This window comes from Cytobacillus dafuensis (genome assembly GCF_007995155.1).
GTDB classification, from domain to species: Bacteria; Bacillota; Bacilli; order Bacillales; family Cytobacillaceae; genus Cytobacillus; species Cytobacillus dafuensis.
This window is the reverse complement of the sequence record NZ_CP042593.1, coordinates 2,477,050-2,592,392: the sequence shown is the minus strand read 5'-3', so window position 1 is coordinate 2,592,392 and position 115,343 is coordinate 2,477,050. Positions and strand designations below refer to the sequence as shown.

Here is a 115,343-nt window from a genome sequence, read left to right as displayed (position 1 = left end):
GCGCACCTTGTTTCGAACGTGGGATTGTAAGTAATCCTTCTAAATCTTTTTCCCATTGCCGAAGTGTCCCTGGAGGTACGTTGAGAATCTTTGATACTTCTTTAATTGTATAGGCTTTGACGAAGTGACTTGTCATTAATGTCCATTCCTTTCATTGATAAAATTGTCATGAATGCTTCGGATGTAATACCAAATTTTCTTTTTCAATGTAAAATATAATTCATCAACGGCTACCCATTTTTCCTGCAACATGACAAAAGCTATCAAAAGAAGACGGATTTCAGCAGAATCAAGCAATTTCGACAACACTACCAAATAACGAGATATTTCCTGCAGGTCCGTGAACGTTTTTTGTCAGAAATATTTAGTGATAATGAATGAAAAGGAATCGTACCTATATGTCTAAAACAAAAAAGCTTAATCCGTCTTATGTTATGAACATACGGATTAAGCAATTCATTAAAATGTATTATAAACATTCACACATTCTTCTGCAGTAGGCTGATAAAAGCAATGAAGTTTAAAGCGATCCACTAAAGGTTGATCATACCAAGTAGGAGGACAATTTCCAGGCGGTCTAAAATACCAAAGAGAATATCTTGCAGGCCATTGCCATTCTCCTTTAATTGACCGACGAGCGAGGCGCCTCTCAGTATCCCTAGCCCTCTGGTAAAAGTAACCTTTTGTTGTCGCTTCAAATGCATGTGGCTGATAGACCATTTGTGGAATTGTTCGCAGTCCTTTAAAGTCAGAACAATTTGCTCTAATTCGATTTATTCCAACATTACCAACAAGCATCATTCCTTTTTCTCCTTCGCCTTCAGCCTCTGCCCTTAGCAATCTTGCTAATAAATCAATATCTGAATTAGTTGCCTTTACGACAGCCATTACATCACCACCATTGATGTTATACAGTTATCATATTGCGAGATATCCGTATTAATGTCTGTCTATGTAAACATCACATTTCACGAAACAAAACTGTAGCACTAAGCAAGGCACTAATTTTTTGCATATTTTATCGCAGATTAACGGGCAGTAAGACCCCCACTTCAAGGATTCGCGTATACAAAGAAAAGTAAGTGGGGGATCAACTGCCCGTAACGGCCCATAAAATGAACACAGACTAAAAGCGCCACATCGTGTGGCAACGTCTGCGTGACCCACTTCCTGTGGGCCGCAACTAACCATCAGTGGGGGATGAAGGCCGACTAAGAACGCCACGTCCTGTGCGTCGAAAAACCCCCACTGATGGAAGTTTCACTTTATTTGCGATGCCAATCTGTATGAATGAACAATAGTTAAAAAGGGATTCTTGACTAGAATATCGAAATAAAATCTAATATGAATAAAAACCCTAGGAGATCATTATGTTTTTAAAAAGGATTACGCTTTTACAGAATAATATTCCATCCTATTCTCAATATCCTTTTTCCATTCCGAGCATTAAAAGTATGGATGAAATTATTTTGAAGAAGAATGTCACTTTTTTTGTTGGCGATAATGGATCGGGAAAAACAACTTTATTAGAAGCAATTGCCGAGAAATGCGGTTTCAATACAGCTGGGGGAGGGAGGAATAATTCGTATGAAGTTCATGCATCTGTTTCATCATTAGGTGAATTCATTCGTCTTTCATGGATGCCAAAGGTAACGAATGGCTTTTTTCTTCGTGCAGAATCCTTTTACCATTTCGCATCCCATTTGGATGAGGTGGATGATACCGGTTTTCGGGATTATGGAGGAGTGTCGCTGCACGAACAATCACATGGTGAATCTTTTCTCTCGCTTTTTTTAAATCGCTTTAAAGGCGAAGCAATTTTTCTGCTTGATGAGCCAGAGGCGGCTCTGTCGCCACAACGTCAACTATCCTTTATGAGAATTATTCGTGATTTAACACAGAACGAACAAGCGCAGTTTATCATTGCAACCCATTCACCTATTTTACTAGGGTTTCCTGATGCTACTATATTAAACTTCGATAAAGGAGAAATTTCTGAAATAGGGTATGAGGATACAGATCATTATCAAATAACAAAATATTTTCTGCAGCACCGTGAACGTTTTTTGGCAGAAATATTTAGCGATGAAGGTTAAAAAGGAGAATTTCTGATCATTCTAGTATGGTGTAGCTATAGAAACAAAAGCTACTGAAATGAAAAATACTTAATCCGTCAAAGGTTTTTCAGACGGATTAAGCAAATCTTTAAAATGTATTATATACATTTTCACATTCCACTGCAGTAGGCTCATAAAAGCAGTGAAGCTTATAACGCCCCACAAAAGGTTGATCATACCAAGTAGGAGGGCAATCTGCAGGCGGTCTAAAATACCAGAGAGAATATTTAGCAGGCCATATCCACTCTCCATTAACAGCCCGACGCGCGAGGCGTCGTTCACTGTCCCTAGCCCTCTGGTAAAAGTAACTATTTTGTGTCGCTTCAAATGCATGTGGCTGATAGACCATTTGTGGAATTGTTCGTATTCCTATAAAGTCTGAACAATTTGCCCTAATTCGATTTATACCAACATTTCCAACCATCATCATTCCTTGCTCTCCTTCGCCCTCAGCCTCTGCCCGTAGCAATCTTGCTAATAAGTCAATATCTGAATCAGTTGCCTTTACTACAGCCATTTCATCACCACCATTGATGTTATACAGTTATCATATTGCGAGATAAACGTATTAATGTCTGTCTATGTAAACATCACATTTCACGAAACTAAAATGTAGCACTAAGCAAAGGACTGATGTTTTGCAAATTTATTTTTTAAGTATTGTCACGTCTAATTCAATCTCAACATTACCTTTTAATGCACGTGAGATCATGCAAGATGCCTCAGCTTTTTGCGCTAATTTCAATGCTAAATTCACATCTTTTTCAGAGGCATTTTTCTTTAGAGTAATGCATGGACGATGGATGATTTTTTTGTATGTGATGATACCTTTTGTAACATCCACAATACCAATAGATTCCATTGTTAAGTCAATCTTTTCTAAATGGCTTCTTTCCATCATTGCTGCCAATGTAATAATATAGCAAGTTGCCGCTGCGCCAAGAAGCATTTCATCTGGATTCGTTCCAACTCCCGGTCCGTCCATTTCAGGAGGGATGGAAACCTTTGTTTTTAATCCGCCTGTTTCTATTTCACCGACATCATTTCTGAGACCAGGCCAATGTGCTATTAGTTGAAAATAATGCTCAGCCATTTTGAAACCTCCTTTTAATAAAAATATACATGAAGGTTTGTGAAAACTCTAAAATAGTGTTTGTTTGAATGGGAGAAAGTAAATTGTAAGTTTTTTTGAAAGATTCAATCATTGACTTGTTTACTTTTTCCATTTAATGATGTCATAATGTAGGAGAAAGATGTCGAATTTTACATGATATTAGATTAGTTTTAAAGGGTGGTCTCGTATGAAGAGCTTAGAATGGATGTTTAAGACAAAGCATAGAAGATCAGAATTACTAGCAGTAAGTTTTGCTTATTTTTTTGCGTTATTTCTTCCCAATTATCTTGGTTTGGATAAAGTCTCCTCATTAATTTTGGTTATTTGCCTTTTAATAATTATGAGAATAATAGAATGGCCACTAGCTAAGTTTTTAGGTCAAAAGGATAAAATGGTGGAGTTTAAATATTATATTTACATGTTTTTGCTTGTTCCATTTTTAGTTATTGTTCTTAGGATGTTTGTCATATCATAAGTGCACGAAAACATGTTCTATGGTACTCTATTAAAATAGTGTCATTTTTTTAAAGGAGAATTTACAGCATGAAATTTGTTTCTTGGAATGTAAATGGAATAAGAGCTTGCGTGAAGAAGGGCTTTTTAGATTATTTTCATGAGGTAGATGCTGATATTTTTTGTATACAAGAATCAAAGCTTCAAGAGGGACAGATTGAACTTGAGCTAGAAGGCTATCATCAGTTTTGGAATTATGCTCTAAAGAAGGGCTATTCAGGAACGGCCGTTTTTACAAAAAAGAAACCTTTATCAGTTAAATATGGGGTAGGGGAGAACGAAACAGAAGAAGAAGGCAGGATCATTACGCTTGAATTTGAAAACTTCTATCTAGTTAATGTCTATACGCCTAATTCACAGCGTGACTTGGCACGTCTAGCATATCGGTTAGAATGGGAGGACAAGCTCCTAGAATATCTTCATGAATTAGACCAGAATAAGCCTGTTATTTATTGTGGAGATCTTAATGTTGCTCATAATGAGATTGATTTAAGAAATCCAAAATCAAATGATGGTAACTCTGGATTTACGACAGAAGAACGGGGGAAGATGACAAGATTGCTTGATTCGGGCTTCGTTGATTCCTTCAGATATGTATATCCTGATGCAGAAGGGGCTTATACTTGGTGGTCCTATATGTCAAAGGTAAGAGAGCGAAATATTGGGTGGCGGATTGATTATTTTATCGTATCTGAAAAGCTGAAAGATGCAATAAATTCAGCTCAAATACATTGTGACGTGATGGGGAGTGACCATTGTCCAGTTGTTTTAGAAACGAAATTGTTTATATAACTTTTATTTAAATTTAGTGAGTAACGAAGAAAGCGAACGTTTGTCAACAGACTGAAGAGGCTGTCTTAAAACTTAAGATCGTATTACTAATTTTTTATAAGCAAAATAAGAGGCATTACAAAGTCGGAAAAAAATCGACTTATGTAATGCTATTTTGTTAAGAAAATGCTGATGAGACCATTTCCCTTAGGAATTAAACGTAAAGTGGTCTTATGAATGCCTTATGAGACCACTTCACTTGGAAACCAAGCGAAAAGTGGTCTCATGGATGCCTAATGAGACCACTTCTTTTATTTTTTATCTCATTCCATTGTTTGGTAAGTTTTATAATTTAGAAGCCACTTGCGAAACTTTTTCCATGCTACTTCAAAGTCTGGTTGAATGATTGATAGCTGTACCCAGCCTTTTTCCTCTAAATAGGCACTTTTATAATGTAAATCAAAACCAGATAGTGCAGCATCCTCTGCCATATTCGGACAGCTCTCTTCACCCATTAATGTAACAATCATTGGATATCCGTAAGGTGTTAAAAATGACAATTCTTTATTGCTTTCTGAGCTGAGAAGTTGTTCGTAACGGTTTTTCAATAATGTATAGCGATTATTATCCTTATAGGCATTTAATGCTGTTTCGAAGCTGTTTAATAACTGGGATGAGTATGTAAAGGGAATCTTTCCATTCGCATACAAGCCTAAATCTAGGTAAGAAGGTAAGGTTGGATCTATGGCAATTTCATGATTTGAAAATACAAACGATAATCCACTCATTGTGCCAATTGCTTTTCCACTCACTCCGGTTGCTAAATAAACATCGGAAAGTGAAAAAGGCAGCGAGCCAAATGAACTCACACAATCGAGACAGAGCTTAACATGATGCGTGTTACAAAGGTTTTGCACCATTTCTAAATGATTTAGCATACCAGTTGATGTCTCACCATGGGCCATTAATAGCCATTCATATGTTTCTTCTGCAAGTTTACTAGATAATTGAACCTCATCATAAGGTTGCCCCCATTCGAGATGCATACAATCAAATGTGAGCCCCCATCTCTTTGCTTGATTCAGTAACCGTTCTCCAAATGTCCCATTTACAAGAATTAATCCTTTTCCAGAAAGCCGTTTTAGCTGGGCGATCATTGCTTCATTTGCTAAAGTTCCGCTTCCAGCCAATAAATGAATATATTTTGCATGACTCATATTCTTTAAACGATCCTTTACTTTTTCCATGGTTACTGTAAAGTCATAAGATCGATGTGAAACTGGCCCATCTATAAGGGAAGATTGAATATCGTCTGTTAATTGTACAGGTCCTGGATAAAAGGAGTATCTCTTTTGTTTAAGTCTTGCTCCAACCGATTGTTCATATAGCTTCCTTGTCAATACCATAGGAATAAATTGAGCATCGTCTGAGCCAACGGGATCTGAAAATGCCTCAAAACCCATTTGTTTATACAGCTTTAGTTCACGAACTGTCCCGGAAATAACCGCGGCACTGTATCCTTTTCGATAAGCATAATCAGATAGTGCACCGACAAGCATGATAAAAACACGACCATTTCGATGCTCTTTTCTCACAGCAAGCAGTCTAATTTCACATAGCTTTCCTTCCAATGCATCTTCTGAAAGTAATTCTTCGACTGGTCCTACCTTCTTATCTAAGGAAAAGGGGCGTTGATCACGTATGGCAATCATCCCAGCAAGCTCTTGATCTTTAAGAACAATAATATATTTATTCTCGTTATGAAAAGGGTCCACACGAATGCCATTCTTATCCGGCTCATGCTGTGGAATTTCCTCCACAAACGTTTCGTAATTTAATTTTGCAATTTCCGTAAATTCCTTTTCTGTGCGTGCAACTTTACACCAATACATGTGGAATACCTCTCTTTTATTATGCTCTTACTTCAATTTATGCAATCTGACTAGATTCTATTTTCGCATAATTTTAGATTGAAAGAAATATTTTTCTCCTAAATTTGGTAAATAGCAATTGATTACGAGGAAAAAAGAGAATAATAATCAATTGATTCAGGTATTTTGTTTCCATTGTTGTAAAAAACTCATACTTATTCTATATGAATTAAGTCTTATTTTAGAAATATGTTACATAAGCCTTATTGAACTTAAAATATGTAATATTTATAATAATCTGTATATTCTGTTAAAAGGAGGAAGGAAATGTCGTTAACCAAGAAAATATTGATTGGAATGGGCTTAGGTATTATTACTGGCTTGTTATTTAACCTTGCAATTCCAGGGTTTTTTGACTCAGCCTCAAAATATTTATTAATTCCTCTAGGAAAAATATTCATAAATTTAATAAAGATGCTTGTTGTTCCAATTGTAATCGTTTCACTAATATTAGGAAGTGCAGGAATAAGTGATCCAAGAAAGCTCGGAAGAATTGGCGGAAAAACGATTGCATTCTTCCTGGTTACGACTGCAATCGCCATTATTTTGGCTTTAGCTGTAGGAATGCTATTTCAGCCAGGAGCAGGAGATTTTCAACTGGAAGGTGCGGAATATGAAGAAAAGGAAGCACCACCTGTTATTGAGACATTACTTAATATTATTCCGACAAATCCATTCAATGCAATGGTTCAAGAATCAATGCTGCAAATTATTGCCTTTTCAATTTTTATAGGATTTGGTTTAGCACGCCTAGGTGATAAGGTTCAAGGAATAGTCCGCATAGTTGAACAAGCCAATGAAGTACTCATGTATTTAGTAAATGTAATCATGAAATTTGCTCCTTATGGTGCGTTTGCTTTAATTGCTACTGCCATAGGCGGACAGGGCTTAGATGCAGTAATCGCAATGGGAAAATATATGTTTGTGGTCCTTTTTGTTTTGCTGCTGCATCTTATCATAGTTTACGGTTCTGCTTTATCATTCCTAGGAAAAATGAATCCAATAAAGTTTTTAAAGGGTTTTTCTCCTGCAATGGTTGTTGCATTTAGCACGTCTAGCAGCAGTGCAACACTACCAATTTCCATGAAGTCAGCCCAAAACAATCTCGGAGTTTCTAAAACAGTCAGCAGTTTTGTACAACCATTAGGTGCAACAATAAATATGGATGGTACTGCTATCATGCAGGGAGTAGCTACGATCTTTATTGCTCAAGTTTATGGCCAAAATTTAAGCATGAGCCAATTGCTGACAGTTATATTAACTGCAACACTTGCAAGTATTGGTACTGCGGGAGTTCCTGGTGCTGGTATAATCATGCTTTCTATGGTGTTAACGTCAGTCAATCTACCTGTTGAAGCAATTGCATTAGTACTAGGAGTCGATCGCCTTATTGACATGTGCAGAACATCCATTAATATTACCGGGGATGCAGTTTGTGCGGTAATTATTTCAAGGTCAGAGGATACGGTAGAAACAGGGGATTCAGAGATAGTAAATGTAGGTAAACACTTAAGTTGATGGATAAATATGGGATACCTTTTCAGCAATCATGAATTAATTATTGTTAAAAACCCCTATAAATATTCACGGGAGTGTTCATTTAAAGGGGTTTTTTAACATGTTATGTTTTTATAATTACAAAACATCCCAGCTTTTTAACAATAAATGAATGGCATTTTCTAATTCGTCCTCTGGAATTCCTGCAAAACCGAGAATGATTTTGGGAGGATTTTCGTAATTTTTCTCAAGTGAATAATAAGAGAGTGGATAAACCTTTATGCTCGCATTGGCCGCTTTTTGGACGAGTTCTTGTTCATCCATGCCATTATTTACGACAAGGACGATATGAAGGCCTGAATGCTCTCCAATAATAGTTAACACTTCATGAAATGGCTTTAACAGCCCAATGATGCTATCAAGCTTGCGCCTATAGACTTTTCGCATTCTATTTAGATGCTTTTCAAAATCTCCCTCTCTCATAAACTGTGTTAAAATATGCTGGTCAATTCTCGAAACAGAGGAATGATAAAAATTTAACTCTTCCTTGTAGCGCTTCAGCAATCGTTTTGGCAGTACCATATAGCTAATTCGAAGCGATGGGATCAAGGATTTTGAGAAGGATCCGAGATAAATGACTTTATCACCATGATCCATGCTTTGTAGGGAAGGGATGGATTTACCGCTATATCGAAATTCACTATCATAATCATCTTCAATAATATACCGATTATCCGCCTCAGCTGCCCAATTTAATAACTTTGTTCGTCGGTTGACAGAGAGTACTGTCTTATATGGAAAGTGATGTGATGGTGTTGCGTAAACTACATTAATACTTGAGCTATCTAAAGGCTTCACTTTTACCCCTTCTTCATCTACTTCAAGAGGATAAACTTCATTCGGATAGCTTTTGAGAATTCGTAAAATTAAATGATACCCTGGGTCTTCAACACCATAAACTGTTTTTTCACCGAATAAAAGTACAAGCTGCTGTAATAATATTTCAATACCGGCTCCTATGATAATTTCCTCTGGTGAACATTGTACACCTCGAGCATGATATAAATAATGGGCAATTTCTCGGCGAAGCTCATATTCTCCTTGTGACTCACCAAGTAATAGGAGGGAATGATGCTGCTTATCTATTGTATCTTTTGCGAATTTCCTCCATTTATCAAATGGGAAATTTTCTGTATCGATCCAGCTTGGATGAAAATGATATTTATATTCCATACTATTTTCTTTATTCATGTCCAGAATAGGTTTAATCGTTTGGACATAGGCTAAATCCTCATGAGCCATCACATAATAGCCTTTTCGAGGCAATACCTCAACATAGCCTTCAGATGTCAATTGATCATAAGCGGTTTCAACTGTATTTTGACTAATTTTAAGAAACTCCGCTAATTTGCGCTTCGAGGGAAGTTTTGAACCATATTCTAAGCGACCTTCAGTAATTTCTTTCTTAATAAATAAATATAATTGTTCATATAAAGGTATATCAATTGAACGATTTAAATGACACGATAACATATCCATAGTAATCTCCTTAGACTGACCCTATTGTTTTTTGAAAAACTGACTCTTTTAATACAGTCACTTAATTTTTATATTAAATAATATATTAGAAATTTACAATAAGTATAAGGAAATGGAGTGGATAACATGGAAAAGTTATTAGGTACTGAAACAGTAAAAAGAGGAATGGCACATATGCAAAAGGGCGGCGTCATTATGGATGTCATTAATGCAGAGCAAGCAAAAATCGCAGAAGCAGCAGGTGCTGTTGCTGTTATGGCATTAGAAAGAGTGCCATCCGATATCCGTGCTGCAGGCGGCGTCGCAAGAATGGCAGATCCACGAATTGTTGAAGAAGTATTGAACGCAGTATCCATTCCAGTAATGGCAAAAGCACGTATCGGACATATTGTTGAAGCAAGAGTTTTAGAGGCTATGGGAGTAGATTATATTGATGAGAGTGAAGTGCTGACTCCAGCAGATGAAGAGTTTCATTTATTAAAAAGTGATTTTACAGTTCCATTTGTTTGCGGCTGCCGAGATCTTGGTGAAGCAGCTCGACGCATTGGAGAAGGGGCTGCAATGCTTCGTACGAAGGGTGAGCCTGGTACAGGAAACATTGTAGAGGCTGTCCGCCATATGCGCAAGGTTCAAGCACAAGTTCGTAAAGTAACGCTTATGAGTGATGATGAGATCATGACAGAGGCAAAAATTTTAGGAGCACCTTATGAAGTATTAAAACAAATTAAGAAAGAAGGAAAACTTCCAGTCGTTAACTTTGCGGCAGGTGGTGTAGCTACTCCAGCGGATGCTGCCCTTATGATGGAGCTAGGTGCAGATGGAGTATTCGTAGGATCTGGTATTTTTAAATCTGAAAACCCTGAAAAATTTGCAAGTGCGATTGTACAAGCTACAACGTATTACAATGATTATGATTTAATTGGGAAGCTATCCAAAGAATTGGGTAATCCGATGAAAGGGATTGAAATTTCGAAACTAGCTGCTGCAGAAAGGATGCAGGACCGTGGCTGGTAAAATCACGACTATTGGAGTTTTAGGACTGCAAGGTGCAGTTGAAGAACACTTGAAACAAATTGAGTCTTTAGGCTTACAGGGAATCGTTGTGAAAAAACCAGAACAGCTGGAAGAAATCGATGGATTAATTCTGCCTGGCGGTGAAAGTACTGCAATGAGAAGGCTTATAGACCAATATGGTTTTCTCGAGCCGTTAAAACAATTTTCCGATATCAAGAAACCTATTTTCGGTACATGTGCAGGCATGGTGTTAGCAGCTAATAAGTTAGTTGGGTCAGAGGATTCCCATCTTAATATTATCGATATTACTGTAAAGCGAAATGCATTTGGTCGCCAGCGTGATAGCTTTGAAGCCGAGCTTGATATCTACGGGATCGAGACACCAATAACAGCTGTTTTTATTCGTGCACCTTATATTGAGAAAGCTGGGGAAAATGTTGAGGTACTAGCAAAATTGGAAGAGAAGATTGTTGCTGCAAGACAGGAGCATATTCTCGTTTGTGCCTTCCATCCAGAATTGACTGCTGATACTCGTTTCCTGCAGTTATTTGTCCAAATGATTGAAGATTACAAACAGATAGCTGTGTAATTTAAATTAACAGCAATGTCTGTGAAAACAATTGGTAAATAATATGTATTATTTTTACTTGCATACATTTGAACAATGTATATAATAGTAAGTAATTAAATATTAAAATGTTTTCTAGGGTTCCGCAGTTTCATACTGGACAGGTCCGAGAGAAAACTCACAGTATTGACTGTGTCACGGAGGGATAAAAGCCTGGGAGATAACTGTTTAACAGATATCTTAAGGGCTTTTATTTTTTTTGGACATATTAGATTTAAGGGAGTGAGAATGAATGAATTGGCTTAAAGTTTTTATTGCGGCATTCTTTGAAGTATTTTGGGTTATTGGATTGAAACATGCAGATGATGTATGGACTTGGACAGGGACGATTGTTTCCATTATTATAAGCTTTTACTTAATGATTATGGCAGGGAAGAAGTTGCCCGTTGGAACTGTTTATGCTGTTTTTGTTGGTATGGGAACAGCTGGAACTGTCTTGTCAGAAATAATCTTTTTCGGCGAACCTTTGAAAATGTCTAAGATCATCCTTGTGCTTATTTTATTATGCGGAGTCGTTGGCTTGAAGCTTGTTACAAAGGATGAAGAGATAAAGGCAGAGGAGGGGAAAGCTTCATGAGTTGGGTTTATCTTGTTTTAGCAGGTATTTTTGAAATGATTGGCGTAACGATGATCAACAGCTTCCATAAAAATCGTAATTGGCAATCTTTTTGTATGCTGCTTGCTGGATTTGGAGCTAGTTTTATTTTTCTATCCCTTGCGATGAAAGAATTGCCAATGGGAACAGCATATGCCATCTGGACTGGAATTGGTGCATCAGGTGGAGCTATTTTAGGAATGGTTTTATACGGGGAGCCAAAGGATTGGAAAAGAGTCGTGTTTATTCTAATGGTGCTAGGTTCGGCTGTTGGCCTTAAGCTTACTTCATAGCAAAGAGCTCGCGACAAAGCGAGCTCACACATTTAATACCATTTTGACTGTATTTAAGAGATGTCCATCAAAGTTTTCTTCGAATTCGGACACAAGCTTAAAACCTTTCGCATCATAGAAAGCTTTACCAATTTTATTGTCTTTTTCAACATTGATAAATACCTGACTTACATCTTTTGCATGTTTTATTCCTTCATGTAAAAGGGCAGAACCTATACCTTTTCCTTGGTAATCGGGAAGTAAATAAATAGCCCCTAATTCCATTTGTCTATCCTCTTTTACAGGTGAGAAATTAGCAAAACCAACAATTTCTCCATCCACTTCGGAAACATATATAAACGACTGATCGATCCTTCTTTTCATCATTTCATCGTTATAAGCGGATTTTAAAAAGTTCTCTTGAATGTCCTTTGGAATAATTCCATCATATGTATGATTCCAACTTGTTTTTGCTACTTTCTGAACTTGCGGAATATCCTCGACCGTCATCTTTCGAATGAAAAAGTCCATATGCAATCAGCCTTTCGATTTTAATTTATATTTTGCGAAAACCATCAAAAAAACAGCATCTATTAATAACCTATTTTAACAAAATGATATATCTATTAATATGTTAATATTCTAATTTTTGAAAATCTCTATGTTTATTATTCCGCATACAAATGCAAAATCCTTTAGTGAAAAAGGATATGCATTAACATTAGAAGAAGAAAATCTAACTGCCCACTCACTCATTAAAGCCTTGGATTTAGCCGAACAAAACAAATTGAACATGATTAAGAAGATGAGAGACTCCAGAATGGGTGACGCCTTGACTATGCTAGTGAAGGAAATCAAATTTGAAGTAATAGATGACGCTTCCTTGTATGGAAGCGTATTTTATTTGTAATTAAAAAGGAGAGGTATTTTTAAATTTTGATCATGAAAATTTTTTTTAGTATTAAAACTATAAACACTATTCGATATTATTCTCATAATATAGTAATATAGTAATAGGATATAATTCACAATAATTAATTTTGTACATATAAATCTAACACATGAGGGAACATAACTATGAAAATAAAATCAAAACTACTATTCATTATTTCAATACTAGTCTTAGCAATTGTTGTTCTTGGATCATCAGCAGTGTATATTATTCAATCAAATATAGAACAAAATAATTTGTTAAAAAATAAAATGGAAATTCAAAAAGGTGTCATATCAATCCAATATTATTTGGCAGGTCTTTCAAACGATGAAAGAGGTTTAATTATTACTGGTGAAACAGAATTTCAAGATGGAATGCAGAAAAAAGCTGCTAATATTAGAAAAATATTTGAAGAAATAAAATTATTAGATCAAGATAATAAGTACAAGAAGGAAATAGTATTACTTGAACAAAGCTTCAATGAATTTTGGAACATGAATCAGAAGGTAATTAAAAATATACGTTTACATCCCGATGAAGCTAGAGAATTACACTTTGGTGAAGAAAGAACTTTAAGAAAAGAAGTATTAGATCCTGCGATAAATAAGCTCGTAGTGTTGCTGGAAAAAGATGTTAAAGACTTAGCGAACACGATAGAAAGTAAAAGTGCATGGAGTCAACGCGCTTTACTTTTCGTTACAATAATATCAATCATTACAGGAATCATATTAAGCGTCTTACTTTTAAGGTCCATCTTAGTTCCGTTAGGTTTAATGAATAAACAATTAAAGGAAATTGCAAATGGTGAAGCTGATTTAACAAAAAGGCTTCAAATAAAAAGTAAGGATGAATTTGGACAATTAGCTATATCCTTTAATGATTTCGCTGAATCATTGAGAAAGATCATAAAACAAATTAGCGGTTCATCCGAGCAGGTAGCAGCAGCTTCTGAAGAACTTTCTGCAAGTGGCGAACAATCTAAAGCCACGTCAGCACAAGTTTCAGAATCCATGCAAAGGATTGCAGACAATAGTAGGAAACAAAGTGATGTCATGGAAGAAAGTTTAAATTCGGTGAATGAATCCTTAAATAGCTTAATGACAGTTACCTCAAACACTAATTCTGTAGTAGAATTATCATCTTCAATGAAGGAACGAGCAGAAAAAGGATCAAATTCTGTTAATAAAATGTTAGAGCAAATGCATTCCATCAATAAATCTGTAGACCTAGCAGGCAAGGGCATTGAATCTTTAGTACAAAGTACATCTGAAATAAAAGTAATATCTTCAATTATTACAGATATTTCAAGCCAGACGAATTTGCTTGCATTAAACGCAGCTATTGAAGCAGCTAGAGCAGGTGAACATGGGAAAGGATTTGCAGTTGTTGCTGAAGAGGTTAGAAAGCTATCTGATCAAACGAATCAATCTGCCATCCATATTCAATCACTTGTAAATACTATTCAAAATGAGTCAACTGTAACGACAGATAATATTCAAGTTGTGAGAGATAATGTTACTTCAGGAATAAATTTATCCGAGGAAACAGCCACTGACTTTTATAAAATTCTTGAAGCCATTGATCAAGTAAGTTCACAAATCAAGGATGTTGCAACGACCTCTCATCAAATAACAAATGATTTTGGTGAGGTACAAATATCAATTGAAGGAATTGCAGATGGATCGAAAGAAACAATTGCTAATACCGAAATGATAGCAGCAGCTACAGAGGAGCAATTTGCATCAATGGAAGAAATTTCATATGCAACTTCATCTTTATCAAAATTGGCAGAGAATTTACAAGAAATGGTATTGAAATTTAAAATATAGAATTCTAAGGTTAACAGCAGATCTTTTAAAGAAGGTCTGCTGTTTTTTATGAAGTATACATTTAGATTATGGACGTTACTACACTTCATTTTTTTTGTGAACAAAAGAGTCTTAATAAATGTTAAAATGTAGAAATTAAATCAATAATTTCACCATTAAATAAACATACTACTTTTTGAGGTGAAGTATATGTATAAATTGTTGTCACACAATGACTTGGATGGAGTAGGATGCGGTATTTTGGCAAAGCTTGCATTTGGAGACCAGGTAAAAGTCCGATACAATTCCATATCAAGTCTAAATCGAGAAGTAGAATGGTTTTTAGAAAATGATCAAAAAGATACCTTTTTGTTTATAACAGATTTGTCTGTAAATGAAGAGAACGAAAAAAGATTAGAAGCTTTTTTTAAAGCTGATGGTAAGGTTCAGCTGATTGATCATCATAAAACTTCTATTCATTTTAATGATTATGGGTGGGCACATGTTGTTGTTGAAGACGAGGAAGGTAAATTAACATCTGCAACCTCTCTATTCTATGAATATCTTGTCACTCATCAATTCATTAGTCCTTCAGACACTTTAGCAGAGTTTGTTGAACTCGTAAGACAATATGATACATGGGAATGGGAGAAAAATAACAATCATCAAGCACACCGTCTAAATGCTTTGTTTTTTCTAGTATCGATTGAGGAATTTGAAGAAAAAATGATAGACAGATTGATGTCAAGCGCTCATTTTTATTTTGATGATTTTGAAAAGAGAATATTGGATATGGAAGATGCGAAAATCGAACGCTACATTAGACGAAAAAGAAGAGAAGTCGTTCAGACAAAACTAGGTGCACATTTTGCCGGAATAGTTTATGCAGAATCCTATCATTCAGAGCTTGGAAATGAGCTAGGAAAAGAATTTCCGCATCTTGATTATATTGTTATTTTAAATATGGGAGGAAAACGTGTAGGATTTCGAACCATTCATGATCATATTGATTTGTCAGAAGTAGCTGGCCATTTTGGAGGGGGAGGTCATGCAAAAGCATCGGGCTGCTCATTAACGGAGGAAGCTTACAAGAAGTTTGTAGCAAGCACATTTCTCCTTGAACCGCTGCGAGAAGATGCGAAGCAAAATCGGTATAACTTGAAACGATCCTCGTTCGGCTCACTCTATAAGAACCGAAAAGATGATATCTTTTTTGTCTATTCGATCAATGAACATGAATGGGTGATCGAAAAAAATAGGATCAAAGTGGAGGGGGATTTTGGAAGTTTTGAGGAAGCGGAAAAGTTTTTAAAGAGAAATGATGAAGCATGGCTTGCATGGGATGATACATTTGTTAGCTTTTTAATGGATGGAATAAAAAGGGATAAAAAAAATATTAAGTAGTTCAGATAACGTAGAGGAAAAGTTAAATCACAATGTAAATAACATACGATTTAACGATGCAAAAAACATATATTTAGTAAACAAAAAACGCTTGGGTTGCAGCACAAGTAATGAACTGCACCCCAATTGTTAGACACAAAACTAACAATTGGAGGTGCAGTTTTTCTATGGCTAAATATACGGCTGAGGATAAACTAGCTGCAGTTCATCGTTATTTAGAAGGTAAAGAGAGTTATATTTCAATAGCGAAGTCACTTAATACATCTGACAGTGTAGTAAGAAACTGGGTAATGCAATACGAGACTCATGGTGTGGAAGTATTCCTGAAAAAATCCTATACAAGTTACTCAGCTCAGTTTAAACTAGACGTATTAAATTATATGAATGATTATGGGACGTCTCCGAATGAAACTGCTTTGATTTTTAACATTACTTCTCCTGCTTTAATCAGAAAATGGAGAGGACTATTCGAATCTCAAGGAATAGACGCCCTCGAATCAAAGAAAAAGGGGCGTCCATTCATGAAAAAGGAATCAAAGAAAAAACAACCAGCAGAAGGATCTCAGGAAGCATTGTTGGCTGAACTTGAATATTTACGAATGGAGAATGCTTACCTAAAAAAGTTGAATGCCTTAGTTCAAGAAGAGAGGAAATCTCAGAGCGTCAAAAAGCGAAAGTGATTTTTGAGCTAAGGTCCGAGTTTAAAGTAATTAATCTAATTAAAGTGGCAGGCATAAAACGCAGCACCTATTATTATTGGGTTAAACAGTTAAAACGTCCTGATAAATATACAGACATTAAAGAAGCTATTAAGGAGATTTTTAACGAACATAAAGGAAGGTATGGCTATCGTCGAATCACCCTAGAATTACGAAATCGTAACTATTGTATTAATCATAAAACAGTACGTCGACTTATGACCCAACTGGGTTTAAAATCTCTTGTGCGTATTAAGAAATATCGTTCTTATCGCGGAAAGGTAGGAAGTGTCGCTCCTAACATATTGGAACGAGATTTCAAAGCTTCTAAACCTAATGAAAAATGGGTAACAGACGTAACTGAATTTCATTTGTTTGGGGAAAAGCTTTATTTTTCACCAATTCTGGATTTGTTTAATGGCGAAATTATAGCCTACAATATTGAAAAGAGACCAGTATTTCCTCTCGTATCAAAGATGTTAGACCAAGCTTTTCTATGTTTAACTGAGGGGGATACACCTATCCTTCATTCTGATCTGGGTTGGCACTATCAAATGAAAAAATATCAACACTTATTGAAAGAAAATCATATGACACAAAGTATGTCTCGAAAGGGCAACTGTTTGGATAATGCAGTCATAGAAAATTTCTTTGGCTTATTAAAATCTGAACTCCTTTATCTACTAGAGTTTGAGAGTATTGAGCATTTTACATTGGAATTAGAAAATTATATTTATTACTACAATCACAATCGAATTAAAGCAAAATTAAAAGGACTGAGCCCTGTAGAATACAGAATCCAGTCCCTAAAAGCTGCTTAAAATATTTTGTCTAACAATTTGGGTTCACTTCATAACCCCAAGCGTTTTCATTTTATTATCTAGTTTTTTATTCAAGTACCCGATAATACAATAAATTTGTCAGGTTATTTAGTCTATAATCCATTGGATTTTATAAGCATCTATGAATTTGGCACTCTCCATTGTTGATAAATCCATTATATAAGTGTTCCCAAAAGAATTATTAACAAATCCTTCTAAAAGAGTACCAAATGGTGTTAAGTGTTCCATCGAATGATAAACTAAGTATTTTCCGTCTGGTGAAAATCCAATTGGTTGGTACCCAGTGAATTTTTCATCATATAAACCATAGAATTTCTTTATTGTTTTTTCATTTCCGTTTTCCAATAGATATAGCGAACCTTTCTTTGAAGAAACAGTAAGTTTATTAAATTGATTCTGTATATAACCTTTATCTGTTTCCATAACTTCTTTCTGAAGCAAAGTCGGTTTATTTTCTTTTTCTTTTAGGGAAAACAAACTCCACGAACCGTTATTCATAGCAATAAAATAAATAGTTTTACTGGTTTTATCATAATAAAAATCTATAATATTATCATTATAATCTCCGTAACTATCATTCCCTTTCCCTTTATGGCTATATATTAAAGTTTTATTTTGCAATGAAGCGTCTGATTTAAATAAAGTAAGTACGCCTTCAATTCTTTCAGTATAATAAACCGTTCCTTCTAAATCTGATAATAATTGTGAATTAGTGTTACTTGTAAAATACTGAAAAATATTAAATGATATAACAATAATTATTATTAATAATAAAAATCTTAAGATTATTTTTTTCTTCATACATTTACCTCTTACACTTAAAATTTCACAATAAATTTTAAATCCTTTATTAAAGAAAGCACCTTCGGTAATTTATGTATCTTTTCAAAATCTTATATTTATTTTAACATAAAATTACATTCAGCTTCTGCTTTTTATAACGTACCTAAATTAACAATACTTAAAAAATATATAAATCTTTGTTTCTATAATGGGAGAGGTGATTTTAATGGAAATTTTTCGATTTGATAAATCAACAGGTAAATACATAGATCATTATCATTCTAATTTCATTATGTCAAGAATCGTAAAAACAGAAAAAGCATCACAAATTGGCTGCATGCACTTAGATGCAAATGGAATAATTGGTTTCCATCAAGCCGTCGTCCCGCAATTACTCCTTGTAGTAAATGGAGAGGGGTGGGTTCGAAGTGACGATGGATTAAAAGTAAAGATAAAGAAAGGTGAAGCAGTATTTTGGGAAAAAGGAGAAGGGCATGAAACCACAACGGATACGGGACTAATGGCAATTGTTATTGAATCCGAAGAGCTTACGCCATCTGCCTTTATGTTGAAAAGAGAATAGATTTTTCTATTATCAAGTTTAAATTGTCAAAATCCCCCTTTTCCAAATAAATATGATATGATCAGAATGTACGTTCGGGAGGGGGTATTATGATCATTAGAAGTGAATTAGATATAATACGGCTAATTGAAAAAGATCTATGGATGATCGAAATTTTACAAGCTGTAAAGTCATTGGAATTACCAGATAGCTGGGTCTGTGCCGGTTTTGTTCGTTCTAAGGTTTGGGATACAATGCATGGTTTTAAAGAAAGAACACCAATTCCAGATGTTGATGTGATTTATTTTGATAAAGAAAATATTAATGAATTGGAAGAGAAAATTCTTGAGGATAAACTAAGGGAGCTAATCCCAAATATTCCTTGGTCCGTAAAGAACCAGGCAAGGATGCATGTTGTAAATAATTTTCCGCCTTATTTATCATCTATTGATGCTATATCAAAGTTTCCAGAGACCGTAACCGCTTTAGGTGTAAAGTTAGATGAAGTAGACAAAGTGATTCTAATAGCTCCTCATGGAATAGCTGATGTGATCAATTTAGAATTAAAGCCAACACCTTTTTTTGTTGGAAGTCATGATCTTATGGAAAAATATAGAAATAGAATGATCAAAAAGAGATGGAATTCGATATGGCCAATGATAAAAATTAATAGAATTTAAAAAAGAAGGTGATAATCCTTCTTTTTTTAAGCAATTTTCAAGACTAAAAGCAAAAAGATAGATGAATATATTTAACATCATTTGATCACTATGCCTTATTTCGTAAAATAATTATTCTTAGAAAATGAAAAAAGTATTATGCTTTTATCTAAGGGAAAACTACCCTAATATAGGAGGATGTGAAATCATGATTCGGACTTTTGCTGTTACAAATGATCATAAGCTTTTAGAGGATATAGTGTTAGACCGACTAAATGATTCAAATATTAAATGGTTTTGGATCGACTTTGAAACTCCTAATGAAGGAGAAATGCTGGTTCTAAAAACACATTTTAATTTTCATCCTTTAGCAATTGAGGATTGTATGCATTTACTGCAACGACCAAAATTGGATTACTATGAAGGTTATGATTTTTTTGTATTACACTCTTTGAACCAACACACACTTTTCCCAGAAGAAGTTGATGTATTTGTTGGTAAAAACTTTATTATTACATTCCATTTATCACCATCACCTGAAATCGTAATGGTTCGACAGAGATTAAAAGAGGAGAATAAGATTCAAAGAAAAGGTGCCCTGCACATTTTTTATTTATTAATGGACAAGATTGTCGACGAGTATTTTCCAGCGCTTTACAAAATTGAAGATGATTTAAATGAAATAGAAATGAAAGATGCCAATCGGAATTTAATGGAAGAGGTTTTTGGGATAAGGAGCCAGCTATTAAAATTACGGCGAACCATTTTACCAATGCGAGAATTGCTTTATCGAATCTTAAACTCTGAACGGGTGATTATTCCAAAAGATGAAAGAGCTTATTTTATGGATATTTATGATCATTTGCTTAAGCTTTCAGAGATGATTGAATCAAACCGTGAATTGACAAATGATCTTCGAGACAGCTATATTTCCCTAAATTCAGATCGAATGAATAATATAATGAAGACATTGACTGTCATGTCATCAATTTTTATTCCTCTTACATTCATTGCAAGCATATATGGCATGAACTTTGAAAATATGCCGGAGCTAAGCTGGCAGTGGGGCTATTATGTTGTATTAGGGGTTATGCTGACAGTTGGCTTGGGCTTATTAATTGGTTTATGGAAGATGGGCTGGTTTAAATAATACATAAAAGAAATATTGCAATTATAGAATCATTTCTATCGTTAATAAACATTCAAAAGGCATCGTATTCAAAACGATGCCTATTCCTAATAATTTTTATACTGCTTTTTTTCCAATCCAATGGGCAAAAAGTACAATAGGAATAATCAAAATGACAAAAGGTAAGCTGACGAATATAGTTTTCCAATTTATGACTTGACTTTTAAATAATGAGTTTATCATTACTATGCAATAAGGAAAAACTATAAATACGGAAGTTATAACACCAGGGGTAATTGAACGAAATAAGATAGACTGACCAATATGAGTAAATACATGAAGAAGGAAAACTATAATAAAAATAGTAAAGAAATAAATGTTGGCAAGTGAACCATGATTAACATATTGAATTGCCATATAAGTAGAACTACTAACAAACAGAAAGATAGCCAATACCGAAACAGAAAATTGTGCTGTTGTCATTGAAAATTGCTTGATGACTCGATTAGCTATTCTTCTTGGTAATTTTTCAAAAATGACATTTGAATTTTTTTTCATCCACTTTTCAACCATAATAATTTCTTCAAAATCATGAAGAATAAATATTATTGGAAATAGCCAGATAAGTGTTTGAACATCAGTCCATTGTGCCATAATCTCCACCTATTCTAAATATGATTTCTCAAAATAAAAAATAATACAAAGCAAATGTTTGCTGAAGAAAGCTGGCTTTCCATAATCCGGATATTGTTATAGAGGCTATAAAAGAACAAATCTTTAAACTAAAAGAAAACATCGATAAAAAAGTAAATTAGCAGAAAAGCTCATTAAAATAAGAGAGAATATGTATACTCAAACATTAATAAAGCAGTGTGCATTGGCAAAATAAATACATTATTAAGCTGTCTCCGCTATGAAATTGAGGACAGTTTTTTATTTGGCATTATTTAATTCTACTAAAAGACTCCCTATTTCGATTTCGTTAATAACCTCATCAGCATACATATCGAAATCAGTTGGTTCCCAATTCACTATTACTAATTTTGCGCCATTTTCTTTCGCGATAAGTGGAAACTGATTTGCTGGGGTAACACTGAGCGAGGAGCCTAATACGATAAATAGTTCGGATTTTCTCGCTTCATTTAAGGCAAACTCAAAGGTTTCTTCTGGTAAAGATTCTCCAAATAACACAATCGAAGGACGGAGTATTCCGCCGCACTCACAATAATATGCTTGATTAAGATATTCTTCACTGCTGTATACCTTTAAACAAGACTGGCAATGAAGCTTTTGCAAAGTTCCATGTAGTTCCGCTACTTTTTTATTTCCTGCTGCTTGATGGAATCCGTCAACATTTTGTGTAATGATTGATTTGATTACGCCAGTCTTTTCCCATTCTGCTAAAATATTATGTCCTTTATGTGGCTGACATTCCTTTACTCCTAAAACACGTTCACGATAAAAGGCTATAAATTCTTCTACATCATCATTCAATGCCCTTGTACTAGCAATTTTGCTAGGATCTTTCTTATTCCATAATCCTTGTTTAGAAGAGCGAAAATCTGGTAAACCACTTTCAGTTGACATGCCAGCACCTGTAAATACCACCGTATACTTCGACTCCTTTAACCATTTTGTTAATAACATATCCTGATCCTCTTTTCATTCGTTCAAATTATTCATTTATTTTAACATATACATCTATTTAACAGGATGATCCATGATTTTATCCGATTTTTAGCTTTGTTTGATTGACAACCAATCAAAGAATATGATATTAAAATATTGAGATTAGCACTCTGATAAGAAGAGTGCTAATCATCCAGAATAAAGATTTTAAATTTACTTTTAGTATTGCGTTATAATTTGGAGAGGAGCGGTTATTTTGGAAAAAAAGCAATTTCAAGCTGAATCGAAAAGGCTACTAGAAATGATGATTAACTCTATATACTCACAGAAAGAGGTTTTTTTAAGAGAGTTAATTTCAAATGCAAGTGATGCTATTGATAAAATCTATTATAAAGCACTAACGGATGATACTTTAACATTTAATAAAGACAGTTATTACATAAAAGTTATTCCTAACAAAGCGAACAGAACCTTAACGATAATTGATACCGGAATTGGGATGTCGAAAGAAGATCTTGAAAATAATCTTGGAATCATTGCCAAGAGTGGTTCATTAGCTTTTAAATCTGAAAATGAACTAAAAGATGGTCATGATATTATTGGCCAGTTTGGTGTTGGATTCTATGCGGCATTTATGGTAGCTGATGTTGTTACAGTAATTAGTAAAGCATTAGGACAAGAAGAGGCATACAAATGGGAATCAGAAGGTGCAGATGGATACACGATTACACCTTTTGAGAAAGAACAGGTTGGTACAGAAATCATCCTAAAAATAAAAGAAAATATAGAAGAAGAGAATTTCGATGAGTACCTTGAGGAGTATCGATTAAAAGCAATCATTAAGAAGTACTCTGACTTTATCCGCTATCCAATTAAAATGGAGATGACTGGAAAAAGGCCGATAGAAGGAAATGAAACTGAATTAGAGGACTATACGGAAGAGCAAATTATTAATAGCATGGTTCCGATTTGGAGAAAAAATAAAAACGAATTAACGACAGAGGATTATGAAAAGTTTTATACTGAAAAACACTATGGATTCGACAAGCCTTTAAAGCATATTCACATAAGTGTAGACGGGACAATTAGATATAATGCCATTCTTTATATCCCTGAGAAAATTCCATTTGATTACTATTCAAAAGAATTTGAAAAGGGACTTGAGTTATATTCGAATGGTGTATTAATTATGAATAAATGTTCTGACCTGCTGCCAGATTACTTTAGCTTTGTTAAAGGAATGGTAGATTCTGAAGATTTAACTCTCAACATTTCTAGAGAAATGTTACAGCATGATCGTCAGTTGAAGTTAATTGAGAAAAACATCAACAAAAAAATTAAAAGCGAATTGTTAAGCTTACTGAAAAATGAACGAGAGAAGTACGAAGAATTCTATAAATCCTTTGGCAGACAGTTAAAATTCGGAGTTTATAACGATTTCGGAACTCACAAAGAAGTTCTACAGGACTTAATCATGTTCTATTCTTCAAAAGAGAAAAAGATGGTCACGCTAGATGAATATGTTTCTAGAATGACGGAAGATCAAAAGTATATTTACTATGCTTCTGGTGAATCAAATGAAAGAATTGAAAAGCTGCCGCAAACAGAATTATTAGCAGAGAAGGGCTACGAAATACTATATTTCACTGATGATATCGATGAATTCGCAATTAGAATGCTAATGAATTATAAAGAAAAAGAATTCAAATCTGTTTCAAGCGGAGACCTTGGCCTTGATGAAGAAGAGATTGAAAAGGCTGATGAAAATGAACAAAACGAAAATAAAGAGCTTTTTGATTTTATGAAAAATGTTTTAGCCGACAAAGTGAAAGATGTAAGGCTTTCAAAAAGATTAAGGTCACATCCAGTTTGTCTCACTACAGATGGAGAAATTTCGATTGAAATGGAAAAAGTACTAAATTCCATGCCAGATAATCAAAATATAAAAGCTGACAAGGTATTAGAAATAAATAATAATCATGAAGTATTCCAATCATTAGTAACAGCACATGCTAATGATAAAGAGAAATTGAAATTATATACAAATCTGCTCTATAATCAAGCATTATTAATTGAAGGGTTGCCAATCAATGACCCTGTAGAATTTACGAACGACATTTGTAAAGTTATGGTGTAACCATAAAGTGGGTGGTACTTACATATAAGTATCACCTCTTTTAATTCCTCTTTTCTATCTAGCAAGAAAGAAGCCATGAACCAGCTAAAATCCCTGTGACCTGTCCTCATACTAATCATTCATGTATATAGTGCACCCACTTTCAGAATATTAAAAAAAGATAAACAAAAGATTAGTTTTCAAATTATTTAGTAAAATATAATTTTCAGAAAATATTGACAATAAAATAAAAGGTATGATATAAACTATATATAATCGATTATATATAGTTTGATGTTAGGAGAAGACAATCATGAATGTGAATGCGTTTACAGATAAGAAAAGCTTGAGCTCTGATCTGGTCATGTATATTAAAGAAAAGTTACTGACGGGTCAATTAAAACCAGGGGATCGGATTGTTGAAACTAAGATGGCCAAGGAATTGGGGATTAGTCAAACCCCCCTTCGTGAAGCGATTCACCAGCTTGTAGGAGAAGGGATTGTTTCCATTGTTCCAAACAAGGGGACATCCATTAGAGAATTTACCCCAAAAGATATATTTGAAATTTATTCTTTGCGCGCGAACTTAGAAAGTCTGGCTTTTAAACTTGCACTTTTTAATCGAAAACCCCAAGATATCCACCATTTAGAAATGTGTTTAGAAAAGATGAAACAAAAGGTGAATAGTGATTCTGTACATTCCCTATCAAAGGATACGACCCACATCCACACCTATATAAATCAGTTATCTCAACATTCTCACCTGATTGAGGTAATTAGTTCGATTTCATTTAAGGTCGCATTGGTCAATAGCAGGCTTCGAGGGAAATACTCAAAGCAGTATGAATGGGAGGAACATGCCAAGTTGATTAAAGTGTTCATTGAAGGGGATCCCATTCAGGTAGAACAAGAAGTGAAATCTCATATTTATAGGGCATATTGTGTTTTTACTGATGCTTTCGTTACTGAGAAAGTGGAGGATTGTGACTTTTGGCAAGTATTATAAATAGTCTCTGGGAATAAATAGGGTAATCATTGCTGATTTACAAAAAAGAAGGACAGTAGGGTGCATTTTTGATGCAACGGTAAATCGTAAGGGATTTCCACAGCGGATAATATATAAGATGGTACCCATTGAAATATTTCTCCTTTACGCTATCCCAACATGAATCGCAATCAGGTTGGGAGTTCACTCAAGAGTAGCCACAGTTTTGCGTCCTTGGGCAATACAAGTAGGTTTGCCACGGGGATAGCTCGTTGAGCCATCGTACGCAACACTCAAAGCGTTGATGTTTCTATGTAAATCAAATATCGAAAAAACAGTAAGAAATTGAGATTGGAAGAATTCAAATAAAGGATCTGCTGGTAAATCACTTTTCTTGAATGAACACAGTATAAATTCAGCTAATCGCTTGACCACCACACGATTAATAGGAGAATTTTCACCTTTTTTACCTTTTTTCTTTCGACGCTTTTGTCGCCTTAATCTTATATTTTTGGCTACTTGGCCCCATAAACGAGTGAAGAAATCATAAAATGTATCGAGCCAGGGATATCACCAGGCCCACAGAAAATCTTTCAATATCATCCTCGCGTTAGCAGGTGGTGTTTTTTGAGGGAGGAAATACAGCGATTCTTCTCGATACACCCGCGTCAGTTGCGACAACATTAGCAAATTACAAGGTTATTGAATTATAAAAATTTTAATAGTAGCTAGTTTTGATATCATATTGCCCAATATTTATGTCTTATTATTTGGGGGAAGGTGGAAAAAATGGAAAATGATTATCTCCAATTAATCATGTCAGGGTTGCTTAACACATTAAATCCTGCAAACTTAGGGCTCATTATTCTCGCTTTGGCAGCAGGGGTCATAGTCGGCGCTATTCCAGGTCTATCGGCTGCTATGGCCACAGCACTACTAGTGCCAGTTACTTTTGGCATGGATCCTGCAATGGGAATATCCATGTTGGCCGCAATTGGAATTGGGGCAGTATATGGAGGGGGTAATTCTGCAATACTATTAAATACTCCGGGTACTCCATCTTCGGTCGTCACCACTTTTGATGGGTATCCATTGAGCCAAAAAGGTAAGGCTGATGATGCTTTATATACATCTCTGTACTGTTCTGTTATAGGTGGTGTTTTTGGTGCGTTATGTTTGATTTTCTTATCAATACCCCTTTCTAGTGTTGCAATAAAGCTTGGACCTCCCGAATATTTCTGGATAGCTATTTTTGGGCTTTCTACCATAGCCTCTTTATCATACGGGGCAGTATTTAAGGGGATGTTATCTGGAGCAATCGGTTTATTGATAGGTACTATAGGATTGGATCCGGTCATGGCTGCTCCGCGCTTCACGTTCGGGTACTCACCGTTAATGCAAGGTATTAATATCATTGCAGCAATGATTGGCCTTTTTGCCTTTTCCCAAATGCTAGTTTTAGCCGGTTCAAATAAAACAACAATAGCAAACTACCAAAAAAGAAAAGGAGCAGCTACATCAGTAATAAATCAACTTTTAAAAAGTTCCAAATTCAATATTCTTCGCTCATCTTTTATTGGAACAATTATTGGTGTAATGCCAGGGGCCGGAGCTGAAATTGCTTCAATGGTTTCCTATAATGAAGCAAAGAGGTGGGATAAAAATCCAAAAAGATTTGGAACGGGTGAGATAGATGGAATAGTAGCTAGTGAGGCAGCAAATAATGCAAGTATTGGTGGCATGTTAATGCCAACTTTAACATTGGGTATTCCCGGAGGAGCAGCTGCAGCCATTATGATGGGGGGATTACTTACTCATGGAATCCAACCGGGATCAAAATTATTTACAAACCACGGAGATATTGTATATACGTTCATGATATCTTTTTTAGTAGCAAATCTATTGTTGCTAATTGTCGGACTACTGCTTATAAAAGTGACTATTCGTGTTCTAAACATACCAATACGTTTTGTAATCACTGGAATGATAGTGCTATGTACAGTAGGTACATATGCTTTACAGAACAGCATGTTAGATGTAGTTGTAATGGTTGTTTTCGGAGTAATAGGATTTTTTGGCAATCGTGCGGGTCTAGACAATGCAGCTATTGCATTGGGGCTAATTTTAGCACCGCTCACTGAAAATGCTTTAGTACAATCTTTATTGCTTGCAAAAAGTGAAGATTCACTATTCAATGTATTTATCTCACGTCCAATATCTTTATTATTCATTATTTTAACTATCTTAACTTTAGTTTTACCCACTTTATTAGCAAAACGTAGAAAGTTAAGCGGAAATCAGTTTACGGAAAACAATAAGGAGGTGGGATAGCACTTGAAGAGAACTTTTATCGAACGCTTTAAAAATATGGACACTCTGTTGGCAATTGTTATCCTGCTAGTAGTATCATTATTTATTGTTCAAAGTTTGGAATTTAATTATCCAGTTAATGTTTTTCCATTAACATTAGAAGGTTTAATTGCCTTATTCGCTTTGATTATTTTGCTAAGACCAAGAAAAATAAATAGGACATCTGAAGAGGAAAATCAAGGTACTCCAAATTGGCTTAAAATTGCAGGAATGTTTTTTGGATCGGTTATTTATCTAGTAATAATGCCTTTAGTCGGATTCTATATAACAAGCTTTATTTTTATTTCATTCACAGCATGGATAATAGGAAAGAACTATTCTCTTAAGGCTCTTGGAATAAGCTCAGCAGTCAGTTTAATGATTATGTTCTTTATTTTTGCAATATTCAGTTTGTTCGTTCAAGTGCCTACACCAAGTGGAATTTTGTTATAAATTAGTTTCCCTTGAACAAGAAGTAGTTTTGAGAGGAGAGAAATTTGGTTGGTCCCTGAAAAATTTTTAATAAAAAGTAGTGATTTAAACGACTTTTGTACACAGATTTTGTATAAGGCAGGTCTGCCGCAAGAGGAAGCAGTGTATGTTTCGACATTATTGACTGAGGCAGAATTGCGTGGTCGTTCAACCCATGGAGTAGTGAGGTTGAAAACATATATTGACTTTGTAAATAGCGGTTCAATTAATGTAAAGCCGAACATTAAAACTTTAAAAGATGAGATGGCTATAACTGTGATAGACGGCGATAACGGTTTTGGACAAATCGTCGCTACCAAAGCAATGGATCTTGCTATTGAAAAGGCGAAGAAATTCGGCGTTGGAATAGTCGGTGTTCAGAATAGTGGTCACTTGGGGGAGATTGGATTAATAGCAAAGCGCGTTATACCTCACAGGATGATCGGGTCAGTATTAACAAATGGAGGACCAATGATGGCTGCCTGGGGCGGCTCAAAAGCAGTTTTAGGAAACAATCCGTTCGCAGTGTGCGTGCCCAGAGAAAACGCGCCCCCCGTAATAGTCGATATGGCATTGAGTAAAACAGCCAGAGGAAACATTGTTTTAGCTGATCGAGAAGGTAGAACAATTCCTGAAGGTTGGGCTTTAACTAAGGAAGGTTATCCTACGACAGTTCCAAAAGAGGCCTTGTTAGGCAGTGTTTTACCTATGGCTGAGCATAAAGGTTATGCTTTATCTCTAATAATAGAGGTTATTACCAGCGTTTTGATTGGTGGGTTGCCGGGATACTCCTTAGGAATGCTCTCACCGCCTCAATTAGATCGCCCTTTAGGTACATCAAATTTAGTAACGGCAATAAATATTAATAATTTCATAGATTGGGAGCACTTTCAAATCGCATTAGAAAACTTATTAAGAACAATTAAAGAATCCGCCAGAGACGAAGAGAACATATTCATTCCTGGTGAACGCTCTGAAAAAATGCGTGAAAAAAGATTGCGTTTGGGAGTAGAACTAACTTCAAATATTGTAGCTGACCTAAAATACTTAGGAAAGGAGTACAATGTCAATTTTCCGTTAGACTGATTGATTAAGAAAAATATTTCAAGGGGGAGTTTCAATAAATGAACAGAATTTTTTTAATTGTACTTAGCATTATTATAACTACAATATTTCTTATGGGTTGTAATTCCGAAAAATCTAATTCGAAGGGAACTGAGGATAAACTTAATTATCCAAAGAAAGGTGTATCATTAGTTGTTCCTTTTAATCCAGGTGGGGCAAGTGACATACATACCAGAATTCTTGAAAAGTATTTTAAAGGAGAATTCGGACAATCCTTAACATTTGTTTATAAGCCTGGGGCTGCTGGTGCTGTTGGAACAGCGCATGTAGCTAGCATGAAGGATGAAGATCATACAATTATGGCTGCCAATTTTCCTGATATTGTAATTCAGCCATTAACTGTGACTGGAAATTTCAGTATAGATGATTTTGATTATATTTCAGAGGTCACTCATAGTCCTCTTATTTTCACGACAAGTAAAAATAGTAAATTAAAGACATTAGAGGATCTTATTCAAGCTGCGAAAAAGAGCCCGGGGAAGATTTCAATAGCTTATCCGCCAAATTCAGTTTCACATCTTTCGATTCTTGACTTCATTGATCAGGCCGGAATCAAAGTTACTCTAGTACCGTATAAAGATGGTGCTGAAGCGAAGGCAATGATTGTTGGAGAACATGTAGATTCAGCTATCGTTAATTTAGATTTAATGGTTGAAGAACTAGATCAAATAACTACTTTGGCTGTTACTACAGACGAACGTAATGATGAAATCCCAGAAATCCCTACGTTTAAAGAACAAGGATATGAAGTTGTTTCAGAATTAAGCAGAATCTATGTTGTACCAAAAGGACTTTCAGATGAAAAGTTAAATCGCTTACGAGAAGGCTTTAATACTATAGGCGAAAACTCTGATTATCAAAATGATATGGAAAAAGCAGGCCAGCCTGTAACGTGGCTTACAAGTGAAGAACTAGAAGAAAAGGTTCGTAAGTATCATGATTATGCTAAAAAACTTGTAGAAAAGCACAAATTAAATAAATAATTAACGCATTCAAAATCAAACTTAAACTTTTACGAAATTCGAGGAGGAAATCTTTTGAGAAAGGCAATCTGTTTAGATGAAAAAGATAATGTAGTTACTGCAGTATCAACTATAAAATCTGGTGAACAAATTTCATATTCTCATAATCAGTTAAATAATATAACACTTACTGTAAAAGATGAAGTTCCATTAGGATTTAAAATAGCAGTAACTGACATCAGGGAAAATGCACCTGTTATAAAATACGGAGAAGTAATTGGCAAAAGTACAGAAGAAATATCCAAGGGGTCTATCGTGCATACCCATAATCTTAAAAGTATTCGCGGAAGTAAAGATGCCTTTGTAGAAGGGGGCTGCTAGATGATGCAAGAATTTTTAGGCTATCGCCGTGAAAATGGAGAAGTAGGTGTTCGTAATCATGTGGCGGTTTTATCGGCAATGGATAACTGTAATGGAATCGTGAAAAAGATATCTTCACAAGTAAGGTATGTTCTGCCGATTACCGTATGGTATGGACGAACTCAATATAGTGATGATGGTGATTTAACCTATTTCAATTCACTTGTTGGTCTTATGCAAAACCCGAATATACACAGTGTTTTAGTTGTGAGTCTTGAATCTGTATCAGCAAAAAAACTTTGTACTGCTATTAGCGAAAAAACTGGTAAACGCGCTTTATACATCGCGGTTCAAGAAGAAGGGAATAGCATTAGCGCTGTAGCTAAAGGTGTTGAAATTTGTACCAACCTAATTTCTATTGCATCAGAAGTAAAATTAGAAAAGTTTGATTTAAGTTATTTAACGATAGGCGTAGAGTGTGGAGGTTCAGATACGAGCTCAGGTTTATCTGCTAATCCAGCATTAGGCAAGATCGCTGATATAGTAATTAACGCCGGAGGTAAAGTAATTTTATCAGAAACATCAGAAATACTCGGTGCAGAACACATATTAGCAAAAAGAGCGATTAACGATAGAGTTAAAGAAAAATTGCTCTCAATAGTAAGAAACATAGAAATGGAAACAGTCAAAAATGGAATAAACATTTCAGAAATTAACCCGAGCCCTGATAATAAAGCTGGAGGTTTAACAACATTAGAGGAAAAATCATTAGGAGCAATCATTAAAGGGGGATCATCACCTCTTCAGGATGTAATTGAATTTGGCGAAACGCCTAAAGAACCAGGATTTTTTGTCATGGACACTCCTTCACCAGCAACTGAATCAATGACAGGGCTCTCGGCAGGCGGCGCGCAAATAATTTTGTTTGCAACTGGAAAAGGAAATATTATTGGATCACCTATATCACCTACAATAAAAGTTACGGGAAACCCTAATACCGTTGAGTATTTTGGACCGAATATAGATTTTGATGTTAGCTCCGTTTTTTTGGGACAGCAAACCCTTGATGATATTATAGAAGGTTTGCTAGATTTTATGATAAAAGTAGCTTCTGGTAAAAAAACAAGGTCCGAAATATTAGGTGACGAAGAAATTGTCCTAAAGCCAGTACCTTTGGTAATTTAACGAAAAGATTTGAAGCTCCTCTTCAAAATGGGGTAGTGTATTAAAATCATGAGTATTTAAAGTATTCTAAGAAGAAAAACTGTATAAATAGTAACTTTGGTGTTAAACACGGGCTATTTAAAATAAGAAGTTAATAGTTTTGTTGACATAGTAGAGCTTAAATGCGCACGGGAGATTTTGAGAACAATTTTCCACCATAATGAAGATTATTTAAATTGTAAATTCCATATGTCAATGGAGGCAGGCAATGTTTATAAAAAAAACACCTGAAAAAACTGTAGCGCAGTTGTATAATGCTATCCTTTCTTTACACACAAAACAAGAATGTAAAGCTTTTTTTGATGATCTGTGTACCATGAATGAAGTGAAGTCCTTTATTCAAAGACTTGAGGTTGCAAGAATGCTTAGAGAAGGCGATACATATATGGACATTCAGGTAGAAACTAGTGCCTCATCGGCTACTATAACAAGAGTTAAGAAGTTATTGGATTATGGGAGTAGTGGTTATCAATTAGTATTAGATCGCATAGAGGCCTCTGGTAAATCCTAAGAGGGGGCTGGATAATCAATTGTTTAATGAAAGAAACGTCCCGGGCCGGGACGTTTCTTTTGGTGACCATTTGTCGTGTACTGTGAAGCTAAAAGAGGTCGACAATGTTACATGCAATTCGTGAAAAACAAATATAAAAAATTTATTTTTACACCAGAATCACCGTTTCTACATTTCTCTCTTAATATCTCGAAAAACTTTTTTGAGTTCCTTTATTCTTCAAACCAACTGCTCATATAGGAAGCATCCTCATAGTGATGCGCCTGTTTTACCACACGGAGTGGACGGAAGGTATCAATCATAACTGCTAGCTCTTTTGTTTCTTTTTTACCAATACTCTCCTCCATTTTTCCTGGATGTGGCCCATGCGGCAAACCACTAGGATGAAGCGTGATCGAGCCCTCTTCAATTCCACGCCGGCTCATAAAATCACCATCTGCATAGTACAACACTTCATCGCTCTCAACATTGCTGTGTACATAGGGAGCCGGTATGGCCTCTGGATGATAATCGTATAGACGAGGGACAAATGAGCAAATTACATAATTATGTGCTTCAAAAGTTTGATGCACGGGTGGTGGCTGATGAACTCGGCCGGTAATGGGTTCAAAATCATGAATGCTAAACGCGTAAGGGAATAAATATCCATCCCAACCAACAGCATCTAGTGGATGGAAATCAAAAAGATAGGAAGTTAACATCCCTTGAGCACGTACCCGAACTTCAAATTTCCCTTTCTCGTCTTTCGGCTCTAATCTTTCTGGTGTTCGAAAATCGCGTTCACAATAGGGTGAATGCTCGAGGAGCTGTCCGTGCTCATTGCGATAGCGTTTCGGTGAAACAATGGCTGAATTCGATTCCACAACTAGGAAACGTGCCTCATGTGTATCCAGGACCACACGGTAGGTAGTTCCCATTGGAATGATGACGTAATCTCCCGGATAAAAAGAGATTTCTCCAAAGATACTTTCAATTTTTCCTTTGCCTTCATGTACAAACAGCATTTCATCACATTCTCCGTTACGATAATAATATGACATAGGCTGTGTTGGGCGAGCAACGCCGATCGCCAGATCATCATTAGCCAGTAAGATTTTTCTTGCTTCCAAAAAATCTCCACCTGGTTCTGTATTCCATGTAAGAAAATGGCGATGTTTGAGAGCGTCCTTTTCTTCAAATTCATACTGAATATCTTTAATTTTTCTTGCCTCTTTGACTCTTGTTGGGGGATTGATATGATAAATCAATGATTGAATACCCGAAAATCCTTTTGTACCCATTACTTGTTCGTAATAGAGTTCACCATTTTCCTGACGAAATTGAGTATGGCGTTTATGCGGGACATTTCCCATCTTAATATAATGCGGCATAAACTTTCCTCCTTCTTTCTTGTATCATTTCTTAGTATATGGATGTATTAATTGCTTGGTCTGGTGATGATGTTCAACAGGGAGTACCCGGCTGGTCACTTCACCGAATCCGATACGATAGCCTTCCCCCTGGCACCACCCCGTTATTGTCAACTGATCTCCATCTTCCAGCCACACTCTCTTTTCTTCATTTTCCATGAGAATGGGCTCCGTTCCACGCCAAGTTAGTTCCAATAAGCTACCCCTTGATTCTTTTTCAGGTCCGCTAATCGTTCCGGAGGCAAGTAGGTCACCCGGGCGTAAATTGCATCCACCTACAGTGTGATGCGCAATCTGTTGAGCCATACTCCAATAGAGGTAACGGAAATTACTGGTTGTGATGCGATGTGGCAAAGCCATTCTCTCACCTTGTAGCGAGACTTCTAGATTAATATCAAAAGCACCAGCTTTGTTCGTCTGCAAGTAAGGAAGTGGTGCAGGGTCCTGCTTTGGACCAGCTGTACGGAAAGGTTCCAGCGCATCCAAAGGTACCACCCAAGGAGAGATGGAAGTAGCAAAATTCTTGGCTAGGAACGGTCCGAGCGGTTGATATTCCCAAGCCTGAATATCACGGGCACTCCAATCATTAACTAACACGAGACCAAAGATTTGATCCTCTGCATTTTCAATTGAGACTGGTTCTCCCATTTCGTTGCCCGGTCCGATAAACCAGCCCAGTTCCAATTCAAAGTCGAGCTGGAGGCAAGGTCCAAACAAAGGTGAAGCGGCATCGACTGGTTTCATCTGACCTTGAGGACGGCGTATGTCGGTGCCACTGATAACCACTGAGCTGGCCCGACCGTGATATCCGACCGGTAAGTGGGTCCAGTTTGGCATGAGAGCATTTTCTTTACCTCGAAACATAATTCCTACATTCGTTGCATGCTCTTTGGAAGCATAGAAATCTGTATAGTCTCCAATATCTGCTGGAAGAAGCATTTCTACATCTGCTATTAAGTGAAATCCTTTTGAACGAATTGCTGAATTATCACGTATATCAGGCGTGTCGGCATCCAAAAGATATTGAAGCTTCGACCGCACCGCAGACCATACTGGACGGCCAAGTGCCATAAATCCATTTAGTGAAGTTGCTGAAAAGATATTCTTTGCTTCCGCGCCAGTGCCATCTAATAATCCAGCTTCATCGATCACAGATAAATCGAGAACATAATCACCTATGGCTGTACCAACTCGGGGGCTTAGCCCTTTTTTTTGAAAAATACCGTATGGCAGGTTTTGGATGGGAAAATGTGAATCCGTTTTTGTTGTGATAAAGGAATGCTTCATTGTATTTCCTCCCCGTAAAATATAGTGAGCTCTCCCAGTTCTTCCCGGGGCTCATCAAAGCTGCAGCTTCCATACGAAGTGGCAAAGAAGGATCGAGCATCATTGATTTCAGAGGAACTGACAGTTAAGTTGCCCCAGGAAAGCGTGTTTGTTGTAAAAGAAAAATGTGTTGGGTCCTCATCAAGTAATATCTCTTCAATTGTTTTTGCATCAATAGAATGGCAATAAGCCAATAGGGCAGCGGTAAACACATTGACAAAGCCGTGCATGGTTGTGTCTACTTCATTTCGGTACTGACGTATTGGATGATGAAGACCCGCTGTGAATTTAAGTGCCAAGTCCCGTTTTTGACATTCATAGATCACGAACGCTGCTTGCTTGGCAGATGGAAATAATTGCTTTGCCATACCGCCCATTCGCATTTTTATGCCGATACTTTTCAACGATTTTTTATTAAGTCTATGGATAGCATCTATTGAATATTGAATTTGATCATTTGTTCCTGTTACTTCGAAATAAACAGGAAAACGCTCTGTTCTATTTTCAATTTTTTCTAAGATAGAAAGTTCGACATATGGCGTAAGCGGTATTTCAATTGCTTTTACAGTACCAGCAGTTTTATAAGTCTTTAAAAAAAGATTAATAGCTTCCAAGTCTTGTTCCAATTCCGCCGGATTTAAAATGATGGATAAGCGGAGTGGAAACTGCTCGGTAAAATGTGACTTATATGGCTCGAGTTCAATTAATCGGGTTGCAGGTATAACAAATGGACCAAGCATCCAGCTATCAGAGCCATTCATATAAGTGTGATAGTTAGAGATAGCCTCTGAAAGAGGAAGAGAGGCTGGAGGAAATAATCCTGCATAATCAATGAGTTGGGTCATAAAATGACTAATTGCAGCTTCTGTCCATTTTCCATTTACTTTGGTTAACATTACGTTCAACCCTCCCTTTAAAGCAGGTCATGATAATTCTTCACAGGCATGACCCGTTCAATATTAAATATTTCCGCGGAGTTCTTGCTCACGCTCAATGGATTCAAACAGTGCTTTAAAGTTTCCCTCCCCAAAGCCAAGTGCACCTTTACGCTGAATAATTTCTATGAATAGGGTAGGACGGTCGACTAGTGGTTTTGTGAAGATTTGGAGTAAATACCCTTCGTCATCTCGATCGACAAGAATGTTCAGCTCTTGAAGTCTTTTTACGTCTTCATCAATATCGCCAATACGGTTTGCTAGCTCTTTATAATACGTTTCTGGTGTCTTCAAAAATTCAACACCATTTTCTTTTAACGCAGCCACTGTGCTAATAATATCGTTTGTTAATAGGGCAAGATGCTGCACACCCGGTCCATTATAATAGTCAAGATATTCTTGAATCTGTGACTTACGCTTTCCTTCAGCTGGCTCATTAATTGGGAATTTAATACGTCCTGTTCCATTCATCATCACTTTAGACATAAGTGCGGAATATTCTGTTGAGATGTCTTTATCATCGAAATGTTTCAGGACGCTGAATCCAAAAACATTTTCATAATAACTCGTCCATTCCTCCATGACTTCCACGTTTCCGACGATGTGATCCACACCAACTAATCCAGAGGATGGGGATTCAATCCGGTCTTTACATGCCTCAAATCCTGGTAAAAACACACCTTTGTAATCTATATTTTCAACAAGAGTGTGAATCGTATCACCATATGTACCGATAATGGCTTTTTTTACTCTGCCTTTTTCATCTTCTTCAACCCAAGGTTCCCGGATAGCTATACCTCCGCGTTCAATTGCTCCTGAGTATGTTTTTTCTAAATCCTTGACAAGAAGAGAAATATCTTTGACACCTTCCCCGTGTTTTTTAAGAAACTCGGCAACATTAGTACTGTCTGAAAGTGTTCCAGTTAAAATTAAGCGAATCGCCCCTTGTTCCAACATGTAAGAAACTCGGTCGCGGCTCCCAGTCTCAAGACCCCTATATGCCACCAGTTTAAAACCAAATGCCTTTGAATAATAATACGCAGCTTGTTTTGCGTTACCTGTATAAATTTCAAGATAATAGACATTCTTCACTGGGAAAATTTCTTCTGGCTTAGATTTTAATGATGCCATCATTTTTTTTGCCACTAGTAACACTCCTCTAATTAAATTATTTAACAAACAGAATTTTCGAAAAACTATACGTGATGAAACACATGATAATACATTAAATTTTTTGATGCAAACAGATGTTTCAACGCGTTTATTATTTAGGGTATTGCTACTTTATTGAGTTAATACAAAGTCGCGTTCGGGTATGATCTTGTATATTTTTAAAAAATTCAGTTAATATACTATCAATATAATAAAGGGGAGTTAGAAATGGGAATTGACGTTAAATTTTGCCCTTGTAACTTTGAGGATGAATTGGAAATTATTAAAGAACGGTTAATGGAACGGAGCGATTTGAACTTAATTGAAGAGCGGTGCTTGCTTTATTGCGGACAATGTTTGGTTAAACGATTTTCAATTGTAAATGGTGAAAACATTGTTGCGAATGATGCGGATGAACTTCTTTTGAAAATAGAACATTACGTAGATAAATTCAAACAGAAAAATTGAATAAATAACTTTTTCCTTCATCTGACCCAAATCAAGATTCCCTAGGTGATCCCAAATTTCTTTATTAATGGGGTGGGGTGTTGGAATATCAGCACCTCTATTTCTGTATAGTGAATGTATTATAATAATAATCCGGTTTTGGACTTCGCTATGAAATAGAGTGAACCCACTACTTAGGTGTTTTTTTATGAATAATATCAATAAAGTTATTAAATTTATGGTATTATTTTAAATAGGAAAATTAATCCATATGGTACTTACAAATGGGGGGTTATGATGACAGGAACGATCGCAGTTATTATGATATTTTCAATTCCAATTATCGCTATAGTGACAGATCATTTTCAAAAACAATCAAAAGTGAAGCAAAAAATGATTCAGGATCAACTTGAACTTGAAAGACTAAAACACGAAAATTATTTGATTGAAACACAAAAAATGAGACTTGAGCTAGAAAAAATGCAGATTGGCGATTCAAACAATGATAAAAAAATATTATGATCAATGGGCCTCTCTATTAGAGAGGTCTTTTTATTAACGAAAAATAAATTACGCTAAAGAGTAATAATATATTGCTTATTAAGGTAAAATATATTACTTTATAAAGTAAGGAGGTGTAAAAAATGGAAAACTTGAGATTAAATGTTTCACTTTTGCGAAGAAGGGTTCCAAATTTAACAACAGCTGCAAAGTCTGTTGGTTTGCGTCCTGCAACGGTTTCGAATTTATGCACTGGAAAGATACCAGTAGGACGATCTGAAGTTCGCACATTGGTAGCTCTAGCATCATTGGCAGAATGCAGTTTGGATGAATTGATTATAAGAGGGGAGAATGTTGAGATGATCGAAACAAAGATTAAGGCGCTTGATTTGTTCGCACCACTTGCCAAGGGAGGAACAATCGGTCTTGTTGCAAGACAAAAAATGGGGCAGCTTGTCTTACTTTCTGAATTATTTTTCCGGCTGAAAAAAGAATCGTTCACTACTATTTTGCTAATGCCAGAAGGAGACTACCCTGAATTAAAAGATGTAACGATAAATACGGATATTATTGTCCATTCCATTGAAGAAGCATATGAGAAAATCGCAGAAAAAGGCAGCATATCTGAAATTGTTTTTGCTGCAGATAGGAGACATGTTCTGACAGGAGAAATATTTGAACTACAAGAACGAATCGAAGCAATAAATATTGCGTCAATAACAACATTTTTAGTTGATTTAACAGGAGAAGCTGCTGATGAAGACCTTCCATACGGACCTCTTGAAACGATTTGGCAATTTGACGCGGATCTAACAGCAAGACATAAGTTTCCAGCAGTAAATCCAATCTATTCCACCTCTTCTGTACTCGAAGGAGCACATCTAGATCAAACTCATCTCACTATCCAACAGCGCGCACAAAAACTTCTGCGCCGGTACCGGGAGCTTCGTTCATTAGTCAATGCAGGCGGCATGGAGCGAATCCCAGCATCAGAAATCCAAACTTTTAAACGTGGAGAAAGACTTGAAGCATATTTAACGCAGCCATTTTATGTAGCAGAGGCTTATACAGGGAAGAAAGGCGAATCAGTTCGTTTACATGAAACATTACAAGATGTAAGAAAGATACTAGACGGTTCAGCTGATTCGTTAGCTATTGAAGAATTAAATTATATAGGTCAGTTGATTGAAAAATAAATATTTAACTAGGGAGCAAGAAATGCAATTAAGAATATTAGCAATTGACGAAAAGCCTCCAATCGATTTGTTATTATTAGCTGATCCATCCATAGAAATGATCGAGGAATACATTCATAAGGGCGATTGCTATGTTTCAGAGTGGGATGGAAGCATTCAAGGTGTATTCGTATTGCTTTCAACTCGGCCTGGTATTGTTGAGCTAGTCAATGTGGCTGTATCAAAGGAACATCAGGGCAAAGGCTATGGAAAGAAATTGGTTTTAGCTGCAATCGATATAGCAAAGTCAAAAGGCTATAAAACGATTGAAGTTGGAACTGGCAATTCAAGTATAGACCAGCTCGCACTTTATCAAAAATGCGGATTTCGAATGATGTGGATAGACAAGGATTTTTTTATACGCCACTATAATGAATTAATCTATGAAAATGGAATTCAATGTGTTGATATGGTCCGGTTATCGATGGATCTATAATAGAAAGATAAATCAAAGTTTTTGATGAACCCTTTGACGGGGTTCTTTTTTTTCTTTAAAAAGGGAAAAAATAGAAACCCATTGAAATATAATCTAACTGTAAAAAATAATCGGCAAAGGGAGAATTTATGAACATTATATTAACTGAAGTGAATGAGAAGAATTTTTGGAATGTGATTAATTTAAAATCTGACTTAGATCAGGAAAAGCGAATTCAAATTTTTGAGAGATGGGTTGGTTCCAATACTTTTTTTCTAGCAGCTTGCCAAGTTTATGGCTTCATACCAAGGGCAATTTATGATGGAGAAACCTTAATCGGTTTTGCATCACATGGTTTGAACAAAGAAACCGGAAGATACGAATTAATAAGCCTAATGCTTGGCCATCCTTTTCAGGGAAAGGGTTATGGACTCCCGATATTAAAGGCAGTTATAGATGAAATGGCTGAAATATATTCATGTAAAGAAGTATATCTGTCCGTTATTTATAATAATGAAGCTGCCATACGTATATACGAGAAAATAGGGTTTAAGCCAACAGGAGAGATTGAGGAAGGGCATCATCCAGAGCCTATTTATCGTTTAGATATTAATGAGTATTTAAGCCAAAAAATATAAGGGTAAAAAGTCTCTAAGATTCTTGTAAAGCACTTTTAATATAAGCTTTACAAGAATCTTTTATTATTCAGAAAAAGCTCAGTGCTACATCAACTTTATTTTAATTTGAAAAATTTTTCTGATATTCTTGCACCAAAATAATTATTATGAATCGGATACCATTAACCAAGTCCCACTCCTCCTAATAGAGCTTCTTATCTACCGAATGCTTCCCGTAGACGCTTTGTTATTGCTTTTTTGGTATACTCGGCCCATAAACAGAAGTGCACAAATTCCTGCAAATAAAGTACCAATTCCGCTGACGAGGAAGGCAACGTGCATTCCCTCGACGAACACCTGTGCACCCTCAGATAATATAAGTTGTCTCACATCCTCCGGAAGAGGACCAACCTGAGATAATGACATGTCTCCTCGTGAGAATGCAATAGAGATCCGTTCTTTTATTTCATGCGGAAGCTGAATGGCAGTCAATTTGGACGGTAAATTTGTATGGATGTATTGTGAAACCAACGCTCCAGAGAGGGCAACACCGAATACAGCTCCCACCTGACGGAAAGTGTTAGACACCCCAGACACGGTCCCAGCAATCTCAGGTGGAAAAGCCGTCATAAGAGCCACTGTCGCCGAGGAGCCCACTAAAGAGACGCCGATACCGAGAAGCACGAGTGCCCACCAGTAAGTGTCATTACCGCTGCCCACATCCACCATGGTAAGCGCTAGGAGTCCTCCCCCCGCCATAACCGATCCAATGACAATTAGAGGTCTAGGTCCTACCTTAGCAGCAAGCACACTCCCAAAAAATGAGGCTACCATAACCGCTGCCGTAAGAGCCAAAAACCGGATGCCGGTTTCGATGGGGGAGAAGTTGTTTATGTTCTGGAGTAACAGGGTTAGCAAGAAGATAGCGCCATACAGGCCGAATAAGCCAAGAAAATTAACGGAGCAGGCGATAGTGAAGATCCGATTACGGAATAGACCGAGTGGCAGTAACGGTTTTTCATATCGATACTCTTGGAACACAAATAACAGAAGCGCGATAGCGGCAACGATGAAAGTCGTAATTATCGCCCCTGAATCCCAGCCTAAAGAATTCCCTTCAATTAAGGCGTAGCTGAGCGCACCAATTCCAAGAATAAAAAACGTTTGTCCAATGAAGTCAAACTTTCGGGAAGTTATATTCCGATTTTCATGCAAAATTCGAAATAACACGAGTGCGATTACAATTCCAATGGGCACATTGATCCAGAAAATACTTTGCCATCCGTAGTATTCGACAAGCCATCCTCCGACAACCGGCCCGGCAGCGAAGGCTATTCCTCCGACCCCCGCCCAAATCCCGATCGCTTTTGCTCTGGAAACAGGTTCCTCATAGATTTCCCTGATGATCGCAAGTGAAACCGGGATCATAAATGATCCGAAAACTCCCTGTAAAATGCGTCCCACTAGCAGCATTTCGATGGAGAGGGAAACTGCACAAACAATTGAGGTAAGAGAAAAACCGAGCAGACCGGTAATAAAAACCTTTTTTCGCCCAATAGCATCACCGATGGTACCCGCAGAAAGCAAGAGGCATGAGAAAGTGAGTGCGTATGCGTCAATAATCCACTGCAACCTTGATATATCTGCATTTAACTTGATTTGGATGTCAGGCAGTGCAACGTTCACAATTGTTGTGTCCAGATATACCATAAACAAGCCGAAACAAAGGGTAGTCAGCAGGAGGCTGCGGCGTTGTTTAGTGTCAATCGGTTCTTTCATAGACATCGCTTATCATCCTTTCCTGTTTTTTTAAACACTATTTGCATAGTAACCGTAGAATGGTTTTGGATCGATCTGTCAATTTCATTGTATTTGTTGACAGCATATTACGTCTAATTTATTATTTTCATTAAATACATGCACAATATTTATGGATTATTTCTGTTCAATCAAAAGGAGGCTGCTTGATCTATGGAATGGAATCAACTGGAATACTTTTTAACAGTAGCGCGGTTGCAACATGTAACACGTGCCGCAGAGGAGCTTTCGATTACACAGCCTGCTCTCAGTCATTCGATTGGAAAGTTGGAGGAAGAACTCGGTGTGTCACTGTTTGAACGAAGTGGTCGGAATGTCCAGCTCAATCGATATGGAAAGGTGTTTGCTAAACGAGTCGAGGCTGCCATTATGGAAATAAGAAAAGGAAAGCAGGAGATTGAGGAACTAACGAATCCGGAAATAGGAACGGTTTCTTTGTCTTTTTTACACACGCTGGGAAACGAATTCATTCCGACTTTGATCAGTTCATTTCGCAAACGATACCCTAACATTCATTTTGAACTATACCAGGGCTCGAATACATTCATTATCCAGAAGTTAGAAAAGGGCGCGAGCGACTTTTGCATCACATCCCCAAAATTTGATGGGAATGGAATGGTATGGCTGCCACTTATTTCGGAGGATCTTTATGTCGTTGTTCCGAAGGGCCACAAATTATCCAATCGACGTGAGGTTGATTTGCACGCTATTACCGAAGAACCGTTTATCGGATTAAACACAAGCTGTGGATTCCGTTCAATATACGATGACATTTTCCAAAGTGTAGGTTTTCATCCTAAAGTTGCATTTGAGGCAGAAGATCTTTCCACAGCTGCTGGATTTGTATCTGCAGGACTTGGTGTTTCTTTGCTGCCTTCTACAGCAGGATTAAGGATGGATGGAACTTCCTGGTTGACAGTCAAAAAACCGATATGTTCTTGCACGATAGGTTTGGCATGGAAGGATAAACGTTATCTGTCACCTGCCGCTAAGTTATTTAAAGACTTTTGTAGTAATCATTTTTGTTATGTTTCAACTGAAGATTAAACCGGAGGAAGAATCGGCTTTTATGATTTCTCTTATTCTTCTATTATTAGTTCCGTTACACCAGCCAATATCAACTAGTAAGAAAGACATTTTAAAGGAGTCTATTTGCTTTAAGTATATTGTTTTTTTATGTAAATATTTAGCTTTCTTTGCTAAATATAACTCTAAGAATCAATTGACTTTTTTTGCACGAAAATTTGTGTTAAAATAACTTTCTGGTTTTAGTCTAATAACTGTAAGCAGGCCTTTTTTTTGAAAGACACATCATAAACATCCTTTTTAGAAAAGGAGAAGGAGTACGTATGTCAGTAAAAACAGAAAATAACAATGAAGCATTTTCCATTAAAACCATCATAGGACCGCTATTAGCTGTCATTGTTGGTATGATAATGGTAATTCTTGATAGTACGGCGATGAATGTTGCCTTGCCTGGAATAGTGGAAGATTTTAATTCTGATGTTTCGACCATGCAATGGTCCATAACAGGTTATACGCTTGCATTATCAGCTGTTATTCCTTTAGCTGGTTGGATGACAGACCGATTTGGCGCAAAAAGGATATTTTTAATTACAATCGCCCTATTTACACTTGGTTCCGTTCTGTGCTCTGTTGCACAAAACCCTGAACAGCTTATCCTCTATCGGGTAATTCAAGGGCTGGGGGGAGGAATGGTAGCGCCAATAGGAATGGCCATTATATTCCGACTTGCACCTCCGGATAAGATAGGGGCTATCATGGGAACACTTGGGGTTCCGATGTTATTAGCACCGGCACTTGGGCCTGTTTTAGCAGGATATCTTGTAGAATACGTTACTTGGCATTGGATTTTCCTTATTAATTTGCCAATCGGTATTATTGCAATTTTGGTTGGAATGAAATTTTTACCGGAAGTTGAACGAAAGACCGTTCCATCCCTTGATTATTTAGGAATTGTATTAGCACCTATCGCATTTGCAATGCTAGCATATGGAGTGAGTGAAGGGGGCAAAAGCTGGACTTCAACGGAAACTCTTACCGGATTAATTGTAGGTGGAGTTGCTCTCATACTATTCATTATCGTCGAACTTCGTCAAAAGCAGCCTTTATTAGAGCTGAGAGTTTTTGGATCTTCTGACTTTAGAAAAGGGATTGTGATTGCATGGATTTCCCAAATCGCATTATTTGGGGTTATGATTATTGTCCCGTTATTTTTACAAACAGTAAGAGGTTACGGTGCATTAGATACTGGTTTAATTCTACTTCCACAAGCTCTAGCATCAGGTGTTATGATGCCAATCGGAGGGCGTTTATATGATAAAATAGGTGCTCGTCCTTTAGCTATAACAGGCTTGTCTATTATTACTGTAGCGCTAGTTATGCTTTCACGTATTTCAATGGATACAACTACCGGATATATCATTACATGTTTAGTAATGATGGGAGCAGGAATGGGTCTATCCATGATGGCAATTAATACCCATGTTCTTCAATCCGCTCCAAAACATCTTGTAAGTCGCGTCACACCATTAACAACTGCGGCCCAACAAGTAATGGTTTCATTTGCAGTAGCAGGTATGACTGGGTTCCTAACGTCAAGAATTACTGATCATATGACAGAAATACCTAACCCAATTGAAGCTACCGTTACAGCCTACGGTGACACGTTCCTTCTAGCTGCAGGGATTGCATTAGTAGGGGCACTTTTAGCAACAATCCTTAGTAGACCAAAACAACAGCCGGAACATGCACCAGATGATGAAACAAAAGAAGCGAATGCCAAAATGATGGCAGGACATTAAATAGAAAAACGGATGATTCTTCTATCTAATTAGTTGATCTTCCGCAATCGGGCGTTATCCTTAAACCAAGGATAACGCTTATTTTTTAAACTAAATTTAAACTACAGGTCACCTCAATTTTCCATTTGCCGAGTAAACTGGAATTTGAGGTGATTTTATTTTTTATAAAGAAAGGGGGATTTCTAAATGAAAAAAGCAATTCTAACGGTTATTATCACTATATTTATTATCGGAGTTATCCATATTTCAATAACTCCGATGACGTACAAATCGTATACACTTGATGCTTTTTGGTTCTTAAGTGCCGGTTTTACACTCATTTTTCTTACTTTTTTAAATTATATTCTTATTAATATCAGTCAAAGGCAATTAAGAATTTTTGTAGTATGTCATATTGCAAATATACTATGTACTATTTTCATTGGGTTGATTCTTACGATCGCATTCTATCCACATATAATTTTCTTGTTTCTTTTATTAGTTACTTTAACCTTGCTTGTCTTTAGATTTCAGTTCTCTTCTTAACCACTATTTTGTTTAAAAGTCACCCAGAAATATCTGGCTAAGCTTATATTCGATCGAGAGTAATTCTGCAGGGCTTTATTTCTTAAACAAGAAGGGAGAATGTTTTTTGAACTTATATCATGAGAAACATATGAGGTCAGAAATAGCTGATAAAACATATTTGACTAAAGGATGGGGCTATGTTGCAGCTCTTGCACTGTTGCCTTATGCGATTTTAAAATCGCTTTGGGCATGGGGATCAACGGTAGGAATTACAACAAAACAAGCTGTAGAAAACGTAGCAGGGTTTGGTGAAACATTAAAGGAAGGACCGGCTTTTCTATATACTTTATATACCATCGGATTAGACTTCACAGCTATCTTGGCGATACTGGCATCTATATTTGCTTTAACACTCGTGACTTCCTGGGGGGAGAAACTACCAAAATGGTTATTAATCATACCAGGATGGTCAGTTGGAATGTTGACAGTTCTAATTAGCTTCTTGACAGTTCTTCAATTTTTAGGAGTGCTTCCAAAAGGATACACCGACGGATTAACCAGTTGGGTGTATGTGGTAACGTATGGTGGATTGTTCTTGTGGGGAGTAACTGTATTTATGGCGACTCTGTCGTTCCAGCATCGGATTAAAAACAAACAATCTCCTTAAAAAAGGTATATTAGGCAATAATCTACTTCGAGTGCCATGTGTGTGAAAGCCAATAGGACTATAAGTTAAAGAGGTGAAAATCAATAATGAAATATGACTTTATTATATCAGGAGGTGGGATTGCTGGATTGACAACAGCAATTGCTTTGCAAAAAGAAGGGTATCATGTCAAGGTACTTGAACGTATGAAAGAATTGAAAGTGGTTGGTGCAGGTCTGGGACTTGGCGCTAACGCTTGGAAAGGACTCGCGCATTTGGGGATTACAAATGACTTGGAAATGAAATGCAACCTCATAAAAAGTACGAAATTCCTAGATCAAAAAGGTAATTTGATAAGTGAAATGGACATTGATCGCTTAAACCGTAAATATGGAGTTGCTTATTTTACTATCCATCGTGCGGATTTGCAGAAAGTACTCATTCAACGACTTCTACCCGGAACACTTGAATATGGAAAAAAAATCATTAATTTTGAACAAAATGAAACTGGTGTTACGGTGTATCTGGAAGATGGAAAAAGCGTAGAGGGGGACGCGCTTATTGCTGCTGACGGTATTCATTCTGCCGTACGGAAAAAATGCCTTCCTGACATAAAACCACGTTTTTCAGGTTATACATGTTGGCGTGCTGTAGTAAAAGTTCCGAATAAAAATTATGTACCAGGAGAATTTACTGAAACATGGGGTTCAAAAGGTCGATTTGGCATTGTTCCTCTAACGAACGATCAAATATATTGGTTTGCATGTGTCAACGCTCCTTTTCAAGACAAAGATTTCTCGGCTTTTACAACAATTGATTTGTATCACCTATTTCATAATTATCATTCTCTTATACCGGAGATACTCAAATGGACTCCTGACGAAAACCTTATATGGAATGACATTATTGATCTGAAGCCGTTAAGCCGATTTGCCTTCGATAAGATGTTGCTAATAGGTGACGCTGCACACGCAACTACCCCTAATATCGGTCAAGGTGCAGGTCAAGCAATTGAAGATGCAATCATACTGAGCAATGTTTTAAAGAAGAACAAAAATATACAAGATGCTTTTTGTGAATTTGAAAAACAGCGAATTCCAAAGACAAAAAAGATTATCAATCTGTCATGGCGAATAGGAAAAGCCGCACAGTTAGAAAATCGACTTCAAATTCGTATTCGTAACTTAGTTATGAGAATACTGCCAGCTAAAATTCAAGAAAATCAGTTAGAAGCCGTTTTTCACACGGATTTTTAATTACAAAAGACCATTTTGTCATGATTTAGATCACCTGCCGCATTGAGAAGCTCATCGTTGATCACATCCATTGGACGTACTATTAATATATTAGATTTTAGGAGGATGAAATGGAACCGAAAATAAATATCAATAATTCAACACATTTTTCCTGGCTGTCACGCTGGCCTCAGTGGATTGGGTATGCTGCTGCTCTATGGTCCCTAATATACAGCTTACTCGGGCTGTACTGGCTATTAGGAGGAAGCGGATTTTCCTTACGGTAAAAACGATCCAAGGGCAGAAATGATGGGATCATTTTTATCCAATTTTAATGTTAATGTCGGGGGTCCAGTCATTGCGATAGCTGGATTGGTAGGGACGGTAGTAGCTCTAGCGATGGTAATGACATGGGGGAGTCGTTTTCCTCGTACAATATTACTCTCCTTTGCGTGGATAATGAGTCTAACACTTATATTTGTAGTTCCAGATTCTAGAATTGTACAGAATTTTGCTTATTTGTTTCTACTTCACTTTGATCTGCTGGACTGGAGAGTTTTTAATCAAGTTTTTTGTATAGTTGGTGGGTCCATTTGGGGAGCTACTGCAATAGCATACTTTCGTCTTACAAAAGATGCTTGCGGTAATTGCGGCAGAAATGACGCTAAGGAAGTATCATTAGTGAAAGGAGCACAATGGGGAAAGTGGTTTACCTATATGGCCGTCATTATGGCGTTGCCATACGGCATTGTCCGATGGGCGTGGGCCTTAGGTATTCCTCTGGGGACAACCAACTTATCAATGGTCGGGAATGAAGACATTGTATTAGTTGATACTATACTGGGCGGATTATGTATTGGCGGTGGAATTTTGACCCTTGGACTTATTCAGAATGGGGAGTGATTCTTCCAAGGTGGTGTTTATTTCTAGCAGGTAAACAAATTCCAATCTGGTTTGTTGTGGTACCCGCTATATTGATGTCGGCTATTATCACGATAACGGGGATAAAGCTCAGTCCACAATTCATATATATGATAGTTAATGGTTCAATTAATCGTGAAAATTGGGGAGAATTTGTTCCTTTTTTGTTCTGGTTACCATGGGGAATATCCCTAGGGATAGCAACTCTTGCTTATTATTTAAGAAGACGGGGTCGATGTAAGCATTGTGGTAAACTTTAGTACTCATCGTTTATCTGCCAAGGACCCCATGAAGCTTTAAAATAGATAACACCAGGAGAGCTCTACATCCCATAACTTTATATGAAGAGAAGAGGGATTACGATGCAACCATTCGATCACTGGAATACTTGGAAAGATGTTGCTTCTCAGTCATATGGATTCTCATTTGCCTCCGTAAACCCAGATGGTACTCCACATGTTACTCCACATGTTACTCCGATTGGATCACTAATACTCAGCAAGGATGAGCCAAAGGTTTATATTTTCAAATCTTCACTTCCCAAATGACACGAAACCTAGATCAGAATAATCGAGTCTGTATTCTTGCTACAAACAGTAGTAAATGGTTTTTGTTACGATCGTTTCTTTCCAGAAAGTTTAAGACTCCTCCAGGAGTACGGTTGTCGGAACGGTTCGAGAAAAAAGGGTCGCAACGGAGGATGAGATTCAATCGTTAAAAGAAAGTTAAGGATTGTTAGGGCGTTTTTTAAAAACTGGTCCTGGAGGTCTTAACATCAAGTATGTTCGCGACATTCATTTTGACTCCGTTAAACCAGTTTACGTTGGAAAATTGACCAAAGGACTCTTTGAATAAGTTTACAATTTTATGTGGTCAGCAACTCAAACATGTTGTATTAATTTGGTCATTTTTAAAAATAGTCTTTGAGGATGTCCTTTGATTTTTGATCACTTTTTGTTGAAATAAAAAAGGAAATGGTGGAATAAACTTATATTGATTTAATTTGTTACATAAATCCAATTAAATACTAAAATCAAATTCTATGGAGGTTTTATGAATATTCAGATCATGCAGTATGCGGACTTTTCTCTTGACGAAATCAGGGGGGGGATTCGGTTTCTACAAGATGGAAAACAGCGACACCGCTTACTGTGAAGAGGTTGCTTCGTTCCTCGATGCTAAGAACGCGAAACGCGCAAGAAGTTTAACCATCTGGAAAAGGTCATTCGGCTGCTCAACATAGCAACCGGAACGTTAAGGGACTTTAATACTGAAAGCGACCAACGGTTGGCAGAATTCGTCCTCAAGCTTTATAAGGATATCCGAGAGAATGAACCGGGAATTTCCAAGGAGGGTTGTGATCAACATCAAGGTTAGGAATTTTTATTATCTGATTGCAGGTGTTCTTGCGATACTTTTTGCCGTCACGCATGCATGGAACGGACAATCCGCTGTGCTTCCGAAGCTCGACATTAGTGAGATACCGATGGATACCCAGACGGTATTTACGTATGTTTGGCACATTATAACGGCAGAAAATCTGGTCTTCGGAATCGCATTTATTTTCATGTCATTCCAAAGTGAGCGATCAAAGATCCGGTTTGCCGCATGGATGATCGCGGCGATCCTTATCGTCCGACTGATGGTCATTCTTGGCGTAACGGCAATGCTTGATGTTTCGGCTCTTACGGATACGCTTATAGATTCGATTGCAATCGTAATCTATGTCGCCTTGATCATACTGGGCACAACTATGAAGAAAAAGCAGTCCGGTGGTTAGCAAGTACACTAACAGAGATGTCCGAAGAACTTTTCTTTAAGTGTCAAAAGGCTCTTATTCCTTTCTCTACAATCAGACAGACTCTCCAATGAGTCTGTTTTTTATTTTAACTTAAATGATTGATAGATTAAATTATTTAATTCGCATATTAATTTATTGAATAAAAATATAAATTTTTATAAATTATTTTAAATGTTTATTTGAAAATTAAAAGATGTGATGTATGATATGAATAAATAAAAGAAAGGAGAACAGTATGGCGTATCCTTTACTCACTAATTGTCCTGTTTGCAGAAAGGCGCTTAAAATTACTAAGCTACAGTGTAACCATTGCCAGACAACGGTAGAAAATGAATTTGAAGTTTCAAGACTTGCTGCTCTCGGTCAGGAACAGCTGCATTTTATTGAGATTTTTCTTAAATGCCGTGGAAATATCAAAGAGGTCGAGAAGGAGCTAGGAATTTCCTATCCGACTGTCAGAGGAAAATTAGATGAAATTATCTCTACTCTGGGATATTCCTCTCAAAAGAAACCGGAAGTGGATAAGAAAAAAATTGTATCGTTATTGGAAAAAGGCGAAATTACGGCAGAGAAAGCCATTCAGTTATTAAAAGAGGGGGAAGTATAATGAAGGACGAAATTTCGAGAGTCTTAACGCTGGTGGAGGAAGGAAAGATTGATAAGGAAAAAGCAAGTGAATTAATTAATATTTTACAAGGTAAAGATCAACCAGAGTTAGTGACAATAAAAAAAGAAGTCCCATATGGAAATAAGATGTTAAAGATTCGTGTGAACTCCGAAAAAGGTGATAATGTAAATGTGAATTTACCGATTAATCTGGTAAAGGCTGTTTTAAAAGTAGGTACAAATATTGCTGAAAAAATACCTGAGGCTGAAAAATATGTAAAAGATATTAACATTGACTTGCTCATTGAAGCAATTGAAAACGAATTGGACGGACAGATTGTTGACATCACCTCGGCCAATGGTGATAAAGTTTTCGTGGTGATTGAGTAGATTATGTTAAAAGTCAAGGTGAAAGTAAAGGATAAACGATTCTCCATTCCCGTTCCCTATGCGGTTTTAAACTTGGTTAGTTTGATTATTACATCAAAAAGGATTAATCGCTTTATAAATAAAGCAATTGAAAAGGATGGAAGCAAATTCATCCTCCCGGAGATTGAAAGAAAAGATTTAAAGCCGTTGCTGCAGGGATTTTCTAAGCACAGTGGAGTTATCCTTATTGAAACGAAATTGAAGGATGGAACTGAGGTAGAAGTAAAGCTTTAAATAAAACTTCTAAATCGCATTTTTTAATGGAAACAGCTTCGTCTTTTTGGTCATTTTATGCCTAATCTATAGGATTAGAAATAGCAGTAAGCCATTATAAGAGACTAACAGTGTTTTTCTGATTTTCTGTTCAGAACCAATGCTGATTATTGCACCCATTTTCCACTAAAGGGTGCGATTATGGAATAAGAAAGGACATTACATATAAGTCATATAAAATATGTAATGTCCTTTAATTTATCTATCTTTTTTAAAATATAGGTCTTAGGAATGCGTATTTATTTAAAGGACCAGATTATAGGTGCGACATGTTCCTGACTCAAATGAAATGTGGTCACACAATTTCAGTAAAGGTCAGGCAGTTTTAGATTTCTATAACTGAAGGGTTATGTCGAGGAGTCGAATGAGGAAGTAACGCTCTGAAAAGCTCCCCCTGCGTCGAATAGCACGCTATTTAATAAGAAAAAGTGTGTAATAAGCAGAAGGCCTCCCAATGATAGGTACACCCTAGGGGGGGATTGTATCACCCCTTTTATCTAACAACGTATTAAAAGAACTAGTGTGGTGGGTTAGTAATCAATGGGAAAGCTTTGAAACTCAGTTGGAGGCAAACAAAAAAAATTTGTAGTTAGCTCTAATTAAGCCAAATAAAAAATATGAGGGTTTCAGGTGGAAAATGAAAACATATAAGTTTATTAAAGACTACAAAAACAACAATAACCATCGGTTATCATTTAACAATCTAGCTAAAAAGACCTTTGGTATTGATTTTGAAGAATGGTATCAACAAGGCTTTTGGAATGAAAACTATATATGCTACAGCTATGTTAATAATAATGAAGTAATTTCTAATGTTTCACTCAATACAATGGAACTGATCATTGATGGGAAAATACAGAAGGCTATCCAGATTGGAACGGTAATGACTGATCCTAAATATAGAAGACAAGGATTAGCATACCAGCTGTTAAGTAAAGTACTTGCAGACTATGACCATCTATATGATTTATATTTTTTAGCAGCTGATTCTGAGGCAGTACCTCTCTATCAAAAATGTGGGTTTACGCCCAATGATGAGAACCAATGTGTTATTGATCTTAAAGGATACCAGCTTATCGATGAACCGTTAGAAAAATGTATTATTTCACCAAATATGATGCTAGAAATTAAAAAACAATCTCAACCTCACACAAATATTTTATCCGCGCGAGGCGATGAGCATGTTCTGATGTTCTACTATACTTTAGGTTTTAGGGACTTAGTCCATCGACCGCAAGATGATGTTTATACTATTTTTAAAATTGATGGAGATCAATTGCATCTATATGACATACTTTCACCAAGGAAAGTAAATTTACAGGAACTTGTTGAGCTAATCTCTCCGAAGAATGTGAAAACAGTAGTCTGTCACTTTACACCTGATCAACCTATTAAAAATCTAAAAGTAGCAGTAGATACATCTAGCAATTGGATGATCCGGACAACCACTAACAAAGGATTTCCAACACTTGCCCGATTTCCTAGGATATCTCAAACATAAAACTATTAAGTAGACATGACCTCATTTCGATCCGTCATGGGGAACCGTTCCACAAGTAAGGTAATTCAATCTCCAACGAACGGGCGCTTTTCCAGAACACGAAAAGCGTCTTTTTTAATGGAATAAAGTTTAAAAAAGAGTATGTACAAATTAGAAAATAATTAAGCATTTAAATCTGGGGGAAATACTATGTCATTTGAACAATGTCATAGTATTAATGCTTTGATGTCAACTTTTAATAAAAGTTGGTCCATTGAAGGTGGTTGGGCAATTGACCTATTTATGGGAAGAGAAACAAGAGAACACAAAGATATTGAAATTGCTTTATTTCGAGTAGACCAATTATACCTGATAGAACATCTTAAAGATTGGGACTTTAATAAGTTTTTTAAAGGAGAGTTCTATCCATGGGAAAAAGAGTTTTAAGAGTTACCTATTTACGAACTCCACGGTTTGTTTATGTTAAATGGAGAAAGATTGGAAGTTCTTCTAAATGAAACAAAAGATGACGAATGGAAATTTAGAAGGGATTTAACAATCTCTTATCCACTTGAGTCAGTATGTAGTTACTCTGATACGGGTTCCTTATCAAAATCCAGACATTGTACTTTTATATAAGGTAGAAAACACAAGAGAAAAGACCATTAAGATTTTATGCTAATAAAAGACTATCTTAAAAATAAAATGAAAAGAAAAAATGGCTTCAGTATGCTATAAAATTGCACGAACCAGAACATAAATGGTTTGAATTTTTTTCATAATGTTGAAGGGTGAATTTCTTTGTAGTTAGTTCTTCCGAAATCGAGCGTATTTATAGACCAACAATTGCGCCATCTTAATTTATTGGGCTAAATTGTTGTAAAATGTAAAGCCTGCTTGATAAAGCAGTCTAGCAATAATTTTGATACATCGTGTATCACGATAAATTTATACAAAACTTAAATATGACCTCACTTTCATTTAACTTTCGATAGTTAAAATGAATGTGAGGCTATTTTGGGTTACAGAGAAGAGTGTAATCCATCTAAAATGAATCGAAAATGGAGGGATAAGCATCTATGCAAAAAGCAAATATCAATAAAATATCAACAACTTCTAGAGTGAATTTCTTTGAACGCTTTGAATGCTTTACAAAATCGGCTGTATGGCCTGCTTACGTTGGCTGTTTTAGCGCGTTTATGTATGCGGTATTCGTCAGATTTTATCATGCTGCTGGCGGCACGATCGGTATGCCGGGGGAAATGAAAGATCTCACAGCTATTTACATGGGAATGTACATCGCCGGTCTCGCAATTATGTTCTGTGGATTTATTTTAATTGCGCTTATTAAGCCTTGGAGTAGGATCGTTCCACAACAGGTACCGTTGATTGGAGGCAGAAAGATTCATCCACTTATTGTATTGACTCCCACTCTTGTTGGCGCTGCCTTTTTAATTGCGCACGGAGTAAGTGGAATGATTACAAGAGCGCTCCAGTTGGCAGGTATCATTACAATTGATTTCCCTGGGTTTGTTGAAGTAGATGTTCGTGACCTAGCTTTATGGGATTTAGTATTCTACGAACCGTGGTTTTCCTTTTTGGGTATGATGGCTGGCTTAACTGCTGCTCATTATGCGCAAGCTTCTGGGGTTCGACAATTCTCTTTTAGACGGGGGACTGTCCTTTATTTAATCATTGTTTTTCTTTTAACAGCATTTTTTGCATCGTCTATGATTTTTAACTTCTCTGATAAATTCAGCTTTTAAATGTCATTTATTTTTAAATAATTAGATAAAATGTTAGGATGGCATGGTAAAATTAGGTGAAATTTTCCTGTTTTATTAGTGAGAGGAGGCACCTAGTTTATGAAGCTAACTATTTTGCATATAGAAGATGATCAAGAAATTGGTTCATGGGTAAGCAAATTTTTAACAGATTGTGGAAATGAAGTCATTTGGATTACATCTGGTCAAGAGGCAATGAAGCATATGGAGCGGGCTGATCTTGTTATTTTAGATATTATGCTGCCTGGTTTAGATGGATATACAATCGGTCAGCGTCTGAAGCAGAAGTACCCGAATACGCCAATCATGATGCTATCGGCAAGAACTTCAATGGAAGATAAGTTACAGGGACTCACATTCGCGGATGACTATATGACAAAGCCGTACCATCCTGATGAGTTAGCTGCACGTATTCAAGTATTAGTAAGGCGATTAGGAATTGTTTCACCGGAAATTATTCAGGTCATGCACTTGCGAATTGATCAGAAGGCAAACCGTATTTTGAATACAATTTCGAAGACAGATATCGTTTTGACCGGGAAACAGTTTCATATATTTATGTATTTATTAGACCACTTGAATCAAATATTGACGAAAAAACAAATCTACGAAGCGGTGTGGGGAGATCCATACATTGAAGGGGATAAAACATTAATGGTTCACATACGCCTCTTGCGTGAAAAAATAGAGTTGGACACAAGCAAACCGCAAATTATTGAAACAATCAGGGGGATTGGATATAGGTTGAGATCATGAATATCATACAATCTTTAATGACTAGATATTTGTTTCTTATTTTATTTGCTTTAGTCCTTTTTCCTCTTATTCCTGCCATTTATTATTCTCATCTTCTATTCAATCAAGTATTGTATGATCCAGAAGAAATAGAAGACATATGGAAACGAGAGGCTGCTCAATTAGATGGTCAGGAAGAGGAGGTAATTCATCACCATCTTCAGTCTATAAAAAATAAGTATCCAAAGGCTGAGATTTTCTGGATAAATGGAAGTGGCGAGTCTAGATTCATCGGAAATCGGTCTGCCGATATGCCTGAAAATTGGACATTTACCGATTCCCTTGTATTTATGGAGGAAAGCAAATTTCATGTGGATACGTATTTACAAAATAAAGACCCTCAAAAAATATATACCATTACGGCATTAATAGGAAACGATCCCAGGCAAGGGGTAATGGTTTTTCAAGTTCCGATCACTGATACAAATCTTGGTAGTATTACTCTAGACTTGCCATTTGTGATATTTTTTATCTCCATTTGTGGAGCTTTTCTATTAATCTCTTGGTTTTTCTTCTTTAATATACGCAAACGGCTTGTTAAGCTTCAATTTGCTATGTCTGAAACGGGAAATGAAGGGATCCCTGATGAAGTCGTGATTAGAAAAATGGATGAGATTGGAAGGTTGGAAGGTGCTTTTAACAAGATGATCAACCAGTTGAAGTGCAGCAGGGAGAGGGAGAAAAAGGAAGAAAATCTTAGGAAACAGCTAATCGCTAATATATCTCATGACTTACGAACACCTTTAACAGTCATGAGGCAGCACGTATATTCCGTAAAGAAATACCCAAAATCCTCTACAGAAATAGAATCACTTCAAATTGTTGAAAACAAACTAGATGATATGGACAAAATGATCAATAATCTTCTTTCTTACACACTTCTTTCAGCTGGTAAACATCCAATCGATATGCGAGACACGGATATATTGGATGAAGTTCGGAAAGTTATAGCGGAATGGTATCCTATATTTGAAGAGTATAAGTTTGAAATAGATATTGATTTACCGGAAAAATCACTGATATGGAAAGTAGACCCTATTTGGTTTAAAAGTATTTTGGACAACTTAATTCAAAATGTCACTCGACATGCTCGCTCAGGACGATATATTGGAATTCAAGCCGTGGAACGATTTGGATCAACCTCCATTGTTATTAAGGACAAGGGGGGTGGTTTTGGCCAAGAATCTGAAAATAAAGGTGCTGGAATTGGACTTTCAATCGTTTCGCTCATGATGACGGAGATGAATTTAGATTGGGAAATTTCCACTTCTTCAGATGGAACAAGCATTTATTTGGGAATGAAAACTTAAACAAATTTTAAACTTGAAGTCATCTTAATGAACACCTTTGCAGTCTATCCTTTTTATAAGTACATTATAGAAAGGATTGTGTTCAAATGGAGATTAGTACTCAAGAATTAGAAAACAAACGCGGGTTGATCATCATTTTTTCATGGGCGTTTGCTGTTTTCTTACACCCTTTTATACGTAATTTCAGATTGAAGAGAACACTTATTGAGGATATCGCCATCCCGGTAGCCGAGGTGACAACATGTCAGTAACGGCAGAGCGTGCAACCTCACGATTGATGAAAATCCGTAGAATCTGTGGTTATGGCGCCATCATAGCGGTGACTCCGTATCTGTTTATTAAAATCGCCTGGACTTTCGGTCTCTTTCTTCCGACAGAGCAAATGGGCGATGCCAGTTGGCGAGCGATCAACGCTGCTACCGTGGTTGTCGCCGCGGTTGGCCTCCTGCTAGCGATGGCTTTCTGCATGCCGTGGGGTGAACGGCTGCCTGCGTGGCTGGTGGCTCTGCCCGTTTGGTTTGGTACCGGTCTTCTCGTTCCCATGCTACTGCTAGCACCGGTCCTTGGTCCGGCCGCTATGACCCGGGACATGGAAGCAGGTGCCACCGATTTCTGGGTCTACGAGCAGATCTTCGTTATGGTCTCTCTGATCGGGGTCGGTATTTGCCTCCCGCTAGCTTTGGCAGGGTACGCCAAGGCGCGGTGGCCGGAGGCGGTTGGCGGTCCGATCGACTGCGGGGAGCTGACGGGACACACCCGGCAGCTGCAGATCACCCTGGGTAGGCTTGTCGCAGCCGGCTGCATTCTGCTCGGCGTCATCAAGGTGTTCTGGGCGATGGGCGGCACCCTTGGCATCGACCCAGACATGCTGGATGACCGTGATCTTTGGTGGCACCTGCTGACGTTGAGTACCGGCGTATGGGCGTTCGCGGGGGCGTGGGGCTTGCTTGTGCTAACCACCCGCCGCGGTTCACGGAGGTTCTTGCCCCCCATGGTGGCGGCATGGATCTCGTCGGGAATGCTTTTCTCTTATAACCTCTTTTCCGTCATTCGCTACGATTTTCAGTTCTCCCGGGAGTATCCGCTGGCAAGGGTGCTAACCACGGAAGCCGGCATTATACTCGGCGTAATGATGGGGATAATCATCCTGCTGGTGCTGCACGACCGCCGGCGAGCCCTGATGAGCTAGGAGTAATGGGGGGACTATTCTCAAAGAAACAAATAGGAACATTAAATAGTGACGAAAAAACATCGTTAATTGAGGAATAGAATTAAATAAATGTTTTCCAGAATATATGTATATGTAAGTTCTTTATTAATAGAAGCCTTAACTGGATTAAACAACCTTTTAAGATATGTAAATAAAGTAGTTGAAGTAGGAGAAATTACATGTCTAAAAGTAAAGTGATAACTTTGTCCTTATTGTTTGGTTTGATATTAATTCTTTTACTATTGCCATTAGTCATTTTATTTGGCCGAAAAGCAAAGGTTTAATGGGTGTTTTTGCCCATCCCCTCGAAAAAGGGGTGTTTTATAAGGAGGAGAAGAATATGCAAAACAAGTCAATTCAAGTAAAAGGTTTGCAAATGTCCTACAAGAAGCTTCAGGTCCTAAAGGGTGTAGATTTCGAAGTGGATAAGGGCAGTATTTTCGCCCTGCTCGGCTCCAATGGGGCGGGCAATACAACGGCTGTAGAATAAACGTCCGATGAACAATGGCTCTATGCTAAGTGCAGGACATATCTCGATTCTGATAACCCAGAAAAGAGGGTGAGCCAGATTTTGATTGCCAGTATTCATTCTCTTTGATGCATCGAATCCACCTTTTTGACAAAGGCTTTCAAGCATGAATAACAAAAGAGAATTTGTAGTTTTAAAACAATAGGGCTAATAAAAAAGTAATAAGGGAAACCAAATGAAAAAGATTACAACAGAAGATTTTCGTTCGTCAGAAAATGGAAAAAAAAGGAGAGATACATGATGGGACAAAGTAACAAAGGCTTCTCCGAAACAGGGCTGCACAAAATACGCAACGTGCTGGCACGACATGTCGATTCCGGGAAGATTCCTGGGGTCGTCGCCTTAGTCAGCCGGAACGGTGAGACTCACGTCAAAGCGCTCGGCACGATGCGCCATGATGGTGGTGCGCCGATGCGCCGGGACACGATCTTCCGGATGGCGTCTACATCCAAACCGGTCACGATGGCGGCGATGATGATCCTGCTCGATGAGTGCAGGCTGCGGCTGGATGAGCCGGTAGACCCGTGGCTGCCGGAACTCGCCAATCGGAAGGTACTGAAACGGCCCGACGGCCCGCTGGACGAGGCCGTGCCGGCGCGGCGGCCGATCACCGTACGGGACCTGCTGACCTCCACGTTCGGGCTCGGAGTGGATTTCGAGTTGCTGAACTCCCCAATCAGGGCCGCGACCTTCGAGAAGACCGACTACAGCGTGGCATCCGGGCCGGCACCTGAGCCGGACGAGTGGATGCGCCGCCTTGGCGAGTTGCCGCTGTCGTACCAGCCCGGGGAGCGGTGGCAGTACGACCTCAGCAACGAGGTAGTCTGCGTGCTTGTCGCAAGGGTCACGGGCCAGCCGTTGGAGACGTTCCTGCGCGAACGCATCCTTGATCCGCTGGGGATGAAAGACACCGGTTACCACGTGCCCGCCGACAAGATCGACCGCCTGCCGCCCCTCTACGGGCCCGACCCGCAGACCGGAGAGTTCCTTGTGTGGGACGAGGCGGCAGGCGGACGGGCCAGCCATCCTCCGGCGTTCCAGGGCTGCGCGCTGGTCTCCACCGTCGACGACTACCACGCCTACTTCCAGATGCTGCTGAATCACGGTATGCACGGGAGCGAACGGATCTTGTCCCGGACCGCCGTCGAGCTGATGACCACTAATCGCCTCACGCCCGAGCAACAAGCTGCCCGGGACACCATGTACAGGAACATCGGCCATGCGTCGCACGGCGGTTGGGGTTTTGGGATGGCGGTGCGCACCTACCGTGGCGACTACGCGTCCATCGGCCAGTTCGGCTGGGACGGCGGTACCGGCACAACGGTATACGCTGACCCGGACAAACAGCTCACCGGAATCCTACTGACCCAGGTCGGGATGTCCAATGCGGATTCGCAACATCTTATCCAAGACTTCTGGACCACGGTCTACCAGGCAATCGAAGACTAACACCGAGCCCTCGCCAGGTACGCCCGCTTTCAATCACGAAACGAAGCGGTAATCCCCTAGCGGCCGAACCGTCGACGTTTCCGCCCTTGGTCTTGGCCCTGTTTGCCAAGGAGAAACGTTCGTTTTTGTTACGCTGTTTTGTGATAATTTTTTAACCTAGTTGTGACTTTAAGAGATAAATTGCACACTTTTTAAACGCTAAATTGCATTGAAAATGGATGTTAATTGACAATACAGTCCTTTAAAAATATCAATCATCTTAATCCATTAAAGGGCCATTTAATGGATTAAGGAATATTCTGGTGAAAAGAGCATAACTCTTAGTATATGGCTGTTTTCCGAAATGTTGCTGCTATATAACAAATCATCATATTGATTTTTCGTCAGTTAAGGAGGAAATCAAATGGATTGGTATATATGGTTCGCAGTAATTGTTGCTGTTGTTATTATCATTGGGTATAAATCTTCTAAAAAGAAATAATGCTTGTTGAACTAAAGGGGGCTATTTTTCAAGAAGGAGAATGGCTCTTTCTTATTGTAGTAAAGGAGCAGAATAGTTGAAGAAGGACTGATTGTGGGTGGAAGAATTTGTCTGGATTTATCGCAATTGCATCATCTAAGGAAATAACTTTACCAAGTGAAATTCAAGAATATAACGATAGAGGTTTATTTGATACTCCAAATAAAGCATTTTCTTTATCCAAACTTCATGAATGGGAAGAAGAAGGTACAAAACAAATATTTACTATGCCTTATATTTATAATACAGGTGGTGTAGGAGACGAGTATTTTTGGATTTATATTGAAAAGTACATGGAGATTGGGGATGTATTGGAGATTATTTCAGTACCAAATCAGTGTTATGTGTATGAACATGTACAAAAAATACTTGAAAATCCCGAACCTATAATAATAAATGTGGGTAATCTGACATATGAAAATTATCTTGGGTGCTTCCAGTTGAATAAAAAATATTGGATAGACGACTTGAAACACCGTATTTTATTTACAGATAGAGGAATAACGACCATTGTGAAATATTAAAATTGGGTAAAAAATTGTTCAGCTAACGGGGGCTTTAGTTCAATAGATATTCAACAAAACCAGCTAATAGTTTGTCAACATTTTTCAATAAAAAACTTTATTTATCCATGCTATACTTAAATTGTCCATGACAAATAACCTTCCGAATATACTGTTTGGAAGGTTTTTCATTTGATAGATTGATGTAGTAGTTAAGCTATATCTTGGAAGGTTGTTTTGCTTTTCAATAAGGCATAGATCCAATGTAAGAGCTTATTCACACAAGCAATAACTGCAACCCTAAATGGTTTACCTTCATCGCGTTTTTTATCATAAAACTCTCGTAGTTTTTTGTTTCTTGCAATGATCTCATCTGTTGTCTTTTGCTTTCTGGTATCACGAATTCCGCATCTTACAGCCATATATAGAGATCGTCTTAATCGGCTAGATCCTCGTTTAGTAATTTTGTTTTTTGTAGCTGTAAATCGACCAGAAGAGTAAACACTAGGGTCTATTCCTGCAAATGCAACTAACTTTTTAGGGTGATTAAACCTTTCTATCTCTCCAATTTCTGAGATGATTGTTGCCGCAATTTTTTCTCCGATACCAGGGATAGATTGGATAATCTTATATTCTTCCAATTCTTCAGCGAGGGCATCTATTTCAGCTGCTAACTTCGATAGGTGCTCTTCGTATTGAAGAACGATATTGATTAATATCTTAAGATTAAAGATGTGACTGTCGTACATATTATGTTGAAATGGATTTCTTTCAGCCGCCTCAATAAGTTTCTCTGCTTTCTCTTCAGCCCACTGATTTGATCGACTCTTACACAAGGATGAAATAATGTCGATTAACGCTGACTTTGATACTTTTAATACAGACTCTGATGTAGGAAATGTATTAAGGACATTTAAAGAGACTCTGGAATATAGAGCTCCAAAAACACCTCGATACTCAGGAAATACTTGATCCAATAGAGTTTGTAATTGTAATTTTGTTTGCGATGAGACACCTACAATTGCTTCCTGTTGTCTGGTGAGGTTTCTTAGATTTAATAACTGAATTCCTCTTTTTCTATGAGGCTCTAACTCTTCCTTGTAGAATAGCTCGCAAAGTTGGTACGCATCTACAGGGTCTGTCTTTACCTTTCTAAGATTGGCACTACGTGAGCGATGAGACACAAGAGGGTTCACCATAATATACACATAGTCTTGTTCATCTAAAAACTGGACAACAGGGGAATGATAAGGACCAGTTGATTCCAAGATAACCGAAGGTTTCATCCCCTCTGATGCTATCGTAACCTCCTTTAAGAAATCTAATAAACTATCTAAACCATCCAAAGTATGCTTTACACTAAAGCTTTTACGATAAGGTTTTCCTTTATCTAAAAAGGCTTGAACCTGACTCTCTCCTTTTGAAACATCCAGACCAATCACTGGATTCATTTATCAATCTCCTCCTAGAAATGAATTAGTCGGTAACCACTAAACTCCTTGTAATGCCATAGGTTCGCTTGTTAAACGGGATCTATGTCCCAACCAGCCTAAAACATGTTTATACAAGTAGGGGGTGAACAGTTTTGCTGACGGGATCCAGTCCCACGGGCGCTGCGTTCTACCCCGACTACCGCTATCATAAGACCTCATGAAAAAAGGTCAACCAGAAAAAACTGGCTGACCTTATATTACGATCGGGCGCGTTTTTTTAGGAACACGTCTTTTCGTGTATCGGGCCATTTAACGGAATAAAGCAGGAGAATTCAACCGAACACCGAAATAGAAAAGATATTATTAAAAGGGAGTGTGACTAATATGTCCCATGCTAAAGATGTTTTGGTCGATCAGTTGTTAGCAAATGCGAACGACCCCAGCTTTTACGTTCCGTTTTCGGAATCAGTAGCAAACTTGTCAGAGGAAGAAGCGTTTTGGAAACCCAATGATGAAAGTAACAGTATCGCTGAAATTGTGCAACATCTACTTTACTGGAATGAGACATGGCAAAAGAGGTACGAAAAATCTCATGTGAATGCTGTTGCGCCAATAGATGATAATAATAAAAGCTTTATTGTTCCGGAGAATAAAAGATTTGCTGACTTAAAAGAGTGCCTCCTAGAGGTTCTGCTTCATTGGCAGGATCTACTAACAGAAGAAAAGGTAGAAAGTGAAGTGAATGGTTTCCCAGTGACTGCAAATTGGTGGGGGATAATGGGAAATATATCCACGCATAACGCTTACCATATTGGACAAATTGTTTACATCCGAAAACAACTACAAAAAGGCTGGAAAACTAATATTAAATGAGAAAGTGTGACAAGCTACAATTCTTGTTCCACAATCGGGAACAATTGTTGAACAAGAAGTAAAAGGGTGATACATAACTAATATGTATCACCCTCTATTTATTTTGACTTTTTACGATTTAGGAATTGATAACTTACGCTAAGCAGATTTCAACATGAATAAGCCGATTTTTCCTAAGCTATTATGGAAGAATAGGCTTTTTTGTTTTCTCTTATTCTTCAATAATTAATTCCGTTACACCAATAGACTCCTTAAAAATGTCTTTGTTACTAGTTGATACTGGTTTATTGAGTTTTGCTGTAATCTTAAATTTACTTTTAATTTCCCCCAATTCTAAGACCTTTCCTGAAGAATCATCGTTCCTGAGGGATCTCTCTTTATAATTATAATCAGATATGAATGAAATTTCTGAAATTTTATTGAGTACTCACACAAAATCGCTTACTATAGAAGTATCAAAAAACAAGGAGGCAATTTACATGAATCACATGACCAATCAAACCGTACAAACATATAAGGGTGGAACACTTACTGAAATGTAAACGGTGTACCCCCTTATATGTGTTTATTTAAATAACACAAAAAGGGGTAAATCATGCGTTTTCCAGTAAAAAAATTTTTCTCATATTACAAACCGTATTTAACGATATTTCTTACGGTATTGGCGTGTGCCATAATCGTATCTGCTTTGACTTTGGTGTTTCCGTTGCTCGTTCGGTATATTACGAAAGATGTTCTGGAAGGAGACTTGTCCACTGCGCTAGGTGAAGTGTATTGGATTGGTGGGCTGATGCTTGTTTTAGCGGTGATCCAGAATATCGGGAACTGCTTTGTAGACTACAAAGGACATGAAATCGGGGCGCGTATGGAAAGTGATATGCGTAGAGAGCTGTTCACACACATGCAAAAGCTTTCCTTTAGCTTTTACGATAAGGAAAAGACAGGTCAGCTTATGTCTCGGATTACAAACGACCTGCTGCTGCTTTCCGAGTTGTACCACCACGGTCCAGAAGACTACATCAAATATCTCGTTCGATTTTTAGGAGCGTTTGTCATTTTGTTCTTTATTAACGCACCCTTAACGATTACCGTATTCTGTTTTTTACCATTCTTAGGTGTCTTTTCATTGTATTTTAATAAGAAGTTGAACAAGGCATTAAGAGAAAACAAAGAGCGAATTGGTGATATAAACGCACAGGTGGAAGATAGTCTATCAGGAATTCGGGTAGTAAAATCGTTTGCTAACGAACATGTAGAAATCGAGAAGTTTAACCGAGAAAATAAACGTTTCCTCGATAGTAGAAAGAAAACGTACAAGGCTGAAGCTTACTTTTACAATGGTATTGAAACATTTATCCAGTTGATTACGATCACGGTGATCATTTTTGGGAGTACCCGTATTGTAAATAACACTTTAGATTTAGCGGATTTGATCACTTTTATACTGTATATAAACTATGTGATTGAACCAATTCAAAAATTGACTCATATGACCACGCAATTTCAAGAAGGAATCACTGGCTTTCAGCGCTTTATGGAGATCATGAATTTGGAGCCGGCAATCAAAGACAAACCAAATGCCAAGACCTTGCAAGAGGTACAAGGTGAAATTGAGTTCAAAAAAGTTTCCTTCCGTTACAATGACGATTTGGACAATGTCTTAGTAAACCTGTCACTTCGTGTACAACAAGGGGAGTACGTTGCGTTAGTTGGTCCGTCTGGTGCAGGAAAAACTACCTTATGCTCGCTCATCCCTCGCTTTTATGATGTAACAGTTGGGGACGTTTTACTAGATGGGATCAACGTCCGTGATATCGAACTGCAGTCACTAAGAAAAACAATAGGTATCGTACAGCAAGATGTGTACCTTTTTTCGGGAACGGTGATGGAAAATATCCGTTACGGAAATCCAGCAGCGAGCGATGAAGAAATCATAGCGGTAGCCACGTACGCCAATGCCCATGAGTTTATCATGAGCTTGCCAAAAGGCTACCACTCCGAGATCGGCCAACAAGGTGTCAAACTGTCTGGTGGTCAAAAACAGCGTCTAAGTATCGCACGCGTCTTCTTAAAGAATCCGCCAGTTCTCATTTTAGACGAGGCAACAAGCGCGCTAGATAATGAGAGTGAAAGCATCGTCAAGGAATCGCTAGAATCGTTAGCGAAAGGGCGTACAACCATCGTCATTGCCCATCGCCTTTCCACTATCCGCAATGCCGGGCGGATTATCGTATTAACTGAGGACGGTATTGTGGAACAAGGTACGCACGATGCGTTACTTGCACGCGATGGAGCGTATGCACACCTTTACTCTAAGCAGTTTGAATATCAAACATAAGCTCATTAAACAAAAATCGGCTCTCCCTTTAACGAAAGGGGAGCCGATTTTTGTTTTCCACTGTCTTCATTCGCAAACTACTCCACTTCATGCTAAAGCTTATAATGAAATGCTTTTTCCACTTAACTGGTCTTTCTTGAAGAAGAAAAGGCATTACCGATGTTCCAGTAATGCATATTTTAGCCATCCATGAAACATTGCTTCATCACAGAAAATGTTAGAAAAAATCGTTCTTACATGGTTGGCAAACATGCCGTGATATGGCACCAAAAATAAAGGAAATTTTATTTTTCAGGATAGTTTAAGATAGGAATGCTTCAAGACAGGTCCGTGTCATTAAATCTCAATAGTACAGTAAATATTAATATATTTTAACTATGATGTAGGCTTAAATGGATAATCGCTTAACTGCAACTTCTTATTAGCTATTTCCTTTAAGCCGCTACGCATCATTCGAAAAACCATAATCCATGATAAGAGCATCAGAATGATTTGTCCTACCGGAAAAATACCTGGTAAAGGTGTGTCCCATAAAGCATGCATCAAAACGACCAGAATGAATATTCGGACAAATTTGGGCTTTAACAACATGTTCAGTTCAAATTTCTTGTTTCCTTGTACCATGCAAAAGGCGGCCCCTGTTATAGCGGCCCAAGCGACATGTCCGCCGGGAGCTAAAAAACTGCGCAACAGGATGGTAGAATATAGGCTTGGAAAACTTCCGGATAGAAGAGCCCTTAGTGCATAACCAGCAGTTTCAAAAGCTGCAAAACCCGCGCCAACCGCAGCACCCAACAGAAGTCCGTTAAGTATATACCGGTATTTTATGTTTCGCACGAAATAGATAACGGTTATAACTTTGGCCAGTTCTTCAATAATTCCAATTGTTATTGGATTTATGTTATGTTTTAGAATATCATAAAACACCAGTGCCACTAACATCGAGAGGATCCCGCCGATAAATACTACATAAATGATTTTATACATAGCAATATTCTGAGGAGCATTCATTTCCCAAAAGAATATCAACGTCGAGATAGGAACAGCAAAAGCGCCGACAATAATAAGACCCGGTATAAAATTTATATTTCCGAACAAGCTTACACCCAAGTACAATCCTAAGAATGCAATTAGTGCTATAAGAAATACTCTTGCAAAAAGCCAAGGTTTTGGCCACGTTTCCTTAACTTCCTCAATTCTGGGTGTTGTAAGTGCAGTTCCTACGATGAAAAGCCGTTCAGCCTCAAGCTCACTATGCTTTCGGAACACCCGAGAGAATATATTTTGAAATTTAGGCTCAACGGAACGTTCATACATCGGAACCATATCGACATAATTGGCAAACTCATAAAAGAGGCTGTTTGATTCTTGATGAGTATTGTCGTACCTAAAAAATGTATAGCCGCAATTTATACAGAACTTTCCCATATCCTGATTTACATAATCACATTCCGGACATTTCATTTAGTATCCCCCTCTTTATGTACGAATCTTCCCAAAAGGAATGAAATAAAATTGTTTAACAATTTATCTTTTTACTTTCCCCTATATACAATTGTTATATTATCTTTTTGTTAATAAAAACTAAATCATGTTTAATATGGATTCAAAGTCATTAAAAAAGAGCTAATCGACCATTTTTTATCGACTAGCTCTTACTATTTTTTTGATTCGCTTTCTTTAGCCATTTGTGTCCGATAAGGATAATAAATTTCTTCTAACTGTCCTTTTGGGGCATGTTTGTCTTATTCATTAATTTTATTACATGCTCATTAAGGGGCCAGCCATTAAATTTATCGCAGATTAACGGGCAGTAAGACCCCCACTTCAAGGATTCGCGTATGCAAAGAAGTGTAAGTGGGGGTCTTACTGCCCGTAAATGCCCGACGACGGACACGATGTCCTAGTCAGGCGAAAGCCACAGGACGTGGCGTTTTGAGCGTGATTGGTTCAACTAACCATCAGTGGGGGATGAAGGCCGACTAAGAACGCCACGTCCTGTGCGTCGAAAAACCCCCACTGATGGAAGTTTCACTTTATAGTTCTTTTTTGTTTCATAAACTAACCGGCTGCAATAATATTTCATTCCTTCTGCTTTTTTCGCTACTTTCAAATGCCAGTATGACTCGCAGTCTAGCTTTATTTATATTTTTTTATATGAAAAAAATTACAAGTATCTATTAAATTCTATTAAGCAGGGATTATTCCTATTATATAAATATAAATGAACAAGATATAAATATTTTTCAAAAAAATTTCTCTTTTATAAATGTTCATGGGACCGCTAAATCATACTGAATTAAATGCCTTTTTTCTGATATCACTGAAAATAGAAAAATATTTTTTTGAAATATATGTTTTATCTGCAACTTTTTGCTATGTTAAAACGTGGATAGTTTGGAAGGGGGCACAGGATTGGATTTAGATGAGGTATACAAAGCATATGTAAAAGACTTATATCGATATTTGTTATCCCTTTCAAAAAATCATTTTACGGCGGAGGACTTGGTACAGGAAGCGTTTTATCGTGCATATATTCAGCTGGAGGACTATGAAATCAATAATATTAAGGCTTGGTTATTTAAGGTCGCTTACAATGCTTTTATTGATTTTACAAGGAAAAATAAGAAAGAAATAATAGAAAATAAGAATATTCAACTAGTTGATATGTTATCACCAGAGAAAAAATTGCTTGAAAAAGAAAGTTTTGAACTATTGATGAACGAAATCACTTCTCTAAATGATAAAGAAAAGCACGTACTCTTATTATGTGATTTAAATCAGTTAAGTCTAAAAGAAGCAGCTGAGATTCTCGATTTGAATTTAAACACATTAAAAAGCCATCTTGTCAGAGGCCGAAAAAAAATGATTGAAAGGATAAAAGAAAGGAGAAAGGCAGATGAAAGATCAACATAATCAAGAAGATGAAGAGATTTATAAATCCTTTATTAGCGAGTCTATTCACAATCTCGAACAAAGCAATAATATTTCAGAGGAGGAACAGATTAAGCTAATAAAAAATGGGAAAAACAGAGCCTTCAAAACAAACATAATGGTCAGCCTAGCAGTCTTATTACTAATTGTTCCCGTAATGACGCTAAGTACATTTTTGTACTATGGTATTGGTGGAAAAGCGAATAAACAAATTGAGGTAGCCACGAAGACAATTTATATTACCGAGCCAAATATGAGCTTAGAAGAAATGGAATTGGAAGAAGAAATCGGATTTTTCTCCATGGATATTTATTTTGATATTTATAAAAAAATTGGAAAAGAGGATTACAAGGCTGGTGACTATAAAGTTCATTATGTCCTTGATAAACCTGGATTTCCTGAAAGGAATATGCAAACAGAACGACCACTAAAGGAAATAGCGAGTATGGAGACAGATCACCTTATCCATCCTGATGCTCTTGTACCTCCGGGATTTGATCATCAATGGGATATTTTAAAAGGTCTTCCAGATGGAACTGTTGGAGAAGTTTATCTATCATTAAATAAAGTAATGGATCCAGATGAGCTCGAGAAGCAATTAGGAAATGAAGTAGAAGTTAGATGGGTCGCAGTAGATACTGGGATGGAATCGAAACAGCTTGATAAAGAAGGACTCCCTATTTCACCTATTGGCTTCCCCTTACAAATTGACCAAACAACTTGGTCTCCGTTTAATGGCAGGGAGCAGACAAATGAAGAGGTATTTATCGATACATTAGAATTTTTACAAAAAAATGAAGAATCAGCAGAGAAAATTGCTAGAGCCAAATCGTTATCGCTAAATGAGCGAATTCCTTATATAAAAGAAAATGGCGTACAAGTATATGGAGCTGTAGTAACCGGGCCAATCCCGGAATTAAGAAAGTTAGAACAAAACGAATTGATCCGTGCTATGAAGGTAGGGGAGGTTAAGCTATGGAATTGGAAGTAAAGCAAAAGAAAAAATGGCATAGCAGAAGGGAAAGTGCATCAACAGTAACAGGTTTTCTTTCTTTTCTAATAGCCTTAATCGCATTAGCTGGCTTAAATGTATCCCTATTATTGAAGTCTGATGAATTTCCAGATTTTTTCCTTATTAAACTACCTATTATAGGTTTAATTTTAGGTTTAGTTGGATTATTTACTCAGAAAAGATCGCGCTTATATGCTGCATGGGGAATATTCTTATGTTTATTTCTATTTATTTTCACTTTTTTAATGTTCGGACTATCATGGATCATAAATCCTAAGCCTTAATAAAGGAGAGCAGAGAGAATAATTCTCTCTGCTCTTCTTTATTGTTTCACATTCTTATCTCTTACATCTAATACGTCCAAAAGGAATACAAAAACAGGAATCCCTACTATCAGTCCCCATGTTCCGAAGAAATGCTCTGAAAAGATTAACACGATAAAGGTATAGAATACTGGCAAATCTGTTTTGGAAGACATGAGTTTCGGATTTAAAATGTACGCTTCAATAGCATGAATGATCATAATGATAATAAATATATAAATAACATGCATAATGCCGCCTATTGTATAGGCGATTACACTTAACGGGATTAATGAAATGATTACGCCAGCTACTGGAATGAGCCCAAGGAAAAAGATGAGAATGGATAATCCCATTAGCTGTGGAAAGCCCATAATGTATAATGCAAGTGTAGTTAGTCCGCAATTGACAAGGGCAATAATAAATTGAGCCTCAATCACTTTTCCGAATGTTTTTACAAATTTTTTCGCAAAAAATTCAATCTCATTATAGAATGGAGCAATTTTACTATGCTTGAATTTTGTTGTAAATTCAATGAGCTTCGGTTTTTCCAAAAGGAAGAATAAACTTAAGATGAGTGACAACAAGATATGGATACCAATTTTACTCATACCGCTAAAGTATCGTAGTAAAAATGTAAATCCTTGTTCTAAATAATTGGAAATTCGATTCGTTTCAATCATACTTAAAAAATAATTAATTAGTACATGATCATGCTGCTGGGTTAAGAAAAGCTGAATCTGAGTCACTAATTGAGAAATTTCTATAATAATAATTGGCAAATATTTAATAATCCCTATCGATAAGAGGCCAACAAGGACTAAATATAATATGATGACGGTTAGTTTGCGATGGAGATTAAATTTGTTTGATACAAGATTCACAAGACGATCCATTAAAAATGTAAAAATAAACGTGATTAGAATCAAGTTAATCATGCTTCTAAGCATATACAATAAGAAAACTAAAATCGAAAATATAATGAGTCTTTTAAATGAATGATTGTTGATGAGCGAACGGACCATTTCCATGAATCATAAATTCCTCCAGTGTACAGTAGGTTAAGGAAGCCAACTAATTTTATTTGTTATTCTTATTTTATAATATTTTCAAATAGATTCATATGACTTATTTTCATATATAAAGTGATGGTATTGCTTATTCTAAATGAAACTTTTATTAAATACTATCGTAAGTTACTAATATTCAGAGTTATTCGTATATTTATGTCATAAATGTCATAAAAAGAGGGGTGGAAAATTTGAAAAAAATAATGGACAAATTTAGTTGGAAATTCTTTTTGTTTATCGGTATTGCGATTATTCTTACGAATATACCGTTTATCGGGAACTATGTTCGGTTGATAAATACAGTCATCCATGAATCGGGTCATGCTCTTATGGCACTTATCGGGGGAAAGGTTCATAAAATTTCATTATTCATGAATACAGAAGGTGTAACATATACAAGTCATAATGGCTGGTTTAGCGGTTTCTATACAGGAATAGCTGGATATGTATTTTCATCCATGATTGCATTTTTATCATTTTGGCTTATTAGCAGGAAAAAATATAAGCCTTTAATCGTTATTTTACTCATATTTATTGGTTTAAATTTAGTATTTTGGGTACGAAATTTTTATGGTTTATTTTGGCTAATTTCTTTTGGAGCATTGTTTATATTATTACTCTTAAAAGGCTCTTCTACTTTTGTACAAAACTGTTTACTGTTAATTGCCAGTATTCTTTTAGTTGAATCTATAACTTCATCATTTACTATACTTTTATTAAGCTTTACACAGCCATTCTATGCTGGAGATGCTACAGGCCTGGCAAAAGCTACAGCATTTATTCCGGCACAAGTATGGGGTATCTTTTTCTTTGTTCAAGCTATTGCTTTTCTATATGCTGGATTTAAGACTGGTGCTTTTCGGATTGAAAATTAGCTAGTAAATAATAATATTTTGAAAGAGGAAAAATTGTGAATGAAAAAATAACAGTTATTACTGGATGTTCAAGCGGTTTTGGTCTCTTAATATCAATTGAACTCGCTAAATCTGGTTACCATGTAATCGCAACAATGCGAGATTTGAGAAAACAAGACCTTTTATTACATGAAGCAAAAATGAATGGAGTCGAGTCATCCATCACTGTCCATGAACTAGACGTAACCTCACAAACTTCAATCAATAATTTAAAAGCCTATATTGAAAAAATAGGTAGGATTGATGTTTTAATCAATAATGCCGGATTTGCGGGTGCAGGCTTTGTAGAAGAGATTCCAATTGCTGAATATAGAAAGCAATTTGAAACAAATTTTTTTGGCGTAATCGCTGTAACTCAAGCGTTTCTTCCACTCATGAGAGCTCAACAGAATGGACTCATTATTAATATGAGCAGTATAAGTGGGAGAATGGGGTTTCCAGGCATGTCACCTTATGTTTCCTCCAAGCATGCTTTAGAAGGCTGGAGTGAATGCCTTAGACTTGAAATGCAGCCATTTGGTATTCATGTTGCACTAATTGAACCTGGTTCATTCAAAACAAATATTTGGTCTTCAGGAAAACATATTACTGACCAATCAATGCAAAAAGAATCTCCATATTTTCATTATATGAAACAAATTGAACAATATATCGAAAAAGGAGAACCAAAGTTCGGGGACCCTATAAAAGTTGCAAAAAAAGTTGCAAAAATTGCTTCACAAAGCAATCCATCACTGAGAGTTCCGATTGGAAAAGGAGTTTCAATTAATTTGTTTTTTAAAAATTTTTTTCAATGGAAGTTATGGGAAAGGTTATTCTTAAAAATATTATATAAATGAATGGATGCTTTCATCTTTTATGATTAATTCTCACCAATATAGAGAAAATAAGATAACTATTTGGTGAGAGGTGGTTAGATGAGTAAATTTAAAAAGATTTCTCCATTTATACTTATCGTAGTCATCATGCTCAATGTCTTAAATCGCACAAATGCACAAAGTATCATTGATCCTGCCATTCGGCTTCGAATCATGGAGACAACGGATCTGCATGCAAATATGATTGGATATGATTATGAAAAAGACAAACCTAAAACAGAATATGGTTTTGCAAGAACTGCATCACTTATAAAGGAGGCGCGAAAAGAAGAGCCGAATACGCTCCTTTTTGATGCAGGAGATGTTTTAGTAGGGAATGCATTTGGGGAATATGCCTATTTAAGCCACTTCTTGAATCCTCATGATATTCATCCTGTTTTTAAAGCGATGAATTTACTAAATTATGATGCTGCAACGGTTGGGAATCATGAGTTTAATTATGGTTTGGATTTTTTACGGGATAGCTTGCAAGGAGCTAACTTTCCATATGTCAATGCAAACATTTATATTGATGATCATAATGATTTCGAAGGGGACGACATCAATTATTTTAACCCTTATGTCATATTAGAAAGACAATTTATGGATTCAAATGGGAAGAAACAAACTCTCAAGGTGGGAGTTATAGGCTTTCTTACTCCAATAGCCGCTGAATGGGATAAGGAGTATTTTCAAGATAAACTCATCATTAAAAATATAAAAAAAACGGCTGAACATTTCGTCCCTATCATGAAAGATAAGGGGGCAGACATTATTATTGCCTTAGCACATGTTGGGATGGAAGCAGATAAAGGTTTAAAAGAACAAAAAGGAAATTCTGTTTATGACTTAAGTGAAGTAGAAGGAATTACTGCAATTCTTTATGGACATAGTCATTCCCTTTTTCCATCATATGATGGTCAAATTGAAAAAGGAATTGATCATAAGACTGGTACAATAAATGGAATTCCAGCTGTACAAGCAGGCTATTGGGGCAATCATCTCGGAATAATTGATCTAGATCTTATTCAAATTGATGGCAAATGGACAGTGAAGAGTAGTCAATCAAGTGTAAGACCAATTTTCCAAACAATAGATCATAATAAAATCCCAATTATTAATGAGGATCCAGAGATTGTTAAGGCTATCATGTACAGCCATATTGAAACTTTGATGAATAAGTAAAATAAAAATTTTTAAAAATAGGAGGTTTTTGATCCAAAATTTATCAAAAAATATCTGCCTCAATACTTAGGAATATGGTATTATTACGTTTGAATGTTTCTATTACGATTCGATATTTTTCGACAGAAATTCAACGAAAATTTATGATTGAAGGAGATACAATGACTAATAATACGATTATCCTATTTGAGCAGGTGACAAAACAATATGATGATGACCCTCCAGTTTTGAAGGAGGTAAGCTTTGAAATTGAACGTGGGAAGTTCTATACATTGCTTGGCCCCTCAGGCTGTGGGAAAACAACCATTTTAAGATTGATAGCAGGCTTCGTAGAGCCGTCTTTAGGAAAAGTAATTATGAATGGAAAAGTAGTAAATGAAGTACCTGCAAATAAGCGACAAGTGAATACCGTTTTCCAAGACTATGCACTTTTTCCTCATTTAAATGTATTTGAGAATGTAGCTTTTGGTTTGAGAATTAAAAAAATGAAAAATAATGAAGTGGATCAGAAGGTAAAAGAAGCACTTCGTTTTGTCAATTTGGAAGGCTATGAAAATCGTGAAATTAGAGAAATGTCAGGCGGTCAGAGGCAGCGTGTAGCCATTGCAAGAGCGATCGTTAACGAACCTGAAGTAATCCTGCTTGATGAACCATTATCTGCACTCGATTTAAAATTACGTACAGAAATGCAATATGAACTTCGTGAACTTCAGCGCAGGCTTGGCATTACGTTCATCTTCGTTACCCATGACCAGGAAGAAGCATTAGCCATGTCAGATGAGATATTTGTCCTTAATAATGGGAAAATTGAACAAAGCGGGACACCGACAGATATTTACGATGAGCCAATTAACCGTTTTGTAGCTGATTTTATCGGAGAATCGAATATTGTTCCAGGTATCATGATTGAGGATTTTTCAGTCCAGTTTGCAGGGAAAACCTTTGATTGTGTTGATGGTGGATTGAATCCAAATGAAGCGGTTGAAATCGTTATTCGTCCTGAGGATATGGAAATTACAAAACCAGACCAAGGGAAGCTTAGAGTTCGTGTTGATACTCAACTTTTCCGTGGGGTACACTATGAAATCAGCTGTTATGATCAAGACGAAAATGAATGGCTTGTTCACTCCACTAAGAAAGCAAAGGTTGGCGAAGAAATTGGTCTTCACTTTGATCCAGAGGCTATACATGTAATGAGACACGGAGAGACAGAAGAGGAATTTGATAAACGATTGGAAGCATATGAAGAGGGAAATTATGAAAAGTAAGTCTCGTAACCTTTATCTTATTCCATATGTTATTTGGATCGCCTTATTTGTCGTAACTCCGATTCTTCTGGTCTTATATTATTCATTTTTTGATATCGAAGGACATTTTACAATAGATAATTATAAGAAATTCTTTACACCAGTCTATTTGAAAATGACATTCAATTCTTTTTGGTATGCATTTTTAATCACGTTCTTCACCTTAATTATTGCATACCCAACTGCCTACTTGCTAACTAAAACAAAGCATAAGCAGCTATGGCTTTTATTAATTATTCTGCCTTCCTGGATCAATTTATTGTTAAAAGCCTATGCGTTTATCGGTATTTTTGGTACCTATGGCGCAGCAAATAGCTTGTTTGAAGTGATGGGAATGGGAAGTAAGCAATTATTATTTACTGATTTTAGTTTTATCTTTGTCTCTGTATATATCTTTCTTCCATTCATGATTTTACCAATATTTAATGCATTGGATGAGCTGAATCCATCACTCATTGACGCATCAAATGACCTTGGTGCATCACCATGGACAACATTTAGACGCGTCATTTTTCCTTTGACATTAGATGGAGTAAAATCAGGTTGCCAAGTTGTTTTTATCCCTGCATTATCCTTATTCATGCTTACAAGATTAATTGCAGGAAATCGAGTTATCACCCTCGGAACGGCAATTGAACAGCATTTCCTCGTCACACAGGATTGGGGAATGGGTTCTACGATTGCAGTCTTTTTAATCATTGCTATGGTACTCATTATGGTACTTACCGGTAAAAGAAAGCGGGGGATCTTATGAAGAAAAAATCTAAACTTTCATCTATTTATTTAGTCATAGTATTTCTCATTTTGTATGCCCCTATCTTTTATTTAATGTTTTATTCTTTTAATAGTGGTGGAACGATGTATCAATTCGAAGGGTTTACTCTTGATTGGTATCGTGAGCTATTTGATGATACTAGACTTTTAATTATCGTTTTAAATACAGTCATTATTGCATTATTATCTGCAGTCATTTCGACTATATTAGGTGTTGCTGGTGCCCTTGCCATTTATTATGCAAGAAGAAGAAGAGTGAAAAATACTTTACTATCTCTTAATAATGTCCTTATTGTTAGCCCAGATGTTATTATTGGAGCATCTTTTTTGATTTTATTTACAATTATTGGAATAAAACTTGGTTTCGTGTCTGTTTTACTTGCTCACATTGCTTTTAGTGTTCCAATCGTAGTCATTATGGTTCTTCCAAAGATTGAAGAAATGAGCACATCAATGATATATGCTGCTTTAGATTTAGGAGCAAGCAGGTGGGATGTATTAACAAAAGTAATTCTGCCGTATATAACTCCTGGAATCTTTGCGGGATTTTTCATGGCGTTAACCTATTCTTTGGATGATTTTGCCGTTACATTTTTTGTAACAGGTAACGGATTTACGACCCTTTCTGTTGAAATATATTCACTTGCAAGACGGGGAGTTTCATTAAATATTAACGCCCTTTCTACTTTGTTGTTTGTGTTCACAATGATTTTAGTGGTTGGTTATTACTTCGTTACAAAACGGAATAATCGGTCGAATGGATTGGGGGTAAAACTATGAAGCAGCTTACCCGAGCATTAATTGCAGTATTAATTGTATCGTTTATATTAATTATTACTGTAAACAAACTGAATGCAGCACAAGGATATTCAGGAGGAAACACCCTTACGATTTTTAACTGGGGTGATTACATCGATCAAGATTTAATTAAGAGATTTGAAAAAGAAACGGGCATCAAGGTTATTTATGAAACTTTTGATTCAAATGAAGCGATGTTGACGAAAATTGAACAGGGAGGAACCTCCTACGATATTGCTATTCCATCTGAGTATGCAATCGACAAAATGATAAAGGAAGATTTGCTTATTCCAATTGATCATTCGAAAGTCCCGAATCTAAAATATATTGATCCTCGCTTTATGGATTTGTCCTTTGATCCTAACAATGATTATTCAGTTCCATATTTTTGGGGAACAGTCGGAATTGCATACAATAAAGCGATGATTGGTGATATTGAAATTACTAGCTGGGATGATTTATGGGATCCGAAGTTTAAAAATCAAATCTTAATCGTTGATGGTGCCCGTGAAGTAATGGGAATGTCATTAAATAGCTTAGGGTATTCTTTGAATGATACAGATGAAAAGCATCTTATCGAAGCAAAAGAAAAGCTTGATTTACTAACGCCGAATATAAAAGCAATTGTTGGAGACGAAATTCGGATGTTATTAGAGAATGGGGAAGCAGGAATTGGGCTAGTATGGTCCGGTGTTGCCCAAGAAATTATGTGGGAGAATGAAGATGTCGAATATGTAGTTCCAGAGGAAGGATCTAATCTATGGTTCGATAATATGGTCATTCCTAAAACATCCAAAAATCCTGAAGCAGCTCATCAATTTATCAATTTTATGCTTGATCCAGAAATAGCCGCACAAAATACAGAGTATGTCGGTTATTCTACGCCAAATAAAGGCGCACTAAAGTACATGGACGAAGAAGTCATTAGTGATGATCGATTCTATCCAGATGAAGAATTGACGGCAAAGCTTGAAGTATATGAAAACCTTGGAAAAAGGATGCTTGCCTATTATAACGACCTATTCCTTGAATTTAAAATGCATCCAAAATAATGAAAAGACTAACTGGCAAAAATGCTGGTTAGTCTTTTCTAATTTTTTTGAACATCAATGTTGCGTGGAGAACACAAAATTTTAGTATTAAACCAAAGTGAGGGGAGAATGATAATGAAAAAGGGAGTGTTCTTCATTGAAAAGAGTAATGGCTATATTAATCCTCATATTTCTTTTAAATAATCCAGTATCAGCTGAAGCGCCTTTTCTGAAAAAGGAGCTTGCCATTGTTATTGATGATCTCGGTAATAATATGAAAGGCACCGAGGAAATATTAAAGCTTCCAATTACTTTGACAGCAGCCATAATGCCCTTTATGCCTACTTCAAAAGAGGATGCTGAAATGGCCTATAAATATGGACATGATATCTTAGTTCATTTACCTATGGAGCCGAAAAAAGGGAAGGCAAGCTGGTTAGGACCTGGAGCCATAACAACAGATTTGAGCGACGAAGAAATCCGCAGACGTGTGGAGGCTGCTATTAAAGACATTCCACATGCCATAGGCATGAATCATCATATGGGTTCTAAAGCGACAGAGGATGAAAGAGTCATGAGAATTGTCCTAGAGGTTTGTAAGGCAAATGGATTATTTTATCTTGATAGTAAAACAACCGGCAAAAGCGTTGTAGGTAAGCTTGCATCAGAAATGGGCATTCCGTATTTAGAAAATAATCTCTTTTTTGATGATATTTATACACCTCAGCACATTTCAAAACAAGCAAATATATTAGCAAAAAAGCTTGATAATAGTGACCGTATTATTGCAATTGGTCATGTAGGAGTTACAGGACCGATGATGGTTGATGTATTACAGCAATATATACCCTTATACAAGAATAAAGCAAACATTGTTCCATTATCTGATCTAATTCCAGAGCTTCAGCTAATCGAATAAAAATAAAAATAAAAATCCGCATAGAGAAGCTATGCGGGTCTTTTTAATAAATGGACCGTCCACATTCCGATCTGGTTAGTCCCGCAACGATGCGAAGTTAGAAGAGGTGGACGGTCTTGAATGTAGTTTATGCTCAAAAATAAAAATAATGCAAGTTAGATTGGTAATTTATTAATAAGTGAAATATTCATTTAATATTTCTTGGGAAAGCGCAAATTCAGACATTTCCTGCTTTCCTCAGTCAAAAATTAGCGTAATTTGCCGGAATGATAGATATATGTCGAATAACCGGCCCTAAAGAGAGCCGGCATTTTACGCAAAAGAAAATTCCTTTTCTTCAGATGAAACAATTTCTTGAACCTCAGAGCCTTCTAATGTTTCTTTTTTCAGAAGTGCTTGGACTAAGTACTCAAATTGTAATCGATTTGTATTGATTAGTCGTTCAGATTTATCTAAAGCCTTATGGAAAAGCTCTAGCATTTTTGTTTCTTTTTCAACCTTATTAAAGGTTAATGTGAAACCATCTTCAAGTAAGCCAGTATCAACCATTTGCTCTATAACATGCTTGGCTTGTTGGACATCACCGCTTACCCCAATGCTATGTTCACCAAGAATGAGACGCTCAGCTACACCACCTGCCAAAATCATGGCTACCTGATCAAGCATATCACTTGTAGTCGATAAATGCATTTCTTTTGGAATAGGCGCCACATAACCAAGTGCTTGTCCACGCGGAATAATGGTCGCTTTACGAACAGAGCCAGGTTTAGTAATTGCGGCAACAAGAGCATGCCCAGCTTCATGAATAGCTACTCTCTGTTTTGTATTAGGATCTTGCAAGACTCTTGTTGTACTTCCAAGAACGGTACGATCAAGTGCAAAATCTAGATCTTCCTTGGATATTGCTTCCTGTCCGTTTCGAACAGCTCTTCGGCTTGCTGTTTCAAAAAGGGAATGAAGCTCTGCGCCTGAAAAACCTGAAGTGCTTTCAGCAAGACCTTCAAGTGATTCTTTAACATCATCTGCCAAAACACGATCTTTTGCATGAATTTCAATAATTTCTTTTCTGCCATTTGTATCTGGAAGCGGGACATGGAAAGAAAAATCAATACGCCCCGGGCGCAGGAAGGCATCATCGAGCATATCCTTCCGATTCGTTGCAGCGATGAATAGGATACCATCGTTTGATTGTCCGCCATCAAGCTGAACGAGTAGTTCCGTTAATGTTTTTTCACTTTCTTCACCACCATGCTGCTTTCTTTTACCAGCAAGGGCATCGACTTCATCGATAAATACGACAGACGGCTTTTGCTTTCTTGCATTTTGGAATAATGTCCGAACACGAGAAGCACCGACGCCAACAAACATTTCATTAAATGCAGAACCACTTGTAGAAAAGAAAGTAGCACCTATTTCCTTTGCGATCGCTTGGGCAAGCAAGGTTTTACCTGTCCCTGGAGGTCCATATAGTAATATGCCTTTTGGAGGCTTAACGCCCATTTTAAGAGAGCGATTTGGATCTTTAAGTGTGGATAGAGTTTGCAAAATTTCCTCTTTCATTTCACCTTGAATACCGCCAACATCTGCAAGTGAAATAGAAGGTAGAGGTCTTGCTGTAGAAACACTTTGCTTCATTGAATTAGCAGCTCCTAAACCGCCTTTTCCGGATTTATATAAATAAATGCCGATACCTGCAAGGACCGTAACAAGTCCGCCAAGAACCCATGGTGTATAAGGACTGCTTGAAGAAAATGTATATTGAACATTATAGTTTTCTACTATTTTATCAATCATTTGACTGTTCGGAGGAACATGCGAAAAATAATTTCCTTCACTCGTAGAAATCATGAGCTTACCGTCTTTATGTTCATTGATTGTAACTAGCTCACCTTTTTGAGCAATTATCAAGTTCTCAACGGAGGAAAAAGGAATTTGTTCAGCTTTATTTCCTGCTTGAACAGTCCAAATTACTGCTGCTAAAATCACCAAAAACGCTACAATAATTACTGAAATTGCTGAAGTTTTATTTAAACGTAATTTCAATGTATTCCCTCCCTTATGTATTATTATTATAAATAACATAAATAGGGCAGGGGTAGTCCCATTTTCATGTAAAATGAAGAAAAAATTGGAATTAATAATTTAGGAAGTTGAGAGGGGAGTAATATGAACATTTCAACTTCACATATGTTGGAAAGTCATATATACTAATATAGGAACAATTACATAAACGTAACCACAAGGGGAGCTAATTGCTGAGAGTGAACACATAGTTGTTCTGACCCTTCGAACCTGTTAGTCAATTCTAGCGTAGGAATGTGGCATGAGTAGAATGTTTATTTTACATGAATTTCTATTCTCCCCTTGAGGTAACGTATTAAACAAAAGGGGAGTTTTTTTTATGAGGAAAATAAGTCTGATTGCATTGATCGAGGCTTCTTTTTTTGCTGCATTTGCAATTGTTTTAGATCTATTGCCATCGATTAAGCCAACTCCAAATATTTCGATTTCAGTTGCTATGATACCAATTTTTATTCTAGCCTTTCGCTGGGGATTTCGTGTTAGCTTAATCTCAGGTTTACTTTGGGGTATTCTTCAAATCGTAATGGGGGATGCTTGGATTGCCACACCTACTCAAGCATTCATTGAATATTTCATTGCATTCGCTTGTATTGGTTTTGCAGGTTTATTTTATAATTTAATACAAAAGGAATTGCGTTTTGGCGACAAGAAAAAAGCGTACGGGTGGATCGTTGCAGCAATATTTGTTGGCAGTCTGGCGCGATACTTCTGGCATTTCATTGCAGGAGCTATTTTCTTTGGAGAGTACGCACCAGAAGGTATGGATCCAATTCTATTCTCTTTCGCAGTAAATGGTGCAACAATGCTAGGAGCGTTTGCATTATGTTCATTTGTTGCTGTCCTTTTAATATCAACCACGCCTCGATTAATTATTAGAAAAGACAATACACTAGCAATCGAACATAATAAAGCATCATAAAAATAGGGATTTCATTAAAAACTGCACAATGATTGAAAAAGTTTGTTAATCAATCATTGTGCAGTTTAGTTTTCATATGGTCTCTTTTACAGTGAATTTATTTTCTATTTTTTCTTCTAATAAAATAATACAGAAAAACGATTACTAATAGTCCAATTATTACTTTGTCAGAAATCCCATTTTCCTCGCTATTTTTTTCTTTCGTTTCGCTGCTTTCATCCTTTTGATTGTTGTCGATTTTTTCTGTTTGTGTAGGATCTGTAACAGCTTCTTCGGTTTTATCTGGAATGGCCACTGTTCTATTTTCTATTTCATCCATCTCTTCAACTGTGGTTGCATACATACCTTTTGATAATTTTTTTGCCTCAGCCATCGAAGAAACAATGCGGTCTTCATATAAATAGTCACCATAATCATAGAAATCCTCTACAAAGCCAGCTTTTGTTATTTCCTCTTGAAGCAATTGATCATCAACCCAAACCCATGCAAGCAAGCGATTATATTTATCGAAAACTCGATCTCCATCCGTTTCCAGCGTAATATTTCCTGACCTTAAGAAGGAGCATGTATATGTACTTGCCTCTTTTCCAAACGGTTCTATTTTGTTTGTGCTTTCTGGTGTATCAATATATAAAAATCTTGTTATATAGGTTTGTCCGTTTATCTTAAATTGTGCAGTATCCCCATCGGTGCATTTTACAAGTTCAGCAGGATACCTCGTACCTAATTTAATCGCATCATTTGGTTCTTCTGTAGAAGATATATTATCAGATGGTGTTGAAACTTCCTTTTGACCTGTTTCATTTTGGTTTGGAAATGAATAGCCCTCTAAATCAACATTTTCTTTAGACAAACCAGATGCACAACTGGAATTGCTGTTATATTTTTTAATTAATTGAATGAGTTCATCCATATTGGCTGCTGTTTTTGCAAGTGAGGAAGGTTCATGAAGTAAATAGACACAATCTGCCTTACGAAAATGCCCTCCTAATTCATCCCGTGCACCATTATGAGCTGCTGTTAATGTAGGGAGTATAAAAAAGCTAATAGTAGTAAAAACAAAAATGATGATTCGATTAAATTTGTACAAAACTAGTACCTCCTATGTAACAACCATACGGTTAAATATAATACCATAATCAAATTGATTTTTGTTTGTTTTTTGACTATTCATCTCATAGACAACTTTTACTTTCAAACAACAGAATCAAAAATAGGCACATTAAATGAAATTTCTCGTATTATAAAGGGATATTTTTTTTACAGAGGAGGAATACGATTGTATCCATTTTATGATTATCCAAATTCATATAGACAAACTGAAAAAATAATCGCAAATTTAACGAAAGCAATAAATGGTGAGTACAGTGCTATTCAATGCTATCAAAAACTAGCAAATATGGCGCCGACACAAAAAGAAAAAGAGCAAATCCTTGAAATAAAACAAGATGAAAGTAAGCATCTTCATACATTTTCACAATTGTACGTAAATTTAACTGGTAGTCAACCAATTCCACAATTAATGGAACAATGCCCCAATAACTATAAAAAGGGGCTTGAGTTTGCACTAATTGATGAACAGCAAACTGTGGATTTTTATTTAGATGTCTCTGACGAAACAGCAGATCCAAGAATTAAGGCTGCTTTTAAACGTGCGGCTTTAGATGAACAAAATCATGCTGTATGGTTTTTATATTTTTTGACGAAGCAGAAATATTAAGATCAGCTGAAAAGAAATCAAAAAAAAAACGATTTCTTGTTCATTTTGAATGAATAAAAATTGTTTTCTCTTTTTTTGTACCCCCAAAACTAGCAACTTGATTACGAATAATCTAGTGAAAATATTATTTATTGCTCCAATTCAACAAAGGAGGTCTGATTTTGATCTTAATAAAAACAGATATTGATAAACTATTAGAAGCAACAGTAGATATGGCAGATGAAGATTTTAGTAATATAATCAGACGGATTGAAATAGATAGATTACTTGAAAATACACAAGACTGGTAAAATTCATATAAATAAGAGCAAATCCACTCAAATCCTGAGTGGATTTTTTTTTGAAACAAGGTAAAATATTTGGTTTTTTATACAATATTTGTAACAAATGGAAGTGGTTATGCGTCAATAGCTAATAAAGGGGTGAAGTCAATGAAAAATAAATGGTTTATTATGATCGGAGTTGTATCATTTTTCATCATCTTTTTCACGTTTTTCTTTACAACCCAATTAAAGGTTGTAAGCGGAATGGATGTAGAAGATGATAAAATGATTGTACTTCAAAATAAGGTTTGGAAGATTCATTTTTCAGAAAAACTAAAACCATCAAGTGTCAATGAAAAAACTGTTTATGTAAGTAATGAAAAAGGAGAGAAGCAAAAGGTATCTGTTTCTTTGAGTAATAATCAGAAAACAATTATGGTTGAACCTCCAGCTAATGGCTATTCATTGCTACCACAGTATTATACTTTATATGTAACAAAAGATATAAAATCCGATTTAGGAAGAAACATGCTATCAATAAATAAGCAAACCTTCACAGTGAAAGAAAAACTGCCTACTGTTGACTCAAAGAGTAAATTGAATGCCCAATTATTAAAACGATTAAAAGAAGAGCAAAGAGAATTAAAAACTTCTGAAATGAATACGGCTAAAGAGGAATCTTCAAAATCTAATGATGCAGGTGCGGATTATTCGGAAACAAATGTACAAGTTAAAGGAATTGATGAAGGGGATGTTGTTAAAACAGATGGATCACATATCTACCAGGTCGTAGATGGAAAAGTGCAAATTGTAAAAGCAGTTCCTTCGAATCAAATGTCTTTAGAGTCAAAGATTACATTTGAACAATCCTTCTCTCCTTACCAAATGTTTTTACACAAGGATCAATTGGTGATCATGGGCCATAGCTACGGAAACATGAATCAGCCTTCATCTCAACAAAATGATAGCGCGAAAATAAGGATTGCCCCTATCCATGAAACAACAAAAGCGTATATCTATAATGTGAAAAACAAAAAGAGCCCTAAAAAAGTAAGAGAGATAGAAATTGAAGGCTACCTTATGTCATCGAGATTAATGGATGGTAAAGTATATTTAATCGCAAATAAATATGCAGATATATGGTTGCTGAAAGATAATCCAGAAATGGATATGAGGCCAAAATACTTTGATTCCGCAAAACAAACTGCCATGCAGCCGATAGACTATAATAAAATTCAATATTTCCCGGATTCCAACGAATCTAATTTCACGAATATTGCTGTAATTGACCTTAATAATCCAAAAGCTGATATAAGTCTCTCAACTTATTTAGGAAGCGGCGATAATATCTACATGTCAAAAGACAATCTTTATCTTGCCGTTACGAATTATTATCCTTATTCAACACAGAATGATCATTCCTTCCAGGCTGATACGTCAGTTTATAAATTTACTGTCAATGGGATGAAAGTGGATTTCCATAGCTCTAGTGAAGTTTCGGGAACGGTATTGAATCAATTTTCAATGGATGAATATAAAGGATATTTTAGAATTGCCACAACAAAAGGCCAGGTTTGGGATGATAAAAGACCATCAGCAAATAATCTTTATATCCTTGATCAAAATTTAAAGCAGGTTGGAGAACTAGAGGATTTAGCTAGAGGTGAACGAATCTATTCCGCACGTTTCATGAATGACCGAATATATATTGTGACTTTTAAGCAAACAGATCCCTTATTTGTTATAGATGGTTCAAACCCACAAAAACCAAAGGTAATAGGAGAATTAAAAATACCTGGATTTAGCAACTATCTGCACCCCTATGATGAAAATCATGTTATTGGCTTCGGGCATGATACGAAGGTATTAACTGGGAAAGGAGAAGGAAATCAGCCAATTATATTAACGAATGGAGTAAAAATCTCGCTATTCGATGTTAGTGACATGGCTAATCCAAAAGAAAAATTCACAGAAATTATAGGAGGCAGAGGAACGTATTCACCACTCAACTATGACCATAAAGCACTTCTATATGATAAAAAGAAAAACATTTTTGCATTTCCGATAGCCGTATATCAAAATTCAGAAAATAGTCAATATGAGTCCAACTATGAATTCCAAGGTGCCTATGTCTACAATATTGACTTAAAGAAGGGATTTACATTAAAGACAAAATTAACTCATCAGGACGCTAAGGCTCCATATGAGGAATGGGAAAACAACATTGAAAGATTACTTTTTATTGGAAAATCAATATATGCATTATCACCACAGAAAATTTCTTCTTATGAAATTGGTTCATATAAGCAACAAGGAGAACTGAACTTGAAAAAATAATCGAGAAAGAAGTTTGCACACTTAATGAAAAATTTCTATTAGACAGAACTAAGGCAGTTTCATGGTCGAAAAAAGACCTATGAAACTGCCTTTAACTATTGAATTATTAATATGAAATCTAGGATAATAAGGATATATTCTAGTATCATACATATCTATATAATAAGCATTACCTAAATGTACCACACAAATTACTAGCTAAAATCACTGCTATTAAACTGCTAATAAAAAGGCTGGAGATAATAATGATGAATACGATTTTTTTCTATATTGGCTCCTATTTTATCGGAAATTTTTTAACTGCTCATTTTCTAGTAAAATTCATCCGTAAAAAAGGGGATATTCATACTCAAGGATCAGGAAATCCAGGAGCTAGAAATATTGGACGTTTATATGGAAAAAAAGCATTTGTCATCACATTTCTTGGTGATGCACTGAAAGGCAGTCTTGTCATTCTTATTGGGAAGATTCTAAATCTCTCGGAAATTGAGCTATTATTCGGTTTAACGCTAACCGTAATTGGTCATATTAAGCCAATAATTTTTCACTTAAAAGGGGGAAAAGGGGTTTCAACTTTTATAGGCGGAATCATTACTTTTGAACCATTGTTAGCACTGCTGATTATTATCGTTTTTATAATTATATATCCTATGTCTAAAAGCTTTACGATTGCAGGTCTCGCTTCGTTTTGTATGATTCCGGTTGCCGTATCTTATTTATACAAGTCAATGGATCTTTTGTTCGTACTTTCAACGTTGATTGTCATCATTATCCTTGCTCACTCAGAAAATTTATTTAAAAAAATGGGACATACATAAGTGATGGAAGAAACGCATGACTATGAAGTGACTCATAAAAGTTAGACACGGGTTATTCATTAGCAGCTTGCTAGGCATGAATCCGGTATTGCACTGGAATCATGCCTTTTCATTTTGCCTTAATTCGTTTTTGATTATTAGGGGGCTTTACGTTTTTCTATTGATCAGGACAATTAACCATTATTGCTGCCACCTGTTTTAATCGATCATAAAACAGAATTCCTGCAGGATGTTCATTTAGACCAATCTCCTCGAATGCCTCTCTCATACAATGGAGCCAACATTTTGCCAGTTTCGGTGTAATCTCAAATGGAAGATGGCGTTTCTGCATAGCAGGCGGCCCAAATTCATGACTGTATAGAGCAGGTCCTCCAGTAAATTGTGAAAGAAACATTATCTGTTTTCTTTTTATTTCCTCCATATCATCTTGAAACAAAGGGCTTAAATCCTTATCCGCATAAACTCGTGGGTAGAATGCATTCACAAGCTTTTCAATCGTTTCTGCGCCACCAATTTCCGTATATAGAGAAATAAATTTATTATCCATTATACTCACCACATTTTATTTTTTCTGATTAATATTAATTATAAACTTAAAAGGAAACAGGCTTTGTGACATGAATCACGCAACTTGGAATAACAAAGAGAGCATTGTCAAATTCTATTATAAAACGAACATTTGAAGGGGTGTAATAGGTATGAAAAAAGATTTAGGATTTGAATGCCAAGAAGATAAAGATATATTTCATCATTTATTGGAAGAACAAATTGCTTATATTTCTGTAAAAGAAGAGGAAGAACGGATCAGAGAGGAATTGAGAAATGGGAAAGGGTATGAAGGGTAATGAATAGAAAGCATCTTCCTATTGTATTAAGTTTATTTATGCTTATATTTATTCCTACATCCATAACGTATGCGCAACCTGAAGCACCTCCCTATGCAAAATGGGGACAACTAGCAGTGAAAACGGCAAAGGAAAAATACCCAAAAGCGAAAATTGTCGATTATCTTCACATTGGCAGGGAAGACAAAGCAAATTCTTCTATTGAAAAATTTAAGCTTGTAGTAGTTGAGGGAGGAAGAGAATTTGGCTTATTTATTAACATCAAATTTGATCCAAAAAATGACAGAGTGATTCGTATAATTGTTAAAGAAACAACTGCATAGTTAGGGTAACAATACATTTAATATAACAGTTAAGGCTGTCAATGAATAAAAGACAGCCCAACTTATTATTAATGTGAAGATTCAAATATTGCTATCAAATAACCTAAACCTTAGAAACGTTAAAATACTTCGCCTCCGGATGAGCAAAAACGATAGCAGAAACGGATGCTTCAGGCTCCATCATACAGCCTTCTGTTAAATGAACACCAATATCCTCAGGACGAATGAGATTGAATAGCTTTCGCTGATCCTCTAAATCAGGACAAGCTGGATAGCCAAATGAAAAGCGTTGCCCTTGATATTTCGCAGCGAAGCGCGCTTTCATTGTCATATCAACAGGATCAGGGAAGCCCCAACGGTCACGTATCTGTCTATGAACGAGTTCTGCAAAGCCTTCTGCCGTTTCAAGTGCAAGTGATTGCAGTGCATGACATTCTAGAAATCTTCCTTGTGCCTTTAAATTGTCAGCAACCTGCCTAATCCCTTTTCCAGCCGTAACAGTAAAAAATGCGACATAGTCCATTTGGCCGCTGTCCTTTGGTTTTAAATAATCTGCTAAACATAGATATGGTTCTACTTCCTGTCTTGGAAATTCAAATACTTCGATAATATCCGTCTGCTTTTCATTATAAATCAGTACCTTATCTCCATCCGATTGGGCAGGGAAGAATTGATAAACAGCTGCTGGGGCGATCCAGCCTTTTTCCTTTGCATCTTCAATTAATCCATTTACAATTTCATTAATTTTTATCGCCTTTTCATCACCTTCTGCAAGCAGCTTCTCAAGCTTTCCATTTAGACCAAGATGATGTCCAATCAGCATTTGCTTATTTATATATGGCTCAATATGCGAGATTGAAATCGATGTCAAAACACGTCGTTTTAAATCTAAAGGTATATAAACTGGAACATCCGTATTTAGTTTTGGGCGAACTTTTACAGCAGTTGAAGCTGAAATCGTGCTTCTATCAAATGGAACAGCATTTTGAGTCTTTGCTTGCTTTTCTAAATGCTCACGCTTTAATATTTCATATTCTTCAGGATTCTGCAGTTGGTTGACGATGGAGAGTCCATTCATGGCGTCTTTAGCGTATAGGACAAGTCCATTATATTCTTTAGCAATTTTTGTATCTGTGAATTTACGTGAAAGAGCAGCACCGCCAACAAGAATAGGGATATCTATTCCTGCCTGCTTCAAATCATGTGCAGTTAGGACCATTTGCTGAGCAGATTTTACGAGCAAGCCTGATAATCCAACCATATCTGGTTTTTCTCTTTTAATCGTTTCAACTAGCTCTGAAGGTGGAACTTTAATGCCAAGATCGATTACTTTATATCCATTATTGCTTAAAATGATATCGACCAAATTTTTACCGATATCGTGTACATCACCCTTTACAGTAGCCAATACAATTTTACCTTTTCCTGCACTTGAGTCGTCTTTCTCCATAAAAGGCTCAAGAAATGAAACAGAAGCCTTCATTACCTCTGCACTTTGCAAAACCTCTGCCACAATGAGCTGATTATCATTAAATAAACGTCCGACTTCCTTCATGCCATTCATTAAGGGTCCGTTAATAATATCGAGTGGGGCAGGATATCTGCTTAATGCTTCTTCCAAATCTGGAATAAGTCCTTCCTTTGTTCCTTCTATAATATAATAGGAAAGGCGTTCTTCAAGCGTCATGTCAGGCATGATGCTTTTCTGTTCTTTTTTCTTATCTCGGTAAAAGTCGGTAAATTCAGCAAGTGACTTATCAGTCGTTTCAAATAATAGTGACTCCGCAAGCTTAACTTCCTCTTTTGGAATGGAAGCAAATCTTTCAAGCTTTTCCGTATTGACAATCGCATAGTCGAGTCCAGCCTGTGTACAGTGATAGAGAAAAACAGAATTCAAAATTTCACGACCGACAGGAGGGAGGCCGAAAGAGATGTTGCTGATTCCAAGAATGGTTTGAACTTCAGGGAAGGCTTCTTTAATTAGACGAATCCCTTCAACTGTTGCTTTTGCACTTCCAATATATTGTTCGTCACCAGTGCCAACAGGGAAAACAAGAGGATCAAATATGAGATCTTCTGGTTGAAAGCCATATTTATGAACGAGCAGATCAAAGGACCGTTTTGCAATCTCAAGCTTCTTCTCAGCTGAAACACCCATGCCTTTTTCGTCAATCGTTCCGACAACAACGGCAGCTCCGTATTTGTGAACGAGGGGAGCAATTGCACTAAATCGCTCTTCACCGTCTTCAAGGTTAATAGAGTTAATAATGGCCTTGCCTTGTGAATATGAAAGAGCTTTTTCAATAACTATCTCATCAGTTGAATCGATAACAAGAGGGGCCTTCACTTTTTTGACAAGCTCCTTCATGAAGGATTCCATATCATGGATTTCATCACGATCAGGATCTGCGAGACAGACATCAATGACATGTGCTCCTCCTTTCATTTGTGCACGAGCAATTTCAGAAGCTTCCTCATATTTAGCTTCTTTTATTAATCTTTTAAACTTACGAGACCCGATGACATTAGTGCGTTCTCCAACCATAATAGGACGGAGGGTAGGATCATCATAGATAAGAGGTTCGATACCGGAAACTTTATGGACTAATTTTTTTTCAAAATTTCTTGGTGGATAGTTTTTCATTTCATCAGCAATGGCTTTAATATGTTCCGGTGTCGTTCCGCAACAACCTCCGACAATATTGAGCCAGCCTTCAGAAGCAAATCCCCCCAGCTTTTTCGCAAGCGATTCAGGTGTTTCATGATATTGTCCTTCTTCATCTGGTAATCCTGCATTTGGATAACAGCTTACGGCAGCTGAGGCAAGACTTGATAGGGAACGGATATGGTCCTGCATGAACTCAGGTCCAGTCGCACAATTCAAACCGACAGCTAATGGCTTCATATGTTCCAGCGAAATATAAAATGCTTCAATCGATTGACCAGCTAGTGTTGTACCCATTGGTTCGATTGTGCCAGAAACAAAAATAGGCAATTGCTTTCCTTTTTTTTCGAATGCTTTTTGAATACCGATAAATCCAGCTTTTACATTCAGCATATCTTGACTCGTTTCCAAAAGGAGAAGGTCGATTTGTCCATCAATTAGCCCAATCGCTTGTTCTTCATAAGATTCAATAAGTTTTTCAAAAGTTGTACCGCCAGTGACACTTAATGTTTTAGTTGTTGGGCCAAGTGAGCCCGCAACAAATCTTGGCCAGTCTGTTGTTGAAATCTGATCAGCTGCTTTTCTGGCTATCTGTGCAGCTTTTTTATTTATCTCATACGCCTTATGGCCAAGATTGTACTCATCCAGAACAATGCCTGTCGCACCAAAAGTATTCGTCTCAATAATATCTGCGCCTGCTTGTAAATATTCAATATGAATTTGCTCTATAACAGAAGGAGAAGTGATATTTAAGTTTTCATTACAACCGTCATATTCCTCTCCGCCAAAATCCTCAGGTGACAAATTGGCGTTCTGAAGCATAGTTCCCATTGCGCCATCCATAATGAGTATTTTTTTCTTTAGTTGTTCAGTTAATTGTGACTTCCGCATTTTGTCTCCTCCTTGAAATCTTGGCACTTGTTTCATGGGCATATGCTGATAATTCAACTGATATTTCATAGCGCATAAACGGAGTAATTAAATAAATTCCGTTAAATAATTCTGTTGCAGCATCAATTAAAGATTTCGTAATGGCAATTCCTTCACGAGCAGCAAGTATCGAGTCATCTTTAAGCTCAGCCATTCGAGCGCGAATTGAATCTGATATTTTAATACCTGGTACCTCATGATGAAGGTATTCTGCATTTTTACTGCTTGTTAATGGCATAAGCCCGATATATAACGGTTTCTTTAAATGTTTAATTGCTCCATGAACCTCTATTAATTTTTCCTCTGAAAAAATAGGCTGGCTTATAAAGTAATCGGCGCCATATTCAATTTTTTTCTCAAGTCGCTGCACAGCTCTATCAAGTGATTTCACATTCGGATTAAAAGCAGCACCAACAGAAAAAGCTGTTTTTTCACCAAGATCTTTACCTGATATGGATAAACCTGCATTTAATTGTTTTATCATTTGGATTAATTCAAAGGAAGACATATCATAAACAGACGATGCCCCTGGAAAATCTCCAACTCTAGCTGGATCACCAGTGACAGCAAGAACATCATGAAGTCCAAGGGTATGCAGCCCCATTAAATGGGACTGCAATCCAATAATATTTCGATCTCTGCATGTAATATGGATCAATGGCCGTGTGCCTATTTCCTTTTTAATCCGATAACCAATTGCCGAATTGCAAATTCTTGGAGAAGCTAAAGAATTATCCGCGAGCGTAATCGCATCGATTCCAATATTTTCTAACGCTTTAGCCCCTTCGAAAAATTTATCTGTATTTAGTTTTTTGGGTGGGTCAAGTTCGACGATAATGGATGCTCGTTCTTTAACTATATCCTGCAAAGGAGGATCTTCTCGTAAGGTTGCAGATGAATTTGAAATAATTATCTTTTTACTATTCTTTACCTTCTTTTCAGTAATAGGAGGGAGTCCCTTTAATTCTTTTGCAAATGCACGAATATGATCAGGAGTTGTTCCGCAGCATCCACCAAGAAGTCGTACACCTTGATTCCGAAAGTCCCTTGCAGATTGCCTGAAATATTCAGAATCTCCTTCATAGTGAAATTTGCCATCTGTATAAGCAGGTATACTCGCATTTGGATAAGAGGATAAATAAGCTTGCTTTGGAAGAGGAATCCCTTCTAAAGTCAACAGCATATGGTGTGGGCCGAGTCTGCAATTTAACCCAACTACATCAGCCCCTAACTTTTCTAGGCGAGAAAGTGCTTCAGAAATTGGTGTTTGATCTTGGAGAATTCCAACCTCATGAAGAGAAACTTGGGCAATAATCGGCAAATCCGTTTCTTTTCTTGTAATAGCTAAGACATGTTCAAGCTCTTCAAGATCATAATAGGTTTCTAGCAAGATACCGTCTACACCTTCTAGCAAAAGGCAATAAAGCTGTTCTCTAAAGCTTCTCTTTATTTCCTCAATTGAAACAGTATTTGGCCTTATTCCTCTAATTCCACCTATTGTTCCTACAACATACGCGTCTTTTTTTATTGCATTTCTAGCATTTCTAACCGCATAGGTGTTAATCTCTTTCACCTGTTCTTCTAGTCCATATCTTTGCAATTTTAAGTAATTAGCAGCGTAAGTGTTGGTTTGAATCAAATTCGCGCCCGCAAGAATGTATGCTTCATGAATTTGTTGGATTTGTTCAGCATGGGAGAGATTCAAATTTTCGAAACAACTATCCGTTCCATAAGAGTAAAGAAGAGTTCCCATTGCACCATCAGCTATTAAAATTTCATCTTTCATTCTTTCTAGGAAACTCATTTCCATCCTCCTTAGCAATACGTTTTAAATGTAATAGATAAAGTGAAACTTCAATCAGTGGGGGTTTTCCTTCATTCCCCACTGATTGTTAGTTGAACCAATCACGCTCAAAACGCCACGTCCTGTGGCTTTCGCCTGACTAGGACATCCTGTCCGTCGTCGGGCTTTTACGGGCTGTTGATCCCCCACTTAGAAATTTATTCTTAACTCAACTTCTTGAAGTGGGGGTCTTACAGCCCGTTAATCTGCGATCAATTGAAACTTCAAAAATGGAGTTTTACACCTCGTTAATCAGTGATAAAGAAGATGTAAAATCACTGATTAAGTCATCGGGATTTTCCAATCCGACGGATAGACGGAGAAGTCCATCCGTAATTCCTCTGCTATGTCTTTCCTTTATTGTCATTGATGCATGAGACATTTTTGCAGGGTAGGAGAGGATTGATTCAACTGCTCCTAAGCTTACGGCAAATACAGGAATTTTTATGTTTGAAACAAACTCTTTAGCTGCCTGTTCGTTTTCAAGTTCAAATGAAATGACTGCACCAGGGCCATAAGCCTGTCTCATTTGGATTTGAAATTGCGGATGATCGGCAATTCCAGGGTAATATACTCGTTTAATTACTGGATTTTTTTGTAAAAACGATGTAAGTTTCCTTGCTGATTTCATAGATTGATCCATTCTGACATGTAATGTTTTCAGTCCACGCAGAACGAGCCATGCATCCTGGACTCCTAAAATTGCACCAAAAGAATTTTGTAAAAACCCTAGTTTTTTCGCTAGTTCAGTATTCTTTACAACTGCTAAACCTGCTACGACATCACTATGACCAGATAAAAATTTCGTTGCACTATGCAGTACTAAATCTGCTCCTAAAGTAAGGGGCCTTTGCAGGGCAGGCGTTAAAAAAGTGTTATCAACAAATGTTAATGCCTCATGCTCTTTTGCAATCGAAGAAATTGCTTTAATATCAGTAACCTTTAAAAGGGGATTGGAAGGTGTTTCTACATAAAACACCTTCGTATTTGGACGAACAGCCCTCTTTACAGCCTCTAAATCGGTCATGTCAACAAATGTGTACTCAATTCCATATCGTGAAAGAACCTTCGTGACGAATCGGAATGTCCCGCCGTACACATCTTCCGTAATGATTACATGATCACCTTGTGATAATAGGAGGAAGGCAGTGGAGATGGCTGCCATCCCCGAGGAAAAAGCGAATCCATGTGTTCCTTCCTCTAACTCCGCAATAACAGATTCAAGTGCCTCACGTGTAGGATTTAAACTTCGGCCATAATCGTATTTGCCAAATGTATTGAAATCGCTCTGATGAAAGGTGGAGGCATGTTGTATGGCTACGCTAACCGCACCTGTTAATGGATCAAACTTATGCTGATTATGTAGAAGCTTTGTTTCAAATGAATAGTCATTTGCATCACTCATATCGCCACCCCCTCCATGACTTTGGCAAATGCAATTTCTAAATCATGAATAATATCTTCTGTATTTTCTATTCCTACTGAAAATCGTAATAATCGGTTACATACTCCAGTTTCAATTCTAATATCCTTTGGTATATCAGCATGAGTCTGGGTAGCAGGATAGGTAATAAAGCTCTCAGCTCCTCCAAGACTTTCAGCAAATGAAATAAGGTTAAGGCTTTGCAAAAATTGATTTATCCATTCTTCATTTTTGATCCGAAAAGATATCATTCCTCCACGTCCTGGGTAGAGGACATCCGTAACTGCATCATGACTTGATAAATAGTCTACAATTTTCTGTGCATTTCTTTCATGTCGCTCCATTCGGAGGGCAAGAGTTTTCATCCCTCTCATAAGCAACCAAGAATCGAAGGGACTAAGCACCGCACCTGTCGCATTGTGATAAAGTGTAAGCTGCTCACATAAATCCTTTCCCTTAGCAACAATCAAGCCCGCCAATACGTCATTATGTCCGCCTATGTATTTGGTTGCGCTGTGGATAACAATGTCTGCTCCTAATTTCAAAGGCTGTTGTAAAATAGGTGTATAAAAAGTGTTATCAACAATAAGTAATAAATTATGCTTTTTAGCGAACGAAGCTACTTCTGAAATATTCGTTTGCTCCATTAATGGATTTGTAGGCGTTTCAATGAATATCGCTTTTGTCTGAGAAGAAATTTCCTTAGTAAGAACCTCTTCAGAGAAAGTTCGAATATATTTGCACTGCAGCCCCCATTTTTTGAAGCCTTGTTCAAAGAGTCTATATGTACCACCATAAAGATCTTTTGACACGATAAATTCATCACCGGATTGAAAAAGTGAGAGGAGGGTATGTATAGCAGCCATTCCAGAGCTGCATGCAAAACCTTGATCACCTTCTTCAAGCTCCGCAATTGCTTTTTCCAATAAAGCCCTTGTCGGATTACCAGTACGGATATAATCGAATCCAGTTGACTGACCAATCCCTTCATGGCGATAGGCAGTTGAAAAATATACAGGAGGATTAACAGACCCTGTAGCCGTTTCACTTCGATTGCCGATTTGTGCAAGTATTGTATCAACCTTACGCATCATGAACACTCCTTAATCAAATGAGTATTTTTTGCATTGAATTTCACTTTAATAGGTTAGTAAACTTAGTTTTTTTATAGATAAAAAATAAAAAAAGCCCTCTTATAAGAAGAAGACTTTTCAAAAGAAACAGCGCCATTCTTCTTATCTTTCAAGTTTTAAAAAAACTTGCAGGAATTAGCACCTTTTCAATCATATGTGATTGATGGTTGCTGAGGCGTCACTGGGCCTTACCCTCGACCTCTCTTGATAAGAAATTCGTATTCAATTTTTTTAAACTTTACACTATTACATTCTGAAAAGTCAATCCCTTCTGATAACTATTTTTTCTATACGAATTATAGAGGCAAAAATTGTAAGCGAAGAAGAGATAAAAGTTTATTGTCTAAATATTGTAATTATTTTATCAGAATAAGTTTTTTGTTTTTACATATACGAGGGAAATTTACACTATATGTATGTTTAAAACCTTTGAATTAGTCACTTTATCGTGATAAAATTGCATTGGAAATTATTTATCCCTGAAAAATAATATTATTCTTTTAATTTACATTTTATAGTTTTTTTGGGAGAGGTTAATGAGGAAATAGGTTTTTTCCAATACAGTGATGGAGGTTTTTTTCATGAAAAAGCCATTGAATGGTGAGAGGCCTTTTGATGAAGGTTTTTATGGCCCGAACCTTGGCTATGTCATCGAGTTATATGAAAATTATTTACAAAATCCAGAATCAGTAGATCCAGATATGAGAGCCTATTTTGATACAACTGGTTCACCAATTGATGTAAAAGCGAGCTCTCCAAAAGCAGAAGCTAGCGTCTCATATACATCAGCTAATCAATTAGAAAAAACACTGGCTGTTATCCGTCTGGCAGATAATATTCGATCTTACGGTCACCGAGCTGCAGATATATATCCATTAAAGGATCATAAACCTGAAAAAAATCTTTTTGAGCTTTCTCAGTACGGTTTAACAGAGGAGGATCTTCATTCACTTCCTGCAGGTGTAATCTGTAAGGATGCGCCTATTCCTCTAAAAACTTGCTATGATGCAATTGAATATTTAAAAAGTGTATACATGGATACGATCGCTTATGAATTTCATCATGTATATGATGAAAACGAAAAAGACTGGCTTCGCAGAAAAGTTGAAACAAGCAGTCTAAAACCTAAATTAAAAACGGAAGAAAAAACGAAAGTACTTAAGAGACTTACTGAAGTAGAGGAATTTGAAAAATTCATTCACCGAACATTTGTAGGACAAAAGAGATTTTCCATTGAAGGTCTTGACACGTTAGTTCCTTTGCTTGATGAAATTGTTACTGAATCCGTTACGAATGGGACAAAGACAATCAATATTGGTATGGCTCACCGTGGACGTCTAAATGTCCTAGCCCATGTTCTTGGGAAGCCATATGAAATGATTTTTGCTGAATTTCAGCATGCACCAAATAAGGAGCTAGTTCCTTCAGAGGGTTCAATTGGCATTAGTTATGGATGGACAGGGGATGTAAAATACCATCTAGGTTTAGATAAAAAAATTATAGCTGAAAACACAACCATTGCCCGTCTAACGCTAGCGAATAATCCAAGTCATTTAGAATTTGTTGGCCCAGTTGTAGAAGGATATACACGTGCTGCTCAGGATAAGCGTTCAGAAAAAGGATATCCAGCAGTTGATTATCGTTCTGCACTTTCAATTATCATCCATGGAGATGCTGCATTTCCAGGTCAAGGAGTTGTGGCAGAAACTCTCAATCTTGGGCAGTTAACAGGCTATAATACTGGCGGCTCCATTCATATTATTTCGAACAATACGATTGGATTTACAACTGAATCACGTGACTCACGATCAACCAGGTATTCAAGTGACCTAGCAAAAGGGTATGAAATACCTATATTACATGTGAATGCAGATGATCCGGAAGCTTGTTTGGCAGCCGCAAGATTGGCATGTGAATATAGAGAAAAATTTCAAAAGGACTTCTTAATTGATCTTATCGGATACCGTCGTTTTGGTCATAATGAAATGGATGAGCCAATGACAACGAATCCTTTGATGTATAAAATTATCCATACCCATGCAACAGTCAAGGAACTTTATAGTCAAAAGCTAGTAAGTGAATCAGCAGTTACTAAGGAAGCCGTTGCACAATTGGAAGAAGACGTAATTGTTAAGCTAAAAGCTGCCTATGAAAAGGTTCCTGATAAGAAAATTGATATCGAATCAATGAATACGCCAGAAATAGTAGAAAAAGGTCTTCCAAACTTAAATACTGCTGTCCCTTTTGAAACTTTGAAAGAAATTAATCAAGATCTATTAGCGTTCCCAGAAAAATACATTATTTTCAATAAGCTTGAAAAAATATTGAAGAGAAGACTGGACGCATTAGATGGTGATGGGAAAATCGACTGGGGACATGCTGAAACATTGGCATTTGCCTCTATTCTAAAGGATGGAACACCGATTCGTTTGACAGGTCAGGATTCCGAGAGGGGAACTTTTGCCCATCGAAATATCGTTTTGCATGATAATGAAACTGGAAAATCATTTTCACCGCTTCATTTATTACCATCAGCGAAAGCATCATTTGCGATTCATAATAGCCCACTATCTGAAACTTCTGTTCTCGGATTTGAATACGGCTATAATGTTTTTGCACCTGAAACACTAGTGCTTTGGGAAGCGCAATTTGGAGATTTTGCCAACTCTACTCAAGTCATATTTGATCAGTTTATCGCTGCTGGACGTGCAAAATGGGGACAAAAATCTGGACTTGTTATGCTGCTGCCACATGGCTATGAAGGACAAGGACCAGAACATTCAAGTGCTCGATTAGAGAGATTTTTATCATTAGCTGCTGAAAATAACTGGACCGTCGCCAACTTAACATCATCTGCTCAATATTTTCATATTTTACGCAGACAGGCAGCCATTTTGAATCGTGAAGAGGTGCGACCACTAGTCATTATGTCGCCGAAAAGTTTATTACGTCATCCTCTTGTTTCTTCAAGTGGCCTTCAATTAAGTGAAGGAGAATTCCAGCCTGTACTCGAGCAGTCATTACTTGGTAAGGATGTTGAAAAAGTAACACGTATCGTCTTGGCAAGTGGAAAAATGGCCATTGATTTAGCAGATAGTCTAAAAAGTATTGAAAATAAAGAATGGTTCCATATATTAAGAGTAGAAGAAATTTATCCATTCCCGATGAATACCATTGAAGAAATATTTAACCGTTATCCAAACTTGAAAGAAATCGTATGGGTTCAGGAAGAACCAAAAAATATGGGTGCATGGTTCTTTGTAGAGCCGAGATTAAAAGCAATTACAAAAGATGGCGTTGAAGTAAATTATGTAGGAAGACGTCGCCGTTCTAGTCCTTCAGAGGGGGACCCGGTTATTCATAAGATAGAACAGGCCCGCATTATTGAAGAAGCATTAACTCGTAAACATGAAGGAGGAAAATAAGGTGGCTGAAATTAAAGTACCTGAGCTTGCAGAATCGATTACAGAAGGAACAATTGCACAATGGTTAAAGAAACCAGGTGAATTTGTTAATAAAGGTGATTATGTTGTTGAATTAGAGACAGATAAAGTTAATGTTGAAATTATCTCTGATTTTTCAGGAGTATTAAAAGAAGTTAGATTCCAAGAAGGAGATAATGTCAATGTAGGCGAAACGATCGCTGTAGTTGATGAAAACGGTGAAGCGACTGGAGCTTCTGCTCAAGCTGAACCAGTACAAGAAGAAAAAGCGCAAGCTCCTGATGAAACAGTGAAACAGCCTGAGCAAAACGCAGCACTTCAAGTAGAAAACAACGAAACACAACGCCCAATTGCTTCACCAGCTGCTAGAAAAATGGCTCGAGAAAAAGGTATTGATTTAACACAAATTCCAACCGTTGATCCGCTTGGAAGAGTTCGTGCCCAAGATGTATCTTCCTTTAACCCGCAGCAGAAATCGGTACCAGCACCAGCACCGAAAGCTGCAGTACTGCAAGAATCTGGTAAGCCAGTAGAGCGCATTCGTATGACGCGCCGCCGCCAAACAATCGCTAACCGTCTTGTTGAAGTTCAGCATACAGCTGCAATGCTTACTACTTTTAATGAGGTCGATATGACCAATGTCATGAATCTTCGCAAAAAGCGCAAGGATCAATTCTTTGAAGAAAACGATGTAAAATTAGGCTTTATGTCCTTTTTTACAAAAGCCGTTGTTGCAGCCTTAAAGAAAAACCCGCTACTTAATGCTGAGATTCAAGGTGACGAAATTATTTTGAAAAAGTATTATGATATTGGTGTTGCTGTCTCCACTAATGAAGGCCTTGTTGTCCCTGTTGTTCGAGATGCCGACCGCAAAAACTTTGCAGAAATTGAAAAAGATATTATGGATCTTGCAGGAAAAGCAAGAAATAACAAGCTATCTCTTCAAGACCTTCAAGGTGGTTCATTTACAATTACAAATGGCGGTACATTTGGATCGTTACTTTCTACACCGATTCTGAATGGGCCACAAGTTGGAATCTTAGGTATGCATGCGATTAATCTTCGCCCTGTTGCAATTGATGCGGAAAGAATGGAGAATCGTCCAATGATGTATATTGCTCTTTCTTACGATCACAGGATCGTCGATGGAAAAGAAGCAGTAACCTTCCTAAAACGAGTAAAAGAATTAATTGAAGACCCTGAATCATTACTTTTTGAAGCTTAATTAATAGTACAGCTGTTTATTAAAGTTTCTCATCAAATGTATATTTTGCCATAGAAAAACTGCACTTCCAATTGTCAGTTGTGTCTAACAATTGGGGTGCAGTTCATTATTAAAAAGACGTTTAAAATAAATAATGTTGTCATGTAACAAGTTCGATTCAGAAAGTGCTATAAAATTTTGATTTTACAATAGGATAAGCCCTCTTATTTTGAAAGAAGATTAATCAAAATAAGAGGGCTATTTTTTTATTTCATTCATTTAAATAAAATAGTTTGATTATAACTTAATACAAGCTTTGAATTAGCAGCATTTCTATTATCTTTTAATACTTAAAACATCAGAAATTTTACCCCCTCAATCTGTTTTTCACTTTTTCAAATCTACATTAAGTGCTCATGTATAGGTTAGCAAACTCGTGCTTTTTTGATGTAACAATTTCTATATATAGAAATATTTAGTAATTTCTTATAGAATGAGATAAGGAAGAAACAAGTTAACTTTTTTTCAAAGGAGGGAGGGGGTCGATTGAAATTGAATAAAAAGAAAGAGAAAAAAAAGTCACATATTCCATTCCGCTTAAACCTTTTATTTTTGATAGTGTTTATATCGTTTTCTGTATTGATTCTTCGATTAGGTGTTGTTCAAATTGTGTATGGAGACGATTATAAACGGGAGATTGAACGAACAGAGGATGTAACCGTCAATAATCCTGTACCAAGGGGAAAGATGTATGATCGGACAGGAAAGGTGATTGTTGAAAACATTCCGCAAAATGCTATTACCTATACAAAGAACGCAGGAGTTAAGCAAGATGATATGCTTAAAGTAGCAAATAAGCTTGCTAAGCTCATAGAAAAGGATATTGATAAGGTTCAAGAGGGAGATAAAAGAGATTTCTGGATTATGAAAAATCAGAAACGAGCAGATAAAAAGGTTTCTGAAAAAGAAATTGATAAATTGAAGGAAAATTTTGAGGGAAAAGAATTAGACAAGAAAATTTACCGGTTAAAACGTGATCGCATTACTGAGGAAGAATTGAATGAGCTCACTGCAGAGGATTTAGAAGTTCTTGCCATATATAGAGAGTTTTCAACTGGATATGCCTTGACACCTCAAATTGTAAAAAATAGAGATGTAACGCCTGAAGAATATGCATTTGTAAGTGAAAATCTTAAGTTTCTTCCTGGTGTTGATACGACAACAGATTGGGAAAGATACTATCCTTTTGAATCAACATTAAGGTCTGTTCTTGGCAAGGTGACAGAATCTGATGAAGGTTTACCTGCTGAGCAGCTGGAGTATTTTTTAGCAAGGGATTACAGTCGAAATGATCGGGTAGGAAAGAGCTATATTGAACAGCAATACGAAGAGGTTCTGCACGGCCAAAAAGCAAAAGTCAAAAATGTAACGGATAAAGCAGGCAAGGTTCTTGAAACGATTCCGATCACAGATGGAAAAAGAGGTCAGGATCTTGTACTAAGTATTGACATGGAGTTACAACAAGCAACAGAAAAGATTATTGAAGAAGAGTTAAAGAAAGCAAAAAATATTAGTGGTACTTCATTGCTGGATCGCGCCAATGTTGTTATTATGGATCCACGCACAGGAGAGGTACTTACAATGGCAGGCAGACAAATTGTTAAAGATAAGGAAACAGGCCAAGAAGTAATGCAGGATGATGCACTTGGCAATATTTCAATGGCATATAACGTCGGTTCAGCAGTTAAGGGAGCGACGATCATGACGGGGTATAATACTGGGGCAATCAAGCCAGGTGATAGATATGTAGACACTCCGATGATAATTCATCAAACACCTGTGAAAAAGTCATGGAAACCCCTTGGTGTTGTTAATGATCTTGATGCACTAAAAAGGTCCTCGAACGTTTATATGTTTCACATAGCTATTAACATTGGAGATGGTAAGTACATACCTAATGGCACCTTACCATTAAATCTTGAATATGGGTTTAAAACAATGAGAGAATCTTTTGCACAATATGGCCTTGGTGTGAAAACCGGAATTGATCTTCCGAACGAACAAATTGGATTTAAAGGTCAAGCTGCAAACCCAGGTTTACTTCTGGACTTTTCCATTGGCCAGTATGATACGTATTCAAATATGCAGCTAGCTCAATATGTTTCTACTATTGCTAATGGTGGCAATCGAATGGAGCCTCATATTGTAAAATCGATTCACGATCCATTAATGGAAAATGACGAGATCGGTCCAATTGTACAAGAAATTTCTCCGAAAGTTCTTAACCGCGCAGAAGGGATGGAAGAATGGTTCAAACGAGTTCATGATGGATTTCGTAAAGTTACACAGGAGGCTGGTGGAACAGCCTATGGTTTTTTTGGAGACAAGAATTATAACCCTGCAGGCAAGACAGGTACTGCCCAAGCATTTTATGATGGACCTGATAAAGAAGAAAAATTCGGCAAAGAGCTTCATGAAGTCATTAATTTAAGCTTTGTTGGCTATGCACCAGCGGATGAACCGGAAATGGCAATCGCAGTTATTGTACCTTGGGCATATGACTCTGGGAAAGGCCATAATATGAATCTTGAACTTTCAGAAAGAGTTATGGATACTTATTTTGAACTAAAAAAACAGCGGCATATGGGAAATGAAAGTGCTGAAAATACAGGTGAAATAAATGAAAGAAACGAAGACGGTCTTTGAAGATATAAAAGAAAAGGCAAAAATAGCACTTGAATGTGAAGTAATAGCTACTTTCTTAAAAAAAATCTCCATTAAAAAAGCATCTAAGGAAAAACGTGTCAGTTTCCTTAGATGCTTTACTTTTAAAGACTTATCAACAGCCCATTGAATTATTTATTTATTAATACTACTTTGCTTTTATTGGCTTTAAACCTCTTTTTTTAATTTCCATTTTTAATATCTGAATCCATTCTTTCTCCGAACCAGACTTCAATGCATCACGATAAGAGACGACCAACTGTTCATTACTCATAATCTTCATTTGCATTACCTCCTGTAGAATGGAATGAATATTCTTTCTATTCACTCCATTGTAAAGGTTTCCTTCCGTTTTGAAAACAGTAAATTGTAAGAATAGAAAAAAAAGGACTTTCGAACCTTATAATAGCAGGTAAAAAATGGTTTACTTTATAAATATTAGGAATTATCTATCTGTTGGAGGAAAATCTATGAAATTAGTAAAATCTATAGGTTACGTACTATTTTTGTTAGCTCTTGTTGCTGGCTGTTCCCAAGAGACAAAAGTGACAAAGGAAGAAGTCAAGCTAGGAGAGAAAGAACAAGAGGATACAATTAAAAATAAGGAAAACGAAGCAGAAAATAAAGAACAAGAGGAAGAAAAAGCAGAAGCGTATGAGCCTGAAGAAACGTTTGAAGAAATTGCTTTCCAAAATGTTGATTGGTTTTTTGGATCACCTAAATTACAGCCAAAGGGAGGAATTTGGGTATATAATGCTGAAAAGCATCCTGGTGAAATCGAGGAAACATTCGAGTGGGAAACAGAAGATGTATTGCTAGTGCAAATTAATGATCCAAATTATAAAAATCATGGATTAACGTTAAAAGGCTTACAAATTATAGATAATGAAACTGTGAAAATAGTGGCATCATTCGAACCATTAGAGGATGAAGATAAGACACCAAGAAGATACGCAAAAATTGATAAAGGTGCTCTTGATGGCAAGAAATTTGTAATTGAGGATGAAAAAACAGGAGAAGCAGTAAAACTAAACTAGAGAGCAGACATGCTCTCTTTTTTTTGCCAATTAAAAGTAGTCATTCATTCTGAAAACTTGTATGATAATTGAAACAAGGCTATTAAAGGAGAATTCACATGGATTTACAACTCGATCATCTTGTTCATTTTATAAGTGATCATCCTAATAAAGCGGTAATGGAATGGAAAAAGCTCGGCTACAAAGCAGTAATGGGTGGTAGCCATGAGAGTTGGGGAACATTTAATAGTTTACTGTATAGTAGTACCTCTTACATCGAATTTATTGCAGTTGAAAATCAGACAATTGCTGAGCAATCAGATAATCCTCTTATAAAACAATTAATCACAGATTTAAAAAATAGGGACGGGATTGGACAAATTTGTTTTCGAACGAAGGATTTAGTCATGATGAAGGAGCAGCTAAATAAAAAAGGAATAACCACTTTCCCTATTTTTCCTGGAAGCAGAAAAAGGCAAGATGGCTCCATGATTAGATGGAAAATGCTTTTCATTAAAGAAAAAGCTTCATTCCCATTCCCATTTTTTATTGAGTGGGAGCAAAATGATGAAGATCGTTTTATTGAGCTTAAGGCCCTAAGTGTGACAGACAAAAAATTAGAAAATCATTCTGTCAAATCTGTATTTATCGCTTGCTATAACGCAGAAAAGACTGCAATGGAATGGACAAGACTATTTGATTTTCCAATAATTAATAATAATTTCGTTGTAAATTTTTCTACAAAAAGCATTGTCCTTCAATGTGGCTCCACAGAATTAATCTTTTGCGAGTCTCTAAATCAAGAGGGAATTATTCATGAGACATTAAAATCACGTGGTGAAAGACCATTTTTTATCCAATTTCAACCGATGTTATTTGAAAAGCCAATCTCAGTATTCCATTCGCATTATCAGTGAATACGTATTTATGTATCGTGACAAATTGTCACGATTTTTCTTTTTAAAATAAAAGGATTAATATATGAAAATATTGAATATTCAGGTTAATGTGTTAACATAAAATGTAAGCGGATTTTAACCATCAACTACATATAGCAAACTTCTTAGGATGGCGTCATATTTTTTTAAGGGGGATAACTATGGCAGATTTACTTCATACAACTGTAGGTAAGCTACTCGAAGAAAAAGCAAAGCTTCATCCTGAGCATGAAGCTGTCGTCTATTCAGATAGAGGACTTAGGATGACATATAAAGAATTTGATGACTATTGTAGAAAAGCAGCAAAAGGGTTAATGAAACTTGGGATTGAAAAGGGCGAGCATATTGCTGCATGGTCAACAAATACCCCTGAGTGGCTTACAAGCCAATTTGCAACTGGGAAAATGGGAGCTGTGCTTGTAACTGTCAATACTAATTACCGTACTTCAGAGCTAGAATATTTGTTAAGACAATCAGATACAACAACTCTTATATTAATGGAGAAGTATAGAGATACTTCCTATATAGACATGCTGTATGAAATTGTACCAGAACTTAAGACAAGTGAGCCCGGTCATCTAAAAAGTGATAAACTGCCATACTTAAAGAATATCATCATCCTAGGTGATAAACATTTTCCTGGTACTTATAATTGGGATGATCTATTAACAATGGGAGAATCTGTTTCTGATGAGAAGCTTGATCAAAGAATGAATCAGCTTGATCCAGATGATGTAATCAATATGCAATACACTTCGGGTACAACTGGTTTTCCTAAGGGTGTCATGCTAACTCATAATAATATTGTGAATAATGGGTTCAATATTGCAAACTGTATGCAATTAACAAAAGAGGATCGGTTATGTATTCCCGTACCATTCTTTCACTGTTTTGGCTGTGTTCTTGGTGTTCTCGCATGTGTATCTGTTGGAGCTACAATTGTTCCCGTACAGGAATTCAGTCCAAAAGAGGTTCTAAAAACAGTACAAAATGAGAAATGTACAGGTCTGCACGGGGTGCCGACAATGTTCATAGCTGAGCTAAATGATCCGGAATTTAGCGAATATGATTTATCAACACTTCGAACAGGGATTATGGCAGGTTCAAATTGCCCAATTGAAGTAATGAAGGCAGTAATTGAACAAATGGGCGCTAGTGAAATTACTATAGCATACGGGCAAACAGAATCATCGCCAGTTATCACTCAGACAAGAACCGATGATCCTATTGAACTTAGGGTTGAAACAGTCGGGAAAGCATTGCCGCATGTTGAGGTGAAAATTGTTGAACCCGGTACAAAGATTGAAGTTCCCCGTGGAATTCAAGGTGAGCTTTGTACTAGAGGTTATCATGTCATGAAGGGATATTATAAAAATCCCGAAGCTACGAAAGAAGCAATTGATGAAGATGGCTGGCTCCATACTGGAGATTTGGCTGTCATGGATGAAAATGGCTACTGTAAAATTACTGGTCGATTAAAGGATATGATTATTAGAGGCGGAGAAAATATTTATCCTCGTGAAATCGAAGAATTCCTTTATACCCATCCCAGCATCCTTGATGTGCAAGTCATTGGAGTTCCGGATTCAGTCTATGGGGAAGAAGTTGTCGCTTGGATTATTTTAAAAGAAGGTGTAAACATTACAATTGATGAAATTCGTGAATACTGCAAGGGAAAAATTTCTCGTCATAAAGTCCCTAGATATATCGAATTTATCGATTCTTACCCGATGACAGCATCAGGTAAAATTCAAAAATTTAAATTGCGTGAACAAGCTCAGCAATTCATTATTAATTCGGATTCTCATCATTAAACTTAATTGTTAGCCAATATAAATGAAAAGAATCATCTTGCAGCCACCAATGAAAATTCTTTATACTAAATATATTAAAGAAAAAGGAGTGGCAACTATTGATACACCATAATTGGAATGAGAAACCTTCTTTAAAAAAAGTAAAATGTGTTCATACAGATGCGGCTAAATATATTGTAAATAGAGCATTAACAGCCGGAAAAGAATATGAAGTTAAAAATGAAACAGAAGAATTTTATTTTATCATCGACAATACAGGAAAAGTCGGTGGCTTTTATAAAGATTATTTTCAAGAAGCTTAAATACGTTTAAAGAAAAACTGTCAGCTTATCGTTGACAGTTTTTTTACTGGTTAGGGAACATTAAATGGTTATACAGTCATTATTATAGTGAAGTACGAAATAAAAATATCGAAGTTACTCTGCACTTCACCATTTACACACCCATTCCATATACTGATTTCTAAGGTATACATATAGAATGGTGGTGTGTGAATGAAACCGAATGATTCCTTAATTAATACGCTTTCTGATATCCAAGATGAAATTGAAAAAATATGTTTACCTTTTATTAAGGAAAGCTCATCAGCAATTTTAAGCTTGTCAAATTTAATCGCATATCTTTCATTAAGGAATAGGGACCAGAGCGAAATTCAAATAAATCTTTTACAAGAAGGACTTACACCCATTCAGGATATCCATCCCCATGTACAATATTCCATACAGAAAATGCTTAATAACCTAAATAAAGAAGATATTCATATAAACGATTTGCTTGATACACAGCTTTCAAATCAGATTAAAGAAGATCGTGTAAATAGATTATTCGGATTTAAAACGCCATCAATTATGGTCACTCTGCATTCTTCAATGATCGACAATCCCGAGATAATAAAGGATTTGCTTTACCATGGAATGAATATTGCGAGGATAAATTGTGCACATGATTCCCCACAAATATGGAAAAAGCTTGTACAACATGTAAGAGACGCGGAAAGAGAGATTGGCCGAGACGAACCAAAGTGTAAAATTCATATGGAATTAGCTGGCCCAAAAATTCGAGTAAAAAAGATTTTTGAACCTGAAAAATCTTCTGCATTGGATGAAAAACCATATTTCAAAGTAATGCCTGGAGACGATATTACGATCATTAAAAAAAATCATACCTTAAATTCATTTAGTGAACAAACAAAAGTGATATCAATCAATGCTACAGGTGCTTTAACTAATGTTCGGTTAAAAGACAGAATTTATTTTCATGATGGGAAAATAGTTGGTGAAATTAGTTCAATAACGGATGACTGGGTTAGAATAAAAATTTTAAAAACAAATAAAAAAACGGCAAAGCTTCGTGAAGAAAATGGAATAAACCTACCTGATTCCTTTGTTCACTTTATTTTATCAGCGATAACAGAGGAGGATTTGAAGAATCTTCCTATCATATACGATCTATCAGATAGTATTGGTCTTTCATTTGTACATTTCCCAAGAGACTTAGCAAAGTTTCGAATGCATTTAGACTCCTTACCGCATAAGAAAATCAGTGTAATTGCAAAAATCGAAACAAAAGAAGCAGTCCAAAATCTTTCAAAAATTATTATTGAAGGCTTAGCGTTTGATTCTTTTGGCATCATGATTGCGAGAGGTGATCTTGCTGTTGAGTTAGGATTAAATCAATTGGCCTTCATACAAGAGGAAATTTTAAATATATGCCGAGCGGCACATATCCCAATCATTTGGGCGACTGGTGTTCTTGAAAATCAAACGAAAAAAGGGATGCCTTTACGTTCAGAGATTACAGATGCATATATGGGTTTAAGAGCAGATTGTATCATGTTGAATAAAGGAGAATTTATCATTGAATCAGTCAAAACTTTAAATGATCTTATTCTTATGAAGCAATCTATAACTAGCCGATTAGGAAATAAAACATTTATCCAGTATGGTTTTTAATGAAAATGAATACATGATATTAGGCATCCCTAAGTCCAAAACACGACTTAGAGATGCCCATTTATTTATTACTTATTATAATGGGTAGGGAAGACTCGCTGTACGGTATTCGTAAATTCATCATATAAGCCTTCAATCGGTTTTCCATTTCGAATATCATTTGCATAATTCGTCATTCGATCATAGAAATCGGGGTTAACAGATACATAAACATCGTTAATGCTCTTATCAGCAGCCTTAACTTGATCAGCAATTTTACGTTCTACATCAGAAGATAATCCCTTATTATTATCCACGAGACGCGCAGCAACATATGCATTATCATCGGTCACAACCACACTTGCTCGGTCTACCTCTGGCAATGCAACAATTTTATCCACTGCACGATCTGCAACACGCATCTTCGAAGGTTGATTTCCATCATTATTTCCAACCGGAGTTAATCCATTACCTGTTCGCCCATTATTATTAATATAATCATCGTCATTTGTTAATGGATTATTAACTCTTGTCGGATTTGTCACATCTCGATTATTGAGTGCTGTATCATTTACATTATTTTTTGCATTATCGTTATTATTAACTCCGCAAGCTGATAGCATTAAGGTTGTTAAAGCTGTAGCCAGCAATGCTTTAGTTTTCATGAAAAAACCTCCTTTATTGATGAATCATTTATTATAATTCCAAAATAAAAAGAAGGTATTCATTCTTTTTTTATCCAACAAAAGAGATTGAAAAAGGAGCATGGCATTTGCCATACTCCAATATTTTCACTATTTTTGAATTGTTTGTGGTTGTTTTGATTTTTCCGAAATAGTGGAAGGGTAGAGCTTTCGTCCAATCAATGTTTGAATGGTTAGGAATATACCACCAACAGTCCAGTAAAGCGGGAGTGCTGCTGGTGCATTTAAAGATACCATCACAATCATTATTGGAGATAGCAGTCCCATAAATTTCATTTGCTTTTGCTGTTGAGCAGGCATTGTATATTGAGAAACTTTAAATTGAAAATAATAGACAATTCCAGCTGCAGCAGTGATCCATATATCTGATTGACCTAAACTAAACCAAAGGAATGAATGGGAAGCTATTTCCTCTGAGCCCCTTATAGCATAATAAAAACCCATTAAAATCGGCATTTGTATAAGAATTGGCAAGCAGCCCATATTAAGAGGGTTAACACCATGTTTCTTATATAAGCCCATCATTTCCTGCTGTAGCTTCTGCTGTTCCATTTTGTCCTTTGTTGCCTTTAATTTCTTTTGAATAACGTCCATTTCTGGCTTTATAACGTCCATTTTTTCTTTCATATTTCTTTGATTTTTGTATTGCTTTAGCATTAACGGCATGAGCAGCAATCTAATTCCAAGTGTAATAACGATAATCGCAATTCCATAATTATCATTAAAAATAGTAGCTACTCCATGTATTAACGAAGTAAAAGGCTCAACTAAATAATTTTGAAAAAAGCTTTCATTATTTTGACCACTTTGTCCTGAACATGCAGAAAGTAGAAGAGAAACCATTGAAAGCATCATTATCATTAAAAAACTATTCTTTTTTTTCATTTTATAAACTCCTCCTATTTTTTATTTAATATAGAAAGGAGTATCTGCTATCAGGATCATCACCTGGACCGTCTTTTTTCCTTACGCATTTTGCTATCCAGTTTAATAATGGATTCCTTTGAAGATAAGTATGCATTAGCAAAAGTGGATTAATTGTAAATGCATCTATATTATTAGTAGCATTTAAAGAATTAATAAAATGATATTCAATATTCCATACCCATAGGAACTTTACGATGAGGCTAAGCATAAAGCTTGCATAAATCGTGTATTCAGTTGGAATATTTGATACATCAAGAAGAAAATCTAACATTTACTCACCTCTGAATTAAAGGGCAATGGATATATTATATAGGAATTTTTTAATTCAAGCAATTGAGAAACCAATCCATATCTAACAATTTCTGATTTTATTTGTTGTACGAAGAATAAGGAAGGAATAGAATATACTATGGACTTACTATTTCATTGAACGGTGTGGTATTTTGTCTTTTCTAAATCGTAAAAATGTTTATAAAGTGGCAAAGATATTCGTTCCATTTCTTATATTATTTTTGATTGGATTTGAAGCACAAGGGTTATTTAAGGATTTCAACTGGGATTTAATTAATCATTATTTGGACAGGTTATCGATTCAAAACATCGTTATGATGTTAATTATTGGATTGATTGCTTTGGTTCCAATGTATTTTTACGATGTGATTCTATTAAACCTTTTTCATGTGAAATTGCCGAAAAGCAAGTTACTATTTTACTCTTTATCTGCGAATGCTTATTCGAACTTAGTTGGTTTTGGCGGAGTGGCAGGAGCTACCCTAAGATCTTATTATTATCGTAGGTATGTACCGGATACTGTGCCTTATATCCGAATTATTGCAAAGCTTTCACTATTTTACTTAACTGGACTTTCCATTTTTTCTTGGATCGTTATTTTCTCTAATTTGCATGTTTATAAAGAAATACCTTTGATAAAATTAGCTGTTTGGGCAATTGCAGTTTATACCCCCTTATTAATGGTTTTATTTTCATTCAGAAAAAAGTTTTGGAGCCTGGAGAATTTAAAGAAAGGCTATATTTCTGAATTAATAACAATTTCTATTTTTGAATGGTTGTTTGTAGGTATTTGTATTTGGGGAATTGCTCATTTATTAGATGTTGCTATCCCATTTTCAATCATATTTCCGGTTGTTATCATTTCCGCGTGTGCTGGAATTATTAGCTTAATCCCCGGTGGCATTGGATCCTTTGATCTTGTCTTTCTCATTGGGATGGAAACGCATGGGATTCCTGCAGAGGTAAGCTTGTTGATTATTATGTTTTATCGCCTTAGTTATTATATTTTTCCTGTACTGATTTGTACGCCATTTGTTTTCTATCAATTTTGGGGAAATCGTAAAACAAAGCATATATAAAGTGAAACTTCCATCAGCGGGGGGTTTTTTTATCCCCCACTGATGGTTAGTTGAACCAATCGGGTTTTTACGGGCAGTTGTCCCCCACCTATCTTCCTCGCTTCAATCTCAATGTTGTGGTGGGGGTCTTACTGCCCGTTAATGCGGGATAAAGGCTGCTCATATGGGCAGCCTCTCTATGTTTCGTGATTTTGGTCCGGATTAGTTTGCCTCATTTTTTAAGCAATTTTCGGGTATTAAAAGATCAACAGGGGTAAAATGTGTATAAGTTATGCTTTAGCTTTAGGAGGTTCTATTTATGAGTACATCATTTTCAGATGATAGCCTGACTTTACATACAGATTTATACCAAATCAATATGGCGGAAACTTATTGGGCAGACAATATTCATAATCGAAAAGCCATTTTTGAATTATATTTTCGGAAGACGCCTTTTGGAAATGGCTTCGCGATTTTTGCTGGATTAGAACGTGCCATTGAATTTATTAACCAATTTCGTTTTACTGAAAGTGATCTTTCCTATTTGAGAGATGTATTGGGCTATGAAAAAGACTTTCTTAATTATTTAAGCACGCTCACTTTTACTGGCTCCGTTCGTTCGCTAAAAGAAGGGGAGCTTGTTTTTGGTAATGAACCAATTATGAGAGTTGAAGCACCTTTGGCACAAGCACAATTAATTGAAACAGCCCTTTTAAATATCATTAATTATCAAACATTAATTGCCACAAAAGCCGCTAGAATTAAAGAAGTCATTGGTGATCAAATGGCAATGGAGTTTGGAACTAGAAGAGCACAAGAAATGGATGCAGCCATTTGGGGAGCAAGAGCAGCATATATAGGAGGCTTTCAATCTACTTCGAACACAAGAGCTGGAAAAAAGTTTGGTATACCCGTTTCAGGAACTCATGCCCATGCTCTTGTTCAAGCATATCAAGATGAATATACAGCATTTCTAAAATACGCAAAAAGACATAAAAATTGTGTCTTTCTTGTTGATACATATGACACATTAAAATCAGGTGTTCCTAATGCTATAAAAGTCGCTAAAGAACTTGGAGATAAGATAAACTTTAATGGTATTCGTCTTGATAGCGGAGACCTCGCTTACTTGTCGAAGGAAGCAAGAAAAATGCTTGATGAAGCTGGTTATCCTGATGCAAAAATAATTGCTTCAAATGATCTAGATGAATATACGATCATGCATTTAAAAGGTCAAGGAGCAAAAATAGATACATGGGGTATTGGAACAAAATTAATTACTGCTTATGATCAAGCAGCTCTCGGTGCAGTCTATAAACTTGTTTCGATCGAAAACGAGGATGGAGAAATGATTGACACAATGAAGATAAGCGGGAATCCAGAGAAGGTATCCACGCCTGGATTAAAGAAAGTATACCGTATTATTAATAATGAAAATCAAAAATCTGAGGGAGATTATATAGCTTTTGAAGATGAAAGCCCACAGGAAGAAGAACGATTAAAGATGTTTCATCCTGTCCATACGTACATCTCGAAATATGTTTCAGATTTTAAAGCAAAAGAGCTTCATAAAGATATTTTCCTAAATGGACAACTTGTCTATAAAATGCCAAAATTAATTGATATTCAACAATTTGCAAAAGAAAACTTGAATGTGCTCTGGGATGAATATCGTAGATCCTTGAATCCAGAAGAGTATCCAGTCGATTTAAGCCAAAAATGCTGGGATAATAAAATGCATCAAATCCAATCCATCAAAGAAAAAATAAAAAAATCAAATTCCAATATGGAAACTTAACAAAAACTAAATAAATACTACGGCAAAGGGAGCTGAAAAAAGATGGTTTTACAAAATGAAATCATAAAAAATTTACATGTTAAAGCAAACATAGATCCAAAAATAGAAATCCGAAAGCGCATTGATTTCTTAAAGGATTATCTTATAAAAACAAAAGCAAAAGGGTATGTGCTTGGAATTAGCGGAGGACAGGATTCCACACTCGCTGGTCGTCTTGTTCAGTTAGCAGTAGAGGAATTTCGGAATGAAGGAAATGAGGCCATATTTGTAGCTGTTCGACTTCCTTATGGAGTTCAAGCAGATGAAAATGATGCACAAATGGCGTTATCCTTTATTAAGGCTGATCATGAATATGTATTTAATATTAAAGAATCGGTAGATGAAATACAAAAGGAGTATAATAAAATTGTAAAAGGCAACCCTATAAGTGATTTTCAAAAGGGGAATGTTAAAGCAAGAATGAGAATGATTGCACAGTATGCCTTTGGAGGCGAAATGGGTTTATTAGTTATTGGAACCGATCATGCTGCTGAAGCTATTACAGGCTTTTTTACTAAATATGGTGATGGCGGGGCGGATGTCACCCCATTAACAGGTTTGACAAAAAGACAGGGGAAGGCACTGTTAAAAGAATTAGGAGCAGATGAAAGATTATATTTAAAAGTTCCAACTGCAGATTTACTCGATCATAAACCAGGACAAGCGGACGAAACAGAGCTTGGCATCACTTATGATGAACTAGATGATTACCTAGAAGGAAAACAAGTAAGAAAAGAAGCGGCAGATAAAATTGAAAAACGCTATCTTTTATCAGAACACAAAAGAAGAATTCCGGCATCCTTACAAGATGAATGGTGGAAATAAACGATTAATTATTAAACCAGCACAAAATCATAAGATAGCAGTGCTGGTTTTTATTTTATGCTTTTTAGTAATATCCCGATGAATGATCTAAATTTAAAACTACACTAGTCTACAACGATATAAGCAATCATTGGTCCGTTTTGTTCTTTACCGTAGTGTGTGTGACAAATTAATCTATAGACCCCTTCTTTTTTGAATTGAAGCGGAACAATCGTATCTTCCCCTTTTTTTACAACCCCTTTAATCTCTGTACCTTCAATTGAGAATGGGTGTTCAGCTCCATTAACTCCCGAAATCACAAGATTTACTTTTTCACTTTTTTCAACAAAAATGGTTCCAGGGTCCCAGCGGTAAGATTCAATT

General features: G+C 36.6%; 112 protein-coding genes, 1 pseudogene and 3 riboswitches (2 of these 116 only partly in view). Of the genes and pseudogenes, 83 read left to right on the top strand and 30 right to left on the bottom strand.

All coding sequences use genetic code 11. The features are described from left to right. Both FSZ17_RS12285 and FSZ17_RS12280 read right to left on the bottom strand, forming a co-directional pair. Positions 1 to 136, bottom strand: partial view of a MerR family transcriptional regulator gene (locus tag FSZ17_RS12285; protein WP_057776480.1) — the beginning only. It extends 788 nt beyond the left edge of the window; the window shows 136 of its 924 coding nt (coding positions 1-136); its start codon is at positions 134 to 136; the stop codon falls past the left edge of the window. Between the two features lie 323 nt (positions 137 to 459). Then, the gene (locus tag FSZ17_RS12280; protein ID WP_057776482.1) at positions 460 to 888 is read right to left on the bottom strand and encodes a cell wall hydrolase; all 429 of its coding nucleotides are present in this window, start codon (positions 886 to 888) and stop codon (positions 460 to 462) included. A gap of 482 nt (positions 889 to 1,370) precedes the next feature. Between FSZ17_RS12280 and FSZ17_RS12275 the strand changes: the two genes are divergently transcribed. Then, positions 1,371 to 2,096: an AAA family ATPase gene (locus FSZ17_RS12275; RefSeq protein WP_057776483.1), complete on the top strand. Its 726-nt coding sequence runs from the start codon at positions 1,371 to 1,373 to the stop codon at positions 2,094 to 2,096. Positions 2,097 to 2,205: 109 nt separating this feature from the next. On the opposite strand, the gene FSZ17_RS12270 is transcribed toward FSZ17_RS12275, so the two are convergent. Both FSZ17_RS12270 and FSZ17_RS12265 read right to left on the bottom strand, forming a co-directional pair. Beyond that, the gene (locus tag FSZ17_RS12270; protein ID WP_057776485.1) at positions 2,206 to 2,634 is read right to left on the bottom strand and encodes a cell wall hydrolase; all 429 of its coding nucleotides are present in this window, start codon (positions 2,632 to 2,634) and stop codon (positions 2,206 to 2,208) included. A gap of 129 nt (positions 2,635 to 2,763) precedes the next feature. Next, positions 2,764 to 3,210, bottom strand: a complete 447-nt coding sequence (locus FSZ17_RS12265; RefSeq protein WP_057776487.1) for an OsmC family protein — start codon at positions 3,208 to 3,210, stop codon at positions 2,764 to 2,766. 208 nt (positions 3,211 to 3,418) lie between these two features. Here FSZ17_RS12265 and FSZ17_RS12260 point away from each other — a divergent pair, with 208 nt between their 5' ends. Continuing rightward, positions 3,419 to 3,706, top strand: coding sequence for a hypothetical protein (locus FSZ17_RS12260; protein WP_057776490.1), 288 nt, complete (start codon positions 3,419 to 3,421; stop codon positions 3,704 to 3,706). Positions 3,707 to 3,774: 68 nt separating this feature from the next. Beyond that, positions 3,775 to 4,536: an exodeoxyribonuclease III gene (locus FSZ17_RS12255; RefSeq protein WP_057776492.1), complete on the top strand. Its 762-nt coding sequence runs from the start codon at positions 3,775 to 3,777 to the stop codon at positions 4,534 to 4,536. A 302-nt stretch (positions 4,537 to 4,838) separates the two neighbouring features. On the opposite strand, the gene FSZ17_RS12250 is transcribed toward FSZ17_RS12255, so the two are convergent. Then, positions 4,839 to 6,407: a GNAT family N-acetyltransferase gene (locus FSZ17_RS12250; RefSeq protein ID WP_057776493.1), complete on the bottom strand. Its 1,569-nt coding sequence runs from the start codon at positions 6,405 to 6,407 to the stop codon at positions 4,839 to 4,841. Positions 6,408 to 6,713: 306 nt separating this feature from the next. Here FSZ17_RS12250 and FSZ17_RS12245 point away from each other — a divergent pair, with 306 nt between their 5' ends. Then, on the top strand, positions 6,714 to 7,964 hold the full coding sequence (locus tag FSZ17_RS12245; RefSeq protein WP_057776494.1) for a dicarboxylate/amino acid:cation symporter: 1,251 nt from the start codon (positions 6,714 to 6,716) through the stop codon (positions 7,962 to 7,964). 117 nt (positions 7,965 to 8,081) lie between these two features. Here FSZ17_RS12245 and pdxR read toward each other — a convergent pair whose 3' ends face one another. Beyond that, complete coding sequence (pdxR, locus tag FSZ17_RS12240; RefSeq protein ID WP_057776495.1) at positions 8,082 to 9,482, bottom strand: MocR-like pyridoxine biosynthesis transcription factor PdxR; 1,401 nt, start codon at positions 9,480 to 9,482, stop codon at positions 8,082 to 8,084. Between the two features lie 126 nt (positions 9,483 to 9,608). On the opposite strand from pdxR, the gene pdxS reads away from it, so the two are divergent. The 4 genes from pdxS to FSZ17_RS12220 all read left to right on the top strand — a co-directional run bounded on the left by pdxS (position 9,609) and on the right by FSZ17_RS12220 (position 12,012). Further along, positions 9,609 to 10,496, top strand: coding sequence for a pyridoxal 5'-phosphate synthase lyase subunit PdxS (gene pdxS / locus FSZ17_RS12235; protein WP_057776496.1), 888 nt, complete (start codon positions 9,609 to 9,611; stop codon positions 10,494 to 10,496). 1 nt (position 10,497) lies between these two features. Then, positions 10,498 to 11,085, top strand: coding sequence for a pyridoxal 5'-phosphate synthase glutaminase subunit PdxT (gene pdxT, locus FSZ17_RS12230; RefSeq protein ID WP_057776506.1), 588 nt, complete (start codon positions 10,498 to 10,500; stop codon positions 11,083 to 11,085). A 103-nt stretch (positions 11,086 to 11,188) separates the two neighbouring features. Next, a riboswitch (guanidine-I (ykkC/yxkD leader) is annotated at positions 11,189 to 11,286 on the top strand. A 70-nt stretch (positions 11,287 to 11,356) separates the two neighbouring features. Next, entirely contained in the window at positions 11,357 to 11,701 is a 345-nt protein-coding gene (locus FSZ17_RS12225; RefSeq protein ID WP_057776497.1) for a DMT family transporter, read from the top strand. Beyond that, complete coding sequence (locus tag FSZ17_RS12220; protein ID WP_057776498.1) at positions 11,698 to 12,012, top strand: DMT family transporter; 315 nt, start codon at positions 11,698 to 11,700, stop codon at positions 12,010 to 12,012. The genes FSZ17_RS12225 and FSZ17_RS12220 overlap by 4 nt, the downstream gene beginning before the upstream one ends. 24 nt (positions 12,013 to 12,036) lie before the next feature. Here the strand turns inward: FSZ17_RS12220 and FSZ17_RS12215 are convergent, their stop codons facing one another. Beyond that, entirely contained in the window at positions 12,037 to 12,522 is a 486-nt protein-coding gene (locus tag FSZ17_RS12215) for a GNAT family N-acetyltransferase (RefSeq protein ID WP_057776499.1), read from the bottom strand. A gap of 130 nt (positions 12,523 to 12,652) precedes the next feature. Between FSZ17_RS12215 and FSZ17_RS12210 the strand changes: the two genes are divergently transcribed. From FSZ17_RS12210 to FSZ17_RS12195, 4 genes are all read left to right on the top strand, one after another. Next, complete coding sequence (locus tag FSZ17_RS12210; RefSeq protein ID WP_057776500.1) at positions 12,653 to 12,901, top strand: glycosyltransferase; 249 nt, start codon at positions 12,653 to 12,655, stop codon at positions 12,899 to 12,901. 167 nt (positions 12,902 to 13,068) lie between these two features. Beyond that, positions 13,069 to 14,754 carry a methyl-accepting chemotaxis protein gene (locus FSZ17_RS12205; RefSeq protein WP_057776501.1) on the top strand — a complete coding sequence of 562 codons (1,686 nt, stop codon included), beginning with the start codon at positions 13,069 to 13,071 and terminating at the stop codon, positions 14,752 to 14,754. Between the two features lie 189 nt (positions 14,755 to 14,943). Beyond that, positions 14,944 to 16,137 (top strand): DHH family phosphoesterase, encoded by a 1,194-nt coding sequence (locus FSZ17_RS12200; protein ID WP_057776502.1) that lies wholly within the window; start codon positions 14,944 to 14,946, stop codon positions 16,135 to 16,137. Between the two features lie 167 nt (positions 16,138 to 16,304). Next, a protein-coding gene (locus FSZ17_RS12195; RefSeq protein ID WP_146846454.1) for an IS3 family transposase occupies positions 16,305 to 17,656 on the top strand; the annotation gives its coding sequence in 2 pieces (ribosomal slippage) (positions 16,305 to 16,752 and positions 16,752 to 17,656; 1,353 coding nt in all). Between the two features lie 108 nt (positions 17,657 to 17,764). Here the strand turns inward: FSZ17_RS12195 and FSZ17_RS12190 are convergent. Continuing rightward, positions 17,765 to 18,478, bottom strand: coding sequence for a hypothetical protein (locus FSZ17_RS12190; RefSeq protein ID WP_057776811.1), 714 nt, complete (start codon positions 18,476 to 18,478; stop codon positions 17,765 to 17,767). Between the two features lie 208 nt (positions 18,479 to 18,686). Between FSZ17_RS12190 and FSZ17_RS12185 the strand changes: the two genes are divergently transcribed. From FSZ17_RS12185 to corA, 3 genes are all read left to right on the top strand, one after another. After that, positions 18,687 to 19,043, top strand: coding sequence for a cupin domain-containing protein (locus FSZ17_RS12185; protein WP_057776812.1), 357 nt, complete (start codon positions 18,687 to 18,689; stop codon positions 19,041 to 19,043). An 89-nt stretch (positions 19,044 to 19,132) separates the two neighbouring features. Beyond that, positions 19,133 to 19,702: a nucleotidyltransferase family protein gene (locus FSZ17_RS12180; protein WP_057776813.1), complete on the top strand. Its 570-nt coding sequence runs from the start codon at positions 19,133 to 19,135 to the stop codon at positions 19,700 to 19,702. A 187-nt stretch (positions 19,703 to 19,889) separates the two neighbouring features. Next, positions 19,890 to 20,831, top strand: coding sequence for a magnesium/cobalt transporter CorA (corA, locus tag FSZ17_RS12175; protein WP_057776814.1), 942 nt, complete (start codon positions 19,890 to 19,892; stop codon positions 20,829 to 20,831). Between the two features lie 96 nt (positions 20,832 to 20,927). On the opposite strand, the gene FSZ17_RS12170 is transcribed toward corA, so the two are convergent. Both FSZ17_RS12170 and FSZ17_RS12165 read right to left on the bottom strand, forming a co-directional pair. Continuing rightward, complete coding sequence (locus FSZ17_RS12170) at positions 20,928 to 21,464, bottom strand: HXXEE domain-containing protein (RefSeq protein ID WP_057776815.1); 537 nt, start codon at positions 21,462 to 21,464, stop codon at positions 20,928 to 20,930. Positions 21,465 to 21,743: 279 nt separating this feature from the next. Further along, complete coding sequence (locus FSZ17_RS12165) at positions 21,744 to 22,457, bottom strand: NAD-dependent protein deacylase (protein WP_057776816.1); 714 nt, start codon at positions 22,455 to 22,457, stop codon at positions 21,744 to 21,746. 238 nt (positions 22,458 to 22,695) lie between these two features. Between FSZ17_RS12165 and htpG the strand changes: the two genes are divergently transcribed. The 9 genes from htpG to FSZ17_RS12120 all read left to right on the top strand — a co-directional run bounded on the left by htpG (position 22,696) and on the right by FSZ17_RS12120 (position 32,542). After that, on the top strand, positions 22,696 to 24,576 hold the full coding sequence (htpG, locus tag FSZ17_RS12160; protein WP_057776817.1) for a molecular chaperone HtpG: 1,881 nt from the start codon (positions 22,696 to 22,698) through the stop codon (positions 24,574 to 24,576). A 292-nt stretch (positions 24,577 to 24,868) separates the two neighbouring features. Further along, complete coding sequence (locus tag FSZ17_RS12155; RefSeq protein ID WP_057776818.1) at positions 24,869 to 25,561, top strand: GntR family transcriptional regulator; 693 nt, start codon at positions 24,869 to 24,871, stop codon at positions 25,559 to 25,561. A gap of 768 nt (positions 25,562 to 26,329) precedes the next feature. Further along, on the top strand, positions 26,330 to 27,871 hold the full coding sequence (locus tag FSZ17_RS12150; protein ID WP_057776819.1) for a tripartite tricarboxylate transporter permease: 1,542 nt from the start codon (positions 26,330 to 26,332) through the stop codon (positions 27,869 to 27,871). A gap of 3 nt (positions 27,872 to 27,874) precedes the next feature. Beyond that, on the top strand, positions 27,875 to 28,342 hold the full coding sequence (locus FSZ17_RS12145; protein ID WP_057776820.1) for a tripartite tricarboxylate transporter TctB family protein: 468 nt from the start codon (positions 27,875 to 27,877) through the stop codon (positions 28,340 to 28,342). Positions 28,343 to 28,390: 48 nt separating this feature from the next. Continuing rightward, the gene (locus FSZ17_RS12140; RefSeq protein ID WP_057776821.1) at positions 28,391 to 29,446 is read left to right on the top strand and encodes an Ldh family oxidoreductase; all 1,056 of its coding nucleotides are present in this window, start codon (positions 28,391 to 28,393) and stop codon (positions 29,444 to 29,446) included. Between the two features lie 38 nt (positions 29,447 to 29,484). Further along, the gene (locus FSZ17_RS12135; RefSeq protein ID WP_057776822.1) at positions 29,485 to 30,468 is read left to right on the top strand and encodes a tripartite tricarboxylate transporter substrate binding protein; all 984 of its coding nucleotides are present in this window, start codon (positions 29,485 to 29,487) and stop codon (positions 30,466 to 30,468) included. A gap of 54 nt (positions 30,469 to 30,522) precedes the next feature. Beyond that, positions 30,523 to 30,828, top strand: coding sequence for a UxaA family hydrolase (locus tag FSZ17_RS12130; RefSeq protein WP_057776823.1), 306 nt, complete (start codon positions 30,523 to 30,525; stop codon positions 30,826 to 30,828). After that, complete coding sequence (locus FSZ17_RS12125) at positions 30,829 to 31,992, top strand: UxaA family hydrolase (protein ID WP_057776824.1); 1,164 nt, start codon at positions 30,829 to 30,831, stop codon at positions 31,990 to 31,992. A 247-nt stretch (positions 31,993 to 32,239) separates the two neighbouring features. Then, the gene (locus tag FSZ17_RS12120; protein WP_057776825.1) at positions 32,240 to 32,542 is read left to right on the top strand and encodes a YerC/YecD family TrpR-related protein; all 303 of its coding nucleotides are present in this window, start codon (positions 32,240 to 32,242) and stop codon (positions 32,540 to 32,542) included. Between the two features lie 212 nt (positions 32,543 to 32,754). On the opposite strand, the gene FSZ17_RS12115 is transcribed toward FSZ17_RS12120, so the two are convergent. From FSZ17_RS12115 to hppD, 4 genes are all read right to left on the bottom strand, one after another. Then, positions 32,755 to 33,912 carry a homogentisate 1,2-dioxygenase gene (locus FSZ17_RS12115; RefSeq protein WP_057776826.1) on the bottom strand — a complete coding sequence of 386 codons (1,158 nt, stop codon included), beginning with the start codon at positions 33,910 to 33,912 and terminating at the stop codon, positions 32,755 to 32,757. Positions 33,913 to 33,936: 24 nt separating this feature from the next. Beyond that, positions 33,937 to 35,238: a fumarylacetoacetase gene (gene fahA, locus FSZ17_RS12110; RefSeq protein ID WP_057776827.1), complete on the bottom strand. Its 1,302-nt coding sequence runs from the start codon at positions 35,236 to 35,238 to the stop codon at positions 33,937 to 33,939. Further along, positions 35,235 to 36,173 (bottom strand): hypothetical protein, encoded by a 939-nt coding sequence (locus tag FSZ17_RS12105; RefSeq protein ID WP_057776828.1) that lies wholly within the window; start codon positions 36,171 to 36,173, stop codon positions 35,235 to 35,237. The genes fahA and FSZ17_RS12105 overlap by 4 nt, the downstream gene beginning before the upstream one ends. Positions 36,174 to 36,236: 63 nt before the next feature. Continuing rightward, entirely contained in the window at positions 36,237 to 37,358 is a 1,122-nt protein-coding gene (hppD, locus tag FSZ17_RS12100; protein ID WP_057776829.1) for a 4-hydroxyphenylpyruvate dioxygenase, read from the bottom strand. Between the two features lie 234 nt (positions 37,359 to 37,592). Here hppD and FSZ17_RS12095 point away from each other — a divergent pair, with 234 nt between their 5' ends. The 5 genes from FSZ17_RS12095 to FSZ17_RS12075 all read left to right on the top strand — a co-directional run bounded on the left by FSZ17_RS12095 (position 37,593) and on the right by FSZ17_RS12075 (position 40,600). Next, a complete protein-coding gene (locus FSZ17_RS12095) occupies positions 37,593 to 37,832 on the top strand; it encodes a DUF1450 domain-containing protein (protein WP_057776830.1) in 240 nt (79 codons plus the stop codon). A 276-nt stretch (positions 37,833 to 38,108) separates the two neighbouring features. After that, positions 38,109 to 38,333: a hypothetical protein gene (locus FSZ17_RS12090; protein WP_057776831.1), complete on the top strand. Its 225-nt coding sequence runs from the start codon at positions 38,109 to 38,111 to the stop codon at positions 38,331 to 38,333. A 122-nt stretch (positions 38,334 to 38,455) separates the two neighbouring features. Next, entirely contained in the window at positions 38,456 to 39,508 is a 1,053-nt protein-coding gene (locus FSZ17_RS12085; protein ID WP_057776832.1) for a F0F1 ATP synthase subunit beta, read from the top strand. Between the two features lie 22 nt (positions 39,509 to 39,530). Beyond that, the gene (locus FSZ17_RS12080) at positions 39,531 to 39,983 is read left to right on the top strand and encodes a GNAT family N-acetyltransferase (protein ID WP_057776833.1); all 453 of its coding nucleotides are present in this window, start codon (positions 39,531 to 39,533) and stop codon (positions 39,981 to 39,983) included. Positions 39,984 to 40,111: 128 nt separating this feature from the next. After that, a complete protein-coding gene (locus FSZ17_RS12075) occupies positions 40,112 to 40,600 on the top strand; it encodes a GNAT family N-acetyltransferase (protein WP_057776834.1) in 489 nt (162 codons plus the stop codon). Positions 40,601 to 40,798: 198 nt separating this feature from the next. Here the strand turns inward: FSZ17_RS12075 and FSZ17_RS12070 are convergent, their stop codons facing one another. Beyond that, positions 40,799 to 42,364: an MFS transporter gene (locus FSZ17_RS12070; RefSeq protein WP_057776835.1), complete on the bottom strand. Its 1,566-nt coding sequence runs from the start codon at positions 42,362 to 42,364 to the stop codon at positions 40,799 to 40,801. Between the two features lie 186 nt (positions 42,365 to 42,550). Here FSZ17_RS12070 and FSZ17_RS12065 point away from each other — a divergent pair, with 186 nt between their 5' ends. The 22 genes and pseudogenes from FSZ17_RS12065 (at position 42,551) to FSZ17_RS11960 (ending at position 61,241) form a co-directional block, all read left to right on the top strand. Continuing rightward, complete coding sequence (locus FSZ17_RS12065) at positions 42,551 to 43,444, top strand: LysR family transcriptional regulator (protein WP_057776836.1); 894 nt, start codon at positions 42,551 to 42,553, stop codon at positions 43,442 to 43,444. A gap of 302 nt (positions 43,445 to 43,746) precedes the next feature. Beyond that, positions 43,747 to 45,222 carry an MDR family MFS transporter gene (locus tag FSZ17_RS12060; RefSeq protein WP_057776837.1) on the top strand — a complete coding sequence of 492 codons (1,476 nt, stop codon included), beginning with the start codon at positions 43,747 to 43,749 and terminating at the stop codon, positions 45,220 to 45,222. A 186-nt stretch (positions 45,223 to 45,408) separates the two neighbouring features. Then, the gene (locus FSZ17_RS12055; protein WP_057776838.1) at positions 45,409 to 45,747 is read left to right on the top strand and encodes a hypothetical protein; all 339 of its coding nucleotides are present in this window, start codon (positions 45,409 to 45,411) and stop codon (positions 45,745 to 45,747) included. 106 nt (positions 45,748 to 45,853) lie between these two features. After that, a complete protein-coding gene (locus FSZ17_RS12050) occupies positions 45,854 to 46,396 on the top strand; it encodes a hypothetical protein (RefSeq protein ID WP_057776839.1) in 543 nt (180 codons plus the stop codon). Between the two features lie 86 nt (positions 46,397 to 46,482). Beyond that, on the top strand, positions 46,483 to 47,631 hold the full coding sequence (locus FSZ17_RS12045) for an FAD-dependent monooxygenase (RefSeq protein ID WP_057776840.1): 1,149 nt from the start codon (positions 46,483 to 46,485) through the stop codon (positions 47,629 to 47,631). Positions 47,632 to 47,741: 110 nt separating this feature from the next. Continuing rightward, positions 47,742 to 47,897 (top strand): hypothetical protein, encoded by a 156-nt coding sequence (locus tag FSZ17_RS23400; protein WP_156416300.1) that lies wholly within the window; start codon positions 47,742 to 47,744, stop codon positions 47,895 to 47,897. Between the two features lie 19 nt (positions 47,898 to 47,916). Continuing rightward, the gene (locus tag FSZ17_RS12040; protein ID WP_146846450.1) at positions 47,917 to 48,513 is read left to right on the top strand and encodes a hypothetical protein; all 597 of its coding nucleotides are present in this window, start codon (positions 47,917 to 47,919) and stop codon (positions 48,511 to 48,513) included. 380 nt (positions 48,514 to 48,893) lie between these two features. Then, positions 48,894 to 49,079, top strand: a complete 186-nt coding sequence (locus FSZ17_RS12035; protein ID WP_057776841.1) for a hypothetical protein — start codon at positions 48,894 to 48,896, stop codon at positions 49,077 to 49,079. Positions 49,080 to 49,888: 809 nt separating this feature from the next. Further along, positions 49,889 to 50,311 (top strand): hypothetical protein, encoded by a 423-nt coding sequence (locus FSZ17_RS12025; RefSeq protein WP_185150615.1) that lies wholly within the window; start codon positions 49,889 to 49,891, stop codon positions 50,309 to 50,311. A 256-nt stretch (positions 50,312 to 50,567) separates the two neighbouring features. After that, the gene (locus FSZ17_RS12020; protein ID WP_043068846.1) at positions 50,568 to 50,939 is read left to right on the top strand and encodes a DUF2089 domain-containing protein; all 372 of its coding nucleotides are present in this window, start codon (positions 50,568 to 50,570) and stop codon (positions 50,937 to 50,939) included. After that, positions 50,939 to 51,328, top strand: a complete 390-nt coding sequence (locus FSZ17_RS12015) for an SHOCT-like domain-containing protein (RefSeq protein ID WP_057776842.1) — start codon at positions 50,939 to 50,941, stop codon at positions 51,326 to 51,328. Before FSZ17_RS12020 ends, FSZ17_RS12015 begins: the two co-directional genes overlap by 1 nt. A 3-nt stretch (positions 51,329 to 51,331) precedes the next feature. Then, positions 51,332 to 51,601: a hypothetical protein gene (locus FSZ17_RS12010; RefSeq protein ID WP_057776843.1), complete on the top strand. Its 270-nt coding sequence runs from the start codon at positions 51,332 to 51,334 to the stop codon at positions 51,599 to 51,601. Positions 51,602 to 52,277: 676 nt separating this feature from the next. Continuing rightward, positions 52,278 to 53,141 carry a GNAT family N-acetyltransferase gene (locus FSZ17_RS12000; RefSeq protein ID WP_057776844.1) on the top strand — a complete coding sequence of 288 codons (864 nt, stop codon included), beginning with the start codon at positions 52,278 to 52,280 and terminating at the stop codon, positions 53,139 to 53,141. A 189-nt stretch (positions 53,142 to 53,330) separates the two neighbouring features. Beyond that, positions 53,331 to 53,567 (top strand): nucleotidyltransferase domain-containing protein, encoded by a 237-nt coding sequence (locus tag FSZ17_RS23720; protein WP_228460182.1) that lies wholly within the window; start codon positions 53,331 to 53,333, stop codon positions 53,565 to 53,567. A gap of 632 nt (positions 53,568 to 54,199) precedes the next feature. Then, on the top strand, positions 54,200 to 54,886 hold the full coding sequence (locus FSZ17_RS11990) for a DUF3995 domain-containing protein (RefSeq protein ID WP_057776845.1): 687 nt from the start codon (positions 54,200 to 54,202) through the stop codon (positions 54,884 to 54,886). A gap of 99 nt (positions 54,887 to 54,985) precedes the next feature. After that, on the top strand, positions 54,986 to 55,660 hold the full coding sequence (locus FSZ17_RS11985; RefSeq protein WP_057776846.1) for a response regulator transcription factor: 675 nt from the start codon (positions 54,986 to 54,988) through the stop codon (positions 55,658 to 55,660). Then, positions 55,657 to 57,009: a sensor histidine kinase gene (locus tag FSZ17_RS11980; RefSeq protein WP_057776847.1), complete on the top strand. Its 1,353-nt coding sequence runs from the start codon at positions 55,657 to 55,659 to the stop codon at positions 57,007 to 57,009. Before FSZ17_RS11985 ends, FSZ17_RS11980 begins: the two co-directional genes overlap by 4 nt. Before the next feature lie 86 nt (positions 57,010 to 57,095). Next, positions 57,096 to 57,260: a hypothetical protein gene (locus tag FSZ17_RS23395; protein ID WP_156416301.1), complete on the top strand. Its 165-nt coding sequence runs from the start codon at positions 57,096 to 57,098 to the stop codon at positions 57,258 to 57,260. Then, a complete protein-coding gene (locus tag FSZ17_RS11975) occupies positions 57,251 to 58,198 on the top strand; it encodes a hypothetical protein (RefSeq protein WP_057776848.1) in 948 nt (315 codons plus the stop codon). Before FSZ17_RS23395 ends, FSZ17_RS11975 begins: the two co-directional genes overlap by 10 nt. A gap of 361 nt (positions 58,199 to 58,559) precedes the next feature. Further along, a pseudogene (locus FSZ17_RS11970) lies at positions 58,560 to 58,703 on the top strand (ABC transporter ATP-binding protein); the annotation flags it as partial. 285 nt (positions 58,704 to 58,988) lie between these two features. Continuing rightward, on the top strand, positions 58,989 to 60,197 hold the full coding sequence (locus FSZ17_RS11965) for a serine hydrolase domain-containing protein (RefSeq protein ID WP_057776850.1): 1,209 nt from the start codon (positions 58,989 to 58,991) through the stop codon (positions 60,195 to 60,197). A 588-nt stretch (positions 60,198 to 60,785) separates the two neighbouring features. Continuing rightward, on the top strand, positions 60,786 to 61,241 hold the full coding sequence (locus FSZ17_RS11960) for a hypothetical protein (RefSeq protein ID WP_057776851.1): 456 nt from the start codon (positions 60,786 to 60,788) through the stop codon (positions 61,239 to 61,241). A gap of 191 nt (positions 61,242 to 61,432) precedes the next feature. Here the strand turns inward: FSZ17_RS11960 and FSZ17_RS11955 are convergent, their stop codons facing one another. Further along, positions 61,433 to 62,671 (bottom strand): IS110 family RNA-guided transposase, encoded by a 1,239-nt coding sequence (locus FSZ17_RS11955; protein ID WP_057776995.1) that lies wholly within the window; start codon positions 62,669 to 62,671, stop codon positions 61,433 to 61,435. 366 nt (positions 62,672 to 63,037) lie between these two features. Between FSZ17_RS11955 and FSZ17_RS11950 the strand changes: the two genes are divergently transcribed. Further along, the gene (locus FSZ17_RS11950; protein WP_057770651.1) at positions 63,038 to 63,526 is read left to right on the top strand and encodes a DinB family protein; all 489 of its coding nucleotides are present in this window, start codon (positions 63,038 to 63,040) and stop codon (positions 63,524 to 63,526) included. Positions 63,527 to 64,121: 595 nt separating this feature from the next. Beyond that, positions 64,122 to 65,864, top strand: coding sequence for an ABC transporter ATP-binding protein (locus FSZ17_RS11945; protein WP_057770649.1), 1,743 nt, complete (start codon positions 64,122 to 64,124; stop codon positions 65,862 to 65,864). A 375-nt stretch (positions 65,865 to 66,239) separates the two neighbouring features. Here FSZ17_RS11945 and FSZ17_RS11940 read toward each other — a convergent pair whose 3' ends face one another. After that, positions 66,240 to 67,328, bottom strand: coding sequence for a PrsW family glutamic-type intramembrane protease (locus FSZ17_RS11940; RefSeq protein ID WP_057770647.1), 1,089 nt, complete (start codon positions 67,326 to 67,328; stop codon positions 66,240 to 66,242). A gap of 951 nt (positions 67,329 to 68,279) precedes the next feature. On the opposite strand from FSZ17_RS11940, the gene FSZ17_RS11935 reads away from it, so the two are divergent. The 3 genes from FSZ17_RS11935 to FSZ17_RS11925 are packed head-to-tail and all read left to right on the top strand — an operon-like array spanning position 68,280 to position 70,094. Next, positions 68,280 to 68,780, top strand: a complete 501-nt coding sequence (locus FSZ17_RS11935) for a sigma-70 family RNA polymerase sigma factor (RefSeq protein WP_057770645.1) — start codon at positions 68,280 to 68,282, stop codon at positions 68,778 to 68,780. Next, entirely contained in the window at positions 68,764 to 69,789 is a 1,026-nt protein-coding gene (locus FSZ17_RS11930; protein WP_057770644.1) for an anti-sigma factor, read from the top strand. The genes FSZ17_RS11935 and FSZ17_RS11930 overlap by 17 nt, the downstream gene beginning before the upstream one ends. Then, positions 69,774 to 70,094, top strand: a complete 321-nt coding sequence (locus tag FSZ17_RS11925; RefSeq protein ID WP_057770642.1) for a hypothetical protein — start codon at positions 69,774 to 69,776, stop codon at positions 70,092 to 70,094. The genes FSZ17_RS11930 and FSZ17_RS11925 overlap by 16 nt, the downstream gene beginning before the upstream one ends. 38 nt (positions 70,095 to 70,132) lie before the next feature. On the opposite strand, the gene FSZ17_RS11920 is transcribed toward FSZ17_RS11925, so the two are convergent. Further along, on the bottom strand, positions 70,133 to 71,143 hold the full coding sequence (locus FSZ17_RS11920; RefSeq protein WP_057770640.1) for an AI-2E family transporter: 1,011 nt from the start codon (positions 71,141 to 71,143) through the stop codon (positions 70,133 to 70,135). A 230-nt stretch (positions 71,144 to 71,373) separates the two neighbouring features. Between FSZ17_RS11920 and FSZ17_RS11915 the strand changes: the two genes are divergently transcribed. The 8 genes from FSZ17_RS11915 to FSZ17_RS11880 all read left to right on the top strand — a co-directional run bounded on the left by FSZ17_RS11915 (position 71,374) and on the right by FSZ17_RS11880 (position 78,967). Continuing rightward, entirely contained in the window at positions 71,374 to 72,057 is a 684-nt protein-coding gene (locus tag FSZ17_RS11915; protein ID WP_082625206.1) for a M50 family metallopeptidase, read from the top strand. A 35-nt stretch (positions 72,058 to 72,092) separates the two neighbouring features. After that, positions 72,093 to 72,935, top strand: coding sequence for an oxidoreductase (locus FSZ17_RS11910; protein WP_057770638.1), 843 nt, complete (start codon positions 72,093 to 72,095; stop codon positions 72,933 to 72,935). A 78-nt stretch (positions 72,936 to 73,013) separates the two neighbouring features. Next, complete coding sequence (locus FSZ17_RS11905) at positions 73,014 to 74,138, top strand: metallophosphoesterase (protein ID WP_057770636.1); 1,125 nt, start codon at positions 73,014 to 73,016, stop codon at positions 74,136 to 74,138. A gap of 161 nt (positions 74,139 to 74,299) precedes the next feature. After that, a complete protein-coding gene (locus FSZ17_RS11900) occupies positions 74,300 to 75,406 on the top strand; it encodes an ABC transporter ATP-binding protein (protein ID WP_057770732.1) in 1,107 nt (368 codons plus the stop codon). After that, positions 75,396 to 76,199, top strand: a complete 804-nt coding sequence (locus FSZ17_RS11895) for an ABC transporter permease (RefSeq protein ID WP_057770634.1) — start codon at positions 75,396 to 75,398, stop codon at positions 76,197 to 76,199. The genes FSZ17_RS11900 and FSZ17_RS11895 overlap by 11 nt, the downstream gene beginning before the upstream one ends. Continuing rightward, positions 76,196 to 76,999 carry an ABC transporter permease gene (locus FSZ17_RS11890; protein ID WP_057770632.1) on the top strand — a complete coding sequence of 268 codons (804 nt, stop codon included), beginning with the start codon at positions 76,196 to 76,198 and terminating at the stop codon, positions 76,997 to 76,999. Before FSZ17_RS11895 ends, FSZ17_RS11890 begins: the two co-directional genes overlap by 4 nt. Then, positions 76,996 to 78,069: an ABC transporter substrate-binding protein gene (locus FSZ17_RS11885; RefSeq protein ID WP_057770630.1), complete on the top strand. Its 1,074-nt coding sequence runs from the start codon at positions 76,996 to 76,998 to the stop codon at positions 78,067 to 78,069. Before FSZ17_RS11890 ends, FSZ17_RS11885 begins: the two co-directional genes overlap by 4 nt. A gap of 148 nt (positions 78,070 to 78,217) precedes the next feature. After that, positions 78,218 to 78,967, top strand: a complete 750-nt coding sequence (locus FSZ17_RS11880; RefSeq protein WP_082625212.1) for a divergent polysaccharide deacetylase family protein — start codon at positions 78,218 to 78,220, stop codon at positions 78,965 to 78,967. A gap of 312 nt (positions 78,968 to 79,279) precedes the next feature. Here FSZ17_RS11880 and FSZ17_RS11875 read toward each other — a convergent pair whose 3' ends face one another. Next, positions 79,280 to 81,010: an AAA family ATPase gene (locus FSZ17_RS11875; RefSeq protein WP_057770627.1), complete on the bottom strand. Its 1,731-nt coding sequence runs from the start codon at positions 81,008 to 81,010 to the stop codon at positions 79,280 to 79,282. Between the two features lie 188 nt (positions 81,011 to 81,198). After that, positions 81,199 to 81,301: riboswitch (TPP riboswitch) on the top strand. A gap of 67 nt (positions 81,302 to 81,368) precedes the next feature. Between FSZ17_RS11875 and thiT the strand changes: the two genes are divergently transcribed. Next, positions 81,369 to 81,968 carry an energy-coupled thiamine transporter ThiT gene (gene thiT, locus FSZ17_RS11870; protein ID WP_057770625.1) on the top strand — a complete coding sequence of 200 codons (600 nt, stop codon included), beginning with the start codon at positions 81,369 to 81,371 and terminating at the stop codon, positions 81,966 to 81,968. Between the two features lie 97 nt (positions 81,969 to 82,065). Here the strand turns inward: thiT and FSZ17_RS11865 are convergent, their stop codons facing one another. Continuing rightward, complete coding sequence (locus FSZ17_RS11865) at positions 82,066 to 83,058, bottom strand: thermonuclease family protein (protein ID WP_057770624.1); 993 nt, start codon at positions 83,056 to 83,058, stop codon at positions 82,066 to 82,068. A gap of 189 nt (positions 83,059 to 83,247) precedes the next feature. On the opposite strand from FSZ17_RS11865, the gene FSZ17_RS11860 reads away from it, so the two are divergent. From FSZ17_RS11860 to FSZ17_RS11850, 4 genes are all read left to right on the top strand, one after another. Continuing rightward, positions 83,248 to 83,688: a ferritin-like domain-containing protein gene (locus tag FSZ17_RS11860; protein WP_057770622.1), complete on the top strand. Its 441-nt coding sequence runs from the start codon at positions 83,248 to 83,250 to the stop codon at positions 83,686 to 83,688. 161 nt (positions 83,689 to 83,849) lie between these two features. After that, positions 83,850 to 83,978, top strand: a complete 129-nt coding sequence (locus tag FSZ17_RS23925) for a hypothetical protein (RefSeq protein ID WP_267128880.1) — start codon at positions 83,850 to 83,852, stop codon at positions 83,976 to 83,978. Between the two features lie 141 nt (positions 83,979 to 84,119). Continuing rightward, positions 84,120 to 86,288, top strand: a complete 2,169-nt coding sequence (locus tag FSZ17_RS11855; RefSeq protein ID WP_057770620.1) for a beta-propeller domain-containing protein — start codon at positions 84,120 to 84,122, stop codon at positions 86,286 to 86,288. A 245-nt stretch (positions 86,289 to 86,533) separates the two neighbouring features. Next, positions 86,534 to 87,106, top strand: a complete 573-nt coding sequence (locus FSZ17_RS11850) for a glycerol-3-phosphate acyltransferase (RefSeq protein ID WP_228460180.1) — start codon at positions 86,534 to 86,536, stop codon at positions 87,104 to 87,106. Between the two features lie 157 nt (positions 87,107 to 87,263). Here the strand turns inward: FSZ17_RS11850 and FSZ17_RS11845 are convergent, their stop codons facing one another. Then, positions 87,264 to 87,653, bottom strand: a complete 390-nt coding sequence (locus tag FSZ17_RS11845) for a globin domain-containing protein (RefSeq protein WP_057770616.1) — start codon at positions 87,651 to 87,653, stop codon at positions 87,264 to 87,266. A 151-nt stretch (positions 87,654 to 87,804) separates the two neighbouring features. Between FSZ17_RS11845 and FSZ17_RS23390 the strand changes: the two genes are divergently transcribed. Both FSZ17_RS23390 and FSZ17_RS11840 read left to right on the top strand, forming a co-directional pair. Continuing rightward, a complete protein-coding gene (locus tag FSZ17_RS23390) occupies positions 87,805 to 87,951 on the top strand; it encodes a hypothetical protein (RefSeq protein WP_185150614.1) in 147 nt (48 codons plus the stop codon). Continuing rightward, positions 87,951 to 88,274, top strand: a complete 324-nt coding sequence (locus FSZ17_RS11840) for a DUF3889 domain-containing protein (RefSeq protein ID WP_057770614.1) — start codon at positions 87,951 to 87,953, stop codon at positions 88,272 to 88,274. The genes FSZ17_RS23390 and FSZ17_RS11840 overlap by 1 nt, the downstream gene beginning before the upstream one ends. A gap of 103 nt (positions 88,275 to 88,377) precedes the next feature. Here the strand turns inward: FSZ17_RS11840 and metH are convergent, their stop codons facing one another. The 4 genes from metH to FSZ17_RS11820 all read right to left on the bottom strand — a co-directional run bounded on the left by metH (position 88,378) and on the right by FSZ17_RS11820 (position 96,226). Then, entirely contained in the window at positions 88,378 to 91,830 is a 3,453-nt protein-coding gene (gene metH, locus FSZ17_RS11835) for a methionine synthase (protein ID WP_057770612.1), read from the bottom strand. After that, on the bottom strand, positions 91,808 to 93,673 hold the full coding sequence (locus tag FSZ17_RS11830; protein ID WP_057770610.1) for a bifunctional homocysteine S-methyltransferase/methylenetetrahydrofolate reductase: 1,866 nt from the start codon (positions 93,671 to 93,673) through the stop codon (positions 91,808 to 91,810). Before FSZ17_RS11830 ends, metH begins: the two co-directional genes overlap by 23 nt. Before the next feature lie 277 nt (positions 93,674 to 93,950). Next, entirely contained in the window at positions 93,951 to 95,117 is a 1,167-nt protein-coding gene (metC, locus tag FSZ17_RS11825) for a cystathionine beta-lyase (protein ID WP_057770608.1), read from the bottom strand. Beyond that, positions 95,114 to 96,226 (bottom strand): methionine biosynthesis PLP-dependent protein, encoded by a 1,113-nt coding sequence (locus FSZ17_RS11820; RefSeq protein WP_057770606.1) that lies wholly within the window; start codon positions 96,224 to 96,226, stop codon positions 95,114 to 95,116. Before FSZ17_RS11820 ends, metC begins: the two co-directional genes overlap by 4 nt. 141 nt (positions 96,227 to 96,367) lie before the next feature. Continuing rightward, a riboswitch (SAM riboswitch) is annotated at positions 96,368 to 96,482 on the bottom strand. 367 nt (positions 96,483 to 96,849) lie between these two features. Between FSZ17_RS11820 and sucA the strand changes: the two genes are divergently transcribed. The 4 genes from sucA (at position 96,850) to FSZ17_RS23385 (ending at position 103,769) form a co-directional block, all read left to right on the top strand. Continuing rightward, positions 96,850 to 99,693: a 2-oxoglutarate dehydrogenase E1 component gene (gene sucA, locus FSZ17_RS11815; protein WP_057770603.1), complete on the top strand. Its 2,844-nt coding sequence runs from the start codon at positions 96,850 to 96,852 to the stop codon at positions 99,691 to 99,693. Position 99,694: 1 nt separating this feature from the next. After that, positions 99,695 to 100,936, top strand: a complete 1,242-nt coding sequence (gene odhB, locus FSZ17_RS11810) for a 2-oxoglutarate dehydrogenase complex dihydrolipoyllysine-residue succinyltransferase (RefSeq protein ID WP_057770601.1) — start codon at positions 99,695 to 99,697, stop codon at positions 100,934 to 100,936. Positions 100,937 to 101,467: 531 nt separating this feature from the next. Next, on the top strand, positions 101,468 to 103,621 hold the full coding sequence (locus tag FSZ17_RS11805) for a peptidoglycan D,D-transpeptidase FtsI family protein (protein ID WP_057770730.1): 2,154 nt from the start codon (positions 101,468 to 101,470) through the stop codon (positions 103,619 to 103,621). After that, positions 103,596 to 103,769, top strand: a complete 174-nt coding sequence (locus FSZ17_RS23385; RefSeq protein WP_156416230.1) for a hypothetical protein — start codon at positions 103,596 to 103,598, stop codon at positions 103,767 to 103,769. The genes FSZ17_RS11805 and FSZ17_RS23385 overlap by 26 nt, the downstream gene beginning before the upstream one ends. 18 nt (positions 103,770 to 103,787) lie before the next feature. On the opposite strand, the gene sda is transcribed toward FSZ17_RS23385, so the two are convergent. Then, positions 103,788 to 103,922 carry a sporulation histidine kinase inhibitor Sda gene (sda, locus tag FSZ17_RS11800; RefSeq protein ID WP_057770600.1) on the bottom strand — a complete coding sequence of 45 codons (135 nt, stop codon included), beginning with the start codon at positions 103,920 to 103,922 and terminating at the stop codon, positions 103,788 to 103,790. A 187-nt stretch (positions 103,923 to 104,109) separates the two neighbouring features. Between sda and FSZ17_RS11795 the strand changes: the two genes are divergently transcribed. The 5 genes from FSZ17_RS11795 to FSZ17_RS11775 all read left to right on the top strand — a co-directional run bounded on the left by FSZ17_RS11795 (position 104,110) and on the right by FSZ17_RS11775 (position 109,359). Next, positions 104,110 to 104,676: a hypothetical protein gene (locus tag FSZ17_RS11795; protein WP_057770598.1), complete on the top strand. Its 567-nt coding sequence runs from the start codon at positions 104,110 to 104,112 to the stop codon at positions 104,674 to 104,676. A 98-nt stretch (positions 104,677 to 104,774) separates the two neighbouring features. Beyond that, complete coding sequence (locus tag FSZ17_RS11790) at positions 104,775 to 105,572, top strand: VOC family protein (protein WP_057770596.1); 798 nt, start codon at positions 104,775 to 104,777, stop codon at positions 105,570 to 105,572. 176 nt (positions 105,573 to 105,748) lie between these two features. Beyond that, on the top strand, positions 105,749 to 107,407 hold the full coding sequence (locus FSZ17_RS11785) for an AMP-binding protein (protein WP_267128909.1): 1,659 nt from the start codon (positions 105,749 to 105,751) through the stop codon (positions 107,405 to 107,407). 98 nt (positions 107,408 to 107,505) lie between these two features. Then, the gene (locus FSZ17_RS11780) at positions 107,506 to 107,709 is read left to right on the top strand and encodes a DUF6501 family protein (RefSeq protein ID WP_057770592.1); all 204 of its coding nucleotides are present in this window, start codon (positions 107,506 to 107,508) and stop codon (positions 107,707 to 107,709) included. A gap of 192 nt (positions 107,710 to 107,901) precedes the next feature. Next, a complete protein-coding gene (locus tag FSZ17_RS11775) occupies positions 107,902 to 109,359 on the top strand; it encodes a pyruvate kinase (protein WP_057770590.1) in 1,458 nt (485 codons plus the stop codon). A 68-nt stretch (positions 109,360 to 109,427) separates the two neighbouring features. On the opposite strand, the gene FSZ17_RS11770 is transcribed toward FSZ17_RS11775, so the two are convergent. The 3 genes from FSZ17_RS11770 to FSZ17_RS11760 form a co-directional block, all read right to left on the bottom strand. Then, the gene (locus FSZ17_RS11770) at positions 109,428 to 110,003 is read right to left on the bottom strand and encodes a YhcN/YlaJ family sporulation lipoprotein (protein WP_057770588.1); all 576 of its coding nucleotides are present in this window, start codon (positions 110,001 to 110,003) and stop codon (positions 109,428 to 109,430) included. Between the two features lie 129 nt (positions 110,004 to 110,132). Then, positions 110,133 to 110,927 (bottom strand): membrane protein insertase YidC, encoded by a 795-nt coding sequence (gene yidC / locus FSZ17_RS11765; protein WP_057770586.1) that lies wholly within the window; start codon positions 110,925 to 110,927, stop codon positions 110,133 to 110,135. Between the two features lie 25 nt (positions 110,928 to 110,952). Then, positions 110,953 to 111,240: a hypothetical protein gene (locus FSZ17_RS11760; RefSeq protein ID WP_057770584.1), complete on the bottom strand. Its 288-nt coding sequence runs from the start codon at positions 111,238 to 111,240 to the stop codon at positions 110,953 to 110,955. Positions 111,241 to 111,412: 172 nt separating this feature from the next. Here FSZ17_RS11760 and FSZ17_RS11755 point away from each other — a divergent pair, with 172 nt between their 5' ends. From FSZ17_RS11755 to nadE, 3 genes are all read left to right on the top strand, one after another. Continuing rightward, positions 111,413 to 112,339 (top strand): lysylphosphatidylglycerol synthase domain-containing protein, encoded by a 927-nt coding sequence (locus tag FSZ17_RS11755; protein ID WP_057770582.1) that lies wholly within the window; start codon positions 111,413 to 111,415, stop codon positions 112,337 to 112,339. A 298-nt stretch (positions 112,340 to 112,637) separates the two neighbouring features. Then, entirely contained in the window at positions 112,638 to 114,116 is a 1,479-nt protein-coding gene (locus FSZ17_RS11750; RefSeq protein WP_057770580.1) for a nicotinate phosphoribosyltransferase, read from the top strand. A 42-nt stretch (positions 114,117 to 114,158) separates the two neighbouring features. Further along, positions 114,159 to 114,980 carry an NAD(+) synthase gene (nadE, locus tag FSZ17_RS11745; RefSeq protein ID WP_057770578.1) on the top strand — a complete coding sequence of 274 codons (822 nt, stop codon included), beginning with the start codon at positions 114,159 to 114,161 and terminating at the stop codon, positions 114,978 to 114,980. Positions 114,981 to 115,084: 104 nt separating this feature from the next. Here the strand turns inward: nadE and FSZ17_RS11740 are convergent, their stop codons facing one another. Next, positions 115,085 to 115,343 carry the 3' portion of a cupredoxin domain-containing protein gene (locus FSZ17_RS11740; RefSeq protein WP_057770576.1) on the bottom strand. 194 nt of this gene lie beyond the right edge of the window, so only the last 259 of its 453 coding nucleotides appear in the window; the start codon falls outside the window, past its right edge; the stop codon is at positions 115,085 to 115,087.

Bases quoted from the DNA above. Each gene is read 5' to 3' on its own strand.
- FSZ17_RS12280 (WP_057776482.1), bottom strand. From the start codon at position 888: ATGGCTGTCGTAAAGGCAACTAATTCAGATATTGATTTATTAGCAAGA.
- FSZ17_RS12275 (WP_057776483.1), top strand. From the start codon at position 1,371: ATGTTTTTAAAAAGGATTACGCTTTTACAGAATAATATTCCATCCTAT.
- FSZ17_RS12270 (WP_057776485.1), bottom strand. From the start codon at position 2,634: ATGGCTGTAGTAAAGGCAACTGATTCAGATATTGACTTATTAGCAAGA.
- FSZ17_RS12265 (WP_057776487.1), bottom strand. From the start codon at position 3,210: ATGGCTGAGCATTATTTTCAACTAATAGCACATTGGCCTGGTCTCAGA.
- FSZ17_RS12260 (WP_057776490.1), top strand. From the start codon at position 3,419: ATGAAGAGCTTAGAATGGATGTTTAAGACAAAGCATAGAAGATCAGAA.
- FSZ17_RS12255 (WP_057776492.1), top strand. From the start codon at position 3,775: ATGAAATTTGTTTCTTGGAATGTAAATGGAATAAGAGCTTGCGTGAAG.
- FSZ17_RS12250 (WP_057776493.1), bottom strand. From the start codon at position 6,407: ATGTATTGGTGTAAAGTTGCACGCACAGAAAAGGAATTTACGGAAATT.
- FSZ17_RS12245 (WP_057776494.1), top strand. From the start codon at position 6,714: ATGTCGTTAACCAAGAAAATATTGATTGGAATGGGCTTAGGTATTATT.
- pdxR (WP_057776495.1), bottom strand. From the start codon at position 9,482: ATGGATATGTTATCGTGTCATTTAAATCGTTCAATTGATATACCTTTA.
- pdxS (WP_057776496.1), top strand. From the start codon at position 9,609: ATGGAAAAGTTATTAGGTACTGAAACAGTAAAAAGAGGAATGGCACAT.
- FSZ17_RS12225 (WP_057776497.1), top strand. From the start codon at position 11,357: ATGAATTGGCTTAAAGTTTTTATTGCGGCATTCTTTGAAGTATTTTGG.
- FSZ17_RS12220 (WP_057776498.1), top strand. From the start codon at position 11,698: ATGAGTTGGGTTTATCTTGTTTTAGCAGGTATTTTTGAAATGATTGGC.
- FSZ17_RS12215 (WP_057776499.1), bottom strand. From the start codon at position 12,522: ATGGACTTTTTCATTCGAAAGATGACGGTCGAGGATATTCCGCAAGTT.
- FSZ17_RS12210 (WP_057776500.1), top strand. From the start codon at position 12,653: ATGTTTATTATTCCGCATACAAATGCAAAATCCTTTAGTGAAAAAGGA.
- FSZ17_RS12205 (WP_057776501.1), top strand. From the start codon at position 13,069: ATGAAAATAAAATCAAAACTACTATTCATTATTTCAATACTAGTCTTA.
- FSZ17_RS12200 (WP_057776502.1), top strand. From the start codon at position 14,944: ATGTATAAATTGTTGTCACACAATGACTTGGATGGAGTAGGATGCGGT.
- FSZ17_RS12190 (WP_057776811.1), bottom strand. From the start codon at position 18,478: ATGAAGAAAAAAATAATCTTAAGATTTTTATTATTAATAATAATTATT.
- FSZ17_RS12185 (WP_057776812.1), top strand. From the start codon at position 18,687: ATGGAAATTTTTCGATTTGATAAATCAACAGGTAAATACATAGATCAT.
- FSZ17_RS12180 (WP_057776813.1), top strand. From the start codon at position 19,133: ATGATCATTAGAAGTGAATTAGATATAATACGGCTAATTGAAAAAGAT.
- corA (WP_057776814.1), top strand. From the start codon at position 19,890: ATGATTCGGACTTTTGCTGTTACAAATGATCATAAGCTTTTAGAGGAT.
- FSZ17_RS12170 (WP_057776815.1), bottom strand. From the start codon at position 21,464: ATGGCACAATGGACTGATGTTCAAACACTTATCTGGCTATTTCCAATA.
- FSZ17_RS12165 (WP_057776816.1), bottom strand. From the start codon at position 22,457: ATGTTATTAACAAAATGGTTAAAGGAGTCGAAGTATACGGTGGTATTT.
- FSZ17_RS12155 (WP_057776818.1), top strand. From the start codon at position 24,869: ATGAATGTGAATGCGTTTACAGATAAGAAAAGCTTGAGCTCTGATCTG.
- FSZ17_RS12150 (WP_057776819.1), top strand. From the start codon at position 26,330: ATGGAAAATGATTATCTCCAATTAATCATGTCAGGGTTGCTTAACACA.
- FSZ17_RS12135 (WP_057776822.1), top strand. From the start codon at position 29,485: ATGAACAGAATTTTTTTAATTGTACTTAGCATTATTATAACTACAATA.
- FSZ17_RS12125 (WP_057776824.1), top strand. From the start codon at position 30,829: ATGATGCAAGAATTTTTAGGCTATCGCCGTGAAAATGGAGAAGTAGGT.
- FSZ17_RS12120 (WP_057776825.1), top strand. From the start codon at position 32,240: ATGTTTATAAAAAAAACACCTGAAAAAACTGTAGCGCAGTTGTATAAT.
- FSZ17_RS12115 (WP_057776826.1), bottom strand. From the start codon at position 33,912: ATGCCGCATTATATTAAGATGGGAAATGTCCCGCATAAACGCCATACT.
- fahA (WP_057776827.1), bottom strand. From the start codon at position 35,238: ATGAAGCATTCCTTTATCACAACAAAAACGGATTCACATTTTCCCATC.
- FSZ17_RS12105 (WP_057776828.1), bottom strand. From the start codon at position 36,173: ATGTTAACCAAAGTAAATGGAAAATGGACAGAAGCTGCAATTAGTCAT.
- FSZ17_RS12095 (WP_057776830.1), top strand. From the start codon at position 37,593: ATGGGAATTGACGTTAAATTTTGCCCTTGTAACTTTGAGGATGAATTG.
- FSZ17_RS12090 (WP_057776831.1), top strand. From the start codon at position 38,109: ATGACAGGAACGATCGCAGTTATTATGATATTTTCAATTCCAATTATC.
- FSZ17_RS12085 (WP_057776832.1), top strand. From the start codon at position 38,456: ATGGAAAACTTGAGATTAAATGTTTCACTTTTGCGAAGAAGGGTTCCA.
- FSZ17_RS12080 (WP_057776833.1), top strand. From the start codon at position 39,531: ATGCAATTAAGAATATTAGCAATTGACGAAAAGCCTCCAATCGATTTG.
- FSZ17_RS12075 (WP_057776834.1), top strand. From the start codon at position 40,112: ATGAACATTATATTAACTGAAGTGAATGAGAAGAATTTTTGGAATGTG.
- FSZ17_RS12070 (WP_057776835.1), bottom strand. From the start codon at position 42,364: ATGTCTATGAAAGAACCGATTGACACTAAACAACGCCGCAGCCTCCTG.
- FSZ17_RS12065 (WP_057776836.1), top strand. From the start codon at position 42,551: ATGGAATGGAATCAACTGGAATACTTTTTAACAGTAGCGCGGTTGCAA.
- FSZ17_RS12060 (WP_057776837.1), top strand. From the start codon at position 43,747: ATGTCAGTAAAAACAGAAAATAACAATGAAGCATTTTCCATTAAAACC.
- FSZ17_RS12055 (WP_057776838.1), top strand. From the start codon at position 45,409: ATGAAAAAAGCAATTCTAACGGTTATTATCACTATATTTATTATCGGA.
- FSZ17_RS12045 (WP_057776840.1), top strand. From the start codon at position 46,483: ATGAAATATGACTTTATTATATCAGGAGGTGGGATTGCTGGATTGACA.
- FSZ17_RS23400 (WP_156416300.1), top strand. From the start codon at position 47,742: ATGGAACCGAAAATAAATATCAATAATTCAACACATTTTTCCTGGCTG.
- FSZ17_RS12040 (WP_146846450.1), top strand. From the start codon at position 47,917: ATGATGGGATCATTTTTATCCAATTTTAATGTTAATGTCGGGGGTCCA.
- FSZ17_RS12035 (WP_057776841.1), top strand. From the start codon at position 48,894: ATGCAACCATTCGATCACTGGAATACTTGGAAAGATGTTGCTTCTCAG.
- FSZ17_RS12020 (WP_043068846.1), top strand. From the start codon at position 50,568: ATGGCGTATCCTTTACTCACTAATTGTCCTGTTTGCAGAAAGGCGCTT.
- FSZ17_RS12015 (WP_057776842.1), top strand. From the start codon at position 50,939: ATGAAGGACGAAATTTCGAGAGTCTTAACGCTGGTGGAGGAAGGAAAG.
- FSZ17_RS12010 (WP_057776843.1), top strand. From the start codon at position 51,332: ATGTTAAAAGTCAAGGTGAAAGTAAAGGATAAACGATTCTCCATTCCC.
- FSZ17_RS12000 (WP_057776844.1), top strand. From the start codon at position 52,278: ATGAAAACATATAAGTTTATTAAAGACTACAAAAACAACAATAACCAT.
- FSZ17_RS23720 (WP_228460182.1), top strand. From the start codon at position 53,331: ATGTCATTTGAACAATGTCATAGTATTAATGCTTTGATGTCAACTTTT.
- FSZ17_RS11990 (WP_057776845.1), top strand. From the start codon at position 54,200: ATGCAAAAAGCAAATATCAATAAAATATCAACAACTTCTAGAGTGAAT.
- FSZ17_RS11985 (WP_057776846.1), top strand. From the start codon at position 54,986: ATGAAGCTAACTATTTTGCATATAGAAGATGATCAAGAAATTGGTTCA.
- FSZ17_RS11980 (WP_057776847.1), top strand. From the start codon at position 55,657: ATGAATATCATACAATCTTTAATGACTAGATATTTGTTTCTTATTTTA.
- FSZ17_RS23395 (WP_156416301.1), top strand. From the start codon at position 57,096: ATGGAGATTAGTACTCAAGAATTAGAAAACAAACGCGGGTTGATCATC.
- FSZ17_RS11975 (WP_057776848.1), top strand. From the start codon at position 57,251: ATGTCAGTAACGGCAGAGCGTGCAACCTCACGATTGATGAAAATCCGT.
- FSZ17_RS11965 (WP_057776850.1), top strand. From the start codon at position 58,989: ATGGGACAAAGTAACAAAGGCTTCTCCGAAACAGGGCTGCACAAAATA.
- FSZ17_RS11955 (WP_057776995.1), bottom strand. From the start codon at position 62,671: ATGAATCCAGTGATTGGTCTGGATGTTTCAAAAGGAGAGAGTCAGGTT.
- FSZ17_RS11950 (WP_057770651.1), top strand. From the start codon at position 63,038: ATGTCCCATGCTAAAGATGTTTTGGTCGATCAGTTGTTAGCAAATGCG.
- FSZ17_RS11945 (WP_057770649.1), top strand. From the start codon at position 64,122: ATGCGTTTTCCAGTAAAAAAATTTTTCTCATATTACAAACCGTATTTA.
- FSZ17_RS11940 (WP_057770647.1), bottom strand. From the start codon at position 67,328: ATGAAATGTCCGGAATGTGATTATGTAAATCAGGATATGGGAAAGTTC.
- FSZ17_RS11930 (WP_057770644.1), top strand. From the start codon at position 68,764: ATGAAAGATCAACATAATCAAGAAGATGAAGAGATTTATAAATCCTTT.
- FSZ17_RS11925 (WP_057770642.1), top strand. From the start codon at position 69,774: ATGGAATTGGAAGTAAAGCAAAAGAAAAAATGGCATAGCAGAAGGGAA.
- FSZ17_RS11920 (WP_057770640.1), bottom strand. From the start codon at position 71,143: ATGGAAATGGTCCGTTCGCTCATCAACAATCATTCATTTAAAAGACTC.
- FSZ17_RS11905 (WP_057770636.1), top strand. From the start codon at position 73,014: ATGAGTAAATTTAAAAAGATTTCTCCATTTATACTTATCGTAGTCATC.
- FSZ17_RS11900 (WP_057770732.1), top strand. From the start codon at position 74,300: ATGACTAATAATACGATTATCCTATTTGAGCAGGTGACAAAACAATAT.
- FSZ17_RS11895 (WP_057770634.1), top strand. From the start codon at position 75,396: ATGAAAAGTAAGTCTCGTAACCTTTATCTTATTCCATATGTTATTTGG.
- FSZ17_RS11890 (WP_057770632.1), top strand. From the start codon at position 76,196: ATGAAGAAAAAATCTAAACTTTCATCTATTTATTTAGTCATAGTATTT.
- FSZ17_RS11885 (WP_057770630.1), top strand. From the start codon at position 76,996: ATGAAGCAGCTTACCCGAGCATTAATTGCAGTATTAATTGTATCGTTT.
- FSZ17_RS11880 (WP_082625212.1), top strand. From the start codon at position 78,218: ATGGCTATATTAATCCTCATATTTCTTTTAAATAATCCAGTATCAGCT.
- thiT (WP_057770625.1), top strand. From the start codon at position 81,369: ATGAGGAAAATAAGTCTGATTGCATTGATCGAGGCTTCTTTTTTTGCT.
- FSZ17_RS11855 (WP_057770620.1), top strand. From the start codon at position 84,120: ATGAAAAATAAATGGTTTATTATGATCGGAGTTGTATCATTTTTCATC.
- FSZ17_RS11850 (WP_228460180.1), top strand. From the start codon at position 86,534: ATGATGAATACGATTTTTTTCTATATTGGCTCCTATTTTATCGGAAAT.
- FSZ17_RS11845 (WP_057770616.1), bottom strand. From the start codon at position 87,653: ATGGATAATAAATTTATTTCTCTATATACGGAAATTGGTGGCGCAGAA.
- FSZ17_RS23390 (WP_185150614.1), top strand. From the start codon at position 87,805: ATGAAAAAAGATTTAGGATTTGAATGCCAAGAAGATAAAGATATATTT.
- FSZ17_RS11840 (WP_057770614.1), top strand. From the start codon at position 87,951: ATGAATAGAAAGCATCTTCCTATTGTATTAAGTTTATTTATGCTTATA.
- metH (WP_057770612.1), bottom strand. From the start codon at position 91,830: ATGCGGAAGTCACAATTAACTGAACAACTAAAGAAAAAAATACTCATT.
- FSZ17_RS11830 (WP_057770610.1), bottom strand. From the start codon at position 93,673: ATGAGTTTCCTAGAAAGAATGAAAGATGAAATTTTAATAGCTGATGGT.
- metC (WP_057770608.1), bottom strand. From the start codon at position 95,117: ATGAGTGATGCAAATGACTATTCATTTGAAACAAAGCTTCTACATAAT.
- FSZ17_RS11820 (WP_057770606.1), bottom strand. From the start codon at position 96,226: ATGCGTAAGGTTGATACAATACTTGCACAAATCGGCAATCGAAGTGAA.
- sucA (WP_057770603.1), top strand. From the start codon at position 96,850: ATGAAAAAGCCATTGAATGGTGAGAGGCCTTTTGATGAAGGTTTTTAT.
- FSZ17_RS23385 (WP_156416230.1), top strand. From the start codon at position 103,596: ATGAAAGAAACGAAGACGGTCTTTGAAGATATAAAAGAAAAGGCAAAA.
- sda (WP_057770600.1), bottom strand. From the start codon at position 103,922: ATGAAGATTATGAGTAATGAACAGTTGGTCGTCTCTTATCGTGATGCA.
- FSZ17_RS11795 (WP_057770598.1), top strand. From the start codon at position 104,110: ATGAAATTAGTAAAATCTATAGGTTACGTACTATTTTTGTTAGCTCTT.
- FSZ17_RS11790 (WP_057770596.1), top strand. From the start codon at position 104,775: ATGGATTTACAACTCGATCATCTTGTTCATTTTATAAGTGATCATCCT.
- FSZ17_RS11775 (WP_057770590.1), top strand. From the start codon at position 107,902: ATGAAACCGAATGATTCCTTAATTAATACGCTTTCTGATATCCAAGAT.
- FSZ17_RS11770 (WP_057770588.1), bottom strand. From the start codon at position 110,003: ATGAAAACTAAAGCATTGCTGGCTACAGCTTTAACAACCTTAATGCTA.
- yidC (WP_057770586.1), bottom strand. From the start codon at position 110,927: ATGAAAAAAAAGAATAGTTTTTTAATGATAATGATGCTTTCAATGGTT.
- FSZ17_RS11760 (WP_057770584.1), bottom strand. From the start codon at position 111,240: ATGTTAGATTTTCTTCTTGATGTATCAAATATTCCAACTGAATACACG.
- FSZ17_RS11750 (WP_057770580.1), top strand. From the start codon at position 112,638: ATGAGTACATCATTTTCAGATGATAGCCTGACTTTACATACAGATTTA.
- nadE (WP_057770578.1), top strand. From the start codon at position 114,159: ATGGTTTTACAAAATGAAATCATAAAAAATTTACATGTTAAAGCAAAC.